This window comes from Streptomyces sp. CA-146814 (assembly GCF_050942385.1).
Taxonomy (GTDB): domain Bacteria; phylum Actinomycetota; class Actinomycetes; order Streptomycetales; family Streptomycetaceae; genus Streptomyces.
In genome coordinates this window covers 946603-1060844 of sequence record NZ_CP192068.1, presented here as the reverse complement: position 1 = coordinate 1060844, position 114242 = coordinate 946603, and the positions used below count along the sequence as shown (strand labels likewise).

At 71.8% G+C, this 114242-nt stretch carries 106 protein-coding genes and 1 pseudogene (2 of these 107 only partly in view); 78 read left to right on the top strand and 29 right to left on the bottom strand.

From position 1 onward, the window contains the following. A protein-coding gene (locus ACQP09_RS04665) for an IclR family transcriptional regulator (protein ID WP_043186377.1) crosses the window boundary here: on the bottom strand, positions 1-233 show its 5' portion. The gene continues 532 nt to the left of window position 1, outside the view; 233 of the gene's 765 nt are visible here — the first part of the coding sequence; its start codon is at positions 231-233; its stop codon lies beyond the left edge, outside the window. 240 nt (positions 234-473) lie between these two features. Between ACQP09_RS04665 and metH the strand changes: the two genes are divergently transcribed. The 3 genes from metH (at position 474) to ACQP09_RS04650 (ending at position 6692) form a co-directional block, all read left to right on the top strand. Beyond that, a complete protein-coding gene (gene metH, locus ACQP09_RS04660; RefSeq protein WP_433396193.1) occupies positions 474-3989 on the top strand; it encodes a methionine synthase in 3516 nt (1171 codons plus the stop codon). A 144-nt stretch (positions 3990-4133) separates the two neighbouring features. After that, complete coding sequence (locus ACQP09_RS04655; RefSeq protein ID WP_433396191.1) at positions 4134-4835, top strand: HAD family hydrolase; 702 nt, start codon at positions 4134-4136, stop codon at positions 4833-4835. 261 nt (positions 4836-5096) lie between these two features. Further along, positions 5097-6692, top strand: a complete 1596-nt coding sequence (locus ACQP09_RS04650) for an ABC transporter substrate-binding protein (protein ID WP_433396190.1) — start codon at positions 5097-5099, stop codon at positions 6690-6692. 96 nt (positions 6693-6788) lie between these two features. Here the strand turns inward: ACQP09_RS04650 and ACQP09_RS04645 are convergent, their stop codons facing one another. Both ACQP09_RS04645 and ACQP09_RS04640 read right to left on the bottom strand, forming a co-directional pair. Continuing rightward, complete coding sequence (locus tag ACQP09_RS04645; protein WP_030570198.1) at positions 6789-7460, bottom strand: response regulator; 672 nt, start codon at positions 7458-7460, stop codon at positions 6789-6791. A gap of 9 nt (positions 7461-7469) precedes the next feature. Beyond that, a complete protein-coding gene (locus tag ACQP09_RS04640; RefSeq protein WP_433406490.1) occupies positions 7470-8315 on the bottom strand; it encodes a RecB family exonuclease in 846 nt (281 codons plus the stop codon). 177 nt (positions 8316-8492) lie between these two features. Here ACQP09_RS04640 and ACQP09_RS04635 point away from each other — a divergent pair, with 177 nt between their 5' ends. The 3 genes from ACQP09_RS04635 to ACQP09_RS04625 all read left to right on the top strand — a co-directional run bounded on the left by ACQP09_RS04635 (position 8493) and on the right by ACQP09_RS04625 (position 11491). Further along, the gene (locus ACQP09_RS04635; RefSeq protein WP_432147738.1) at positions 8493-9743 is read left to right on the top strand and encodes a site-2 protease family protein; all 1251 of its coding nucleotides are present in this window, start codon (positions 8493-8495) and stop codon (positions 9741-9743) included. 44 nt (positions 9744-9787) lie between these two features. Continuing rightward, positions 9788-10705, top strand: coding sequence for a tRNA (adenine-N1)-methyltransferase (locus tag ACQP09_RS04630; RefSeq protein WP_003970161.1), 918 nt, complete (start codon positions 9788-9790; stop codon positions 10703-10705). Between the two features lie 216 nt (positions 10706-10921). After that, positions 10922-11491: a hypothetical protein gene (locus ACQP09_RS04625; protein ID WP_433406489.1), complete on the top strand. Its 570-nt coding sequence runs from the start codon at positions 10922-10924 to the stop codon at positions 11489-11491. A gap of 44 nt (positions 11492-11535) precedes the next feature. Here the strand turns inward: ACQP09_RS04625 and ACQP09_RS04620 are convergent, their stop codons facing one another. After that, a complete protein-coding gene (locus ACQP09_RS04620) occupies positions 11536-11847 on the bottom strand; it encodes a ferredoxin (protein ID WP_404068179.1) in 312 nt (103 codons plus the stop codon). 240 nt (positions 11848-12087) lie between these two features. Here ACQP09_RS04620 and arc point away from each other — a divergent pair, with 240 nt between their 5' ends. The 6 genes and pseudogenes from arc to prcA all read left to right on the top strand — a co-directional run bounded on the left by arc (position 12088) and on the right by prcA (position 17967). Further along, on the top strand, positions 12088-13854 hold the full coding sequence (gene arc / locus ACQP09_RS04615; RefSeq protein ID WP_161268708.1) for a proteasome ATPase: 1767 nt from the start codon (positions 12088-12090) through the stop codon (positions 13852-13854). 234 nt (positions 13855-14088) lie between these two features. After that, positions 14089-15600 (top strand): depupylase/deamidase Dop, encoded by a 1512-nt coding sequence (gene dop, locus ACQP09_RS04610; protein WP_432147740.1) that lies wholly within the window; start codon positions 14089-14091, stop codon positions 15598-15600. Between the two features lie 139 nt (positions 15601-15739). Beyond that, complete coding sequence (locus ACQP09_RS04605) at positions 15740-15958, top strand: ubiquitin-like protein Pup (RefSeq protein WP_018515354.1); 219 nt, start codon at positions 15740-15742, stop codon at positions 15956-15958. 153 nt (positions 15959-16111) lie between these two features. After that, a pseudogene (locus ACQP09_RS04600) lies at positions 16112-16298 on the top strand (endonuclease domain-containing protein); the annotation flags it as partial. Next, on the top strand, positions 16250-17095 hold the full coding sequence (prcB, locus tag ACQP09_RS04595; RefSeq protein WP_026242117.1) for a proteasome subunit beta: 846 nt from the start codon (positions 16250-16252) through the stop codon (positions 17093-17095). The pseudogene ACQP09_RS04600 and the gene prcB, both read left to right, overlap by 49 nt. A gap of 59 nt (positions 17096-17154) precedes the next feature. Continuing rightward, positions 17155-17967: a proteasome subunit alpha gene (prcA, locus tag ACQP09_RS04590; protein ID WP_433396185.1), complete on the top strand. Its 813-nt coding sequence runs from the start codon at positions 17155-17157 to the stop codon at positions 17965-17967. A gap of 50 nt (positions 17968-18017) precedes the next feature. Here the strand turns inward: prcA and ACQP09_RS04585 are convergent, their stop codons facing one another. After that, positions 18018-19052, bottom strand: a complete 1035-nt coding sequence (locus ACQP09_RS04585; RefSeq protein WP_433396183.1) for a LacI family DNA-binding transcriptional regulator — start codon at positions 19050-19052, stop codon at positions 18018-18020. 132 nt (positions 19053-19184) lie between these two features. Between ACQP09_RS04585 and ACQP09_RS04580 the strand changes: the two genes are divergently transcribed. From ACQP09_RS04580 to ACQP09_RS04525, 12 genes are all read left to right on the top strand, one after another. Beyond that, complete coding sequence (locus tag ACQP09_RS04580; protein WP_433396181.1) at positions 19185-20444, top strand: MFS transporter; 1260 nt, start codon at positions 19185-19187, stop codon at positions 20442-20444. A gap of 9 nt (positions 20445-20453) precedes the next feature. Continuing rightward, positions 20454-21815: a Pup--protein ligase gene (gene pafA, locus ACQP09_RS04575; protein WP_432147745.1), complete on the top strand. Its 1362-nt coding sequence runs from the start codon at positions 20454-20456 to the stop codon at positions 21813-21815. Positions 21816-21944: 129 nt separating this feature from the next. Next, on the top strand, positions 21945-22883 hold the full coding sequence (locus tag ACQP09_RS04570) for an FKBP-type peptidyl-prolyl cis-trans isomerase (RefSeq protein WP_432147746.1): 939 nt from the start codon (positions 21945-21947) through the stop codon (positions 22881-22883). 43 nt (positions 22884-22926) lie between these two features. Further along, on the top strand, positions 22927-23298 hold the full coding sequence (locus ACQP09_RS04565; RefSeq protein ID WP_128850884.1) for an FKBP-type peptidyl-prolyl cis-trans isomerase: 372 nt from the start codon (positions 22927-22929) through the stop codon (positions 23296-23298). Positions 23299-23439: 141 nt separating this feature from the next. Continuing rightward, a complete protein-coding gene (locus ACQP09_RS04560; protein ID WP_015607505.1) occupies positions 23440-24393 on the top strand; it encodes a helix-turn-helix transcriptional regulator in 954 nt (317 codons plus the stop codon). A gap of 12 nt (positions 24394-24405) precedes the next feature. Further along, complete coding sequence (locus ACQP09_RS04555) at positions 24406-25359, top strand: helix-turn-helix transcriptional regulator (RefSeq protein WP_356756272.1); 954 nt, start codon at positions 24406-24408, stop codon at positions 25357-25359. A gap of 191 nt (positions 25360-25550) precedes the next feature. Then, positions 25551-25778 carry a hypothetical protein gene (locus tag ACQP09_RS04550; RefSeq protein ID WP_433406488.1) on the top strand — a complete coding sequence of 76 codons (228 nt, stop codon included), beginning with the start codon at positions 25551-25553 and terminating at the stop codon, positions 25776-25778. Between the two features lie 32 nt (positions 25779-25810). Continuing rightward, entirely contained in the window at positions 25811-26008 is a 198-nt protein-coding gene (locus ACQP09_RS04545) for a hypothetical protein (RefSeq protein ID WP_432147748.1), read from the top strand. A gap of 217 nt (positions 26009-26225) precedes the next feature. Continuing rightward, positions 26226-26522, top strand: coding sequence for a Sec-independent protein translocase subunit TatA (gene tatA / locus ACQP09_RS04540; RefSeq protein ID WP_015607501.1), 297 nt, complete (start codon positions 26226-26228; stop codon positions 26520-26522). Between the two features lie 49 nt (positions 26523-26571). Continuing rightward, on the top strand, positions 26572-27537 hold the full coding sequence (tatC, locus tag ACQP09_RS04535) for a twin-arginine translocase subunit TatC (RefSeq protein WP_433396178.1): 966 nt from the start codon (positions 26572-26574) through the stop codon (positions 27535-27537). Positions 27538-27555: 18 nt separating this feature from the next. Further along, a complete protein-coding gene (locus ACQP09_RS04530; protein ID WP_433396177.1) occupies positions 27556-28446 on the top strand; it encodes a diacylglycerol kinase in 891 nt (296 codons plus the stop codon). Positions 28447-28509: 63 nt separating this feature from the next. Then, a complete protein-coding gene (locus ACQP09_RS04525; RefSeq protein ID WP_433396175.1) occupies positions 28510-31350 on the top strand; it encodes a DEAD/DEAH box helicase in 2841 nt (946 codons plus the stop codon). Positions 31351-31551: 201 nt separating this feature from the next. Here ACQP09_RS04525 and ACQP09_RS04520 read toward each other — a convergent pair whose 3' ends face one another. The 3 genes from ACQP09_RS04520 to ACQP09_RS04510 all read right to left on the bottom strand — a co-directional run bounded on the left by ACQP09_RS04520 (position 31552) and on the right by ACQP09_RS04510 (position 33776). Further along, the gene (locus ACQP09_RS04520; RefSeq protein ID WP_432147752.1) at positions 31552-32001 is read right to left on the bottom strand and encodes an SPW repeat protein; all 450 of its coding nucleotides are present in this window, start codon (positions 31999-32001) and stop codon (positions 31552-31554) included. Between the two features lie 68 nt (positions 32002-32069). Further along, on the bottom strand, positions 32070-33053 hold the full coding sequence (locus ACQP09_RS04515; protein ID WP_433396173.1) for an ADP-ribosylglycohydrolase family protein: 984 nt from the start codon (positions 33051-33053) through the stop codon (positions 32070-32072). Positions 33054-33128: 75 nt separating this feature from the next. Continuing rightward, positions 33129-33776, bottom strand: a complete 648-nt coding sequence (locus ACQP09_RS04510; RefSeq protein ID WP_433396171.1) for a fasciclin domain-containing protein — start codon at positions 33774-33776, stop codon at positions 33129-33131. 676 nt (positions 33777-34452) lie between these two features. Here ACQP09_RS04510 and ACQP09_RS04505 point away from each other — a divergent pair. Genes ACQP09_RS04505 through ACQP09_RS04485 form a run of 5 tightly spaced genes read left to right on the top strand, consistent with a single transcriptional unit; the run spans position 34453 to position 39950 of the window. Further along, on the top strand, positions 34453-35727 hold the full coding sequence (locus ACQP09_RS04505) for an NAD(P)/FAD-dependent oxidoreductase (RefSeq protein WP_433396169.1): 1275 nt from the start codon (positions 34453-34455) through the stop codon (positions 35725-35727). Next, the gene (locus tag ACQP09_RS04500) at positions 35724-36452 is read left to right on the top strand and encodes a DUF1365 domain-containing protein (protein WP_404068129.1); all 729 of its coding nucleotides are present in this window, start codon (positions 35724-35726) and stop codon (positions 36450-36452) included. Before ACQP09_RS04505 ends, ACQP09_RS04500 begins: the two co-directional genes overlap by 4 nt. Then, a complete protein-coding gene (locus ACQP09_RS04495; RefSeq protein WP_433396167.1) occupies positions 36449-37792 on the top strand; it encodes a class I SAM-dependent methyltransferase in 1344 nt (447 codons plus the stop codon). Before ACQP09_RS04500 ends, ACQP09_RS04495 begins: the two co-directional genes overlap by 4 nt. Continuing rightward, positions 37789-39150, top strand: coding sequence for a class I SAM-dependent methyltransferase (locus tag ACQP09_RS04490; RefSeq protein ID WP_433396165.1), 1362 nt, complete (start codon positions 37789-37791; stop codon positions 39148-39150). The genes ACQP09_RS04495 and ACQP09_RS04490 overlap by 4 nt, the downstream gene beginning before the upstream one ends. Beyond that, positions 39147-39950: a DUF1295 domain-containing protein gene (locus ACQP09_RS04485; RefSeq protein WP_433396163.1), complete on the top strand. Its 804-nt coding sequence runs from the start codon at positions 39147-39149 to the stop codon at positions 39948-39950. Before ACQP09_RS04490 ends, ACQP09_RS04485 begins: the two co-directional genes overlap by 4 nt. Positions 39951-39999: 49 nt before the next feature. On the opposite strand, the gene ACQP09_RS04480 is transcribed toward ACQP09_RS04485, so the two are convergent. The 5 genes from ACQP09_RS04480 to ACQP09_RS04460 all read right to left on the bottom strand — a co-directional run bounded on the left by ACQP09_RS04480 (position 40000) and on the right by ACQP09_RS04460 (position 44830). Then, entirely contained in the window at positions 40000-41352 is a 1353-nt protein-coding gene (locus tag ACQP09_RS04480; RefSeq protein ID WP_433406487.1) for a cryptochrome/photolyase family protein, read from the bottom strand. 38 nt (positions 41353-41390) lie between these two features. Then, complete coding sequence (locus tag ACQP09_RS04475) at positions 41391-42143, bottom strand: anti-sigma factor (RefSeq protein ID WP_433396162.1); 753 nt, start codon at positions 42141-42143, stop codon at positions 41391-41393. Next, positions 42140-42748: a sigma-70 family RNA polymerase sigma factor gene (locus ACQP09_RS04470; protein ID WP_432147763.1), complete on the bottom strand. Its 609-nt coding sequence runs from the start codon at positions 42746-42748 to the stop codon at positions 42140-42142. The genes ACQP09_RS04475 and ACQP09_RS04470 overlap by 4 nt, the downstream gene beginning before the upstream one ends. Positions 42749-42943: 195 nt before the next feature. Next, complete coding sequence (locus ACQP09_RS04465; protein WP_433396159.1) at positions 42944-43795, bottom strand: siderophore-interacting protein; 852 nt, start codon at positions 43793-43795, stop codon at positions 42944-42946. Between the two features lie 126 nt (positions 43796-43921). Next, positions 43922-44830, bottom strand: coding sequence for a 5'-3' exonuclease (locus ACQP09_RS04460; RefSeq protein ID WP_433406486.1), 909 nt, complete (start codon positions 44828-44830; stop codon positions 43922-43924). Positions 44831-45124: 294 nt separating this feature from the next. Between ACQP09_RS04460 and ACQP09_RS04455 the strand changes: the two genes are divergently transcribed. The 4 genes from ACQP09_RS04455 to ACQP09_RS04440 all read left to right on the top strand — a co-directional run bounded on the left by ACQP09_RS04455 (position 45125) and on the right by ACQP09_RS04440 (position 50330). Continuing rightward, positions 45125-46279 carry a quaternary amine ABC transporter ATP-binding protein gene (locus tag ACQP09_RS04455; protein ID WP_433396157.1) on the top strand — a complete coding sequence of 385 codons (1155 nt, stop codon included), beginning with the start codon at positions 45125-45127 and terminating at the stop codon, positions 46277-46279. Then, positions 46272-48896, top strand: coding sequence for an ABC transporter permease/substrate binding protein (locus ACQP09_RS04450; protein WP_433396156.1), 2625 nt, complete (start codon positions 46272-46274; stop codon positions 48894-48896). The genes ACQP09_RS04455 and ACQP09_RS04450 overlap by 8 nt, the downstream gene beginning before the upstream one ends. A 162-nt stretch (positions 48897-49058) precedes the next feature. Continuing rightward, the gene (locus tag ACQP09_RS04445) at positions 49059-49604 is read left to right on the top strand and encodes a helix-turn-helix domain-containing protein (protein ID WP_433396154.1); all 546 of its coding nucleotides are present in this window, start codon (positions 49059-49061) and stop codon (positions 49602-49604) included. A 15-nt stretch (positions 49605-49619) separates the two neighbouring features. Next, complete coding sequence (locus ACQP09_RS04440; protein ID WP_433396152.1) at positions 49620-50330, top strand: helical backbone metal receptor; 711 nt, start codon at positions 49620-49622, stop codon at positions 50328-50330. Here the strand turns inward: ACQP09_RS04440 and ACQP09_RS04435 are convergent. Next, positions 50269-51447: a TDT family transporter gene (locus ACQP09_RS04435; RefSeq protein WP_433396151.1), complete on the bottom strand. Its 1179-nt coding sequence runs from the start codon at positions 51445-51447 to the stop codon at positions 50269-50271. The two genes, ACQP09_RS04440 and ACQP09_RS04435, sit on opposite strands and share 62 nt — an antisense overlap. Positions 51448-51517: 70 nt before the next feature. Here ACQP09_RS04435 and ACQP09_RS04430 point away from each other — a divergent pair, with 70 nt between their 5' ends. Both ACQP09_RS04430 and ACQP09_RS04425 read left to right on the top strand, forming a co-directional pair. Beyond that, positions 51518-52465 carry a LysR family transcriptional regulator gene (locus tag ACQP09_RS04430; protein ID WP_433396149.1) on the top strand — a complete coding sequence of 316 codons (948 nt, stop codon included), beginning with the start codon at positions 51518-51520 and terminating at the stop codon, positions 52463-52465. A gap of 40 nt (positions 52466-52505) precedes the next feature. Then, positions 52506-53450 carry a DUF2510 domain-containing protein gene (locus ACQP09_RS04425; RefSeq protein WP_433396147.1) on the top strand — a complete coding sequence of 315 codons (945 nt, stop codon included), beginning with the start codon at positions 52506-52508 and terminating at the stop codon, positions 53448-53450. 18 nt (positions 53451-53468) lie between these two features. Here the strand turns inward: ACQP09_RS04425 and ACQP09_RS04420 are convergent, their stop codons facing one another. Continuing rightward, positions 53469-54671 carry an amino acid deaminase/aldolase gene (locus ACQP09_RS04420; RefSeq protein ID WP_433396145.1) on the bottom strand — a complete coding sequence of 401 codons (1203 nt, stop codon included), beginning with the start codon at positions 54669-54671 and terminating at the stop codon, positions 53469-53471. 745 nt (positions 54672-55416) lie between these two features. Here ACQP09_RS04420 and ACQP09_RS04415 point away from each other — a divergent pair. The 3 genes from ACQP09_RS04415 to ACQP09_RS04405 are packed head-to-tail and all read left to right on the top strand — an operon-like array spanning position 55417 to position 58162. Further along, positions 55417-56208 (top strand): hypothetical protein, encoded by a 792-nt coding sequence (locus ACQP09_RS04415; protein ID WP_433396143.1) that lies wholly within the window; start codon positions 55417-55419, stop codon positions 56206-56208. Then, complete coding sequence (mycP, locus tag ACQP09_RS04410) at positions 56205-57389, top strand: type VII secretion-associated serine protease mycosin (protein WP_433396141.1); 1185 nt, start codon at positions 56205-56207, stop codon at positions 57387-57389. The genes ACQP09_RS04415 and mycP overlap by 4 nt, the downstream gene beginning before the upstream one ends. Before the next feature lie 44 nt (positions 57390-57433). After that, positions 57434-58162, top strand: coding sequence for an SseB family protein (locus tag ACQP09_RS04405; protein ID WP_433396139.1), 729 nt, complete (start codon positions 57434-57436; stop codon positions 58160-58162). A 70-nt stretch (positions 58163-58232) separates the two neighbouring features. Here the strand turns inward: ACQP09_RS04405 and ACQP09_RS04400 are convergent, their stop codons facing one another. Next, complete coding sequence (locus ACQP09_RS04400; protein WP_073881883.1) at positions 58233-58598, bottom strand: DUF1844 domain-containing protein; 366 nt, start codon at positions 58596-58598, stop codon at positions 58233-58235. Positions 58599-58985: 387 nt separating this feature from the next. On the opposite strand from ACQP09_RS04400, the gene infC reads away from it, so the two are divergent. The 9 genes from infC to ACQP09_RS04355 all read left to right on the top strand — a co-directional run bounded on the left by infC (position 58986) and on the right by ACQP09_RS04355 (position 68894). Further along, positions 58986-59627, top strand: a complete 642-nt coding sequence (gene infC, locus ACQP09_RS04395) for a translation initiation factor IF-3 (RefSeq protein WP_404068570.1) — start codon at positions 58986-58988, stop codon at positions 59625-59627. A gap of 120 nt (positions 59628-59747) precedes the next feature. Beyond that, a complete protein-coding gene (gene rpmI, locus ACQP09_RS04390) occupies positions 59748-59942 on the top strand; it encodes a 50S ribosomal protein L35 (protein ID WP_003970213.1) in 195 nt (64 codons plus the stop codon). 107 nt (positions 59943-60049) lie between these two features. Next, the gene (rplT, locus tag ACQP09_RS04385) at positions 60050-60433 is read left to right on the top strand and encodes a 50S ribosomal protein L20 (RefSeq protein ID WP_003970214.1); all 384 of its coding nucleotides are present in this window, start codon (positions 60050-60052) and stop codon (positions 60431-60433) included. Between the two features lie 115 nt (positions 60434-60548). After that, on the top strand, positions 60549-61394 hold the full coding sequence (locus ACQP09_RS04380) for a TrmH family RNA methyltransferase (RefSeq protein ID WP_433396137.1): 846 nt from the start codon (positions 60549-60551) through the stop codon (positions 61392-61394). A 172-nt stretch (positions 61395-61566) separates the two neighbouring features. Further along, a complete protein-coding gene (locus tag ACQP09_RS04375) occupies positions 61567-62733 on the top strand; it encodes an ATP-binding protein (protein ID WP_433396135.1) in 1167 nt (388 codons plus the stop codon). Positions 62734-62848: 115 nt separating this feature from the next. Next, positions 62849-63988, top strand: coding sequence for a phenylalanine--tRNA ligase subunit alpha (gene pheS, locus ACQP09_RS04370; protein WP_433396133.1), 1140 nt, complete (start codon positions 62849-62851; stop codon positions 63986-63988). Continuing rightward, a complete protein-coding gene (gene pheT, locus ACQP09_RS04365; RefSeq protein WP_433396131.1) occupies positions 63988-66510 on the top strand; it encodes a phenylalanine--tRNA ligase subunit beta in 2523 nt (840 codons plus the stop codon). The genes pheS and pheT overlap by 1 nt, the downstream gene beginning before the upstream one ends. Positions 66511-66921: 411 nt before the next feature. After that, positions 66922-68277 carry a transcriptional regulator gene (locus ACQP09_RS04360; RefSeq protein ID WP_433396129.1) on the top strand — a complete coding sequence of 452 codons (1356 nt, stop codon included), beginning with the start codon at positions 66922-66924 and terminating at the stop codon, positions 68275-68277. Positions 68278-68363: 86 nt separating this feature from the next. Then, positions 68364-68894, top strand: a complete 531-nt coding sequence (locus ACQP09_RS04355; protein ID WP_433396127.1) for an NUDIX domain-containing protein — start codon at positions 68364-68366, stop codon at positions 68892-68894. A gap of 60 nt (positions 68895-68954) precedes the next feature. Here ACQP09_RS04355 and ACQP09_RS04350 read toward each other — a convergent pair whose 3' ends face one another. Further along, complete coding sequence (locus tag ACQP09_RS04350; RefSeq protein WP_433396125.1) at positions 68955-69815, bottom strand: 3-hydroxybutyryl-CoA dehydrogenase; 861 nt, start codon at positions 69813-69815, stop codon at positions 68955-68957. A 229-nt stretch (positions 69816-70044) separates the two neighbouring features. On the opposite strand from ACQP09_RS04350, the gene ACQP09_RS04345 reads away from it, so the two are divergent. Then, positions 70045-71283, top strand: a complete 1239-nt coding sequence (locus ACQP09_RS04345) for a glycoside hydrolase family 10 protein (RefSeq protein WP_433406485.1) — start codon at positions 70045-70047, stop codon at positions 71281-71283. A 69-nt stretch (positions 71284-71352) separates the two neighbouring features. Here the strand turns inward: ACQP09_RS04345 and ACQP09_RS04340 are convergent, their stop codons facing one another. Both ACQP09_RS04340 and ACQP09_RS04335 read right to left on the bottom strand, forming a co-directional pair. Continuing rightward, complete coding sequence (locus ACQP09_RS04340) at positions 71353-71562, bottom strand: DUF1918 domain-containing protein (protein WP_381065767.1); 210 nt, start codon at positions 71560-71562, stop codon at positions 71353-71355. Positions 71563-71604: 42 nt separating this feature from the next. Then, positions 71605-72732 (bottom strand): EamA family transporter, encoded by a 1128-nt coding sequence (locus ACQP09_RS04335; RefSeq protein WP_433396123.1) that lies wholly within the window; start codon positions 72730-72732, stop codon positions 71605-71607. Here ACQP09_RS04335 and ACQP09_RS04330 point away from each other — a divergent pair. The 4 genes from ACQP09_RS04330 to ACQP09_RS04315 all read left to right on the top strand — a co-directional run bounded on the left by ACQP09_RS04330 (position 72731) and on the right by ACQP09_RS04315 (position 76725). Continuing rightward, entirely contained in the window at positions 72731-74200 is a 1470-nt protein-coding gene (locus ACQP09_RS04330; RefSeq protein WP_433396121.1) for a PLP-dependent aminotransferase family protein, read from the top strand. The two genes, ACQP09_RS04335 and ACQP09_RS04330, sit on opposite strands and share 2 nt — an antisense overlap. 81 nt (positions 74201-74281) lie before the next feature. Beyond that, complete coding sequence (locus ACQP09_RS04325) at positions 74282-74857, top strand: histidine phosphatase family protein (RefSeq protein WP_432148072.1); 576 nt, start codon at positions 74282-74284, stop codon at positions 74855-74857. A gap of 125 nt (positions 74858-74982) precedes the next feature. Beyond that, positions 74983-76152 (top strand): serine hydrolase domain-containing protein, encoded by a 1170-nt coding sequence (locus tag ACQP09_RS04320; RefSeq protein WP_432147784.1) that lies wholly within the window; start codon positions 74983-74985, stop codon positions 76150-76152. 75 nt (positions 76153-76227) lie between these two features. Further along, a complete protein-coding gene (locus tag ACQP09_RS04315; protein WP_404068042.1) occupies positions 76228-76725 on the top strand; it encodes a peptidylprolyl isomerase in 498 nt (165 codons plus the stop codon). Positions 76726-76842: 117 nt separating this feature from the next. On the opposite strand, the gene ACQP09_RS04310 is transcribed toward ACQP09_RS04315, so the two are convergent. Next, positions 76843-77235, bottom strand: coding sequence for a DUF5997 family protein (locus ACQP09_RS04310; protein WP_404068039.1), 393 nt, complete (start codon positions 77233-77235; stop codon positions 76843-76845). Between the two features lie 58 nt (positions 77236-77293). Between ACQP09_RS04310 and ACQP09_RS04305 the strand changes: the two genes are divergently transcribed. The 5 genes from ACQP09_RS04305 to ACQP09_RS04285 all read left to right on the top strand — a co-directional run bounded on the left by ACQP09_RS04305 (position 77294) and on the right by ACQP09_RS04285 (position 79686). After that, complete coding sequence (locus ACQP09_RS04305) at positions 77294-78100, top strand: LysR family transcriptional regulator substrate-binding protein (RefSeq protein WP_433396118.1); 807 nt, start codon at positions 77294-77296, stop codon at positions 78098-78100. 221 nt (positions 78101-78321) lie between these two features. Beyond that, positions 78322-78768: a peptidoglycan-binding domain-containing protein gene (locus tag ACQP09_RS04300; RefSeq protein WP_433396117.1), complete on the top strand. Its 447-nt coding sequence runs from the start codon at positions 78322-78324 to the stop codon at positions 78766-78768. Between the two features lie 194 nt (positions 78769-78962). After that, positions 78963-79097, top strand: a complete 135-nt coding sequence (locus ACQP09_RS04295; protein WP_433396115.1) for a hypothetical protein — start codon at positions 78963-78965, stop codon at positions 79095-79097. Between the two features lie 26 nt (positions 79098-79123). Further along, the gene (locus tag ACQP09_RS04290) at positions 79124-79300 is read left to right on the top strand and encodes a hypothetical protein (protein ID WP_433396113.1); all 177 of its coding nucleotides are present in this window, start codon (positions 79124-79126) and stop codon (positions 79298-79300) included. A 56-nt stretch (positions 79301-79356) separates the two neighbouring features. Next, positions 79357-79686, top strand: coding sequence for a deoxyxylulose-5-phosphate synthase (locus tag ACQP09_RS04285; RefSeq protein WP_433396111.1), 330 nt, complete (start codon positions 79357-79359; stop codon positions 79684-79686). A 71-nt stretch (positions 79687-79757) separates the two neighbouring features. Here ACQP09_RS04285 and gap read toward each other — a convergent pair whose 3' ends face one another. Together gap and ACQP09_RS04275 are read right to left on the bottom strand one after the other, a co-directional pair. Next, positions 79758-80756, bottom strand: coding sequence for a type I glyceraldehyde-3-phosphate dehydrogenase (gene gap, locus ACQP09_RS04280; protein ID WP_433396109.1), 999 nt, complete (start codon positions 80754-80756; stop codon positions 79758-79760). 107 nt (positions 80757-80863) lie between these two features. Continuing rightward, positions 80864-81820 carry a GlxA family transcriptional regulator gene (locus ACQP09_RS04275; RefSeq protein ID WP_433396107.1) on the bottom strand — a complete coding sequence of 319 codons (957 nt, stop codon included), beginning with the start codon at positions 81818-81820 and terminating at the stop codon, positions 80864-80866. A gap of 141 nt (positions 81821-81961) precedes the next feature. Between ACQP09_RS04275 and argC the strand changes: the two genes are divergently transcribed. Genes argC through ACQP09_RS04250 form a run of 5 tightly spaced genes read left to right on the top strand, consistent with a single transcriptional unit; the run spans position 81962 to position 86831 of the window. Then, complete coding sequence (gene argC, locus ACQP09_RS04270; RefSeq protein WP_433396105.1) at positions 81962-82990, top strand: N-acetyl-gamma-glutamyl-phosphate reductase; 1029 nt, start codon at positions 81962-81964, stop codon at positions 82988-82990. Continuing rightward, positions 82987-84141: a bifunctional glutamate N-acetyltransferase/amino-acid acetyltransferase ArgJ gene (argJ, locus tag ACQP09_RS04265; protein WP_433396104.1), complete on the top strand. Its 1155-nt coding sequence runs from the start codon at positions 82987-82989 to the stop codon at positions 84139-84141. Before argC ends, argJ begins: the two co-directional genes overlap by 4 nt. Then, positions 84138-85067, top strand: a complete 930-nt coding sequence (gene argB, locus ACQP09_RS04260) for an acetylglutamate kinase (protein ID WP_433396102.1) — start codon at positions 84138-84140, stop codon at positions 85065-85067. Before argJ ends, argB begins: the two co-directional genes overlap by 4 nt. Next, entirely contained in the window at positions 85064-86269 is a 1206-nt protein-coding gene (locus ACQP09_RS04255; protein WP_433396100.1) for an acetylornithine transaminase, read from the top strand. The genes argB and ACQP09_RS04255 overlap by 4 nt, the downstream gene beginning before the upstream one ends. A 25-nt stretch (positions 86270-86294) precedes the next feature. Further along, positions 86295-86831: an arginine repressor gene (locus tag ACQP09_RS04250; protein ID WP_084744976.1), complete on the top strand. Its 537-nt coding sequence runs from the start codon at positions 86295-86297 to the stop codon at positions 86829-86831. Between the two features lie 6 nt (positions 86832-86837). Here the strand turns inward: ACQP09_RS04250 and ACQP09_RS04245 are convergent, their stop codons facing one another. Next, entirely contained in the window at positions 86838-87548 is a 711-nt protein-coding gene (locus tag ACQP09_RS04245; RefSeq protein WP_433396098.1) for a L,D-transpeptidase family protein, read from the bottom strand. 178 nt (positions 87549-87726) lie between these two features. Further along, on the bottom strand, positions 87727-88296 hold the full coding sequence (locus tag ACQP09_RS04240; protein WP_433396096.1) for a TetR/AcrR family transcriptional regulator: 570 nt from the start codon (positions 88294-88296) through the stop codon (positions 87727-87729). A gap of 101 nt (positions 88297-88397) precedes the next feature. On the opposite strand from ACQP09_RS04240, the gene ACQP09_RS04235 reads away from it, so the two are divergent. The 4 genes from ACQP09_RS04235 to ACQP09_RS04220 all read left to right on the top strand — a co-directional run bounded on the left by ACQP09_RS04235 (position 88398) and on the right by ACQP09_RS04220 (position 93332). Next, positions 88398-89306: an alpha/beta hydrolase family protein gene (locus tag ACQP09_RS04235; protein WP_433396095.1), complete on the top strand. Its 909-nt coding sequence runs from the start codon at positions 88398-88400 to the stop codon at positions 89304-89306. Positions 89307-89432: 126 nt separating this feature from the next. Then, on the top strand, positions 89433-90626 hold the full coding sequence (locus ACQP09_RS04230; protein ID WP_403212098.1) for an argininosuccinate synthase: 1194 nt from the start codon (positions 89433-89435) through the stop codon (positions 90624-90626). A 119-nt stretch (positions 90627-90745) separates the two neighbouring features. Beyond that, the gene (argH, locus tag ACQP09_RS04225; protein ID WP_433396092.1) at positions 90746-92173 is read left to right on the top strand and encodes an argininosuccinate lyase; all 1428 of its coding nucleotides are present in this window, start codon (positions 90746-90748) and stop codon (positions 92171-92173) included. Positions 92174-92360: 187 nt separating this feature from the next. Further along, positions 92361-93332, top strand: a complete 972-nt coding sequence (locus ACQP09_RS04220; protein WP_432147796.1) for an aldo/keto reductase — start codon at positions 92361-92363, stop codon at positions 93330-93332. Positions 93333-93377: 45 nt separating this feature from the next. On the opposite strand, the gene helR is transcribed toward ACQP09_RS04220, so the two are convergent. Both helR and rox read right to left on the bottom strand, forming a co-directional pair. After that, positions 93378-95534 (bottom strand): RNA polymerase recycling motor ATPase HelR, encoded by a 2157-nt coding sequence (gene helR, locus ACQP09_RS04215; protein WP_433396090.1) that lies wholly within the window; start codon positions 95532-95534, stop codon positions 93378-93380. A gap of 89 nt (positions 95535-95623) precedes the next feature. Beyond that, positions 95624-97066, bottom strand: a complete 1443-nt coding sequence (gene rox, locus ACQP09_RS04210; protein ID WP_433396088.1) for a rifampin monooxygenase — start codon at positions 97064-97066, stop codon at positions 95624-95626. 289 nt (positions 97067-97355) lie between these two features. On the opposite strand from rox, the gene ACQP09_RS04205 reads away from it, so the two are divergent. Then, complete coding sequence (locus ACQP09_RS04205; protein WP_432147799.1) at positions 97356-97907, top strand: TetR/AcrR family transcriptional regulator; 552 nt, start codon at positions 97356-97358, stop codon at positions 97905-97907. Continuing rightward, on the top strand, positions 97904-99448 hold the full coding sequence (locus ACQP09_RS04200) for an MFS transporter (protein ID WP_433396086.1): 1545 nt from the start codon (positions 97904-97906) through the stop codon (positions 99446-99448). Before ACQP09_RS04205 ends, ACQP09_RS04200 begins: the two co-directional genes overlap by 4 nt. A 77-nt stretch (positions 99449-99525) precedes the next feature. On the opposite strand, the gene ACQP09_RS04195 is transcribed toward ACQP09_RS04200, so the two are convergent. Continuing rightward, entirely contained in the window at positions 99526-100197 is a 672-nt protein-coding gene (locus ACQP09_RS04195; RefSeq protein ID WP_026242069.1) for a lysophospholipid acyltransferase family protein, read from the bottom strand. 298 nt (positions 100198-100495) lie between these two features. On the opposite strand from ACQP09_RS04195, the gene ACQP09_RS04190 reads away from it, so the two are divergent. The 3 genes from ACQP09_RS04190 to ACQP09_RS04180 all read left to right on the top strand — a co-directional run bounded on the left by ACQP09_RS04190 (position 100496) and on the right by ACQP09_RS04180 (position 102892). Continuing rightward, positions 100496-101668, top strand: a complete 1173-nt coding sequence (locus ACQP09_RS04190; RefSeq protein ID WP_433396083.1) for a glycerophosphodiester phosphodiesterase — start codon at positions 100496-100498, stop codon at positions 101666-101668. Positions 101669-101799: 131 nt separating this feature from the next. Then, positions 101800-102351 carry a sigma-70 family RNA polymerase sigma factor gene (locus ACQP09_RS04185; RefSeq protein WP_433396081.1) on the top strand — a complete coding sequence of 184 codons (552 nt, stop codon included), beginning with the start codon at positions 101800-101802 and terminating at the stop codon, positions 102349-102351. A gap of 37 nt (positions 102352-102388) precedes the next feature. Next, positions 102389-102892, top strand: coding sequence for a GNAT family N-acetyltransferase (locus ACQP09_RS04180; protein WP_433396079.1), 504 nt, complete (start codon positions 102389-102391; stop codon positions 102890-102892). Positions 102893-102914: 22 nt separating this feature from the next. On the opposite strand, the gene ACQP09_RS04175 is transcribed toward ACQP09_RS04180, so the two are convergent. Together ACQP09_RS04175 and ACQP09_RS04170 are read right to left on the bottom strand one after the other, a co-directional pair. After that, positions 102915-103433: a hypothetical protein gene (locus ACQP09_RS04175; protein ID WP_433396077.1), complete on the bottom strand. Its 519-nt coding sequence runs from the start codon at positions 103431-103433 to the stop codon at positions 102915-102917. Further along, entirely contained in the window at positions 103426-103785 is a 360-nt protein-coding gene (locus tag ACQP09_RS04170; RefSeq protein ID WP_404067983.1) for a hypothetical protein, read from the bottom strand. The genes ACQP09_RS04175 and ACQP09_RS04170 overlap by 8 nt, the downstream gene beginning before the upstream one ends. Positions 103786-104394: 609 nt before the next feature. On the opposite strand from ACQP09_RS04170, the gene ACQP09_RS04165 reads away from it, so the two are divergent. The 7 genes from ACQP09_RS04165 to cobA form a co-directional block, all read left to right on the top strand. Beyond that, entirely contained in the window at positions 104395-105477 is a 1083-nt protein-coding gene (locus ACQP09_RS04165; protein ID WP_433396075.1) for a methionine ABC transporter ATP-binding protein, read from the top strand. Further along, positions 105474-106145 (top strand): methionine ABC transporter permease, encoded by a 672-nt coding sequence (locus ACQP09_RS04160; RefSeq protein WP_432147805.1) that lies wholly within the window; start codon positions 105474-105476, stop codon positions 106143-106145. Before ACQP09_RS04165 ends, ACQP09_RS04160 begins: the two co-directional genes overlap by 4 nt. Before the next feature lie 78 nt (positions 106146-106223). Continuing rightward, on the top strand, positions 106224-107090 hold the full coding sequence (locus ACQP09_RS04155; protein WP_433396072.1) for a MetQ/NlpA family ABC transporter substrate-binding protein: 867 nt from the start codon (positions 106224-106226) through the stop codon (positions 107088-107090). Between the two features lie 175 nt (positions 107091-107265). After that, positions 107266-107913: a GNAT family N-acetyltransferase gene (locus tag ACQP09_RS04150; RefSeq protein WP_432147807.1), complete on the top strand. Its 648-nt coding sequence runs from the start codon at positions 107266-107268 to the stop codon at positions 107911-107913. A 133-nt stretch (positions 107914-108046) separates the two neighbouring features. Further along, entirely contained in the window at positions 108047-109285 is a 1239-nt protein-coding gene (cbiE, locus tag ACQP09_RS04145) for a precorrin-6y C5,15-methyltransferase (decarboxylating) subunit CbiE (RefSeq protein ID WP_433396070.1), read from the top strand. A gap of 335 nt (positions 109286-109620) precedes the next feature. Then, on the top strand, positions 109621-113115 hold the full coding sequence (gene cobT, locus ACQP09_RS04140) for a nicotinate-nucleotide--dimethylbenzimidazole phosphoribosyltransferase (protein WP_433396068.1): 3495 nt from the start codon (positions 109621-109623) through the stop codon (positions 113113-113115). Between the two features lie 361 nt (positions 113116-113476). Beyond that, positions 113477-114242: the 5' portion of a uroporphyrinogen-III C-methyltransferase gene (gene cobA, locus ACQP09_RS04135; RefSeq protein WP_433396066.1), read on the top strand. 530 nt of this gene lie beyond the right edge of the window; only the first 766 of its 1296 coding nucleotides appear in the window; the start codon lies at positions 113477-113479; its stop codon lies off the right edge, out of view.

Here is a 114242-nt window from a genome sequence, read left to right as displayed (position 1 = left end):
TCGAGATAGCTGTTGCCGAGCCGCAGCAGCTCGGCGCCGAGCTGGTAGCGCCCGGAGGCGGCGTCCTGCTCGACGAACCCCTCCAGCTGGAGCGTGCGGAGGATTCCATGGGCGGTGCCCTTGGCCAGCCCCAGGGAGGAGGCGATGTCGGACAGCCCGAGCCGCCGCTCGCCGCCCGCCAGCAGGCGCAGCATCGCGGCCGCCCGCTCCAGCGACTGGATGTTCTTGGCCATCGCGCCGTACTCCTCCACCTCGGTTCGACAATGCTGAACACTATCGGTCGATGCCGACCTGCGCCGGACTCCGGGGGAAAGTCTCCTCCTGACGGCCCGCAGCGCCCGCACCCGCACAGCATGCAGTCCGTCTCCTGGACGGACCGACCACGCGCCGGGGTGTCCGGCTACGCTGACGGGGTGCGCCTTCCCCAAGAAGGACGCAAAGCCGACAGCCGTCGCATCCCTGGGAGATCATCCATGGCCTCGTTGCCGACACCCGCCCCCGACAGCCGGACCCGCGCAGCAGCCCTGCGCGAGGCGCTCGCCACCCGGGTGGTGGTGGCCGACGGAGCGATGGGCACCATGCTCCAGGCGCAGGACCCGACCCTTGAGGACTTCGAGAACCTCGAAGGCTGCAACGAGATCCTCAACCTCACGCGCCCCGACATCGTGCGCTCCGTCCACGAGGAGTACTTCGCGGTCGGCGTCGACTGCGTCGAGACCAACACCTTCGGCGCCAACCACTCCGCCGCCAACGAGTACGAGATCGCCGACCGGATCTTCGAGCTCTCCGAGTCCGGTGCCCGGATCGCCCGCGAGGTCGCCGACGAGTTCGGCGCCAAGGACGGCCGTCAGCGCTGGGTCCTCGGCTCGATCGGCCCCGGCACCAAGCTGCCCTCGCTCGGCCACATCACGTACGACGTCCTGCGCGACGGCTACCAGAAGAACGCCGAGGGCCTCCTCGCGGGCGGCTCCGACGCCCTGATCGTCGAGACCACCCAGGACCTGCTGCAGACCAAGTCCAGCATCATCGGCGCGCGCCGGGCCATGGAGGCCCTGGGCATCGACGTGCCGCTGGTCTGCTCCCTCGCCTTCGAGACGACCGGCGTCATGCTGCTCGGCTCCGAGATCGGCGCCGCCCTCACCGCCCTGGAGCCGCTGGGCATCGACTTCATCGGTCTGAACTGCTCCACCGGCCCGGACGAGATGAGCGAGCACCTGCGCTACCTCGCCCGCCACTCCCGTACGCCCCTGATGTGCATGCCCAACGCCGGCCTGCCCGTCCTCACCAAGGACGGCGCGCACTTCCCGCTCGGCCCCGACGGCCTCGCCGACTCCCAGGAGACGTTCGTCCGGGACTACGGCCTCTCCCTCATCGGCGGCTGCTGCGGTACCACCCCGGCCCACATGAAGGCCGTCGTAGACCGGGTCCGCGGGCTCACGCCGGGCGAGCGCGACCCGCGCCCCGAGCCCGGCGCCGCCTCGCTCTACCAGACCATCCCCTTCCGCCAGGACACCGCCTACCTGGCCATCGGGGAGCGCACCAACGCCAACGGCTCCAAGAAGTTCCGCGAGGCCATGCTGGAGGCCCGCTGGGACGACTGTGTCGAGATGGCCCGCGACCAGATCCGTGAGGGCGCGCACATGCTCGACCTCTGCGTCGACTACGTGGGCCGCGACGGCGTCGCCGACATGACCGAGCTGGCCGGCCGCTTCGCCACCGCCTCAACCCTCCCGATCGTGCTGGACTCCACCGAGCTGCCCGTCCTGCGCGCCGGCCTGGAACAGCTGGGCGGCCGGGCCGTGCTGAACTCGGTCAACTACGAGGACGGCGACGGCCCCGACTCCCGCTTCGCGCAGGTCAGCGCGCTGGCCTCCGAGCACGGCGCCGCACTGATCGCGCTGACCATCGACGAGGAGGGCCAGGCGCGGACGATCGAGCACAAGGTCGCCATCGCCGAGCGGCTCATCGAGGACCTCACCACCAACTGGGGTATCCGCGAGTCCGACATCCTCATCGACACCCTGACCTTCACCATCTGCACCGGCCAGGAGGAGTCCCGCGGAGACGGCATCGCCACCATCGGCGCCATCCGCGAGCTGAAGAAGCGCCACCCGGACGTCCAGACCACGCTGGGCCTCTCCAACATCTCCTTCGGCCTCAACCCGGCCGCCCGGGTCGTGCTGAACTCGGTCTTCCTGGACGAGTGCGTCAAGGCGGGCCTGGACTCCGCGATCGTGCACGCCTCCAAGATCCTGCCGATCGCCCGGCTGGAGGAGGAGCAGGTCAAGGTCGCGCTCGATCTGATCTACGACCGCCGCGCCGAGGGCTACGACCCCCTCCAGAAGCTCATGGAGCTCTTCGAGGGCGTCAACATGAAGTCGATGAAGGCGGGCAAGGCCGAGGAGCTGATGGCCCTCCCGCTGGACGAGCGGCTCCAGCGCCGCATCATCGACGGCGAGAAGAACGGCCTGGAGGCCGACCTCGACGAGGCCCTCCAGGACACCCCGGCCCTGGACATCGTCAACAACACGCTGCTCGAAGGCATGAAGGTGGTCGGCGAGCTGTTCGGCTCCGGCCAGATGCAGCTGCCGTTCGTCCTCCAGTCCGCCGAGGTCATGAAGAGCGCGGTGGCCCATCTGGAGCCGCACATGGAGAAGAGCGACGCCGACGGCAAGGGCACGATCGTGCTCGCCACCGTCCGCGGCGACGTCCACGACATCGGCAAGAACCTCGTCGACATCATCCTCTCCAACAACGGCTACAACGTCGTCAACCTCGGCATCAAGCAGCCCGTCTCCGCGATCCTGGAAGCCGCCGAGGAACACCGGGCCGACGTCATCGGCATGTCCGGCCTCCTGGTGAAGTCGACCGTGATCATGAAGGAGAACCTCCAGGAGCTGAACCAGCGCAAGATGGCCGCCGACTTCCCGGTCATCCTCGGCGGCGCCGCGCTGACCAGGGCCTACGTCGAGCAGGACCTGCACGAGATCTACGAGGGCGAGGTCCGCTACGCCCGCGACGCCTTCGAGGGCCTGCGCCTGATGGACGCGCTCATCGGCGTCAAGCGCGGTGTGCCGGGCGCGGTCCTGCCCGAGCTCAAGCAGCGGCGCGTCCCCAAGAAGGAGGCCGCGGCGGTGCTGGAGGTCGAGGAGCCCGAGGGTTCGGTGCGCTCGGACGTCTCCACCACCAACCCCGTCCCCGAGCCGCCGTTCTGGGGTACCCGGGTCATCAAGGGCATCCCGCTCAAGGAGTACGCCTCCTGGCTGGACGAGGGCGCGCTGTTCAAGGGTCAGTGGGGCCTCAAGCAGGCCAGGACCGGCGACGGACCGACGTACGAGGAGCTGGTGGAGACCGAGGGGCGCCCGCACCTGCGCGGCTGGCTCGACCACCTCCAGTCCAACAACCTTCTGGAAGCCGCCGTGGTCTACGGCTACTTCCCCTGCGTCTCCAAGGGCGAGGACCTGATCCTCCTCCACGAGGACGGCTCCGAGCGCACCCGCTTCACCTTCCCGCGCCAGCGCCGCGGCCGCCGCCTCTGCCTCGCGGACTTCTTCCGTCCCGAGGAGTCCGGCGAGACGGATGTGATCGGCCTCCAGGTCGTCACCGTCGGCTCCCGGATCGGCGAGGCCACCGCCGAGCTGTTCGCCGCCAACTCCTACCGCGACTACCTGGAGCTGCACGGCCTCTCCGTCCAGCTCGCCGAGGCCCTCGCCGAGTACTGGCACGCCCGGGTCCGCAGCGAGCTCGGCTTCGCCGGGGAGGACCCCGCCGACGTCGAGGACATGTTCGCGCTGAAGTACCGCGGCGCGCGCTTCTCGCTCGGTTACGGGGCCTGCCCGGACCTGGAGGACCGCGCGAAGATCGCCGACCTCCTCCAGCCGGGCCGGATCGGCGTCGAGCTCTCCGAGGAGTTCCAGCTCCACCCGGAGCAGTCCACCGACGCCCTCGTCATCCACCACCCCGAGGCGAAGTACTTCAACGCACGGTAACCACCCCGTCGCACCACGGCCCCGCGCCGTTCGCGCACCGTGGCCGGACAGGTCGTACACTGGTCGGTCCAGTGCAGGCCGGTCGCCCTCCCGCTCCTCGGGAATGGCGGCCGGCCTTCTCGTCCCTTACGGAAGGTGTGCCGGATGACCAGTACGGTCCCCGCGTCCTTGACCCGCACGGCCGAAGGCGCCGCCCTGCAGGCGGTCCTTCTCGACATGGACGGAACCCTGGTCGATACCGAGGGCTTCTGGTGGGACGTCGAGAAGGAGGTCTTCGCCGACCTCGGACACCGGCTGGAGGAGTCCTGGCGCGATGTGGTCGTCGGCGGACCCATGACCCGCAGCGCCGGCTACCTCATCGACGTCACCGGTGCGGACATCGCCCTGGACGAGCTGACCGTGCTGCTCAACGACCGCTTCGAGAACCGCATCCGGCACGGCGTGCCGCTGATGCCGGGCGCCGAACGGCTGCTCGCCGAGCTGCACGCGGCACAGATCCCCACCGCGCTCGTCTCCGCCTCGCACCGCCGGATCATCGACCGGGTGCTGGACTCCGTCGGCCACCACCACTTCGCGCTCACGGTCGCCGGTGACGAGGTCACCCGCACCAAGCCGCACCCCGAGCCCTATCTCACCGCCGCCGCCGGCTTCCGCGCCGACCCGTGGCGCTGCGCGGTCATCGAGGACACCGCGACCGGCGTGGCGGCGGCCGAGGCGGCCGGCTGCCGGGTCGTCGCCATCCCGTCCGTGGCCCCCATCGCACCCGCCTCCGGCCGGGTCGTCGTCGGCTCCCTCGAAGAGGTCGACCTCGCCTTCCTGCGGAAGCTCGTCACCGCCACGAACTGAAGGAACCGTGTGCGTTCCGGCAACTTTCCGTGGACGTGAATCAGCCAGATCCCCTCTCTGTGAAGAGGTCGGACGGGTGAGCTTCCTCACCTGAACCCCTCCAACCGCCTGCCATGATCGGATGATCTGTCCGGAATGGTGATCAAATATCGTCCCTCCCGGACGGCGGAGGAGGCCAAGCCGCTCCGAGCGCGGTCGGAGCGGCCACCGGCGGCTACTAACTTTGATTCCTCACCCACCGTGATGAGGGAGACCGTCCGTATGAACCGCAAGACCCTGGTGCTGCCGGCCGTCGTCGGCCTGCTCGCCCCCGTGCTCGCCGCCTGCGGCAGCACGGACAGCGGCGCCGGTGGCGAAGGCGCCATCGTCGTCGGCACCACGGACCAGCTCGTGGCCTCCGAGGAGAACCCCGCTCCTCTCGACCCGGCCATCGGGTACGAGGCAGGCGTCTGGAACGTCCTGCGGCAGACCGTGCAGACCCTGACCACCGTCCCCCACGGCGGCGGCGAGCCGGTGCCCGAGGCCGCCCGGAGCTGCACCTTCACGGACAACGCGAACGAGAGCTACCGCTGCACCCTGCGCGCGGGCCTGAAGTTCGCCGACGGCACCCCCGTCACCGCCGAGGACGTGAAGTACTCCATCCAGCGGGTCATCGACATCAACTCCGACAGCGGACCGGTCGGGCTCCTCGCCAACATCGACACCATCGAGACCAAGGGCGAGGACCAGGTGGTCTTCCACCTGAACACGCCCGACGCGACCTTCCCGTACAAGCTCGCCACCCCCGCCGCCGGCATCGTCCCCAAGGGGAAGTACCCGGCGAAGGAGGCGCGCGACGGCTTCCAGGTCGACGGCTCGGGGCCGTACACCATGAAGCCGCAGGTCGAGGACGGCCGGGTGACGCGGATCGCCTTCACCAAGAACCCCTCGTACCAGGGTGAGCTGAAGGTCCTCAACGACAAGGTCGAGATGGACCTCTTCCCCGACGCCGACGCCATGGGCAAGGCGCTGGAGGAGGAGAAGATCCACATGATGACCCGGGCCATGTCGCCCGAGCAGGCCCGCGACATGCTGGTGAAGCCGAAGGAGGGCATCGAGCTCACCGAGATGCCCGGCCTCGCCATCAGCTACCTCGGCTTCAACACCAAGGACCCGGTCGTCAACAAGTCCGTACGGCAGGCCATCGCGCAGATCATCGACCGGGGCGAGATCGCGGGCAAGGTCTACGGCACCACTGCCGAGCCGCTCTACTCGCTGATCCCCTCCAGCATCACCGGCCACACCAACGCCTTCTTCAACAAGTACGGCGAGCCGAGCACCGCCAAGGCCGCGCAGACCCTGGAGAAGGCCGGCGTCAAGACGCCGGTGAAGTTCACCCTGCACTACACCAACGACCACTACGGCTCCGCCACCGCCAAGGAGTTCAAGGCGCTCCAGGCGCAGCTGAACGGCTCCGGCCTCTTCGACGTCGACGTCCAGGGCAAGGAGTGGTCGAAGTACCGGCCGGAGCAGAAGCGCGGCGACTACGCGGCGTACGGCATGGGCTGGTTCCCCGACTTCCCGGACCCGGACAACTACACCGCCCCGTTCCTGGACAAGAACAACTTCCTCAACTCGCCCTACCGGTCGCGGGAAGCGCAGAACGTCCTCATCCCGAAGTCGCGCCGCGAGGCCGACCGCAGCGCCGCCGCCACGACGTACGAGAAGCTCCAGGACATCGTCGCCACCGACGTCCCGGTCCTGCCGATCTGGCAGGGCAAGCAGTACGTGGCCTCGCGCAGCGGGGTCGCCGGGGTCGAGAGGTCCGTCAGCGCCACCTCCGAGCTCCAGCTCTGGGAGCTCAACAAGACCGCCTGAGCACCGCTGAAGCCGTCCGGCCCGCACCTCCTGGCAACAGGACCGGTGCGGGCCGGACGGCTTTCGTACGCCGGTCAGCTTTCGTACGTCGGCTGCTTACTGCGCGCCGGGGCGCACCAGCCCGCTCTCGTACGCGTACACCGCGGCCTGCACCCGGTCGCGCAGGCCCAGCTTCGTCAGCACATGGCCCACATGCGTCTTGACCGTCGTCTCGCTGACGAACAGGTCCGCCGCGATCTCCGCGTTGGACAGGCCGCGCGCCACCAGCTTCAGGACCTCCACCTCACGGTCCGTCAGCGTGTGCAGCGCGTCCGGCACCGGGTCCTCGCCGGAGGGCAGGTGGTCCGCGTACTTGTCGAGGAGCCGACGCGTGATGCTCGGCGCGAGCATCGCCTCGCCCGCCGCCACGACCCGGATGGCCTGGACCAGCTCATTGGCCGGAGCGTCCTTCAGCAGGAAGCCGCTCGCGCCGGCGCGCAGCGCCTCCACCACGTACTCGTCGAGATCGAACGTGGTCAGCACCAGCACCTTCGCCGGACCGTCCTTGCCGGGGCCGGTGATCTGGCGGGTCGCCTCCACGCCGTCCATCCGCGGCATCCGGATGTCCATCAGCACCACATCGGGCTGGAGGGCCCGCACCTGGTCGATGGCCTGCAGACCGTCACCGGCCTCACCCACCACCGCCAGATCGCCCTCGGCCTCCAGGATCATCCGGAAACCGGTGCGCAGCAGAGGCTGGTCGTCGACCAGAAGGACGCGGATCGCCACAGGAACTCCTTAAGGGCCCTCAAGGGCCACGGCACGGCCGGCCTCGGCCCGGACCGGTCCCATTCTGCCCTGATCATCCTCGCCCGACTCCGCCGGGCGGACCGACAGCGGATACACCGGGGGAGTCCCGCCGAATTCCGGACAGACCGCCTGGTGGTCGCACCAGCCGCACAGCTTCGTCGGACGCGGCCGCCACTCACCGGTCCGCGTCGCCAGGCCGATCGCCTCCCAGAGCGCGAGCAGCTTCCGCTCCACCCGCTCCAGATCCGCCACCACCGGGTCGTACGTCAACACATCGCCGCTGCCGAGATAGACCAGCTGGAGCCGGCGCGGCACGATCCCCTTCAGCCGCCAGATCACCAGCGCGTAGAACTTCATCTGGAACAGCGGGCCGTCGGCATACTCCGGCCGCGGCGCCTTCCCCGTCTTGTAGTCGACGATCCGCACATCACCGGTCGGCGCCACATCGATCCGGTCGATCACCCCGCGCAGCCGCAGCCCCGACTCCAGCTCCGTCTCGACGAACAGCTCGCGCTCGGCCGGCTCCAGCCGCGTCGGGTCCTCCAGCGAGAACCACCGCTCCACCAGCCGCTCCGCCTCACCGAGCCACCGCGCCAGCCGCTCACCCCCGGCATCCTGCGCGAACAGCTCGCCCAGCTCCGGCCGCGCCTCCAGCAGCCGGTCCCACTGGCCGGGAACCAGCGCCCGCGCCCGCAGTGCCGTCCGGTCCGCCGCCGGGGCGTCGAAGAGCCGCTCCAGCACCGCATGGACCAGGGTGCCCCGGGTAGCCGCCTCGCTGGGCTTCTCCGGCAGTTTGTCGATGACCCGGAAGCGGTAGAGCAGAGGGCACTGCATGAAATCGCTCGCCCGCGACGGCGACAGGGACGAAGGCGGCTGCGGCGGCCGGGGCACGGTGCTCATGTCTCACGACCCTACGGCCCGCCACTGACAACCGGCGGCATACCATCGACGGCAGACCCTCGCAGACAGCATCATCGTGGCGCAGGCCACGTACCGAACCGAAGGGACCCCGTGGACGAGAGCGGCGACAGCGGGCGGCCGCAGCCCGGCGCAGGGGGAACGGACCCCTCCGCCGCCCCCGGCAACGGCAAGCCGAAGCGGCCCGCGGATCCGGGCGGCGGCCTGCTCATGGGCCGTCCCTTCGGTGTGCCCGTGTACGTCGCGCCCAGCTGGTTCGTCGTCGCCGCACTGATCACCTGGGTCTTCGGCGGCCAGCTCGACCGGGTCCTGCCCGAACTCGGCGGCGCCCGCTACCTCGTCGCCCTCTTCTTCGCGATCGCCTTCTACGCCTCCGTACTCGTCCACGAACTGGCCCACACGGTCGCCGCGCTGCGCTACAAGCTCCCGGTCCGCCGCATCCAGCTCCAGTTCTTCGGCGGCGTCTCCGAGATCGAGAAGGAGACCGAGACCCCCGGCCGCGAGTTCATCCTCGCCTTCGTCGGGCCCCTCCTCTCCCTCGTCCTCGGCGGCGTCTTCTACGGCGCGATGCGGTTCGTCGAGCCCGGCACCGTCCCCGGCGTCCTGATCGCCGGACTGATGATCTCCAACCTCATCGTGGCCGCCTTCAACCTGCTGCCCGGCCTGCCGCTCGACGGCGGCCGGATGCTCCGCGCCATCGTCTGGAAGATCACCGGCAAGCCCATGAGCGGCACCATCGCCGCCGCCTGGGTCGGCCGGGGCCTCGCCGTCACCGTCCTCATCGGACTGCCGCTGCTCACCCACACCGGGACGCTCGGCTCCGCCAACGAGGAGATCGGCGGTGTGGAGACCGTCATGGACGCCCTGCTCGCCGCGATCCTCGCCGGCATCATCTGGACCGGCGCCGGCAACAGCCTGCGCATGGCCCGGCTCCGCGAGCACCTGCCCGACCTGCGGGCCCGCACCCTCACCCGCCGCGCCGTCCCCGTCGAGTCCGCCACCCCGCTCTCCGAGGCGCTGCGCCGCGCCAACGAGGCGGGCGCCCGCGCCCTGGTCGTCGTCGACGGACAGGGCCACCCCAAGGGCGTCGTCCGCGAGGCCGCCATCGTCGGCGTCCCCGAACACCGCCGCCCCTGGGTCGCCGTCAGCGGCCTCGCCCAGGACCTCACCGACGGCATGAAGGTCCCCGCCGAGCTGGCCGGAGAAGCCCTCCTGGACCGGCTCAAGGCCAACCCGGCCACCGAGTACCTGGTGATCGAGGAGACCGGCGAGATCTACGGAGTCCTCTCCACCGCCGACGTCGAGCGCGCCTTCGTCAAGGCCATGGCCCGCCCCGAGTCCTGAAGGGCCCCGGAAAAGGGCCCCTGAAACACCGGTACGCTGGTCACATGTCTGAACCGACCGGTGCCGCCCGCCGACGTGGGCCCTTCAAGGTCGGGGACCAGGTCCAGCTCACCGACCCCAAGGGACGCCACTACACCTTCACGCTCGAAGCCGGAAAGAACTTCCACACCCACAAGGGTTCTTTCCCGCACGACGAGCTGATCGGTGCTCCCGAGGGCAGTGTTGTCCGAACCACGGGAAACGTCGCCTACCTCGCGCTGCGCCCCCTGCTCCCCGACTACGTCCTCTCCATGCCCCGCGGCGCCGCCGTGGTCTACCCCAAGGACGCGGGGCAGATCCTGGCCTTCGCCGACATCTTCCCCGGCGCCCGCGTCGTGGAGGCCGGGGTCGGCTCCGGATCGCTCTCCACCTTCCTGCTGCGCGCCATCGGTGAGCAGGGCATGCTGCACTCCTACGAGCGCCGCGAGGACTTCGCCGAGATCGCCCAGCAGAACGTCGAGCGCTACTTCGGCTCGCCGCACCCCGCCTGGCAGCTGACCGTCGGAGACCTCCAGGACAACCTCTCCGACACCGACGTCGACCGCGTCGTGCTTGACATGCTCGCCCCCTGGGAGTGCCTGGAGGCCGTCTCCAAGGCCCTGGTGCCCGGCGGCATCCTCTGCGCCTACGTCGCCACCACCACCCAGCTCTCGCGCACCGTCGAGTCCATCCGCGAGATCGGCTGCTTCGCCGAACCGCAGCCCTGGGAGTCGATGATCCGCAACTGGCACGTCGAGGGCCTGGCCGTCCGCCCCGACCACCGGATGATCGGCCACACCGGCTTCCTGGTCACCGCCCGCCGCCTCGCGGACGGCGTCGAGCCGCCGCTGCGCCGCCGCCGCCCCTCCAAGGGCGCCTACGGCGAGGACTACGAGGGACCGGGCAGCCAGAGCCGCGGAGGCTCCGCCGCCGACCGCGGCTGATCCGCCCAACGAACCGGCGCCGCCGCGCGGTTCCCCGACCGACCGGGGAACCGCGTGGCGGCGCCTTCCTGTTGCCGCCGGCGCGCGCCCCGCACGGAAACCGGCGCACACCCCGCCGTTCCCCCGGCGTGTGAGGTGTGGCACGATGCTGGCCACCCCTCAGGGCCGGGCCCGTCCCCGCCCCGGGCTCCCAGGAACCACATGGAGACATCCCGCGTGCAGACCTCCGCGCTCCCGGACCTCGCGCACACCGCCACGAAGCCGGTGCACTGGCTCGCCACGGCCGCGGCCATGGCCGCCGTCGTCGCCCTGGCCGGGCTGCTCCAGCCCCGTACGGCCACCGCCACCGCCACCGCCCACGAGCAGCGGACCACCACGCCCGTCGCCGCCCCGGACCCCGCGAAGGTGGACTTCCCGCTGGAATGCGGCGGAGCCGGCACCACCGTGGCCAGGCAGGCGCCCGGAGACCTCGACGGCGACGGGCGGCCGGAGACCGTCGCCGTGGTCCACTGCGACGCGGGCTCCGGGACCCCGCCGAGCGGCGTCTACGTCCTGACACAGGGAAGCGGGGCCGCACCGAGGATCGTGGCGACCCTGGTGGACCCCGCGGACAGGAAGACCGTCGGAGACTTCGCCGTACGCGAGGGGCGCATATCGGCGACCCTGCTCGGCTACTCCTCGCTGGAGGTGCCCCGCTGCTGCCCCGACCAGGAGGAGCAGGCCTCCTGGCGGTGGAAGGGCAGCGCCTTCGTCCGCACCTCGGGAGACCTCGCGCGCAGCGCCTGAGCGGCTGCCCGTACGAGTCAGGCCGCGTCGGCTGCCCGTACGGCTCAGGCCGCGTCCGGCCCGTACACCTCGACGCTGTCCTTCACGCGCCGCACATGGATGCAGTCCCCGGGGCACTCCTTCGCCGAGTCGACCACGTCCTGGAGGAGCGGCAGCGGCACCGGAGTGGTGGCCCCCGGATCCTGGAGGAGCTCGTCGTCGCCGCTCTTCACGTACGCCAGGCCGTCGATGTCCAGCTCGAAGACATCGGGGGCGTACTGCACGCAGATGCCGTCGCCCGTACAGAGGTCCTGATCGATCCAGACCTCCAGGTCCTGCGTGTCACCGTCGCCCGGCGCGTCCTGCTGCACGGTCATGTGTCCTGCCGTTCCTGCGTATCCGAACCCATGGGAGCCAGCCCTGACGGGTGTTGAACGCTTCGACGATACAACCGGCGGCTTTCCGATGCCGAAGGGTGGGTATTCCCTTGACGTGAGGGAGAGCGCAAGGGTGAAGATCGGACACACCCCGCAGTCTTTGTGATCTAGGGGTTTCAATCACCACCAGCCCAGGTAGGGTCAGGAAGCGTCCAGCTCCCCATGGAGGAGGTGAGGACCGTGGCAGCCCACGACGACGACATCAACCGCGGCACCCGGCCCGCGCGCGGGTCCGAGGACCCAGCCGGCCAGGTTGCCTATCTCGAGCAGGAAATCGCCGTCCTGCGACGTAAGCTCGCCGACTCTCCGCGTCATACGAGGATTCTCGAAGAGCGGATCGTCGAGTTGCAGACGAATCTGGCAGGCGTGTCCGCTCAGAACGAGCGGCTCGCCAACACGCTCCGCGAGGCGCGCGACCAGATCGTGGCCCTCAAGGAGGAGGTCGACCGGCTCGCTCAGCCACCGGCCGGCTTCGGAGTCTTCCTTCAGGCCAACGAGGACGGCACCTGCGACATCTTCACCGGGGGCCGCAAGCTCCGGGTGAACGTGTCTCCCAGCGTCGAGCTGGAGGACCTCCGGCGCGGCCAGGAGGTCATGCTCAACGAAGCGCTCAACGTGGTCGAGGCCATGGAGTTCGAGCGGGCCGGGGACATCGTCACCCTCAAGGAGATCCTGGAGGACGGCGAGCGGGCCCTGGTGGTCGGGCACACCGACGAGGAGAGGGTGGTGCGGCTCGCGGAGCCGCTGCTGGACATCACCATCCGCTCCGGTGACGCCCTGCTGCTGGACTCCCGGTCCGGATACGTCTACGAGGTGGTCCCCAAGAGCGAGGTCGAGGAGCTCGTCCTCGAAGAGGTCCCGGACATCGACTACGACAAGATCGGCGGCCTGGGCGACCAGATCGAGCTGATCCGCGACGCGGTCGAGCTTCCGTACCTCCACCCCGACCTCTTCAAGGAGCACGAACTGCGACCGCCGAAGGGCATCCTGCTCTACGGTCCGCCCGGCTGCGGCAAGACGCTCATCGCCAAGGCCGTCGCCAATTCGCTCGCCAAGAAGGTCGCCGAGGTGACCGGGCAGCCCGCAGGGAAGAGCTACTTCCTCAATATCAAGGGCCCCGAGCTCCTCAACAAGTACGTCGGTGAGACCGAGCGGCACATCCGCCTGGTCTTCCAGCGTGCGCGCGAGAAGGCCAGCGAGGGCACCCCCGTCATCGTCTTCTTCGACGAGATGGAGTCCCTCTTCCGCACCCGCGGCAGCGGCGTCAGCTCGGACGTGGAGAACACCATCGTCCCGCAGCTGCTCGCCGAGATCGACGGTGTGGAGGGCCTGGAGAACGTCATCGTCATCGGCGCCTCCAACCGCGAGGACATGATCGACCCCGCCATCCTGCGACCCGGCCGACTCGATGTGAAGATCAAGATCGAGCGTCCGGACGCCGAGGCCGCGAAGGACATCTTCGCGAAGTACCTGACCCCGTCGCTCCCGCTGCACGCGGACGACCTCTCCGAGCACACCGGCTCGCGCGAGGCCGCCGCCCACGCCATGATCCAGTCGGTCGTGGAGCGGATGTACACGGAATCCGAGGAGAACCGCTTCCTCGAGGTCACGTACGCCAACGGCGACAAGGAAGTCCTGTACTTCAAGGACTTCAACTCCGGCGCGATGATTCAGAACATCGTCGACCGGGCAAAGAAAATGGCCATCAAGGCATTCCTCGAACACCAGCAGAAGGGCCTTCGCGTCTCCCATCTCCTCCAGGCCTGCGTGGACGAGTTCAAGGAGAACGAGGACCTGCCCAACACCACCAACCCGGACGACTGGGCCAGGATTTCCGGTAAGAAGGGTGAGCGGATCGTCTTCATCCGCACACTCGTCACCGGAAAGCAGGGCGCGGACACCGGGCGCTCCATCGACACCGTGGCCAATACCGGCCAGTACCTGTAATACGCCGACCGGCTGCGGATGCCTGGAGGGGCATCCGCAGCCGCTCGTTTTCCCCTGTTCCGGCCACGTCGGAGCAATGTCGTATTTGATCTCCCCACCGGCGCAGAGGCGCTCTAGGCTCTGCGGTACCGCCGAGTCGCGCAGTGCGGTGACGGGCACCGCATACGCACCGGACAAGCAGCGGTACTTGAGCGTCGCTCCCGGAGGGGACCGACGCCGGGCAAGGAGGGCCGCATGACCGTACGGCGAGTGATGGGCATCGAGACGGAGTACGGGATCTCCGTCCCCGGCCACCCCAACGCCAATGCCATGCTCACCTCGTCCCAGATCGTCAACGCCTACGCGGCGGCGATGCACCGGGCGCGCCGCGCCCGCTGGGACTTCGAGGAGGAGAATCCGCTGCGCGACGCGCGAGGCTTCGACCTCGCCCGTGAGACCGCCGACTCCAGCCAGCTCACCGACGAGGACATCGGCCTGGCCAATGTGATCCTCACCAACGGTGCCCGGCTCTACGTCGACCACGCGCACCCCGAATACAGCTCACCGGAGATCACCAACCCGCTCGACGCGGTGCTCTGGGACAAGGCCGGCGAACGGATCATGGCCGAGGCCGCCGAGCGCGCGGCCGCCATCCCCGGCGCCCAGCCGATCCACCTCTACAAGAACAACACCGACAACAAGGGCGCCTCCTACGGGACGCACGAGAACTATCTGATGCAGCGGGAGACCCCGTTCTCGGACATCGTGCGCCATTTGACGCCGTTCTTCGTCTCCCGCCAGGTCGTCACCGGCGCGGGGCGGGTCGGCATCGGCCAGGACGGCCACGAGCACGGCTTCCAGATCAGCCAGCGCGCCGACTACTTCGAGGTCGAGGTCGGCCTGGAGACCACGCTCAAGCGCCCCATCATCAACACCCGCGACGAGCCCCACTCCGACGCGGAGAAGTACCGCCGGCTCCATGTGATCATCGGCGACGCCAACCTCTCGGAGATCTCGACCTATCTGAAGCTCGGCACCACCGCTCTGGTGCTGTCCATGATCGAGGACGGGTTCATCACCGTCGACCTCGCCGTCGACCAGCCCGTCCGCACCCTGCACCAGGTCTCGCACGACCCGGACCTGCGGCAGCTGATCACGCTCCGCAGCGGCCGGACACTCACCGCGGTCCAGCTCCAGATGGAGTACTTCGAGCTGGCCCGCAAGTACGTCGACGAGCGGTACGGCACCGACGCCGACGAGCAGACCAAGGACGTCCTGACCCGCTGGGAGGACACGCTCAACCGGCTGGAGACCGATCCGATGAGTCTGGCCGGTGAGCTGGACTGGATCGCCAAGCGGGAGCTCATGGAGGGCTACCGCCGCCGCGACTCGCTGGACTGGGACGCCCCCCGGCTCCACCTGGTCGACCTCCAGTACGCGGACGTACGGCCCGACAAGGGGCTCTACAACCGTCTGGCGGCCCGTGGGCGGATGAAGCGGCTGCTGGACGAGGACGACGTCACCAGGGCCCGTACCAAGCCTCCGGAGGACACCCGGGCCTATTTCCGGGGCCGCTGCCTGGAGCAGTACGCCGACGACGTGGCGGCCGCCTCCTGGGACTCGGTCATCTTCGACCTGCCGGACCGCGACTCGCTCCAGCGGGTGCCCACGCTGGAGCCGCTGCGGGGCACCAAGGAACACGTCAAGGACCTGCTCGACCGCTGCCGTACGGCGGATGAGCTGGTCCGCACGCTCTCGGGCGGCTGAAAGCGGCTGAAAGGGGTCCGGGCTGGGAATCAATCACCCGAGGCCCGGACGTTGCACAACTACCAGGCCAAATGTCGGACCCCGTGGGTAGGGTCTGATCAAGAGCTTCGATTGCTTCGAACCGAGCGGGGTGAGCTACATGGCGACCAAGGACACCGGCGGCGGACAGCAGAAGGCGACGCGTTCCACCGAGGAGACCGAGGAGCAGGCGCAGGACGCGCAGGCGTCCGAGGACCTCGCGGAGCGCCAGGAGAAGCTGAGCGACGATGTCGACTCGGTGCTGGACGAGATCGACGACGTCCTCGAAGAGAACGCCGAAGACTTCGTGAGGTCATTCGTGCAAAAGGGCGGACAGTAGTTCACGAGTGTGAACGCCCGGTAGGTCCCGGGCGACCGTGACGAACCGGGGGAGACGGGGTGACGGCGACCGCCGCGGTGGTCGCCGTCACCCCGCTCGCCAACCGGAGGAGCGCCACCGGTCCGCGAGCGCGGGATCTGCGCAGATCCCTCCGCCGAACATGTGGATCACCGCCCCGAGGCGGGTAGGGTCCGTGGCGTACGTTGCTTCAACTGCAATCCGGCCATCGGCAAGTTGGGGGATGATCCTGACTCTCTTGCGCAGGGCCATCGCATACCTGGAGGGAAACGCGTGGAAGCCAACACTCGTAGCACCGGGCGTCTACCAGCTGCCTTCCTGACGCCGGGATCGTCCTCGTTCATGGACTTTTTGTCCGACCAGTCGCCCGAGATGCTCCCGGGAAACCGGAGCCTGCCGCCGCTCCAGGGGGCCATCGAGGCACCGCACGGGACGACCATCGTCGCGGCGTCCTTCCCCGGTGGCGTGGTCCTGGCCGGTGACCGGCGCGCCACCATGGGCAACATGATCGCGCAGCGCGACATCGAGAAGGTCTTCCCGGCCGACGAGTACTCCGCGGTGGGCATCGCCGGCACCGCCGGACTGGCCGTGGAGATGGTCAAGCTCTTCCAGCTGGAGCTGGAGCACTTCGAGAAGGTCGAGGGCGCCCAGCTCTCCCTGGAGGGCAAGGCCAACCGGCTCTCCACCATGATCCGCTCCAACCTCGCCATGGCCATGCAGGGCCTTGCCGTGGTGCCGCTCTTCGCGGGGTACGACGTCGACCGTGACAAGGGCCGCATCTTCTCCTACGACGTCACCGGCGGCCGCTCCGAGGAGAACGGCTACGCCGCCACCGGCTCCGGGTCGATCTTCGCCCGGGGCTCCATGAAGAAGCTCTACCGCGAGGATCTGACGGAGGAGCAGGCCCTCACCCTGGTCGTGCAGGCGCTGTACGACGCCGCGGACGACGACTCGGCGACCGGTGGCCCCGACGTGGCCCGCCGCATCTACCCGATCGTCACCGTCATCACCGACGAAGGCTTCCGGAGGCTGACCGACCAGGAGTCCTCCGAGATCGCGCGTTCCATCCTGGAGCGCCGACTGGAGCAGCCCGACGGCCCGCGCGCCGCGCTGCTCTGACCCGGACTCCGAGCCTTTTTCCGATGCACTCGTCACTGACAGGAAGGGACGGATAGCCGGTGTCGACGCCGTTCTATGTCTCACCCCAGCAGGCCATGGCCGACCGGGCGGAATACGCCCGCAAGGGCATCGCCCGTGGTCGCAGCCTCGTTGTGCTGCAGTATGCCGACGGCATTGTCTTCGTCGGCGAGAACCCGTCCCGCGCGCTGCACAAGTTCAGCGAGATCTACGACCGGATCGGCTTCGCGGCCGCCGGCAAGTACAACGAGTACGAGAACCTCCGCATCGGCGGCGTGCGCTACGCCGATCTGCGCGGATACACCTACGACCGCGACGATGTGACGGCCCGTGGGCTGGCCAACGTCTACGCCCAGACGCTCGGCACCATCTTCTCCAGCGCCGCCGAGAAGCCGTACGAGGTGGAGCTGGTCGTCGCCGAGGTCGGCACCGCGCCCGAGGGCGACCAGATCTACCGGCTGCCGCACGACGGTTCGATCGTGGACGAGCACGGCTCGGTCGCGGTCGGCGGCAACGCCGAGCAGATCAGCAGCTTCCTGGACCAGCGCCACCGCGACGGCATGACGCTCGCCGAGGCGCTCAAGCTGGCCGTCCAGGCGCTCTCCCGGGAGCCCGGAGGCGGCGAGCGGGAGATTCCCGCCGAGCGCCTCGAAGTCGCGGTGCTGGACCGCACGCGGCCCCAGCAGCGCAAGTTCAAGCGGATCGTCGGCCGCCAGCTGACCCGGCTGCTCGACGCGGAAGCGGCGGCCGCCACCCCGACGGACGCCCCGTCCGACGTGGAGGAGGCCGACTCCCCGGAGAACCGCACCCCCGGCACCGGCACCGGTAACGCGCCCGACTCCACCGAGGAGTAGCCGGCACGCTCACAGACAGATGCCCCCGGGTTCCGGCCCGGGGGCATCCGTCATGCCCGGGAAGCGGCGGGCGGCGGCGCCGTGGAGCCGCGTACGACCAGGCTCACCGGCAGGCTGCCGGTATCGGCCTCACGGCCCTCCAGCGCCGCCAGCAGCGCCGCCATGCCACGCTCGCCGACCTGCTCGGCGGGCAGCCGTACGGTGGTCAGCTCCGGTTCCACAGCGGTGGCGAGCGCCAGGTCGTCGAAACCGGTGACCGAGAGGTCGTCCGGTACGCGCAGCCCGAGCCGGCGGGCCGCCTTGCAGGCACCGGCCGCCAGGATGTCGTCGTCGCAGACCACCGCGGTCGGCCGCTCCCCGGCGACGGCCAGCGCCTGCTCGACCGCCTCGCGGCCGGCCCGTACGTCGAGCGGGGACCGTACCGTACGGACCGTGGCGTCCGGCACCGCGCCGACCGCGTCCCGCAGCGCCTGCGCCCGGACCGCGAACGTCCAGGTGTCCACGGCGGACGCCAGATGCACGAACCGGCGGTGGCCTAGGTCCAGCAGATGCTCCGTCACCTGGCGCATGCCGTCGGCGATGTCCAGGTTCACGTGCGCCGCCGCGTCCGTGCCGGCCGGGTCGCTGTCCAGCATCACCAGGGGCAGGTCGGCCCCGTGCAGCGCGCTGAGCGCGTCGGAGGCCATGGAGGAGGCGATCACGCCGTCCAGCGCGGCGCGGGCCGAGGCGAACGGGGCCCGGGCCGGTCCCGTGCCGTCCGGCGAGGGGTAGAGGACCACGCCGAAGTCGTGCTCGGCGGCCACCGCGGCGGCCCCGGTGTAGACCCGGGCGAAGAACTCGTTGGTGAGGGCGGGGACCACCAGCAGCGCGGTCCTGGTGCGGCCGAGCCGGAGATTGCGGGCCGCCAGGTTGGGCCGGTAGCCCAGCTCCGCCGCATGGTCCCGGACCCGCTGGGCCGTGGCCTCGGACACCCGGCCCGGCCACTTCTCGCCCAGCACCAGCGAGACCGTCGCCTGCGAGACGCCCGCCGCACGGGCCACGTCGCGGCTGGTCGGCCGGGGCGGGGCGGGCTGGGAGTCGGTCACTCGGGCCTCCGTGCGCGATGGTTCCGTGGCGCCGCGAGGTGGACCCGCGGACTGCGGACATGGTACGTATGAACCTCGAAGTTATACGTAAAACCTCGGGTGGCGGCAGCCGTCCGGCGGAGAGGGGCGGGAATGGCCGCGGGATATCTGGACATTCTCCGGGCGCGGCATGCCGCCCGGCTGCTGACGGGCACGCTGGTGGGACGGCTGCCCAACGGCACCGCGCACATCGCGATCGTGCTCTTCACCCGGGCCGAGGGCGGCAGCTACACGCTGGCCGGCGCGCTGGCCGCCGCGTACGGGCTCGCCACCGCCGTCGGACAGCCGCTGCTCGGCCGGGCCGTCGACCTGTACGGGCAGCCGCGCGTCCAGCTCCCCGCCGCCGTGCTGTCCGCGCTCGGCATGGCCCTCCTGGCGGTCTCCGGCCTCGGCTCGCTCCCGCTGGCGTACGCGGCCGTCATCGTCGCCGGAGTCGCCACACCGCCTCTGGAAGGCGGGCTGCGAGCCCTGTGGCCCAGCGTGCTGAAGCGCGAGGACCAGGTGCACCGGGCGTACGCGATGGACGCCGTGGCGCAGGAGATCATGTTCACCGTCGGACCGCTCCTGGTGACGCTCCTCGTCTCCCTCTGGTCGCCGGCCGCGGCGCTGCTCGTCATCAACGCCATCGGCGTCCTCGGCGCGCTGTCGGTCGCCCTCTCCGAGCCCTCGCGCGCTTGGCGCTCCGCACCCCGCGAGGCGCACTGGCTCGGCGCGCTGCGCTCGCCCGGACTCCTCGCGCTGCTCGGTGCGTTCTTCTTCGTGGGGCTCGCGCTCGGCTCCATCACGGTGGCCGGTGTGGCCTACGCCGACGACCACGGCCGCGAGTCGGTGTACGGCTGGCTGATGGCCGCGCTCGGCCTCGGCGCGCTGATCGGCGGCCTCGGTTACGGCGCGCGGCAGTGGGCCGGTGCCCCCGAGCGTCGGCTGCGCGTCATCGTCGGCCTCCTGGCCCTCGGCTACCTGCCGTTGACGCTCACCCCCTCGGTCCCGGTCATGACGGCCCTCGCCGCCCTGGCCGGAGTCTTCCTCGCCCCGGCCATCGCGTGCTCGTTCATCGTGGTGGACCGGCACGCGCCGCGCGGCACGGTGACCGAGGCGTTCTCCTGGCTCGTCACCACCTTCGGCGTCGGCGCGGCCGCCGGAACGGCCGTCGCCGGACCGGCCGTCGAGCTGGGCTCCACCGCCTGGAGCTTCGGCGTGGCGGGGGTCGGCGGAGTGCTCGCCCTGGTGGTCCTGCTGGCCACCGGAAGGGTCCTCGCAGCTCCCGTCCGTACGCCTGACGTCGTGACCGGATCGGAAAATGATCGAAACGGTGCTGTCGAACCCGGTTTCAGCACCGGCCGTAAGGCGTAATGTTCAGTCATGGACCGCCGCATTTTCGGGCTGGAGAACGAGTACGGCGTCACGTGCACGTTCAGGGGACAGCGCCGACTGTCACCTGACGAAGTGGCGCGCTACCTCTTCCGCCGTGTTGTGTCATGGGGCCGCAGCAGCAATGTCTTCCTGCGGAACGGCGCCCGCCTCTACCTCGACGTGGGATCGCATCCGGAATATGCAACCCCCGAATGCGACAACGTGACCGAACTGGTCACGCACGACAAAGCGGGCGAGCGCATTCTCGAAGGCCTGCTCGTCGACGCCGAACGCCGCCTGCACGAGGAGGGAATCGCGGGCGACGTCTATCTCTTCAAGAACAACACCGACTCGGCGGGAAACTCCTACGGGTGCCACGAGAACTACCTCGTCGCCCGGCACGGAGAATTCTCCCGGCTCGCGGACATCCTCATCCCCTTCCTCGTCACCCGCCAGCTCATCTGCGGCGCGGGCAAGGTGCTCCAGACGCCGCGCGGCGCCGTCTACTGCGTCAGCCAGCGCGCCGAGCACATCTGGGAGGGCGTCAGCTCCGCGACCACCCGCTCCCGGCCGATCATCAACACCCGCGACGAACCGCACGCCGACGCCGAGCGGTACCGCCGCCTCCACGTCATCGTCGGTGACTCGAACATGTCCGAGACGACCATGCTGCTCAAGGTCGGCGCCACCGACCTGGTGCTCCGCATGATCGAGGCGGGCACGGTGATGCGCGACCTGACCCTGGAGAACCCGATCCGGGCCATCCGCGAGGTCAGCCACGACCTCACCGGCCGGCGCAAGGTGCGCCTGGCCAGCGGCCGCGAGGCCTCCGCCATCGAGGTCCAGCGGGAGTACTACGAGAAGGCCGTGGACTTCGTCGAGCGCCGGGGCATCCGCACCGGCACCGTCGACCAGGTCCTGGAGCTGTGGGGCCGCACGCTCGACGCCGTCGAGGCCGAGGACCTCGACCGGATCGACACCGAGATCGACTGGGTCATGAAGTACAAGCTCATCGAGCGGTACCGGGCCAAGCACAACATGACCATGTCGAATCCGCGGGTCGCCCAGATAGACCTCGCCTACCACGACATCCACCGCCGCCGCGGTCTCTTCTACCTCCTGGAGAAGAAGGGCCAGACCGCCCGCATCTGCAACGACCTGAAGATCTTCGAGGGCAAGACGGTGCCCCCGCAGACCACCCGGGCGAGGCTGCGCGGCGACTTCATCCGCCGGGCCCAGGAGCAGCGGCGGGACTTCACCGTCGACTGGGTCCACCTCAAGCTCAACGACCAGGCGCAGCGCACGGTGCTCTGCAAGGATCCGTTCCGTTCCGTGGACGAGCGCGTGGAGAAGCTGATCGCGGGCATGTGAGCGGGCGGCCGGGGCGCCCCTCGGCAGGCCGTGGCGTGACAGGGCCCCGTACGTTCCTCGTACGGGGCCCTTTTCACGGCCTAGAGTGGTTCGGACTAACCACAGTGCCCCCTGAGATCTGAGGAACCAGTGCGCCGAATTGCCGGCCTTCTCGTCGCCCCCCTCCTGCTGCTGTCGGCAGTGGCCTGCGGCAGCGACGACAAGGCCTCCGACTCCGCCTCGTCCAAGAACGGCGTGCCCGCGATCACCGCAGGCGCGAAGTTCGGCGAGAAGCCCACCCTCTCCAAGGGCAAGGGAGACCCGCCCAAGGAGCTGAAGACCGAGGTCGTCAGCGAGGGTGACGGCGCGAAGCTCAAGAACGGCGACGCGATCCAGGTCAACTACCTCGGTCAGTCGTGGGACTCCGACAAGCCGTTCGACAACAGCTTCGACCGCAAGCAGCCCTTCGACCTGACGCTGGGTGCGGGCATGGTCATCCAGGGCTGGGACAAGGGCCTCGTCGGCCAGAAGGTCGGCAGCCGCGTCCAGCTGGTCATCCCGCCGGAGCTCGGCTACGGCGAGCAGGGCCAGGGTGACATCAAGCCGAACGCCACCCTCGTCTTCGTCGTCGACATCCTGAAGGCCACCCAGATCCCGGCCTCGGCCAAGGGCACCGAGGTCGCCCAGGACAACACCGACCTGCCCAAGGTCGGTGTGAAGACCGACGGCAAGGCCCCGACGGTCACCATCCCCAAGGGCGACCCGCCGACGAAGCTCGTCTCCAACTACGTCCTGGAGTCCGACGGCGAGGCCGTCAAGGAGTCCGACAGCGTCGTGGTGAACTACGTCGGCATGATCTGGAAGGGCGCCAAGGAGTTCGACAACACCTACTCCACCGGCAAGACCCAGACCTTCCCGCTGTCGCAGGTCACCCTCAAGGGGCTGAAGGCCGGTCTGATCGACAAGAAGGTCGGCAGCCGCGTGCTTCTCGTCATCCCGCCGGACCAGGCCTTCGGCGACCAGCAGCAGCAGGCGATCCCGAAGAACTCCACGCTGGTCTTCGCCGTGGACATCCTCGCCAAGGTGTAAGACTGTCCCGGTTGCCCAGTTCATCATTTTGAGGAGCAGTTCAGTGAGCATCGAGAAGCCCGAGATCGACTTCCCGGGTGGCGAGCCGCCGGCCGACCTGGAGATCAAGGACATCTGGGAGGGCGACGGCCCCGTCGCCAAGGCCGGCGACCGGGTCCAGGTCCACTACGTGGGTGTGGCCTTCTCCACCGGCGAGGAGTTCGACGCCTCCTGGAACCGCGGTACGCCGCTGGCCTTCCAGCTCGGCGTCGGCCAGGTCATCTCCGGCTGGGACCAGGGCGTGCAGGGCATGAAGGTCGGCGGCCGCCGCCAGCTGACCATCCCCGCGCACCTCGCGTACGGCGACCGTGGCGCGGGCAGCGCGATCGCCCCCGGCGAGACGCTGATCTTCGTCTGCGACCTGGTCGCGGTCTGATCCGGTCCGGACCCGCGTGAGTGAGGGCCCCCACCGCACCGGTGGGGGCCCTCACCGCTGTCCGGTCCACGGTCCCGCTTTGGTCCCGACACCCCGGGGCGGTACGGTCGACGGTCGTAGAGCACAAGAGAAAGGGCGTCGATGGCGATTGCCAAGGCCGAGCGGTTGATGAACCTCGCGCTGTGCCTGCTGGGGACCCGGCGCCCGCTCAGCAAGCGCGAGCTGCGCGGCTCCATCGAGGCCTACCTCGAAGCGGGCTCCGACGACTCCTTCAACCGGATGTTCGAGCGCGACAAGGACGATCTGCGCGAGCTCGGCCTCGTCATCGAGACCGTCGAGAACCTCGACGGCGACACCGGCTACTTGGCCCGCCGCGACAGCAACCGGCTGCCCCCCATCACCCTGGATGCCGAGGAGGCCGCCGCCCTCGGGCTCGCCGCCAAGGTCTGGCAGCAGGCCCGCCTCGCCGGAGCCGCCAGCGGCGCCCTGCAGAAGCTGCGCGCGGCTGGCATGCCCGAGGCGGAGGACGCGTACGAGGTGCACAGCGCCCTCGAACCCCGTATCCCCGTCCACGAGGCGGCCTTCGAGCCCCTGATGCTCGCCTGCCGCGACCGCCGCCCGGTCACCTTCGACTACCGCAAGGCCAACTCCGCCGCCCCGGTGCAGCGCCAGGTCGAACCCTGGACCCTGGAGTGCTGGCGCGGCCACTGGTACCTCGCGGGCTGGGACCGGGGCCGCGGCGCCGAACGCGTCTTCCGGCTCTCCCGCATCACCGGCAAGGTCCGCTCCCGTGCCGGAGCCTTCACCGCCGAGGTGCCCGACGTCGTCACGGTCCGCGAGACCGTCGAGAGCTGGGCCGGCGAGACCGCCACCCGTACGGCCAGGATCAGGCTCCGCGCCGGATCGGGCTACCCGCTGCGTTCGCGGGCGATATCCGTCCATGAGCGCGGCGACGGCTGGGACGAGCTGGAGATTCCGTACGGACACGGGCTCGATGCCTGGCTCGTCGAGTTCGGGCCGGACGTCGTCGTGGAGGAACCCGCCGATCTGCGGGCCGATGTGGTGGACCGGCTCCGAGCCGTGGCCAAGGACTAGGGGAACGTACCGATGGCCACGAACGCGATCGACCAGACCCGCCGGATGCTCTCCCTGGTGACGTACCTCCGCGAGCGCCCCGGCGCCCACGTTCAGGACGTGGCCCGGGCCTTCGGCATCACCGAGGACGAGCTGATCTCGGACCTCGACGTGCTGCCCATGTGCGGCACCAGTTTCCGCGGCGGCGACCTCCTCGACATCGACACCGACGGCGACCGGATCTGGTGGCACAACCCGGACGACGTCGCCGAGCCGCTCCGGCTCGCCGCCGACGAGGCCACCGCGCTCCTTGTCGCCGCGCGTGCCGTCGCCACCCTGCCCGGACTGCGCGAGAGCGACCGGGAGGCCCTGCTCCGGGCCACCGCCAAGCTGGAGACGGCCGCCGGCGAGTCCGGGGCCGCCAGCTCCCGGCTCTCGGTCACCTTCGAGTCCGAGGGCGGCGTCTTCGCCGATGTCGACCGGGCCATCTCCGAGCGCCGCCGCCTCTGGCTGCGCTACTACTCGCCCGCCCGCGACGAGCTCACCGAGCGCGAGGTCGACCCGATCCGGCTCTTCGCCGTCGGCCACACCTATATGGAGGGCTGGTGCCGGCTCTCCGAGGCCCGCCGGACCTTCCGCCTGGACCGGGTCGCCGAGATCCGCCTCCTCGACGCCCCCGCCGCACCGCCCGAGCTGGAGCTGCGGGACCTCTCCGAAGGGCTGGTCCAGCCCGCGGCCGAGGACCCCGAGGTCGTCATCGAGGTCGGCACCGGCGGCCGCTGGGTCGCCGAGTACTACCCGCACGACTCCGCCGAGGAGCTGCCTGACGGCGGACTCCGCATCACCCTGCGCACCCCGGACCCGGCCTCGCTGCGCCGCCTCGCGCTGCGCCTCGGCGGCGAGGGCCGCATCGTCGCCCCGCCGGAGCTCGCCGAGAGCGCCCGGACGGCGGCCCGCGAGGCGCTCGCCGCGTACGACGCGGTCTGAGCGGGGCCCGGAACGGATACGAGATGAACCCGACGTACCTCATACCGGTCGCCGCCACCGGCCCGACGGCCGTCCGCACCGAACCGTCCGACGGCACCGAACCGTCCGACGGCACCGAACCGTCCGGCGGCTCCGGTCCGGCCCACGGCACCAACCCGGCTGCCGTCCGCACCGGGCCCGTCCCGGTTCCCGTGCCCGCCGCCGTACGGTTCCGGGCCGCCTGTCCCGGCTGCCGCGGGCGCTTCGAGCTCGCGGCGGGCGCGCTGCGGCTGGCGATCGGCGCCACCAGCCGCACCACCTTCTACACCTTCACCTGCCCGGAGTGCGCCGCCGCCGTCCGCAAGCCCGCCGGAGAGCGCATCATCGAACTGCTCACCGGCGGCGGCGTGCGGACCCTGCGCCTGCACGCCGCTCCGTAACACCCCCGCTCCGTAGGAAGAGGCACCGCCGCATGTTCTGGCCCATGCTCGCCATCGCCCTGGGATTCCTCGGGGTCGCCGTCCTCGGCGTACTCGGCATCAAGGTCTTCGTCGAGACGCAGCGCCTCGGCCGTCAGGTCGCCGACACCACCGAGCGGATCAACCAGGCCTCCGAGGACCTCGAACGCGCGGCGACCCGCCTCGCGGCCACCGGCGACAGCCTGCGCTGACGAGCCTGCGGCCTGCTGTTCCACAGCACCGAGGGGTACGCTGCAAGGGTCGGCCCAGGCAGGGAGGTGCGGGCCGCAAGCCGCAGTACGCACGGGCATTGCCTCGCGTTTACCCCTGCGGGTTACGATCGCTGCCAAGCGCAACGATCGGACGTATGCCCGGTCGAACGGGTAGCGAGCCCACCCTCCAGCCGCCTCAGTGAGAAGGAAGTCGCACATGATCGGCAATCTGAAGCCCCTCGAGATCGTTCTGATCATCGCTGTCATCCTGCTGCTCTTCGGTGCCAAGAAGCTTCCCGACATGGCGCGTTCGCTCGGCAAGTCGGCCCGCATCCTCAAGAGCGAGGCCAAGGCGATGAAGAAGGACGACGCGGCGACCGCCACGCCCACGACGGAGACCGTCGCGGACCCGGCCCCGCCGCAGTCCACCACCGCCCGTACCATCCAGGCCGCCCCGGGTGACGTCACCAGTTCCCGTCCGGTCAACGAGCCCAAGCCCACCACCCAGAGCTGACCGCTGACGCGCTCCGCCGACAGCCGCCGCACGAGACGAGGGAAGTGGGTTGCTCAAGTCTGCCCGCAAGCAGGAGAAGGACGACGAGGGGCGGATGCCCCTCCTCGATCACCTGCGTGAGCTGCGTAACCGGCTGCTGAAGGCCGTGCTGGCGATCCTGATCGCCGTCATCGGGGCCGCCTTCTTCCACAAGGAGATCTTCGAGTTCCTGATGAAGCCGATCCTCGACTCGGTCGGCTGCAAGAACGGCGTACAGACGATGGTCAACGGCCGCCCGTGCGCGGAGATGACCACCAACGGTCTGTTGTCACCGTTCACCATCGCGCTGAAAGTCTCCCTCATGGCGGGCGTTCTCCTCGCCACGCCCGTCTGGCTGTACCAGCTCTGGGCCTTCGTCGCTCCCGGCCTCCACCAGAAAGAGAAGCGGTACTCCCTGGGTTTTGTGGCCGCAGGGGTTCCGCTCTTCACCGCAGGCGCCTACCTCGCGTACACGATCCTGCCGCAGACGGCCGAGATCATGCTCGGCTTCACGCCGGACAACGTCACGAACCTCCTGCCGCTCGACGACTTCCTCGACCTGATCACTCGCATGGTGATCGTCTTCGGTCTCGCCTTCGAGCTGCCGCTGCTGCTCATTGCCCTCAACATGACCGGGATTCTCACGGGCGTCCGGATGCTGCGCTGGTGGCGCGGCATGATCGTCGGCCTCACCGCCTTCGCGGCCATCGCCACCCCCGGTGGCGAGCCCATCTCGATGCTCCTGCTGGCCGGTCCGCTCGCGGTGCTCTACTTCATCGCCGTCGGCTTCTCCCTGCTGAACGACAAGCGGCGCCGGCGCAAGAACCCCGACGCCGAGCTGAGCGACGACGAGGCGTCCAAGCTGAACCTGACCCCGGAGCCGGTCGGCGGGATCGAGCCCGTGGCGGCCCCGCGCAGAGCGCTGCCGGAGCAGGCGTCCGGCGAGGCGGACGGCTCACGTTCGCAGCGGCTCAACGGTTACGACGACATCACCTGACCTTGTAGGGTCCGGCGGGTGACCAGCGAGATCACCCTCTTCGTCAATCCCACCGCAGGACGCGGCCGGGGCGCGCACGCCGCGCAGCCGGCCGCTTCCGCGTTGCGGGACGCCGGATTCTCCGTCCGTACGGTCCTCGGTGAGGACGCCGACGACGCCCTGCGCCGGGCGCGCGAGGCCGTGGCGGCGGGGACCGGGGCGCTGATAGCCGTGGGCGGGGACGGGCTGACGTCCCTCGCCCTCCAGGCCGTCGCGGGAACGGGCACGCCGCTCGGTGTCGTCGCCGTCGGGACCGGGAACGACTTCGCCCGCGCGCTCGGCCTGCCGATACGCGATCCGGCCGCCGCCGGTGCGCTGGCCGCGCGGATGCTCAAGGAGGGCGGTCACCGGGACATCGACCTCGGGCGGGTCGGTGAGCGGTGGTTCGGGACGGTGCTCGCCTCCGGGTTCGACTCGCGGGTCAACGACCGGGGCAACCGGATGCGCTTCGTCGGCGGCCGGTTCAAGTACGACCTCGCGATCCTTGCCGAACTGGCCGCCTTCCAGCCGATCCCGTACCGCGTCCGGCTCGACGACGGCGAGGTCCGCGAGATCGAGGCGACGCTGATCGCGGTGGGCAACGGGACGACGTACGGCGGCGGCATGCGGATCTGCGCCGAGGCCGCGATGGACGACGGGCTCTTCGATGTGACCGTGGTGGGGGAGTGCTCCCGCGCCACGCTCCTCAAGGTGTTCCCGAAGGTCTACAAGGGCACGCACCTGGACCACCCGGCCGTCACCGTGCACCGGGTCGCCGCGATCGAGCTGGCGGCGGCCGGTGTCACGGCGTACGCGGACGGTGAACCGATGGGCGCGCTGCCGCTCACGGCGACCTGTGTGCCGGGGGCGGTGCGGGTGCTGGCGGGGTGACGGATCAAGGGGATTTAAAGATCGGGCTGACTGTCGGAGGTGACGGGTAGGCTCGTACGCAAGATGACAGAGGACCTCTCACCAGCTGAGCGATACCAGGCATCCCGCGCCCGTGCGGCCGAGATGGCGACGGCCCTCGGGCCCTTCCGGGAGATGTACGAGTTCGGGCTGGACCCGTTCCAGATCGAGGCCTGCCAGGCCCTTGAGGCGGGCAAGGGGGTGCTGGTCGCGGCCCCGACGGGGTCGGGCAAGACGATCGTCGGCGAGTTCGCCGTGCACCTGGCCCTGGAGCAGGGCCGCAAATGCTTCTACACCACGCCGATCAAGGCGCTCTCCAACCAGAAGTACGCCGATCTGGCCAAGCGGTACGGCGCGGACAAGGTCGGCCTCCTGACCGGCGACAACAGCGTCAACTCCGAGGCGCCGGTGGTCGTGATGACCACCGAGGTCCTGCGGAACATGCTGTACGCGGGCTCGCAGTCGCTCTCCGGCCTCGGTTACGTCGTCATGGACGAGGTGCACTACCTCTCCGACCGCTTCCGGGGCGCGGTGTGGGAGGAAGTGATCATCCACCTCCCGGAGTCGGTGACGCTGGTCTCGCTGTCGGCGACCGTCTCCAACGCGGAGGAGTTCGGCGACTGGCTGGACACCGTGCGCGGCTCCACCGAGGTGATCGTCTCCGAGCACCGGCCGGTGCCGCTCTGGCAGCACGTCATGGCCGGACGCAAGATGTACGACCTCTTCGAGGAGGCCACCGACCACGGCGGCCGCGGCGCCGGACGCCGTGAGGTCAACCCGGACCTGGTCCGCCTCGCCCGCCAGGAGAACCAGAACACCTACAACCCGCGCGACCGCCGCCGCGGCAAGATGGTCCGCGAGGCCGACCGCGAGCGCGAGCGGCGCCAGCGCAGCCGGATCTGGACGCCCGGCCGGCCCGAGGTCATCGAGCGGCTGGACAACGAGGGCCTGCTGCCCGCGATCACCTTCATCTTCAGCCGGGCCGGCTGCGAGGCCGCCGTACAGCAGTGCATGTATGCCGGGCTCCGGCTCAACGACGAGGACAAGCGGCGCCTCGTGCGCGAGATCGTCGAGGAGCGGACCGCCTCCATCCCCGGCGAGGACCTGCACGTCCTCGGGTACTACGAGTGGCTCGAAGGGCTTGAGCGGGGCATCGCCGCGCACCACGCGGGCATGCTGCCGACGTTCAAGGAGGTCGTCGAGGAGCTGTTCGTACGAGGGCTGGTGAAGGCGGTCTTCGCCACCGAGACCCTGGCGCTCGGCATCAACATGCCCGCGCGCTCGGTGGTGCTGGAGAAGCTCGTCAAGTGGAACGGCGAGCAGCACGCCGACATCACCCCCGGCGAGTACACCCAGCTCACCGGCCGCGCCGGACGCCGTGGCATCGACGTCGAGGGCCACGCGGTGGTCCTCTGGCAGCGCGGCATGGACCCGACGGCGCTGGCCGGCCTCGCGGGCACGCGTACGTATCCGCTGCGCTCCAGCTTCCGGCCGTCGTACAACATGGCGGTCAACCTGGTGCAGCAGTTCGGGCGGCACAAGTCGCGGGAGCTGCTGGAGACCTCGTTCGCCCAGTTCCAGGCCGACAAGTCGGTGGTCGGGATCTCGCGGCAGGTGCAGCGCAACGAGGAGGGGCTGGAGGGCTACAAGGAGGGCATGACCTGCCACCTCGGTGACTTCGAGGAGTACGCGCGGCTGCGCCGCGACCTCAAGGACCGGGAGACGGAGCTCGCCAAGCAGGGTGCGGCACAGCGGCGTGCGTCGGCGGCCTCCTCGCTGGAGAAGCTGAAGCCGGGCGATGTCATCCATGTGCCGACGGGCAAGTTCGCCGGTCTCGCGCTGGTGCTGGATCCGGGGCTGCCCGCCGGACGGGCCAACGGGCACCGCGGGTTCGACCACCACGACGGGCCTCGGCCGCTGGTGCTGACCGTCGAACGGCAGGTCAAGCGGCTGGCCGCGATGGACTTCCCGGTGCCGGTGGAGGCGCTGGACCGGATGCGCGTGCCGAAGTCGTTCAACCCGCGCTCGCCGCAGTCCCGGCGCGATCTGGCCTCCGCGCTGCGGACGAAGGCCGGGCACATCGTGCCGGACCGGCACCGTAAGGGCCGGGCGCCGGCCGCCGACGACCGCGAGATCGCCCGGCTGCGGACCGAGCTGCGCGCCCACCCGTGCCACGGGTGCGACGAGCGGGAGGACCACGCGCGGTGGGCCGAGCGCTACCACCGGCTGCAGCGGGACACGCGGCAGCTGGAGCAGCGGATCGAGGGGCGGACGAACACGATCGCCCGGACCTTCGACCGGATCGTCGCGCTCCTGACCGAGATGGACTACCTCCGGGGCAACGAGGTCACGGAGAACGGCCGGCGGCTGGCCCGGCTGTACGGAGAGCTGGACCTGCTGGCCAGTGAGTGTCTGCGGGACGGGGTCTGGGAAGGGCTCAACCCCGCTGAGCTGGCCGCGTGTGTCTCGGCGCTCGTGTACGAGGCACGGCAGGCGGACGACGCGGTCGCGCCGAAGCTGCCGGCCGGGCCCGCGAAGATCGCCATGGGCGAGATGGTGCGGATCTGGGGGCGGCTGGACGCGCTGGAGGAGGACTTCAAGATCAACCAGACGGAGGGGGTCGGACAGCGCGAGCCCGATCTCGGCTTCGCCTGGGCGGTCTACATGTGGGCCTCCGGCCGCACGCTGGACGAGGTGCTGCGCGAGGCGGAGATGCCGGCGGGGGACTTCGTCCGGTGGTGCAAGCAGGTGATCGATGTGCTGGGGCAGGTGGCTGCGGCGGCTCCTCGGGAGGGGAGTGCGGGGGCGAGCTCGGTGGCCCGTAATGCTCGGAAGGCGGTTGATGCGGTGTTGCGGGGGGTTGTGGCCTACAGCTCTCTCGGCTGACACCGGTGGGGGTGGGTGAGCGTGCGGGGCGGGTGGGGGTGGGGGTGTGGGCGCCTGCGGCCAGCCTGTTCCCCTCCCCGCCCCGTCCCCGAAACCGGGGCTCCGCCCCGGACCCCGCTCCTCAAACGCCGGAGGGGCTGGGGAGGCGGGGCGGAGGGGCTGAGGTGGCGAGGTGGGAGGGGCTGAGAATGCCGCGAGCCGTCAGGTGCTGCGGCTCCTCATCGCCGCTCCGGCGCAGACCATGCCCAGCAGCACCGTCAGGCCGCCGACGATGATGTTGTTGATGACCACTCCGGCGTCCGGGCTGCTCCCGACCACCCAGGTCGACACGATGATCCACGCACCGATCGCGCACATCGCCCAGCTCAGGCCGTACATCCGCTCGGGCATCGCGGTGAAGCCGAGGGCCAGGACGGCGATGGCGATACCCATCACGAGGTTGTGCGTCACCAGGGCGGGCTGGCCGGCCGTGAAGTGGAGCACCCACGGGGAGACGGCGCAGTAGAGGCCGACGAGGAACACCGGCGCGTCCACCAGGGCCACATCGCGGCCGCCCATCATCTTGTCGTACCGTGCGCGCATTTCGGGGGCGTCGGGGTGGCCTGATATGTCACCCCTGAGGTCACTCCTGGCATCCGAGACGTTGCTCATGAGATTTCGTCTCCTTCGCTCCTGCGGGCCCCGACGCCGTGTGGAGTGTGCGCCAGGCACCCATCTGTCTAGTTTGCTCTTATCTGCGCCTTATGTGTAGTCCTGAATGGCTGGCTGTCCAGGCTTTCGGCGAGGGCGAGAAGGTCCGGTGCGCGCAGCACCCGCCCCTCGAACCCCGGCAGCGGCACGTGCAGGAGCTCGGTCCAGCGGGCCGGGACGGCGTCGATGCCGTACACCGCGCCGGCCAGGCCGCCCGTCACCGCGGCGACGGTGTCGGTGTCCCCGCCCACGTCCACGGCGGCGGCCAGTGCGGCCTCGAACGTGTCCGTCGTGCGCAGGGCCCAGAGCGCGGTGCCCAGGCAGGGCCAGACCGCGCCGTTGAACTCGGTTGCCAGGGCGGGGTGCCAGTCGGGGGCGAGGACTGCTGCCCATCGTGGCCGGTGGTCCGCGGGTACCTCGGCCAGGGTGTCCGGGACGGCGGCGAGCGGGTCGTCCCCGGCCAGGGCCACCCGGACCAGTTCGTGGAAGACGGCGGTGCCCTCCCAGGCCGCGCGGTCGCCGTGGGTCAGGGCCGCGATCCGGCGGGCCGCCTCCATGGTCGCCGTACGTCCGGCGGCGGCGAAGTGGACCGCCGACGTCGTGGCCCGCATCAGTGAACCGTTGCCCGCGGCCCGCCCGTTGACCTGGAAGTGCAGCGCCGCGGCCAGGTCCCACGGTTCGCCGTTGGTCAGTACGTCCTCGGTCTGGAGCCCGATGTCCTTCGGCTCGCCCGCCGCCCATCGCCGGAACCGGTCGAACATGTCCGGCAGGTCCAGGCCGCCCCGCTCCAGCAGCGATTCGCCGACCAGCACCGCCATCTGCGTGTCGTCCGTCGCCTCGCCCGGATCCCAGCCGCCGCCTCCGCACAGCGTGCCGACGCCATCGGTGAAGCGGGCGGAGAACACCCCGGCCGGGCCGAACTCGAAGGGAGCGCCGAGCGCGTCACCGGCGGCGGAGCCGACGACGGCCCCGGCCACCCGGTCGGCCCGGGACGGTATGTGCGGAGGGATCATCCGGCCAGGCTAGGGGACGGCGAAGGGCGGTGTGCCGCGATTTCCTGCGGCACACCGCCCCTCACACCGAGGTGACTACTTCGGCGGCATCAGGACCGAGTCGACGATGTACACCGTCGCGTTGGCGGTCGGGACGTTGCCGCAGACGACCTTCGAGGCGTCGTTCACGGTGTACTCCGTGCCCGAGCCGGCCGTCGTCAGCTTGCTCTTCTCCAGCGTGTCGAAGGAGCCGTTCTCCAGCTGCTGCGGCGTCAGCTTCTGGCCCACCACGTGGTAGGTGAGGACCTTGGTGAGCTCGGCCTTGTTGGCCAGCAGCGCGTCCAGGTCGGCCTTCGGGATCTTGGCGAACGCGTCGTTCGTCGGGGCGAAGACCGTGATGTTCTCGGCGTTGTTCAGCGTGTCGACCAGGCCGGCCTGCTTCACGGCGGCCACCAGCGTCGACAGCTCCGGGTTGTTCGAGGCGGCCGTCGCGACCGGGTCCTTGGCCATGCCGTCGAACGAGCCCGCGCCGTCCTGCGGCACCGACGCACAGCCCGGACCGAACGGCTTGTCGGTGTTCATGGAGTCGTCGGCGGAGGCGCTCGTCGACGCGGCCGCGCTGGGGGTGGAGCCGGAAGCCGAGTCCTTGGAGGAGTCGTCGGAGGAGCAGGCGGTGAGGGCCAGCGGCAGTACGGCGGCGGTGGCCACGGCGACGGCGGTGCGGCGGAAGCGGAGGGCGTTCATGGTGTGTCTCCTGGAGATCGAAGGTGCTGAGCGGGGGAGAGATGAGCGGTGCTCAGGGGTGGGGGAAGGGGAGAGGTGGAGGTGCTTGGCGGTGCGGGGCGGCCTCCGGCGTACCGTGGTCCGTCTCCCAGCCGCGGGAGACGGACCTGGTGCCGGAGCCGGCCGTCCGACCAGGAGCCGCCTCGCTCCTGCGGCCGGCCCGGCCTCCCCGACCGGTGGCGGCGCACCGCACGAACGGCTCCCCGGCCGTCCGGGCGGTGCTGCCGCCGCCGACCGCACCGCAGATTGGAACCGCCGACGCGACGGGCCGCCGGCCCACCCCGCCCGCCGCGGTGACCGGCGCCGGCCGGTGCACGTGGGGCGCGGCGGACGAGGGGGCGGCGCACCGGGCTCCGGGCCCGGTGGCCCGGCCGCCGGGCGTGGCGGACAAGGCGCACGCCGGGCGGGACCGCCGGGACCCGAGGGCCCCGTCCGTCCGCGAAGTGTTCCGATCTGCTCTCACGTAAGGGATTCGGCGCCCGGCTCGCCGCGGATTGGTCCGACGTGGGTATTCACTCGATCGAGGTACTTCCGATCATCGACCAATCCTTCCGGCCACCTGCGACGAATGGAGTGCTGAGGAGCGTCTCCGTACTGCTCCGAACAGCGCAGCAGGCAGGGCCGGAGGGAGACCGGGATGGCACGGGAGCGGCGGCGGACAGCCGTGGTGGGGAGCGGGGTCGCGGGGCTGACCGCCGCCCATGTTCTGCGCGAGGCGCACGACGTCACGCTGTACGAGGCGGACGACCGCGTCGGCGGCCACGCCCACACGCACGAGCTGGGCGCGTCCGACGGCCGGGTGCACCGCGTCGACTCCGGCTTCATCGTGCACAACCGGCGGACCTACCCGCACCTCCTGCGGCTCTTCGACGAACTGGGCGTCGCCACCCAGGAGTCCGAGATGTCGATGTCCGTACGGTGTGAAGGGTGCGGCCTGGAGTACGCCGGTGCCCGCGGGCCCGTCGGACTCTTCGCCCAGCCGCGCTCGGCGGTGCGGGGCCCGTACCTGCGGATGCTCGTCGAGGTGACCCGCTTCCACCGCGCCGCCCGCGCGCTGCTGGAGCTGCCGGAGAGCCCGGCCACCGACATGACGCTCGGGGAGTTCGCCCGGCGCGGCCGCTTCTCGCCGTACTTCCGCGCGCACTTCCTCACGCCCATGGTCTCCGCCGTCTGGTCCTGCGACCCGGTCACCGCCCTGCGCTATCCGGCCCGCTACCTCTTCGCGTTCCTGGCCCACCACGGCATGCTCACCATCGGCGACTCGCCGGTCTGGCGGACCGTCACCGGCGGCTCCGGCGCCTACGTCGAACGCGTCGTCAAACAGCTCACCGCCGTCCACACCGCCACCCCGGTCCGGGCCATCACCCGCCACGCGGACGGCGTCGAGCTCACCACCGAGGACGGCACCACCACCCCGTACGACGCCGTCGTCATCGCCACCCACCCCGACCAGGCGCTCCGGCTGCTGGCCGATCCGACCGACGCCGAACGCGAGACGCTCGGCGCCTTCACCTACTCCCGCAACGCCACGCTCCTGCACACCGACACCACGCTGCTGCCCCGCAGCCGAGGCGCCAGGGCCTCCTGGAACTACCTGATGCCCTCCTGTGCCGCCGACGCCGACCGGGTCACCGTCAGCTACGACATGAACCGGCTCCAGCGGCTCGACGCGCCCGAGACCTTCGTCGTCACACTGAACGGCTCCGACCGGGTCGCCCCCGATGCCGTACGCGCCCGCATGGTCTACGAACACCCCGTCTACACCCCGGAATCCGTCTCGGCCCAGGCCCGGCTGCCCGCTCTCTCCGGGGCCGTCACCGCCTTCGCCGGGGCGTACCACGGGTGGGGCTTCCACGAGGACGGCTGCCGGTCCGGCGTCGAGGCCGCCGCGGCGCTGGGGGTGACGTGGTGAGCGCGGCTGCCCTGTACCCGTGCGCCATCACGCACGTACGGACCAGGCCCAGCAGGTACGCGCTCCGGCACCGGACCTACCTGTGGCTCATCGACCCGGACGCCCCGCCCCGGCTGCCGCGCGTCCTGCGGCCGCTGGCCCGGTTCGATCCCCGCGACCACTTCGGCGGCACCGCCCCCACCATCCGGGCCGGCCTGAGCCGGTTTCTCGAAGCCCGTGGTGTGGACCTCGCCGACTCCACCGTCACCATGCTCACCCAGGCCCGCGTCCTCGGCCATGTCTTCAACCCGCTCACCGTCTACTGGTGCCGCCGCGCCGACGGCTCCCCGCTCTGTGTCGTGGCCGAGGTGCACAACACGTACGGCGAACGCCACGGCTATCTGCTGCACCCGGACGGCGAGCACCGGGCCACGGTCGGCAAGGAGTTCTACGTCTCGCCGTTCTTCGCCGTCGACGGCGGCTACCGGATGCGGCTGCCCGAACCCGGCGAGCGGCTCGACCTGACCGTCCATCTGGAGCGCGAGGGCGGCCGTCCGTTCACCGCGACCGTACGGGGCACCCGCCGCCGGGCCACCCCGAAGGCGCTGGCCCGCCTCGCCCTGCGCCACCCGCTCTCCACCGTCGCCGTCTCCCTCGCCATCCGGCTGCACGGCATCCGGCTCTATCTGCGCGGCCTCCCCGTGCAGCCCCGCCCCCACCACCGCCCACAGGAAGGCATGCAGTGACCGCGCCCACCCATCAGCTGCCGGCAGACCGGACCCCCGACCCGGCAGCGCCCGTCCCCGCGCAGAGGGGCCACGACCACCGGCCGGCGGACCGGCAGCAGCCCGCCGCCGACCCCGAGCGCTGGCCCGACGTCGTCGCCCGCCCCCGCGCCTCCCGCGCCCGGACCGCCCTTGCGGAACGCATCGTCCGCCGCGCGCTCGCCGGCCTCCCGCTGCGCGTCCGGCTCGCGGGCCGGGACGACATCGGCCTCGGCGGGCCGCTGATGGACATCCGCGACCCCGACGCCTTCTTCCGGCGGATCGGCGCGAGCGGGCTCATCGGCTTCGGCGAGTCCTACATGGCCGGCGAGTGGGACGCGCCGGACCTCGTCGCCGTCCTCACCGTCCTCGCCGACAACGCGGCGGAGCTGATCCCGGCACCGCTGCAACGGCTGCGCTCCCTCTGGGCGTTGCGCAAGCCCTCCGCCCAGCTGAACACGCCCGAGGGCTCACGGGACAACATCAGCCACCACTACGACCTCTCCAACGACCTCTTCGCCCTCTTCCTGGACGAGACGCTCTCCTACTCCTCCGCCGTCTTCCGCACCTTCCCGGCCGAGCACGCGCTGCTGCCCGCCGCCCAGCACCGCAAGATCGACCTCCTGCTGGACGCCGCCGGCGTCGGCGAGGAGACCCGGCTCCTGGAGATCGGCACCGGCTGGGGCGAGTTGGCCCTGCGGGCGGCCGCCCGAGGCGCGCGGGTCGTCTCCGTCACGCTCTCCGAGGAGCAGCGCGAACTGGCCCGTACGCGCATCCGCGAGGCCGGGTTCGAGGACCGGGTCGAGGTCCGGCTCTGCGACTACCGCCAGGTCACCGGTGAGTACGACGCCATCGTCAGCGTCGAGATGATCGAGGCGGTCGGCGAGGAGTTCTGGCCGGTCTACTTCGAGACCCTGGACCGGCTGCTCGCGCCCGGCGGCCGGGTCGCGCTCCAGGCCATCACCATGCCGGACGACCGGCTGCGCGCCAGCCGCTCCACGTACACCTGGATCCACAAGTACATCTTCCCGGGCGGACTGCTGCCCTCCACCGAGGCGATCGAGCGGATCACCACCGAGCACACCCGGCTGCGGACCGTGCGGCGCACCGGTTTCGGCGCGCACTACGCGGAGACATTGCGCCTGTGGCGCGAACGGTTCACCGAGCGCTCCGCCGAGGTCGACGCCCTCGGCTTCGACGCCGTCTTCCGGCGTATGTGGACCTTCTACCTGGCCTACTCGGAGGCGGGCTTCCGCTCCGGCTATCTCGATGTGCAGCAACTGCTCCTGACCCGTGAACCGACCCAGCAGGAGACCCCGTGACCACCACCGCCAACCGGCCGCCTGCGAAGCCGACTGTCCGCCGCGCCACCCCCACCGGCGCCGCCCAGCGCCTGGAACCCCTGGCCGAGCGGCTGCTCGGCGGCGGGCTGCCGGTCCGGGTCCGGATGTGGGACGGCAGCGAGGCCGGACCCGAGGACGCACCCACGGTCCACGTACGTTCCCGGCGCGCGCTGCGCCGCCTGCTCTGGGAGCCGGGCGAACTCGGCCTGGCGGAGGCGTACATCACCGGCGAGATCGACCTCGACGAAGACCTCGCCGACGGGCTGCGCACCATGCGCCGGGCGGTCGCCGAACGCGGCCTCACCCCGCCCGCGCCCGGTCTCGCCGACCGCCTCAGAGCGGCGGGCACCGCGCTGCGCCTCGGCGCCGTCGGACCGCGTCCGCCGGTCCCGGCGGCCCGGGCCGGGCTGCGCGGGGCGCTGCACAGCAAGGCCCGGGACCGGGCGGCGATCAGCCACCACTACGACCTGTCCAACGCCTTCTACGCGCTGCTCCTCGACGAGACCATGGCGTACTCCTGCGGCTACTGGACCAGCGACGCCTCCGGCTACGGACCGGCCGACGCGCAGCGCGACAAGCTGGAGCTGATCTGCCGCAAGCTCGGACTGCCGCCCGGCGCGCGCCTGCTGGACATCGGCTGCGGCTGGGGCTCGCTGACCCTGCACGCGGCCCAGCACCACGGTGTCCGGGTCACCGCCGTCACGCTCGCCGCCGAACAGGCCGCGTACGTACGCGGACAGGTGGCCGAGCGCGGGCTGGAGGAGCTGGTCGAGGTCCTCAACATCGACTACCGGGACATCGCGGAGCGGCCGGAGACCCGGGGCGCGTACGACGCCGTCTCCACGATCGAGATGGGTGAGCACGTCGGGGACGCCGAGTACCCGGCCTTCACCCGCATCCTGCACGACTCCCTGCGGCCGCAGGGCCGGGTGCTGGTCCAGCAGATGTCGCGCGGCGCCGACGCGCCCGGCGGTGGCGCGTTCATCGAGTCGTACATCGCTCCGGACATGCACATGCGGCCGGTCGGCGAGACCGTCGGCCTGCTGGAGGGCGCCGGGCTCGAAGTGCGGGACGTGGAAGCCCTGCGCGAGCACTACGTCCTGACGGTGGACGCCTGGCGGCGGACCCTGGAGGAGCGGTGGACGGAGTTCACGGCGCTCGTGGGGGAGGAGACCGCGCGCGTCTGGCGGCTCTACCTCGTCGGCGGCGCGCTCGCGTTCGAGGAGCGGCGCATGGGCGTCGACCAGATCCTGTGCGTACGGCCCGACCGGGCGGGGAAGGCCGCGATGCCGGCGACCCGGCGTGAGTGGCACGGGGCCTCCGAGGCGGACCGGTGAGCGGCTTCGACTGGTCCGGGTTCGCGGGCGGGCTCGCGGGCGCGGCCGGCGCCGCCCTCGTCGTCATGCTGGTCACCTTCGCCGTCGCGCTGAAGATGGGCGTCCACCGCATCGTCGACGTGGCGTGGGGCATCGGCTTCGCCGCCGTCGCCCTCGTCTCGTACGGCCTCTCGGCCGGTGACGGCGATGACACGCGGCGGCTGGTGGTGACCGTGCTGACCGTGGTCTGGGGGCTGCGGCTCGCCGTCCATATCGGGCGGCGCGGACGCGGCCACGGCGAGGACCCGCGCTACGAGAAGATGCTCGCCAAGGCACCCGGCAACCCGCAGCTCTACGCGCTGCGCAAGGTCTACCTCCTCCAGGGCGCGCTGGTCTGGCTGGTCTCGCTGCCGGTCCAGGCCGCGCACTACCTGACCGGGCCGCTGGTGTGGTGGGCTTGGGCGGGAGCGGTGCTGTGGGCGGTCGGGCTGGTCTTCGAGGCGGTCGGCGACCACCAGCTCGCCCGGTTCAAGGCCGACCCCGCCAACAAGGGGAAGATCATGGACCGGGGGCTGTGGTCGTGGACCCGGCACCCGAACTACTTCGGTGATTTCTGCGTCTGGTGGGGCCTGTTCCTCTTCGTCTGCCAGGCGCCGGGCGCCGCCGCCGCGACCGTCGTCGCCCCGCTGGTGATGAGCTTCCTGCTGACCAAGGGGAGCGGTGCGGCCCTGCTGGAACGCCATATGGCCGACCGCCCTGGATACGCCGCGTACCAGGCCCGCACCAGCGCCTTCTTCCCGCGACCGCCCAAGCGCGGCTGAAACGTGCCGGGGCCCGTACACACCTCGTGTACGGGCCCCGACCGGTTTCTCAGTCCAGTCCGCGCGCCTTCTCGAACCGCGCCCGCGCCTCGCCGAGGTCGACCACCGGCGCCGGATAGTCCAGCCCGTCCACCTTCCACGGCTCGTGGACGGCGGACCCCTTCACCTCCGCCAGCTCCGGAACCCACCGGCGTACGTAATCGCCGCGCGGGTCGTAGCGCTTCGCCTGGGTCACCGGGTTGAGGACCCGGTTGGGCCGGGTGTCGGTGCCGGTGCCCGCGACCCACTGCCAATTGAGCTGGTTGTTGGCGATGTCGCCGTCCACCAGCAGCTCCAGGAAGTGCCGTGCGCCGACGCGCCAGTCCACGTACAGCGTCTTGGTGAGGAAGCTCGCGGCCAGCAGCCGGCCCCGGTTGTGCATCCATCCCTCGTGCACCAGCTGCCGCATCGCCGCGTCCACCACCGGATAGCCGGTGTGCCCGGTCTTCCAGGCGGTGATCTCGTCCTCGTCCGAGCGCCAGCGGTCCCGGCGCGGCCGGTAGTCGGACCAGGAGGCGTCGTGGCGGCCCGCCAGGACCTGGTGGTGGAAGTCGCGCCAGGCCAGCTGCCGGACGAACGCCTCGCCGCCGGGACCGCCCTTCTCCTGCGCGCGGGTGGCCAGTTCGGCGGCGGAGACCGTACCGAAGTGGAGGTGCGGCGAGAGCCGGGAGGTGGCGTCGCCGGCGAGGTCGTCGTGGCCGTCCGCGTAGTCGGCCAGGTCGCCGTTGAGCCAGGACGTCACCAGTTTCCGGCCCGCCTGCTCGCCGCCGTCCGCGAGACCGGGCGAGACGCCCTCGACCTGGTCCCGGTCCGGCAGGTCGTCCGAGGAGAGACCGCCGTCCGGCAGCCGGACCGTGCGGGGCGCGCTCAGTGTGCCCCGTACCCCCGCCGCCTCCCAACGGCGGAAGTACGGGGTGAACACCGCGAAGTGGTCCTTGCCCGCCGGGACCACCCGGCCCGGAGCGAGCGCGGTGACCACCGCGTCATGGATGCGCAGCTCACAGCCGCTGTCCGCCAGGGCGGTACGCAGCTGCTCCTCACGCCGTGCCGCGTACCCGCTCACCCCGGCGGCCATGTGCACCGCCCCGGCCCCGGTCTCCTCGACCAGCCGGCGCACCTCCTTGGCCACCGAGCCCGTACGGACGACGAGCCGGCCGCCCCGTTTCCGTAGCCCGGCATCCAGGTCCGCCAGGCAGTCGGCGAGGAACGCGAGCCGGTTGGGGGCGTCGAACCCGGCCCGGTGGACGGCGTCGTCCCGGACGAAGAGCGGGACGACCCGGTCCGCGTCCCGCAGGGCGGAACGCAGTACCGGGTTGTCGTGCAGACGCAGATCGGAGGTGAACAGCACCACCGCGACGTTCATGGAACGCATGCTCCTTGCAGACGGGGGCAGATGAGAGGTCAGGCGGCCGGGAAGTCCATCAGCGCCACCGGGTCGGAGGTCGGCTCGGCCGATCCGCCCGTCGGCTCGACCGTGATGCCCATCCCCGTCGCCCGGTCCACGGGCCCGTCCAGCAGCACCGCGTCATCGCTCGCCGAAGGGTCCATCAGACCGGCCGAGCGCATGGTGCCCTCGTCGTTGAACCAGATCTGGTACACCTTGCCGCTCGGCGGCCGCTCCATCCCGGAAGCCAGGAAGACCGCCCGGTTCTCCTGCTGCGAGACGACGACCGTGCCGCGCGCGCCGCCGGTCAGCTCGCCGGAGCTGGTCTTCGCGTCCGGCGCGGAGAGCACCTGGGCCAGCTGCTCGTTCTGCTGGTGGGCCCGGTTCGCCTCCTGGCGGGCGTCCTGCGCCACCTGGTTCTGCCACACCGCCACTCCGCCGAAGGCGGCCGCCGCCGCGATGCAGGCGGCGAGCGCGAAGGCCGACCAGCGGCCGGTGCGGCCACCGCCGCCCGTCCGTCCCGGCCTGCCGTGCGACGGCGTCTCCTGGCGTACGGTCGTGATCTCCGCCAGCACCCTCGCGCGCAGCTCGCGCGGCGGGGACTCGGCGACGGCGAGCCCGAGCCGGGCGGCCGTGGCCGACAGCTCCCGCACCTCCTGGGTGCAGGCCTCGCAGTCGCCGAGATGCCGTTCGAACTCGCGGCGCTCGTCCTCCGGCAGCGCATGCAGGGCATAGGCCCCGGTCAACGTGTGCAGATCGGCCGTGGTCATGCGCTCACCCCCAGGCAGTCGCGCAGCCGGATGAGGCCGTCGCGGAGTCGTGTCTTGATGGTGCCCAGCGGCACAGTGAGGAGCTCTGCCACCTCACGGTAAGTCAGGCCCTGGTAGTAGGCCAGGGTGACGGACTGGCGCTGGAGTTCGGACAGCGTCCGCAGACAGCGGCGTACCTGCTCTCTCTCCAGCCGTGTCTCCACCTGTTCGGAGACCTCGTCGAAGGCGGGCGTCCGGTCCAGGAGCGCCGCCTTGTGCTCGCGCGCCGCCGACGCCTCGGCCGAGCGGACCCGGTCGACGGCCCGGTGGTGCGCCAGGGTCAGCACCCAGTTCATCGCGCTGCCCCGGGAGGCCTGGAAGCGGGGGGCGGTACGCCACACCTCCACCAGCACCTCCTGGGCGACCTCCTCCGACTGGGCCGGATCGCGGAGCACACTGCGTACGAGGCCGAGCACGGGCCCGGAGACCGCGTCGTACACCTTGGCGAACGCGTCCTGGTCCCCGCGCGCGACCCGCACCAGGAGCTCCTGCAAGTCAGGCTCCGGCGAGGGCACCCCGCTCATCTGTACGGCTTGGTTCACGCGGGTTTCCTCCCGGGACGTCATCGCTTCCGGGAATGGTTCGGAGCCGACGGCCGTGCGGATTGGTCCAGTGCCCGCGATCTTTCCAGAATCTGTCCCGTCCGGCCGTGCGACGCAGCGGCGCGATTCAGCCGCGCTCGCTCATCCGGTGACGTACGGACTTCGCCCACCGCCGGGACCGACGGTGGGCGAAGTCCGGGACGCCTGCGGACGCGGGGCCTACGCGGCCGCTGCCGGGCCCTCCTGCTCGCGCTCCACCTGCTCGTTCCACTCGCGCTTGACCGCGCGCCAGGCGTCGTCGTTCTGGCCGAGGCGCCAGTAGCCGGAGATCGACAGCTGGGTGAGCGGGATCTGCCGCTCCACGCGCAGGTAGCGGCGGATCTCCTTCACGAAGCCCGCCTCGCCGTGCACGAACGCCTGGATCTCGCCCTCCGGGAAGTCCAGCCCCTTCACGGCCGCGGTCACCAGCTCGCCGACGGGCCGGTCGCCGCGGTGCAGCCAGGTCACCTCCACGCCGTCGGGCGTCACGATCTTCTGCTCCTCGGAGGCGTCCGGCACCTCGACGAAGGCGTGCACCAGGGCGCCCGCCGACATCTGCTCCAGCGACGCGGCGATCGCCGGCAGCGCGCTCTCGTCGCCGGCCAGGAGGTGCCAGCCGGCCGAGGCCTGCGGTCCGTAACCGCCGCCGGGGCCGAGGAAGGTGACCTGCTCGCCGACCTGGGCGCGCTGCGCCCACGGGCCCGCGAGGCCCTCGTCGCCGTGGACGACGAAGTCGACCGCCATCTCCCGGGCGACCGGGTCCCACGAGCGGATCGTGTACGTACGGGTCGTGGGCCACAGCTCGCGCGGGTGGCTCTCGCGGATGGCGGCGATGTCGAACGGGTGCGCGTAGTCGGCGCCCTCGGGCGCGAAGCACAGCTTGATGTAGTGGTCGGTGAAGCCCTCGAGGGAGAAGTCGGCGAGCCCCTCGCCGCCGAGGACCACACGCACCATGTGCGGGGTGATCTGCTCGGTGCGCACGACCTGCGCCCCCTGGGCCTTGGGTCCTTGCCGGGCCGGCCGCTCTGCCACGAGGTACTCCCTGGATTGTGACGTACGGGCCCGCTCGTCGGTGGACGGGCGCGCACGGCATACGTATCGGCGCACGGGGCCGGACACTTCCGGCCCCGATGACTTAGGTATGCCTAAGTTAACACCTCAGGCCCGGAGTGTGGTGAGGAGCCGCTGAAGCGCCCCGCCCAGCCCCCACTGCTCGGCAAGCGCTTCCAGTGCGGCCGGGTCGCGCGGCTCGCGGGGCAGTGCCGGGTCGAAGTCGGGCAGCGGCACGTCCTGGGCCACCCGCACGACCTTCGGCGCGACCGCCACGTAGTCCCGCGCCTCGTTCAGCCGCTTGCGCTGCGAGGGGGTGAGCTTCGCCTGGGGGTCGTCCACCGCCGCCATGATCCCGGCCAGGTCCCCGTACGCGTCCAGCAGCTTGGCCGCCGTCTTCTCGCCGATGCCGGGCACGCCCGGGAGCCCGTCGCTCGGGTCGCCGCGGAGGAGGGCCAGGTCCACATAGCCCGGCCCGTCCACCCCGTACTTCTCGCGGAGCCACGCCTCGTCGGTCAGCTGGAGTATGCCGACGCCCCTGAGGGGATAGAGCACCCGCACCTGCCGGGCGTCGTCGACCAGCTGATAGAGGTCGCGGTCGCCCGTCACGATGTCCACCGGCCCGGTCGCCCGGGCGGTGAGCGTGCCGATCACGTCGTCCGCCTCGTAGGGCGTGACGCCGACCCGGGCGATCCCCAGCGCGGCCAGCACGTCCTCGATGATCGGGACCTGCGGCGAGAGGGTGTCGGGGACCTCCTCCTCGTCGGTCTGCCCGGCCGGCGTCTCCTCGGCCACCCGGTGCGCCTTGTACGTCGGGATCAGGTCCACCCGCCACTGCGGGCGCCAGTCGTTGTCCCAGCAGGCGACCAGCTCGTCCGGCCGGTGGTCCTGCACCAGGCGGGCGATGAAGTCGAGGAGGCCGCGCGCGGCGTTGACCGGCGTCCCGTCCGGCGCGCGCACCGAGTCGGGGACGCCGAAGTAGGCGCGGAAGTAGAGAGAAGCGGTGTCGAGGAGCATCAGGCGTCGCGTCACTCAACCGATGATGCCCCACGCCACTGACAGTCGCCGTCGATGGCTCCCGGTGACCGGGGCGTACGCCTGTAGTGACCTGGAACACACTTCCGTTTGGTCTGTGTAAGTACGGGCAGGCGCGCCATCGGAGCGGACCACGTCGCATTTTCAACTAGTGCATGTGCCATGCGGGCCGAAACCGCACCGCTCCACGGTCTGCCGGCGGGGGTGGCAGACCGTTTTTTCAGTTCGACCCGTGAGGTGTATGTGTCCAGGCTGCAAGCCGAGAACTTGTACAAAGTGTTCGGCCGACGACCCGAAGAAGCCGTCCGGAAGCTGGAGGGCGGCGCGGACCGCGACGAACTCCGCGCCGACGGAACGACCGCAGCGGTCATCGACGCCTCCTTCACGGTGGAGCCGGGCCAGATCTTCGTGGTCATGGGCCTCTCCGGCTCCGGCAAGTCCACGCTGCTGCGGATGCTCAACGGACTGCTCGAACCGACCGCCGGACGCGTGCTCTTCGACGACCAGGACCTGACCGCCCTGGCCCCCCGCGACCTGCGGAACGTGCGCTCCACCAAGATCAGCATGGTCTTCCAGCACTTCGCGCTCTTCCCCCATCGCAGCGTCCTGGACAACGCCGCGTACGGCCTGGAGGTCCAGGGCGTCCCCCGCGCCGAGCGGATCAGGCGGGCCACCGAGGCCCTGGAGCTGACCGGCCTCGCCGGCTGGGAGAACTCCTGGCCCGACGAGCTCTCCGGCGGTATGCAGCAGCGCGTCGGCCTCGCCCGCGCCCTGGCCACCGACGCCGACCTGCTCCTCATGGACGAGTCCTTCAGCGCGCTCGACCCGCTGATCCGGCGCGACATGCAGGACCAGCTCCTGGAGCTCCAGAAGCGGCTGAAGAAGACCATCGTCTTCATCACCCACGACCTCAACGAGGCCATGCGCCTCGGCGACCGGATCGCCGTGATGCGCGACGGCAGGATCGTCCAGCTCGGCACCGCCGAGGACATCCTCGTCACCCCGGCCAACGACTACGTCGCCTCCTTCACCCAGGACGTCGACCGCTCCCGGGTCCTCACCGCGGGCGCCATCATGGCCGAACCGCACACCGTCATGGGCTCCACCACGACCGACGGCAAGGAGCTGCGCACCCCGCAGGACGTCCTCGCCGCGGCCCCCGCCACGGTCACGGAGTCCACGCCGATCATCGAGCTGTTCACCCCCTGCTCGCAGAGCGCGGACCCGGTGGCCGTCACCGACGCCAAGGGCAAGCTCGTCGGCGTCGTTCCCAGCTCCCGGCTGCTCGCCGTGCTCGGCGACCCGATGACGCCCACCGAGGCCCTCAAGGACACCGAGGCCCTCAAGGACTCCGGGACGTCCAAGGACTCCGTGGCACCGTCCAAGACGCTCTCCGACAACGATGCCGTGAAGAAGGTGGCCAGTGTTTAGGCTCCCTCTCGGCGAATGGGTCGACTCCGCCGTCGACTGGCTCCAGACCCACCTCGCCTGGCTCTTCGAGGCCATCAGCTCCGTCGTCAGCTCCATGTTCGACGGCATAGCCGCCGTCCTCTCCGCGCCGCACCCGCTCCTCTTCGCGGGCATCGTCGCGATCATCGCCTGGTGGCTGCGCGGCCTGCCCGCCGGGCTGCTGGCCTTCGTCGGATTCGCCCTCATCGACTCCGTCGAGCTGTGGGCCGAGGCGATGGACACCCTCACCCTGGTGCTCGTCGCCACTCTGGTCACGCTGCTCATCGCCGTACCGCTCGGCATCTGGGCCTCCCGGTCCAAGACCGTCAGCGCGGTGGTCCGGCCGGTCCTGGACTTCATGCAGACCATGCCCGCCATGGTCTACCTGATCCCCGGCGTCATCTTCTTCGGCGTCGGCGTGGTCCCCGGCATCATCGCCACCATCATCTTCGCGCTGCCCCCGGGCGTCCGGATGACCGAACTCGGCATCCGCCAGGTCGACGGCGAACTCGTCGAGGCGGCCGAGGCCTTCGGCACCACCTCGCGCAACACCCTGCTCCGCATCCAGCTGCCGCTCGCCCTCCCCACGATCATGGCGGGCATCAACCAGGTCATCATGCTGGGCCTGTCCATGGTCGTCATCGCGGGCATGGTCGGCGGCGGTGGCCTCGGTGGCTCCGTCTACCGCGCCATCGGCAACATCGACGTCGGCCTCGGCTTCGAAGCGGGCATCTCCATCGTCATCCTCGCCATGTACCTGGACCGGATGACCGGCGCGCTCGGCCGCGAGGTCTCCCCGCTGGGCCGCCGCGCCGCCGCCAAGGCGCAGGCCTCCGTCGAAGGCTGGAAGATCTGGGCCTACCGCCCGCAGCCCGTCGTCGCGGTCGCCGGCATCGTGGCCCTCGCGCTCGTCGCGGGCGGCATGGGCATCTTCGGCGGCTCCGCCAAGAACACCGCATCCGGCGCGGACGCGCAGGTCGGCGACGGCAAGAAGATCTCCATCGGCTACATCCCGTGGGACGAGGGCATCGCCTCCACCTTCCTCTGGAAGGAGATGCTGGAGCAGCGCGGTTACGAGGTCGACGTCAAGCAGTACGAGGCCGGCGCGCTCTACACCGGCATGGCCAACGGCCAGATCGACTTCCAGACCGACTCCTGGCTCCCCACCACCCACGCCAGCTACTGGAAGAAGTACCAGGACCGCCTGGAGGACATGGGCGCCTGGTACGCCCCCACCTCGCTGGAGCTCGCGGTCCCCGCGTACATGAAGGACGTCCGGTCCATGGAGGACCTGAAGGGCCGGGCCTCCGAGTTCAAGGGCCGGATCGTCGGCATCGAGCCGAGCGCCGGTGAGATGGGCCTGCTCAAGGACAAGCTCCTGCCGGGCTACGGCCTGGACAAGGAGTACAAGCTCATCGACGGCTCCACGCCGTCCATGCTGGCCGAGCTGAAGCGCGCGTACGCCAAGAAGGAACCGATCGTCGTTCCGCTCTGGTCGCCGCACTGGGCGTACAACGACTTCGACCTCACCAAGCTCAAGGACCCCAAGGGCCTCTGGGGCAAGGGCGACGGCATCCACACCCTGGCGCGCAAGGGCTTCACCGAGGAGAACCCCACGGTCGCCAAGTGGCTCAAGGACTTCAAGATGAGCGAGGAGCAGCTCACCAGCCTTGAGGCCGAGATCCAGAAGGCCGGCTCCGGCAAGGAGCAGGACGCCGTCCGCACCTGGCTCAAGGACAACCCGGGCGTCGCCGACAAGTGGTCCCCGGCCCCGAAGGACGCCCAGGCGGCCGGCGGTGACGACGAGCGCAAGCGCCCGGTCGAGGTCGCCTGGTTCCCCTGGGAGGAGGACATCGCCGCCACGTACCTGTGGAAGGCGGTCCTGGAGGAGCGCGGCTACAAGATCAACCTCAAGCAGTTCGAGGTCGGCCCGATGTACGCCGCCATGTCGCGCGGCCAGATCGACGTGCAGTTCGACGGCTGGCTGCCGTACACCCAGAAGAACTACTGGGACAAGTACGGCGACAAGCTCTCCAACCTCGGTTCCTGGTACGGGCCGACCTCCATCGAGGTCGCCGTCCCCGACTACGTCAAGGACGTCAAGACGCTCGACGACCTCAAGGGCAAGGGCGGCGACTTCAAGAACCGGATCGTCGGCATCGAGCCCGGCACCGCCACCATGGAGAACCTCAAGACGAACGTCCTGCCGAGTTACGGCCTGGACAAGGAGTACAAGGTTCTCGACTCCTCCACGCCCGGCATGCTCGCCGAGCTGAAGCGGGCGTACGCCAAGAAGGAGCCCATCGCCGTCCTGCTCTGGACCCCGCACTGGGCGTACAACGAGTACGGCATGACCAAGCTGAAGGACCCCAAGAAGACGTTCGGTGACGGCGACCGGCTGCACACCATCGCCTCCAAGGAGTTCCCGAAGCAGTACCCGCAGCTCACCAAGTGGTTCAAGAACTTCAAGCTCGACGAGAAGCAGCTCGGCGGCCTGGAGAACGAGATCCAGAAGCACGGCGCGGGCCACGAGGAGGAAGCCGTGAAGGCCTGGATGGACGAAAATCCAGGCATCGCGGACACCATGGCACCTCAGTAGGGGTTCCGGAACGCGAAAAGCGCAGGTGAGGGGTGGGTGCCGCCGTCGGGCGGGGCCCACCCCTTCCGGCTGTCCCGGGGGCCGATAACCGGACGTCTCGCGCAACCATGTGCGTAAGGTGCTGGCAGCCGGGAGGATGGCTGAGGCGGGAGGGAGCCGTTCATGGACGACAAGGACACACCGCGGGTGGGTGCCGCGGTCCGCCGTCGGCGCCGCACCCTGGGCCTCACGCTGGCCGCGGTCGCCGAGCGCAGCGGGCTCTCCGTGCCCTTCCTCAGCCAGATCGAGAACGAGCGCGCCCGCCCCAGCGCCCGCTCCCTCGACCGGGTCGCCGAGGCGCTGGAGACCACCACCTCACGGCTGCGGGCCGCCGCCGACTCGGCGCGCGCGGTCGATGTCGTACGAGGAGCGGAAGGCGACGGCGTACGCCGGGTGGTGCGCGGACGCCACCAGCTCAGCGCCCTGGAGTTCACCGGCGAACAGGACCTCGGGCGCGAGTTCCAGCACCGCAACGACGAGCTGATGTACGTCGTCGAGGGCGCCGCCGAGGTCGAGGCGGAGGGCCAGGCGTACCGGCTGGAGCGCGGCGACACCCTGTTCCTCTCCGGCGGCGTACGGCACCGCTGGCGCGCCACCCTGCCCGGCACCCGGCTCCTGCTGGTCGCGGTGGCGGAGCACATCGACGCCACGTACGACTCGCGCCGCTGAGGGCCGGGGTCACCGGTGCGTGTCGTCTCCCTGGTCCCCTCCCTCACCGAGGCGGTCGCCGTCACCGCCCCCGGGCTGCTCGTCGGCGTCACCGACTGGTGCACCCACCCCGAAGGCCTCACCGCCGCCCGGATCGGCGGCACGAAGAACCCGGACGTGGCCGCCGTCGCCGCCCTCGCGCCGGACCTCGTCATCGCCAACGAGGAGGAGAACCGCGCCCCGGACCTCGCCGCACTCCGAGCCGCCGGACTCGACGTCCTGGTCACCGAGATCCGCACCCTGGACCAGGCCTTCACCGAGCTGGACCGGGTCCTCACCACCGGCTGCGGCCTGACCCGCCCCCGCTGGCTCGACGAGGCCGAGGAGGCCTGGGTGGACATCCCCGCCCCCTCCGCGAGCCCGCGCCCCGCTGTTGTACCGATCTGGCGCAGGCCCTGGATGGTGCTCGGCCGCGACACCTTCGCCGGTGACCTGCTGGCCCGCCTCGGGGTGCGCAACGTGTACGCGGACCACGCCGACCGCTACCCGCGCATCCCGCTCGACGAGCTGAACGCGTCCGGTGCCGAGCTGGTGGTCCTGCCGGACGAGCCCTACCGCTTCACCGCCGACGACGGGCCCGAGGCCTTCCCCGCCCTGCCCGCCGCCCTCGTCGACGGCCGCCTGCTCACCTGGTACGGGCCGTCCCTGCTGCGGGCGGCACAGGAGCTGCCGTCAGCGCTCCGCTGACCACCCCGCGTACGGTCCGCGCCCCGGCGACCAGCCACGCCGCCACCAGGAACACGTACAGCGCCACCGCCAGCCAGATCAGCGCGTCCAGGCCGGTGTGCCGGGCCAGACCCGCCGCGCCCGTCACGCACGTCCCTACAGGGAACGTGAACGCCCACCACGTCATCGCGAACCCCATACCGTCACGCGTCGCCCTTATGACCATCGCCCCGGCCAGCGCCAGCCACAGCAACGCGAACCCCATCACCGGCACCCCATAGAGCACCGCGAACGCCCCGAACGCCGAGGCATAGGGCCCCGCCACCGCCCCAGGAGCCGCGTCGGCCAGCTGGTTGACAGCGGTCGTCGACTGCCCCAGCGGTCCCAGCACCAGAAAGAGCGTCGGCGTCAGCGCGAGCGGCAGCGGACCGTGGTGGACGAGCCGGGCGAAGACCAGCGGCAGCACCACCAGCGTGGCCAGCAGGGACAGCCCGAACATCGCGTAACAGGCCAGCAGCAGCGCCTCCCGCCCCTGCCCGGCCGCCACGTACGGCACCAGCAGGGCGCCTTGCGAGGCCGAGACCATCGGGGCGACCAGCGGCAGCAGCCAGACGGGTGACGCGGTGCCGGGCGCCGGACGGTGGCGTACGACCATCAGGTACGGCACCACGACGGCGGCCACCACACCGATCACCGTCCCCGCGACGAACAGCACCACGTCCACCGCCAGCGCCGCCCGTACGCCGACGACGTCCGCGCCCACCGTCAGCGTGGCCCCGCCGACCGCCAGCAGCGCCATGGAGAGGCACCCGTAGAACGGCGCGACCGCTGGGTCCAGGAGATGCGCGCGGGCCTGGTCGCGGTGGTGGAGCCAGTGGCCGGCCCGCGCGGCGAGGACGGTGGCGAGCAGCACGGCCGACAGCGCCCACACCACCGTGCACGCGCCGCGCAGACCGGGCACGTCCACCGGGAGCGCCGCTCCGGCGCTCGCCACGATCGCGGTGCCCATGACGCTCGCGTACCAGTTCGGGCCGATGTGCCGCAGGGACGGCAGCCGCCGCACGACCGGCCGCGGGCCCGGCCACGCGTCCTGGCGGGGGAGCGGTTCGACGGTCCTGGTCTGCGGAAAGATGGCCATGCCACGATTCTTCGCGCGCCCGGCTCCGCCCACCAGGGACCCCGTTCCTATGAGGTCATAAGCTGGCTTTATGCCCAGTGACGACCAAGCCCTCCGCGCCCCCCTCTCCCACCGGGTCCCCGACCTGGGAGCGCTGGAGCTGCTGCTCGCCGTCGCCCGGCACGGCAGCCTCGGGCGGGCTGCCAAGGACGTCGGCATCACCCAGCCCGCCGCCTCCAGCCGCATCCGCTCCATGGAACGGCAGCTCGGCGTCGCCCTGCTCGACCGCTCCCCGCGCGGCTCCCGGCTCACCGACGCGGGCGCGCTGGTCACCGACTGGGCGCGCCGGGTGGTCGAGGCGGCCGAGGCGTTCGACGCGGGGGCGCAGGCGCTGCGCGACCGGCGGGACTCCCGGCTGCGGGTCGCGGCCAGCATGACGATCGCCGAGTACCTGCTGCCGGGCTGGCTGATCGCGCTGCGCGCGGAGCGCCCGGACACCGCCGTCTCGCTCCTCGTCGGCAACTCGGCGGATGTGGCCCGCCGCCTGGTCACCGGCGAGGCCGACCTGGGCTTCGTGGAGGGCCTGTCGATACCGGAGGGCCTGGACGGCACCGTCATCGCCCACGACCGCCTGGTCGTCGTGGTCGCCCCCAGCCATGCCTGGGCCCGCCGCCGCACCCCGCTGCTCCCGGACGAACTGGCCGCCACCCCGCTGATCCTCCGCGAGCGCGGCTCCGGCACCCGGCAGGTTCTGGACGCGGCCCTCGCCGTCCACGGCGGCCTCGCGCAGCCGCTGCTGGAACTCTCCTCCACGACCGCCGTGAAGGGCGCGGCGGAGAGCGGCGCCGGACCCTGTGTCCTGAGCGAACTGGCCCTCGGCGAGGAGCTGTCCGCCCGCCGCCTGGTCAAGATCCCGGTCGCCGGCGTACGGCTGCGCCGCCAGCTGCGGGCCGTCTGGCCGGCGGGCCACCGACCCACCGGCCCCGCCCGCGACCTGCTCTCCCGCACCGGGCGGTCCACCGGCGCCCCGACTCCGTAACCGCTTCGAACACGTTGTGAACGCCGCCTAGAGTGGCCCCATGAGCTTCGCGACGCCGCCCGGCTGGTACCCGGACGCCGGGACACCCGGCACCGACCGCTGGTGGGACGGCACGGCCTGGACCGCGCACACCCGCCCGTCCGCCGCCGCCGCACCGCACGAGCCGGTGCACCAGCCGTACGCACCCCAGGCGTTCGGCCCGCCGGTCCCGCCTCCGGCCCCCCGAAGCGGCAGCCGTACGCGCGTCCTGGCGATCACCCTCTCCGGCCTGCTGGTCCTGGGCGCGGCCGTCACCGCCGCCGTGCTGCTGGGCCCCGACGACAGCGGTACGCGAGCGGCCCCGGGACCCACCGCCTCCGACCCGGCCCCCACCGCGCCGGCCACCTCCCCGACGCCCTCGCCGGAGGACAGCCCGGACGGCGACCCCGGTGTCCTCGTCGACCAGCTCAACGGGATCACGCTGGAGGTGCCCGACGGCTGGGAGAAGGCGGACAACACCTCCGACGACGCCCCCACCATCCGTACCGCCGTCTCCTACGACTGCCCCGGCGCCTCCTCCTTCTGCTACCGGGGCACCGTCTCGACCCGCTCCGCCCGGGCCGGCCAGAGTGACCCGAAGGCCAGCGCGGAGGCCGACATCACCACCGCCGCCGACAAGGCCTACGGGGAGGACGTCCTAGGTCAGAGCACCCATGGCGGGATCACGTCCCACCAGGTGCTCAAGGCGCAGCCGGTGGCGGTCGCCGGGCGTACCGGATACCTGGTGCGCTGGCGGGTCGTCACCGGGAAGGGCCCCGGCGGTGTGGTGCAGTCCGTGGCCTTCCCGTCGACGGTGGGCACCGAGACACCGGTGATCGTCCGGCTCGCCTTCGACGCGGACCGGCCGGAGCTGCCGGTCTCGCTGATGGACACGATCACGCGGTCGATCCGGCCGATCGGGGACAGCGCGACGAGCGGCGGCGTGGGTGCGTCGATCGGCCCCTGAACACGCGCGAGCAGGGGCTCAGAGGAAGGTCTTCCCCTCGCCCCGGTACGTCGGAACGGTCGCCGTGATCCGGTCGCCCTCGATCAGCTGCAGCGCGTCGAACCGCTCGCACAACTCACCGGCCTTCGCATGCCGGAACCACACCTTGTCGCCGATCAGCAGATCGTCGGCGGGCGAACCGAGCAGCGGCGTCTGGACCTCGCCTGCGCCCTCCTGCGGGTCGTAGCGCAGCCCTTCCGGGAGGTACGGAACCGGCGACCGGTCCGCGCCGGCCGCGCCCGAGGCCGGGTAGCCGCCGCCGAGCACCGTCACCACGCCCACGCCCGGCCGGCGCACCACGGGCTGCGCGAACAGGGCCGCCGGGCGGGCGGAGAACGACGTGTAGTTGTCGAAGAGGCGCGGCACGTACAGCCCCGAACCCGCCGCGATCTCCGTCACCGCGGCCTCGGCCGCCGTGTGCTGCACACTGCCGGTGCCGCCGCCGTTGACGAACTCCAGCTCCGGCGCGACCGCGCGGACGGCCCGCACCACCTCGGCGCGCCGGGCCGCCAGCTCCTTACGGGCCGTGGCCTGCATCAGCCGGATCGCCCGGGACCGCAGCGGCCGTCCCACCAGCGCGTCACCGACCCCGGCGACATGACCTTCGTACGCCATCAGCCCCACCAGCCGGAACCCCGGCCTGCGCGCCACCGAACGGGCCAGCTCGGCGAGTTGGGCGGGGGAGCGGAGCGGCGAACGGAGCGCCCCGATCCGGATCCGGCCGCCCAGCAGCCGGAGCGAGGTGTCCAGCTCCAGGCAGACCCGGATCTCCTCCTGCCCACCGGCCCGGGAGGCGTCGATCAGCTCCAGCTGGGAGGGGTCGTCCACCATCACCGTCACCGCGGCGGCCAGCTTCGGATCGGCGGCCAGCTCCGCGAAGGCGGCCCGGTCGGCGGACGGATAGGCCAGCAGTACGTCGTCGAATCCGGCCCGCGCCAGCCAGAGCGACTCCGCCAGCGTGAACGACATGATCCCGGCGAACCCGGGCCGCGCGAGCACCCGCTCCAGCAGCGCCCGGCACCGCACGGACTTGCTCGCCACGCGGATCGGCTTCCCGCCGGCTCTGGCCACCAGATCGGCGGCGTTGTCGTCGAAGGCGTCCAGATCGACGATCGCGAGCGGGGCATCGAGATGGGCGGTGGCCCGGTTGTACCGGGTCCGGTCAGCGGCGCGGGCAGTCATGGCCGCAGCTTGCCAGAGAGCCGCTACGGCTGGGTAGGGGACGTTCGGTGCAGATCCGCCGAGGCCGGACGTCCCGTTCCCCGCCGTACGCCCGTAGCCCGTAGAGTGACGGACACGCGAGCACCAACGCGCCTGGCGGTGGCGGTGATCCGTGGTCGGTACGGGACGTGAACCAGGGGGCCGGATGAGTACCGAAGCGCGACGCGCTCCCGTGCCACCCCGCCCGACGACCCCACCGGCCCCGTCTGTCCCGCCGCCCCCTTCCCGGGCTCCTCGCGCTCCGGGCACGCAGCAGCAGGCTCCAGGCACGCAGCAGGTATCGGGCGCGCAGCAGAATCCGGGCACCCCGCAGGCGTCGGGTACCCCGCAGGCTCCGGGCACCTCTTCCGCCCCGGTGGCCCCGTGTGCCCCGCAGGCACCGGACACCCCCGCAGCACCGGTGCCCACACAGAACCCGCGCTCCTCCCAGGCGCCCTCAGCCCCACCCGTACCACCGAACACGGCGGCCCCGGCGGCCCCCGCAGCCCCACGCCCCTCCCCAGCACCCTCCGCCCCACCGGCCCCCGAGGCACCCCCCGCCCCCGCAGCCACCCCTTACCCCACCCACCCCGGCCCGCCCCCCGCCTTCACCACCCGGCGCAGGCCGGTAGGGGCCGTCGACCTCACCCCGGCGCCGGGTTCGGGCGGCCCCCCGCCCCCCGGGGCGTACCCCGTCCCCGCCCGCTACGGCTACCCCGAGACGCCCGTGGAGACCACCACCCGGCTCCGGCCTGTCCCGACGGTCCGGCAGCGGTGGCGTGCGGCGACCGCCGCCGCCTGCGTCGTCCTCGGGCTCGGGCTCATCGGCGGGGCCGTCACCGGGGCCTGGCTGACCGGGGACTCCTCCGCCGAACCCACCCGGACCGCGTACACCGAAGGCCGTACCGTCTGGCACAGCGTCCCCGTCGACACGCTCTTCCCGAGCACGCTCAAGGGCACCGGCGCCGGGCCCGGCGGGACCAACCGCACCTGGACCCGGCTCTCCGTCGCCGCCGACAGCGACTGCTCCCAGGGGCTCGACCCGCTGCTCCGCACCACCCTCCGGTCTGTCGGTTGCGAGCGGATGGTGCGGGCCACCTACACCGACTCGACCCGCTCCGCCGTCACCACCGTCGGCATGGTCGTCACCGAGGCCGACGCGGCCGGGATGCAGGCCCTGAGCACGCGGTTCACCGAGCAGCAGCTCGCCGCGCGCAAGGACCTGATGCCCCGTACGTACGCTCCCGAAGGCACCCTCGCCGCCGGCTTCGGCGACCGGCAGCGGGCCAGCTGGACCGTCCGGCCGCTCACCGAGATCCCGGTCGTCGTCTTCGCCGTCTCCGGCTTCGCCGACGCGCGTACGGTCGCCGAGCCGCAGCCCGCCGACGCGGCGACGCGGACGCCCGCCACCACGGACATCGCCCAGGCCGGCCTCGGCCACGAGGTCAAGGGCATCGCGGACCGGGTGGAGCGAGGGCTGCGCAAGACCGTCACCGAGCTCGTGGAGCCGCCCGCATGACCCGACGACGACCCCACCGCGTCCTCGCCGCGGTCTGCGCCGCCGCCGTCCTCGCGCTCACCCCCGCGGCCCCCGCGCACGCCGACGCCATCCGCGACCAGCAGTGGGCCCTCGCCGCCCTGCACACCGACCGCGCCTGGCAGACGACGAAGGGCGCGGGCGTCACCGTCGCGGTCCTGGACACCGGCGTGGACGGCTCCCACCCCGACCTCGTGGACCAGGTGCTTCCCGGCAAGGACCTCGTCGGCTTCGGCGCCTCGCAGGGCGACTCCTCCTGGGCCCTGCACGGCACCGCCATGGCCGGGATCATCGCCGGACACGGCAACGGCCCCGGCCGCACCGACGGCGTCCTCGGCATCGCGCCCGAGGTCAAGATCCTCCCGGTCCGCGTCATCCTGGAGTCCAAGGACCCCGCCCGCGCCAAGGCCCGCAAGACCCGTGGCACCGCACTCGCCCAGGGCATCCGCTGGGCCGCCGACAACGGCGCCGACGTCATCAACCTCTCCCTCGGCGACGACAGCGAGTCCGCCCACCCGGACCCGGGCGAGGACTCCGCCATCCAGTACGCCCTCTCCAAAGGCATCTCCGTGGTCGCCTCGGCCGGCAACGGCGGCGAGAAGGGGGACCGGATCTCCTACCCGGCCGCCTACCCGGGCGTGATCGCGGTCGCCGCCGTCGACGAGTACGGCACCCACGCCGCCTTCTCCACCCGCCGCTGGTACGCCACCGTCAGCGCGCCTGGTGTCGACATCGTCGTCGCCAACCCGGACGGCCACTACTACATCGAGTGGGGTACGTCGGCGGCCGCCGCGTTCGTCTCCGGCGCTGTCGCCCTGGTCCGCGCCGCCCACCCCGGCCTCGACCCCGCCCAGATCAAGAAGCTCCTCGCCGACACCGCCCGCGACGCCCCCGCCGAGGGCCGCGACGACGCCCGCGGCTACGGCATCGTCGACCCGGCGGAGGCCATCGAGGCGGGCTCCCGGCTCCGCCCCGGCGACATCGGCGCCCAGACCGCCACGGCGGGCCACCGCAAGAAGTACTTCGGCCCCGGCCCGACCCCGCCGCCCGCCGCCGACGCCCCGGTCAACTGGGCGGCCCCGCTCGCGGGCGGCCTCGGCGCGGCCCTCCTGGCGGCGGCGGTCATCCTCTGGCGCGGCCGGAACACCGCCGGCCGCCGCTGAACCCCAGGCTCAGCGCCCACGCCTCCAGGCACTACCCTCGACCCGTGGCGCTCAAGAACATCCCGGACTCCGGTTTCTCCGACGACGACGGCTCGGCCTCTCCCGTCCTGACCAGCGCACTCGACGCCTGGTCGCGCGACCGGACCGCCGTCGGCCCGGTCCTGGCGGCACTCCGCGAGGCCCGCCTCCTCGTTCCCGTCGTCGCCATCCTCGGTGAGGTGGAGGAGGACGAGAACGGCTTGCGGCGTGAGAAGACCAGCGACATGGCCGTCCCCACCCTCAAGGCCGGTGACCGGCGCGCGCTGCCCGCCTTCACCTCGACCGACTCGCTGGCCCGCTGGGACCCCGAGGCCCGGCCCGTCGCCGTACCGCTGCACCAGGCCCTCCAGGCCGCCGCGCACGAGAAGGCCGACACCGTGGTGCTGGACCTCGCCGGGCCCGTCGCCTTCGAGCTGAGCGGCCAGGCGCTCCTGGCGCTGGCGGAGAACCGCACCAGCACCGACCCGCTCCAGGACCCCGCGGTGATCGAAGCCGTACGGGAGGCCGTCGCCGCCGAACCCGCCGTGCTCCGCGCCCACCTCGGCCCGGGCCGGGCCGACGGCACCCTCGCCCTGGTCCTCGCCCCGGACGCGGTCCCCGCCGAGGCGGCCCGCCGGGTGGCCGAGGTGCTCTCCGGCAGCGAGGTGCTCCGGGCCCGGCTGGTCGGCGGGCTGGACCTGGCGCTGCTGCCGGCCGGAGCCGACGCACCGGGCGAGCCGCTGTTCCGCCGCTGAGGCCGGACACGCGAGAGCCCGCCGCCCCACGAGGGGGAGGCGGGCTCACGTACGTACGAGAAGAAGGTGTCTAGCCGTAGACCGGGCCCGTGTACTTCTCGCCCGGACCCTGGCCCGGCTCGTCCGGCACCAGTGAGGCCTCGCGGAAGGCGAGCTGGAGCGACTTCAGGCCGTCCCGCAGCGGCGAGGCGTGGAAGGTGCTGATCTCCGTGGTGGAGGCGTCCAGCAGTCCGGCCAGGGCGTGGACCAGCTTGCGGGCCTCGTCCAGGTCCTTGTGGTCCTCGCCCTCCTCGGTGAGGCCGAGCTTCACCGCCGCCGCGCTCATCAGGTTGACGGCGACCGTCACGATGACCTCGACGGCCGGGACCTCCGCGATGTCGCGGGCCATGGCGTCGAAGCCGGGGTTCTCACTGCTGGTGGGGGTCGCGTCGCTCATGCCCACACGATAAGGCCCGGCATCGGCGGCCCCGCCCCCGGGAGCCTTACGGACGCACGATTAGCGCCCCCGCGACCGGGCTGCTAACCTTGTGTAACGACCGGCCGGACACCTATGTGCCCGGCCCACAAGTGGAGGCTCCGATCTCCCACCTGACCGTCCTCACGGACGGCGGGTCACCGGTCAGGCGGTCCCCATCGTTCCGTACGGACGATGGAGCCGCCCGATGCGCCCCGCGGTTGACCGCGGCGGTGCTCCGGTACTTCCAGGAGCCCCGCCTGTGTCCCGTCCGGGGCATTTTTGCGCTTCCGGCTCGGTTGGTCTTGACGTCACACACGTTACGCGGCTGTCCGCCAGGCGGTCGCGTGGTGCTACCGAGGAGGATCCATCAGCGCCGAGCCCCGCATCAACGACCGGATTCGCGTTCCCGAGGTCCGACTTGTCGGTCCCAGCGGCGAGCAGGTCGGGATTGTTCCGCTTGCCAAGGCCCTGGAACTCGCACAGGAGTACGACCTCGACCTGGTCGAGGTGGCGGCGACAGCCCGTCCGCCCGTGTGCAAGCTCATGGACTACGGGAAGTTCAAGTACGAGTCGGCCATGAAGGCCCGTGAGGCGCGCAAGAACCAGGCGCACACGGTCATCAAGGAGATGAAGCTCCGGCCGAAGATCGACCCGCACGACTATGACACCAAGAAGGGTCACGTCGTCCGGTTCCTCAAGCAGGGCGACAAGGTCAAGATCACGATCATGTTCCGTGGTCGTGAGCAGTCCCGCCCGGAGCTGGGCTTCCGACTGCTCCAGCGTCTCGCTTCGGACGTGGAGGACCTGGGCTTCATCGAGTCCAACCCGAAGCAGGACGGCCGGAACATGATCATGGTTCTGGGCCCGCACAAGAAGAAGACCGAAGCCATGGCCGAGGCCCGCGAGGCTCAGGCCGCCCGCAAGGCGGAGCGTCAGGGCGGTACGCCCGACGCCGCGCCCGAAGGCGACAACGCCGAGGCTCCGGCCGACACACCTTCCGAGGCGTGACCTTCGGGGGTCGCCATCCAGGCGCCCCCGGGTCACTCCGGAACCCCATAGAGATCTGACGCCCCTGCAGTCCGGTGCCCGCACCGTGAGGGGCGCCACTGACGAGGAGAGAACGGCGCGATGCCGAAGAACAAGACGCACAGCGGTGCCAGCAAGCGCTTCAAGATCACCGGCTCCGGCAAGGTGCTCCGCGAGAGGGCCGGCAAGCGCCACCTGCTCGAGCACAAGTCGTCCAAGAAGACCCGCTCGCTGACCGGCACGGTCGTCGTGGCTCCGGCCGACGCCAAGAAGATCAAGAAGCTTCTCGGCAAGTGAGGCCCGGCCTCCGGCTCACGCCGGAGGCGCGACCTCGATCACACCGGGACCAATTCGTTTCCGGGCCGTGTGAAGACACCCACGGCCCCGCTACAAGGAGTTAACAAGTGGCACGCGTCAAGCGGGCAGTCAACGCCCACAAGAAGCGCCGGGCGATCCTCGAGGCCGCCAGCGGCTACCGCGGTCAGCGCTCGCGTCTGTACCGCAAGGCCAAGGAGCAGGTCACCCACTCCCTGGTCTACAACTACAACGACCGCAAGAAGCGCAAGGGCGACTTCCGTCAGCTGTGGATCCAGCGCATCAACGCCGCTGCCCGCCAGAACGGCATGACGTACAACCGCCTCATCCAGGGTCTGAAGGCCGCCAACATCGAGGTGGACCGCAAGATCCTGGCCGAGCTCGCGGTCAACGACGCCAACGCGTTCGCCGCTCTCGTCGAGGTCGCTCAGAAGGCCCTCCCGAGCGACGTCAACGCCCCGAAGGCCGCCTGATCCAGGCACCGCTTTCTCGGTACGTGAACCGGACCCGCAGGCGCACGCCGTCTGCGGGTCCGGTGCGTTGCCGCCGAACCCCCACCGCCGTACGCAGAGAGGCTCGCCGCCGACCATGGGCACCCCCGAACTGATCTCCCCGCGCTCCCCGCGCGTCGCCGCCGCCCGCCGGCTGGCCCGCCGCAACTTCCGCGGCAAGGAGCGCAGGTTCATCGCCGAGGGGCCCCAGGCCGTACGTGAGGCCGCCGCCCACCGGGGCGGGGACGGCGAGCCGACGCTCATCGAGCTGTTCGCGACCCCCGAGGCCGCCGACCGGTACGCCGACATCGTCGCCGCCGCCCACGCCGCCGGGGCCCGGATCCACCTGGCCGGGGACGACGTCCTGGCCGACGTCTCGCAGACCGTCACCCCGCAGGGCCTGATCGGGGTCTGCCGCTTCCTGGACTCGCCGTTCCAGGAGATCCTGGACGCGAAGCCGACCCTGGTGGCCGTTCTGGCCAACGTCCGCGATCCCGGGAACGCCGGTACGGTACTGCGCTGCGCCGACGCGGCCGGCGCCGACGCCGTGGTGCTGACCGACGCCTCCGTCGACCTGTACAACCCCAAGTCCGTACGGGCGTCCGTCGGTTCGCTCTTCCACCTGCCCGTCGCCGTCGGCGTCCCCGTCGAGCAGGCCGTGCAGGGGCTCCGGGACGCCGGAGTGCGGATCCTCGCCGCCGACGGGGCCGGTGACGACGACCTGGACGACGAGCTGGACGCGGGCACCATGGGCGGGCCCACCGCCTGGGTCTTCGGCAACGAGGCGTGGGGGCTGCCCGAGGAGACCCGGGCGCTCGCCGACGCCGTCGTCCGCGTCCCGATCCACGGCAAGGCGGAGAGCCTCAACCTGGCGACCGCCGCCGCCGTCTGCCTCTACGCCTCCGCCCGCGCCCAGCGCCCGCGCCGCGCCCCCGACGCGTAACCGCACGCCGTCCGACGGTCCGTCACCGATCGGTCCCAGCCATTCCGCTTCCCCGCCCACCGGCGCACGCCCACCGCGCGCCCCCACAGGGTGTCGCGGGTTCACCGACGACTAGTAGGGTGACGAACTCGGGGGCCCACTGCACCGGTTCGAGAGGTGGGGATACGGGATAATGGCTGTCGGCATGAGCTCGCCGCGACCGGCGCACACCGCTGTCGGAAGCGCGCCCGGCACCGAAGCCGCCCGGGACACCACCGGCACCGCGCCCGCCGACGCCCTCCCCGCCGCCGTCGACCCCGACGACCTGCCCGACGGGCTCGTCGTCGCCGACGGGAGCGGCCGCGTCGTCTGCTTCAACGCCGCCGCCGCCCGCATCACCGCCACCCCCGCCGCCGAGGCGATCGGCCGGCCCCTGGACGTGGCCCTCCCGCTGGAGGACCTCAAGGGGAAGCGCTGGTGGCCGCTGACCGACCCGTACGGCGGTCTCGCCACCCGTAACGGCCAGCCCGAGCGCAACCTGCTGCTGCCCGGCGGCCGCGAGGTGCTCGTCTCCGCCCGTTACGTACGCGAGCACCCGCTCGGCCCGGTGCGCCGGGTCGTCGTCTCGCTGCGCGGCACCGAGGCCCGCCGGCGTACCGAACGCAGCCATGCCGAGCTGATCGCCACCGTCGCCCATGAGCTGCGCTCCCCGCTCACCTCGGTGAAAGGGTTCACCGCCACCCTGCTGGCCAAATGGGAGCGGTTCACCGACGACCAGAAGCGGCTGATGCTGGAGACCGTCGACGCGGACGCGGGCCGGGTCACCCGGCTCATCGCCGAGCTGCTCGACATCTCCCGGATCGACTCCGGCCGCCTGGAGCTGCGCCGCCAGCCGGTCGACATCTCCGCCGCCGTCGCCCGCCACATCCAGGCCCTCATCGCCGGCGGCCAGGCGCCCGACCGCTTCCGGGTCCGGGCCAGGGGCCCGCTGCCCGACCTCTGGGCCGATCCCGACAAGATCGACCAGATCCTCGGGAACCTCCTGGAAAACGCGGTGCGCCACGGCGAGGGAACCGTCACCATGGAGATCGCCCCCGCACCCGCGCCGGGGACGAACGACGAGATGGGAACGGCGGTCACCGTGAGCGACGAAGGCCCCGGCATCCCCGAGGAGTCGATGGGCCGTGTCTTCACCCGCTTCTGGCGGGGGAGCAAGCGCGGTGGCACGGGCCTCGGCCTCTACATCGTCAAGGGCATCGTCGAGGCGCACGGCGGGACCATCACCGTCGGCCGGGGGCCCGGCGGCGGGGCCGAGTTCCGATTTATCCTGCCCGTGAGCATGCCCGCCTACCTGGCGTGAGCGGCCCACGGGCGCCCCGACCGTCCTGCGGCCTTTAGACTCGACCTTTGGCACCTTTGCGTCCAGCGGTCTCCAGCCGGGTCGCGCCACCAGCCAATCGGAAGCACGGGAAGAGATGTCGGCACCGAACAAGTCGTACGACCCAGTCGAGGTCGAGGCACTGAAACCGGAAGAGATCGAGCGCATGCGGGACGAGGCGTTCGCCGCCTTCGCCGCCGCCGGCGACCTCGACGCGCTCGCCCAGGCGAAGACCGCGCACACCGGAGGTACCTCGCCCCTGTCGCTCGCCAACCGCGAGATCGGCGCCCTGCCCCCGCAGGCCAAGGCCGAGGCGGGCAAGCGCGTGGGCCAGGCCCGCGGCGCCGTCTCCAAGGCGCTGGCCGCCCGCCAGGCCGAGCTGGAGGCCGAGCGCGACGCTCGCGTGCTCGTCGAGGAGGCCGTGGACGTCACCCTGCCCTACGACCGCACCCCGGCCGGCGCCCGCCACCCGCTGACGACCATCATGGAGCGGGTCGCGGACGTCTTCGTGGCCATGGGCTACGAGATCGCCGAGGGCCCCGAGGTCGAGGCGGAGTGGTTCAACTTCGACGCCCTGAACTTCGTGCCCGACCACCCGGCGCGCCAGATGCAGGACACCTTCTTCGTCCAGGGCACCACGGCCGACGGCAAGGCGACCGAGGGCGACGAGTCCGGTGTCGTCCTGCGTACGCACACCTCGCCCGTCCAGGCCCGTTCGCTCCTGGAGCGCAAGCCTCCGGTCTACGTGGTCTGTCCGGGCCGGGTCTACCGCACCGACGAGCTGGACGCCACGCACACCCCGGTCTTCCACCAGATCGAGCTGCTCGCCGTCGACGAGGGCCTCACCATGGCCGACCTCAAGGGCACCCTGGACCACATGGTCCAGGCGCTCTTCGGGCCGGACATGAAGACCCGGCTGCGGCCGAACTTCTTCCCGTTCACCGAGCCGTCCGCCGAGATGGACATGGTCTGCTACGTCTGCCGCGGCGAGTCCGTCGGCAACCCGGACCGCCCCTGCCGCACCTGCGGCAGCGAGGGCTGGATCGAGCTGGGCGGCTGCGGCATGGTCAACCCCAAGGTGCTGACCGCCTGCGGTGTCGACCCCCGGAAGTACAGCGGATTCGCCTTCGGGTTCGGCATCGAACGGATGCTGATGTTCCGCCACAACGTCGAAGACATGCGAGACATGGTCGAGGGTGACGTCCGGTTCACCCGGCCGTTCGGGATGGAGATCTGATGCGCGTCCCGCTTTCCTGGCTGCGGGAGTACGTCGACCTGCCGGCGACGGAGACCGGCCGTGACGTACAGGCCAAGCTCGTCTCCGTCGGCCTGGAGGTCGAGACCGTCGAGCAGATCGGCGCGGGCCTCAAGGGCCCCCTGGTCGTCGGCAAGGTCCTGACCATCGAGGAGCTGGAGGGGTTCAAGAAGCCCATCCGCTTCTGCACGGTCGACGTCGGCTCCGCCAACGGCACCGGCGAACCGCAGGAGATCGTCTGCGGCGCCCGTAACTTCTCGGTCGGCGACAAGGTCGTCGTGGTCCTCCCGGGCGCGGTCCTGCCCGGCGACTTCGCGATCGCCGCCCGCAAGACGTACGGCAAGACCTCCCACGGCATGATCTGCTCCACCGACGAGCTCGGCATGGGCGACCCCTCTGGTCGCGCAAGCGACGGCATCCTCGTGCTGCCGCCGGAGCACGAGGTCGGCACCGACGCGATCGAGCTGCTCCAGCTCGTCGACGAGGTCCTCGACATCGCCGTCACCCCGGACCGCGGCTACTGCCTCTCCATGCGCGGGGTCGCCCGCGAGACCGCCACCGCGTACGGGCTGCCGCTGCGCGACCCGGCGCTCCTGGACGTGCCCGCGCCGAACGCGTACGGCTACCCGGTCCAGATCTCCGACCCGATCGGCTGCGACCGCTTCACCGCCCGCACCGTCACCGGTCTCCAGCCCGAGGCCCGCTCGCCGATCTGGATGCAGCGCCGCCTCCAGAAGGCCGGGATGCGGCCGATCTCGCTGGCCGTCGACATCACCAACTACGTGATGCTGGAGCTGGGCCAGCCGCTGCACGCCTACGACCGCAACCGGGTCGACGGGCCGATCGGCGTGCGCCGCGCCACCCAGGGCGAGAAGCTCACCACCCTGGACGGCACCGTCCGCGTGCTGGACGCCGAGGACCTGGTCATCACCGACAACCGCGGGCCGATCGGCCTCGCGGGCGTCATGGGCGGCGCCAACACCGAGATCGCGGACGCGGACGGCGAGCACGCGCTCACCACCGAGGTCGTCATCGAGGCCGCGCACTTCGGCGCGATCTCGATCGCCCGCACCGCGCGCCGCCACAAGCTGTCCTCCGAGGCGTCCAAGCGCTTCGAGCGCGGCGTCGACCCGCAGGCCGCCGCCGCTGCCGCGCAGCGCACGGTGGACCTGCTGGTCCTCCTCGCGGGCGGCACCGCCGAGGCCGGGGTCACCGAGATCACCGCGCCGCACGCGCCGCGCACGATCGCCATGCCGGCCAACCACCCCGACCGGGTGGCCGGTGTGGAGTACGGGCGCGAGACCGTCGTCCGCCGCCTCCAGGAGGTCGGCTGCGACGTGTACGGGCAGGACGAGCTGATCGTGACCGTCCCGTCCTGGCGGCCCGACCTGAACGAGCCGAACGACCTGGCCGAAGAGGTCATCCGGCTTGAGGGCTACGAGAACCTGCCCTCCACCCTGCCGACGCCGCCCTCCGGCCGCGGCCTCACCGACCGCCAGCGGCTGCACCGCCGTATCGGCCGGGTGCTGGCCGGAGCCGGTTACGTCGAGGCGCTGAGCTACCCATTCACCGGCGACGCCGTCCTGGACCAGCTCGGCCTGGCGAAGGACGACGAGCGCCGCCGTACGGTCAAGCTCGTCAACCCGATCTCCGACGAGGAGCCGGCGCTGCGCACCACGCTGCTGCCGGGCCTCCTCGGCGCGCTGCGGCGCAACGACGGCCGGGGCAGCCACGACCTGGCGCTCTTCGAGACGGGCCTGGTCTTCCGGCCCACGGGCGAGGAGACGGCCGCCGTCCGGCTGCCCGTCGACCGCCGGCCCACCGACGAGGAGATCGCCGGTCTCGACGCGGCCCTCCCGCGTCAGCCGCGCCGCGCCGCCGTCGTCCTCGCGGGCGCCCGCGAGCAGGCCGGCTGGTGGGGCAAGGGCACCCCGGCGACCTGGGCGGACGCCATCGAGGCCGCCCGGTCCATCGCCGCGGAGGCCGGTGTCGAGGTCACCGTCCGCGCCGACCAGCACGCCCCGTGGCACCCGGGCCGCTGCGCCGCGCTGTACGTCACCGTGAACGCCGAGGAGACCCTCTTCGGACACGCGGGCGAACTCCACCCGCGCGTCATCAAGGCGCTCCACCTGCCCGAGCGGACCTGCGCCGCCGAGGTCGAGCTGGACGTCCTGGAGCGGGCCGTCGACGGAGCGCTCCAGGCGCCGAGGATCTCCACCTTCCCGGTGGCGACCCAGGACGTCGCGCTCGTCGTCGCCGGGGACGTCCCGGCCGCCGACGTGGAGCGGGCGCTGCACGAGGGAGCGGGTGAACTGCTCGAATCGCTGCGGCTGTTCGACGTCTTCACCGGCGAACAGATCGGCGAGGGCAACAAGTCCCTGGCGTACGCGCTCCGCTTCCGCGCCGCCGACCGCACGCTGACCGTCGAGGAGGCCTCGGCCGCCCGCGACAGCGCGGTGGCCCTGGCCGCCGAGCGCACGGGCGCGGTGCTGCGCGGCGCGTAGCACCGCAGGCGCGGAGAAGGGGCGTATCCGGCCACCGGATACGCCCCTTCTCCTTCTCTCGCGGCGGCGGGGACCGCGCGCGGACCGGACACGGAACCGGGAGGAAGCGCGGTTCCGGGCCCCGACCCGCAGCCACCCTCCTTCGTCGTTGGGCAGTGGGTCGTGCGATCCGGCGTCCGTCCGCACGGCCACGGAGTGTCGGGCAGGCCGGCGGTGCGGACGGACGCGGGTGCGGGTCGTCAACCGTTACGAGGGGGAGCCGACGACCCGGCCGCCTCTTGCGAGGAGCTCATTCAACCGAGCCCCGCCCCGGCGCGGCAGAGCGCACAGCGCGACGGTTCGGGCATTCCGTTCACACCCCGTGTGAAACGTGCTGGACTAGGCTCATTGCGACACGCACCTGGGGGGACCATGGAGCCGAACGTCCTGCTCGAATCCCTGATCGACGAGGCCGGGATGTCCCGTGCGGGGCTCGCCGGCCATGTCAACCGGGCGGGCCGGGCCCGTGGCCTGAGCCTGCGGTACGAACACACCGCGGTCTCCCGCTGGCTGAAGGGCCAGCGCCCGCGCGGCCAGGTGCCGGACCTGATCTGCGAGGTGCTGCGCGGCCGGCTGGGCCGCCCGGTCGTACTGGACGACATCGGCATGGGCCTGCTGCCCGGCGGCGGCTACGGCACCGACAGCTCACCGCCCAGCGCCTCCCTCTCCGGCTTCGTCGACCGGGCCACCGCGCTCTGGCGCTCGGACGACCAGCAGCGCCCGCACCTCGCCACCGTCCCCACCGTCACCGGGACCACGGCGGTGATGCCGGTCTGGGAGTGGGAGAACCCGCCGGAGGACACCGACGTCTCCCGCCCGGGCCCCGGCCGGGTCAGCGCGGCCGACATAGAGACGCTCCGGTCCGCGCGCGACCACTACGAGCAGATGTACCGCAAGGCGGGCGGCATCGCGACCAGACCCCGGATCGTCCGCTTCCTCAACGCCGAGGCCGCGCCGCTGCTGCGCGGCGGCCACAGCGACGCGCTCGGCCGACGGTTGCACCGGGCGACGGCGGCCCTGGTGGCGATGGCCGGCATCTGCGCGTACGACTCCGACGCCCACGGCCTCGCCCAGCGCTACTTCCACCAGGCGCTGCGGCTCGCCAAGTCCAGCGGCGACCGGGCGCTCGGCGGCTATGTGATCGCGCTGCTGACCACCCAGTCCCTCTTCCTCGGCGACCACCGCCGCTCCATCGCCTTCGCCGAGGCCGCGCTCCGGGCGGCCGGCGACCACATCACCCCGGCGCTCGCCGCCGATCTGCACGCCATGCAGGCCAAGGCGTACGCCCAGCTCGGTGACGCGGCGAGCGCCCGCGCCTGCATCGCCCGGGCCGAGGCCCAGGCGGGCCGGATCCACAGCGGGCGGGAGCCGGACGAGACCGGGTACGTCCAGCCCGGCCTGGTCGACGTCCAGGTGGCGGAGGCGCTGCTCAGCCTCGGTGACCTGCCGGCGGCGCGGGAGCACGCGGCCTCCGCCGTGCGCGCCCCGGCGCACGACCGGGGGCGCGTGCACCGGCTCGCGATGCTCAGCCATATCGAGCTGCTCCAGGGCGAGCCGGACCGCGCGGCCGGTACGGCGGCCGAAATGGCCGAGCGGGCCCGGGGCATGGAGTCCCAGCGGCTGCGCGACCGGCTGCGCCAGGTGCGGCGGGAGCTGGCGGAGAGCGGCTGCGCCGACGCCGTACAGACGGCCGACCAGATCGGCGGGGCGCTGCGCGTGCCTCTGTGAGCTCCGCCGCGCACCCGCCGTTCATTCCGCTTCGCGGCCGACCCTGCTGGCATGTTGCCCCCAACATGTCGAAAGGCGGCAGAACCGTGCAGTGGACGAACTTAAGCGAACAGAATGTGTATCAGAACCGTTGGTTCCAGGTGAACCTGGCCGATGTGGAGCTGCCCGACGGCAGCCATCTCGACCACTACGTCATCCGGCTGCGGCCGGTCGCGGCGGCCACCGTCGTCAACGCGGCGGACGAGGTGCTGCTGCTCTGGCGCCACCGGTTCATCACCGACAGCTGGGGGTGGGAGCTGGCGGCAGGGGTCGTCGAGGACGGCGAGGACATCGCGGCGGCGGCGGCCCGCGAGATGGAGGAGGAGACCGGCTGGCGCCCCGGCCCGCTGCGCCCGCTGCTCACCGTGGAGCCGGCCAACGGCCTCACCGACGCCCGCCACCACCTCTACTGGGCGGAGGAGGCGCGGTACACGGGCCCGCCGCAGGACGCCTTCGAGTCCTCACGCCGTGAGTGGATACCGCTGAAGCTCGTCCCGGACATGATCGCCCGCGGCGAGGTGCCGGCGGCGAACATGGCGGCGGCCCTGCTGATGCTGCACCACCTGCGGCTGGGCTGAACGCGCGGGGAGCCGGCCCCGGGATGTCCGGGACCGGCTCCACGCAGCGCGGGGGCGGTGTCAGCCGTACGGGTAGAAGCCCGACCCGGTCTTGCGGCCGAGGCGGCCCGCGTCGACCATGCGCTGGAGCAGCGGGGGAGCGGCGTACAGCGGCTCCTTGTACTCGGCGTACATCGAGTCGGCGACCGAGGCCACCGTGTCCAGGCCGATCAGGTCCGCGAGCTTCAGCGGGCCCATCGGGTGGGCGCAGCCCATCTCCATGCCGTTGTCGATGTCCTCGCGGCTCGCGATGCCCGACTCGAACATCCGGATCGCCGAGAGCAGATACGGGATCAGCAGCGCGTTGACGACGAAGCCGGACCGGTCCTGCGCGCGGATCGGGTGCTTGCCGAGCACGTCCTGCACGACGGCCTCGGCGCGCTTGATCGTCTCGTCCGACGTGGTCAGCGCCGGGATCAGCTCGACCAGCTTCTGGACGGGAGCCGGGTTGAAGAAGTGGATGCCGATGACCCGGTCCGGGCGCGAGGTCGCGACGGCCAGCTTCACCAGCGGGATGGAGGAGGTGTTGGAGGCGAGGATCGCGTCCTGCCGGACCACCACCTGGTCCAGGACCTGGAAGATCTCCGTCTTGACCTGCTCGTTCTCCACGACGGCCTCGATGACGAGGTCGCGGTCGGCGAACTCCCCGAGGTCGGTGGTGAAGCTCAGGCGGCCGAGGGTCTCGTCCCGCTCCTGCTCGGTGATCTTGCCGCGTTCGGCGGCCTTCGAGAGGGAGTTGTGCAGCCGGGTGCGGCCGATCTCCAGCGCCTCGCCGGTGGTCTCGGCGACCTTCACTTCGAGGCCGCTGCGCGCGCACACCTCCGCGATCCCTGCGCCCATCTGGCCACAGCCCACCACCCCGACGCGTGCAATGTCGGCCATAGAGTCCGTCACCTCGTGCCTTTCGCTGTTCTCCGCAGTGCAGGGTCCCGTCTGATTCCGGTGCCCGCCTCGACCCCACGACGTTACTCCGCGAGCCGACCCCGGTGACCTGCGGGTCATTCAGCTACGTACGGGCATGATCCTGTTACGTACAGCAATGAAGGTGGTGGTCGACGTGAAGGGACGAGTGTGGCGCATGCGACGGACAGGAATGACCCGGAGAGCGCTCGTGGCGGGTGCGGCGGGACTGGTGGCGGCGATGACGACGGGTGGGGACGCGGTGGCCGCGCGGACGGACCGGGCGGTACGGGGAGGAGGCGGCGGCGAGGACCGGTTCGCTCGGGGTGAGCTGCGCGGCGTCTGGATCGCCACGGTCGCCAACCTGGACTGGCCCTCCAAGAAGGGCCTGACGGCGGCCGCGCAGGAGGCCGAGCTGATCGCCCACCTGGACCGGGCGGTCGAGCACCGGCTCAACGCGGTGGTGCTCCAGGTCCGTCCCACCGCGGACGCCCTCTGGCCCTCCCCGTACGAACCGTGGGCCGACTGCCTCACCGGCGTCCAGGGCAAGGACCCGGGCTGGGACCCGCTGGCCACCGCCGTCCGCGAGGCGCACGACCGGGGCCTGGAGCTGCACGCCTGGTTCAACCCGTACCGGGTGGCGAACCACACGGACCCCGCCCGCCTCGCCGCCTCCCACCCGGCCCGGCGCAACCCCGACTGGGTCCTGCCGTACGGCGGGAAGCTCTACTACGACCCGGGGCTGCCGGAGGTCCGCCGCTTCGTCCAGGACGCGATGCTGGACGCCGTGCGCCGCTACGAGATCGACGCGGTGCACTGGGACGACTACTTCTACCCGTATCCGGTGGCCGGGGAGGCGTTCAAGGACGACGCCGCGTACGAGCGGTACGGGGGTGGTTTTCCGGACAAGGCGGCCTGGCGTCGCGACAACGTGGACCGGCTGGTGCGCGAGATGGGCGAGCGGATCCGGGAAGTCCGGCAGGGTGTCCGCTTCGGCATCAGCCCCTTCGCCGTCTGGAGGAACAAGGCGACCGACCCGGCCGGCTCCGACACCCGGGCGGGCGTGGAGACGTACGACGACCTGCATGCCGACACGCGTAAGTGGGTCAAGGAGGGCTGGATCGATTACATCTGCCCGCAGATCTACTGGCACATCGGGCTCGCGACCGCCGACTACGCCAAGGTCCTCGCCTGGTGGGCCGCCACCGTGCGGGGCACGGGCGTGGGGCTGTACGTGGGGGAGGCGCTGTACAAGGCCGGCGACCCGGCCCAGCCCGCTGCCTGGCAGGACCCGGCGGAGCTTTCCCGCCACCTCACCCTCGCCCGGGACCACGAGGAGGTGGGCGGGCACATCTTCTTCTCCGCCAAGCACGTGGCGGCGGACCGGATCGGCGCGATGGCACGGGTGGTGGCCGACCACTACCAGGACCGCGTACGCGCGCCGCGCTGAGCTGAGCTGGGCGTCGGGAGGAGAGCGGAGAAGGGGGCCGGGGCCGCTCGGACCCCGGTCCCGGTTCCGCTACTGCTGAGGCCGGTCCCGGGGCGCCTCGATGTGCTGGACGACGCTGTCGGGGCCGGGTGACATCAGGTGCTCGTGGCCGTCGGGGAAGCGGAGCCGGTACGGAGGGGCGCCCCCGTCCCCGAGGACTTCGATGATCTCGGCGACCCGGTCGTGCTGTCCCACGGTCCTGCCGTGCATCAGCAGCCGGTCGCCCGCGTGTGCCTCCATGGGGGTGGCCTCCTCACGGGGTGGCGGTCCGTACCACCAAGTCTATGACCGTACGGGCCTGGGTTCGCCTGCTGGAAGGCGCCGGGGAACCTTGCCCCGGCCCGTCCGCTGGGTGGCCGCGATGCAGACGAGCACCGCCACCGCCGCGAGGGGAGCCGCCGCGGAGACCTTCTCGCCGAGCAGCAGGACGGACCACGCCAGCGTGAGGAGCGGCTGGGCGAGCTGGAGCTGGCTGGCCCGGGGGACGCCGATCTCGGCCATGCCCTTGTACCAGACGTACAGCCCGAAGAAGGTCGATCCGGCGGCCACCCAGACCAGGCCGAGGACACCGTGCGCGGTGAGGTGGACCGGCTCCAGCGGCAGCGCCACCGCGCTGCCCGCCACCGCGAACGGCAGACAGAGGATCAGCGCCCAGCCGATCACCTGCCACCCGGGCATCACCCGCGCGAGCCTGCCGCCTTCGGTGTACCCGGCCGCGCACACCAGCAGCGCGCCGAACAGATACAGATCGCCCGAGGTCAGGGCGCCACCGCTCTGCTGCACGGTGAAGCCGATGACGACGGCGGCCCCGGCGAGGGCGGCGACCCAGAACGTACGGGAAGGGCGTTCGCCGGTACGCAGCGACCCGAGCACCGCGGTCGTCAGCGGCAGCAGGCCCACGACCACGGCCGCGTGCGCAGTGGTGGAGGTCTGCAGCGCCAGGGTCGTCAGCAGCGGGAACCCGACCACCACACCGCCCGCCACCACCGCGAGCCCGGCCCAGTGGCGGCGCGCGGGCAGTGGCGCCCGGACCGCCAGCAGGAAGCAGCCGGCGATGAGCGCGGCGAGCGTGGAGCGCAGGGCGACGAGGGACCAGGGGCCGAAGCTCTCCAGGCCCCAGGCGGTGGAGGGGAAGGTGAGCGAGAACGCCACGACGCCGAGCGCGGCGAGGAGCGTGCCACGGCGGGCGGGGGCGGCCTGCGCCATGTCGGGCGTCGGTGAGGTCTCCGCACCGGTGCCGGCGGACGCCCCGGCGGTGTGCGGCGGTGCTTCCGTGCCGGGTGCCGGTGAGGTCTCCGAACCCGCGCGAGGCGTCGGCCTGCCGACGCCCGGACCGTGCGTGGCGGAGGTACCCGTACCGGTGGCGACCGCTATCGCTCCGGAATCGGTAGCGCTATCCTGTGCTCTCATGCAAGAGCGTAGCAGCGTGGCCGAGCTGGTCACTTTCCTCCGTGGAGAACTCAACCGCTACTCACCCGGGGGAAAGCTGCCGTCCAGTCGCGCTCTGGTCGAACGCTTCCGGGTCAGCCCGGTCACCGTCTCCCGCGCCATCGCGCAGCTCGCCGCCGAAGGGCTCGTCACCACCCGGCCCGGCTCCGGCGCCTTCCGGGCCGAGCCGCGTGCCGAGGTGCCGGCCCTCGGCGACACGTCCTGGCAGGAGGTGTCGCTGAGCGGTGACGGCGGACCCGAGGTCGTGCCGCGTACGGTCGATGCCTCCGGAGTCCTGGCCACCCTCGCCGCACCACCGCCCGGCACCATCGAGTTCAACGGCGGCTACCTCCACGCCGACCTCCAGCCCGAGCGGGCCCTGGCCGCCGCCCTCGCCCGGGCCGGCCGCCGCCCGGGCGCCTGGGGCCGGCCGCCCACGGACGGGCTGCCCGAACTGCGGTCCTGGTTCGCCCGTGAGATCGGCCCGGCCGTCTCCGGCGCCGACGTCCTGATCACCGCGGGCGGCCAGAGCGCCCTGGCCACCGCCCTGCGCGCCCTCGCCCCGCCCGGCGCCCCGGTCCTCGTCGAGTCGCCCACCTACCCCGGCATGCTCGCGGTCGCCCGCGCCACGGGACTGCGCCCGGTCCCGGTCCCGATGGACGCGGACGGGGTCCGGCCGGAACTGCTCGCCGACGCCTTCCGCGCCACCGGAGCCCGGGTCTTCGTCACCCAGCCGCTCTTCCAGAACCCGACCGGAGCCACCCTCGCGCCCGCCCGCCGCCCCGAGATCCTTGCCATCGCCCGTGCGGCCGGGGCGTTCGTCGTCGAGGACGACTTCGCCCGCCGGCTCGTCCACGACGACGCCGGACCGCTGCCGGTACCCCTGGCCGCCGACGACCCCGACGGCGTGGTCGTCCACGTCTGCTCGCTCACCAAGGTCACCTCGCCGAGCCTCCGCGTCGGCGCGCTGGCCGCCCGGGGCCCCGTCTTGGAGCGCCTGCGCGCCATCCAGGTCGTCGACAGCTTCTTCGTACCGAGGCCGCTCCAGGAGGCCGCGCTCGAACTCGTCGGCTCCCCGTCGTGGGGCCGCCACCTCGCCGCGGTGGCGGCCGAGCTGCGGAACCGCCGTACGGTGATGGCCGCCGCCCTCCGCTCCGAACTGCCCGCCTTCGCCCTGCCGCACGTACCGGCGGGCGGCGGCAGCCTCTGGCTCCGGATCCCGGCGACCGGTGCGGGCACGGGCCCCGACGAGACGGCCATCGCCTCCGCCGCGCTGCGCACCTCGGTCGCCATCGCCCCGGGCACCCCGTACTTCTGCGCCGAACCTCCGGCGGGCCACGTACGGCTGAGCTTCGCGGCGGTCTCCGGGGCGGCCGAGATCGCGGAGGGCGTACGCCGGTTGCGTACCGCGTACGAGAGTCCGGGCCTGTCGGCCTTGGCCGGAAACTGACCGGCGGGGGCCGTACCACCCGGGGGCCCTCTTGACCGTTCAACCGTTCGGCACCACGATCCGGCCATGACGCATCCGGCCATGGCACAGCGGGTCACCCTGGTCGCGGCGGCACGCACCTCGCCCCGCCTGGCCGAGCGGTTCGACGACGACCGGCCGCTCGACCAGGCCGGCTGGCACGAGGTGCAGCTCGTCGCCCACACCCTCGTCCCGCTCGGCGCGGCCGAACTGCGCTACTGCTCGCCCACCCCGCGCAGCCGTGCCACCGGCGACGCGCTCGGTTACGCGCCGATGGCCCAGCCCGCCCTGCGCGACTGCGACATGGGCCGCTGGCGCGGGATGACCCTGGCCGAGGTCGCGGCCCGGGAACCGGTCGCCGTCGACGTCTGGCTCGCCGACCCGGGCAGCTCCCCGCACGGCGGCGAGTCGCTCCTCGCCTTCATCGGACGGATCGGCGGCTGGCTGGACACCCGCCCGGCGTGCGACGGGTTCATCGTCGCGGTGGCCGAACCCGCCGTGATCCGCGCGGCCCTCGTCTACGCGCTGAACGTGCCGCCCACCGCGTACTGGAACGTGGACGTCCGCCCGCTCTCCACGATCACGCTCGCCGGCTCGCCCGGCCGCTGGAGCCTCAGCCTGGAGTCCGGCGTCCGCTGACCCCGGACTCCAGGCTGAGGTCCGGCGTCCGCTGACGCCGATTCCGGGCAGCACGCTCCCTTCCCGCCGGTCCGACCGGTCGGTACGTTGCAGGGGCATCTGACCCGTGACGTACCGGAGGAGACGTGCCGCAGATCCACGGCCACTGCGAGGACCGGTTCGCCGGGGTCCGGGCCGCCTTCGAGGAGAACTTCACCGCCCGCGGCGAACTGGGCGCGGCGCTCACCGTCCTCGCCGACGGCGTCCCCGTGGTCGACCTCTGGGGCGGCTGGGCCGACGAGGCCCGCACCCGCCCATGGGAGCGGGACACCCTGGTCAACGTCTGGTCCACGGGCAAGGGCCCGACCGCGCTCTGCGCCCACATCCTGGCCGACCGGGGCCTGCTCGACCTGGACGCCCCGGTGGCCGCGTACTGGCCGGAGTTCGCGGCGAACGGCAAGGAGACCGTCCTCGTACGCCACCTCCTCTCGCACCGCTCCGGAGTCGCCGGAGTCGGCACACCGCACACCCTGGACGAGCTGTACGACTGGGAACTGACCTGCGCGAGGCTCGCCGCCACCGCGCCCATGTGGGAGCCGGGAAGCCGGTCCGGCTACCACGCGATCTCGTACGGATTCCTCGTCGGTGAAGTGGTCCGCCGGGTCAGCGGCGTGCTGCCGGGGGAGTTCCTGCGGCGGGAGGTCACCGGACCGCTCGGCATCGACTTCACCTTCGGCCTCCCGGAGAAGGAGACCCACCGGCTCGCCGAACTCGTCCAGGAGCGTGCCGACCGCGCCGCCCAGGCCGCGCTCCTGGCCCGGATGGAACCGGTGGCCGTCGCCTCGCTGCTCAACCCGCCCACCGGTCGCGCCGCCGCCAACACGCCCGGGTGGCGCGCCGCCGAGATTCCCGCCGCCAACGGCCACGGCACCGCCCGCGCGGTCGCCGCGCTCTACGGGATCCTCGCCGGACGCGGCAGCATCGGCGGCCACCGGATCCTCTCCGGGCGGGCCGTCGAACGGGTCCGCGAGAGCCAGGGCGCCTGCCGCGACCTGGTCCTCGGCGACGCCTTCGCCCACGAGACGGAGATCGCGCTCGGCCTCTGGCTGAGCGGCCGCAACCGCTCGTACGGCCCCAATCCGCGAGCCATGGGCCACGACGGCGCGGGCGGTTCCTGCGGCCTGGCCGACCCGGAAGCCGGAATCGCCCTCGGGTACGTCATGAACCGGATGGGCTCCGGCGTGGCCGACGACCCGCGGAAGACGGTGCTGGTGGACGCGGTGTACGCGGCCCTCGGGGACGCCGCCCGGGCATGATCGGAACCCGACATTCCACACCGCCGACCCAACCCGGGTTTCACCTGCGGTTGCCAGGAATGTGAGGATGTCACCATGACAACCAAGGTCTACTTCGACATCACCATCGACGACGCGCCCGCAGGGCGGATCACGTTCAACCTGTTCGACGACGTCGTCCCCAAGACGGCGGAGAACTTCCGCGCGCTCGCCACCGGCGAGAAGGGCTTCGGCTACGCCGGCTCGTCCTTCCACCGCGTCATCACGGACTTCATGCTCCAGGGCGGGGACTTCACCCGCGGCGACGGCACCGGCGGCAAGAGCATCTACGGCGAGAAGTTCGCCGACGAGAACTTCAACCTCAAGCACGACCGCGTCGGCCTGCTCTCGATGGCCAACGCCGGCCCGAACACCAACGGCTCGCAGTTCTTCATCACCACGGTGCTCACCCCGTGGCTGGACGGCAAGCACGTGGTCTTCGGCGAGGTCGCCGACGACGACAGCATGAAGCTCGTCCGCAAGATCGAGGCGCTCGGCTCCTCCAGCGGCCGCACCCGCGCCAAGGTCACCATCGCCGAGTCCGGCGTTCTCTGACCGACGCGGCGCCTTCGGGCCCGGCGGAACACAGGAAGCCCGGCCGACGCACCGCGTCGGCCGGGCTTCCCGCTCTCTCCGTGGGCCTCGGTCAGTTCGACCGGCCGTGGACCTCGGTCAGTTCGACCGGGCGGCGCGCTCCGCGTTGCGCTCCTTGATACGGGCGGTCTCCTTGCGGACCTCCGCCTGGGTGGCCCGCTCCTTCTGGAGCCACTCCGGCATCTCGTCCTTGAGGGCGTCGACCTGCTCGGTGGTGAGGGGATCGGTGATCCCGCCACGGGCGAGGCCGGCGATGGAGATGCCGAGCTTCGCGGCGACCACGGGACGGGGGTGCGGTCCGGTGCGGCGCAGCTCGACCAGCCACGCGGGCGGGTCGGTCTGGAGGGCGTTGAGCTCGGTGCGCGAGACGGCACCCTCCTGGAACTCGGCGGGGGTGGCCTGGAGGTACACACCCAGCTTCTTCGCCGCGGTGGCGGGCTTCATGGTCTGGGCGGTCTTGTGCGACGTCATGGGTCCAGGGTATCGACGATGGGACATACCTCCGACCACCTGCCGGTAGCCTGGATCCGTGACAGGCTCGGATACCCCCTCTGCTACGCCCCCTTCCTTCAGGCTCGCGTACGTCCCCGGTGTGACGCCGACCAAGTGGGTGAGGGTCTGGCACGAGCGGCTGCCCGACACCCCTCTGGAGCTCGTCCAGGTCCCTCCGGCCGAGGCGGGCCGGCTGCTGGCGGACGGCGGTGCGGAGGCGGGGCTCGTACGGCTTCCGGTCGACCGGGACGTCCTCAGCGCGATCCCCCTGTACACCGAGACGACGGTCGTGGTGATCCCCAAGGACCACGCCGTCACGGCCGCGGAGGAGGTCACGCTCCCCGACCTGGCGGACGAGATCGTCCTGCACCCGCTCGACGACGTCCTGGACTGGGAGACCCTTCCGGGCCGTCCCGCGCTCGAACGCCCTGCCTCCACGGCGGACGCCGTCGAGCTGGTGGCGGCGGGCGTGGGCGTTCTCCTCGTCCCGCAGTCCCTGGCCCGTCTGCACCACCGCAAGGACCTCACCTACCGCCCGGTCCTGGAGGCTCCCGAGTCCCGCGTGGCCCTGTCCTGGCCGCAGGAGGAGCCCACGCCCGACCTGGTCGAGGAGTTCATCGGCATCGTCCGGGGCCGCACGGTCAACAGCACCCGGGGCCGCGCGGCCACGCCGCCGCCGCAGCCGTCGGCGAAGGAGAAGGCCAAGGCGAAGGCCAAGCGGTCGGGCACGGCGACCGGCTCCGCACGCAAGCAGGCGGCCACGGGCCGCCGCGCGGGCACTCCCAAGGGCGGCAAGGCGACCGGCAAGGCGCCCGGCAAACGAGGAAAGCCGCGCGGCCGCTAGGGCCTGCCCTCCCCGCCCCCGTACGCCTTCCCGGTCGCTCCACGCCTTCGCCGCGCGTCCCGCCCCACCGATCCCACGGCCGGCGTCCCAGCAGGTCGGAGCGCGGGAATTCCCGGGATTGCGTCACTTCCCCGGCAGCCATGGTGGCCGCCGCCCCCGGTCCAGCAGGGTGGTCGTCAGCCGGCCGGTGCGGTCGGTTCCGTACATGGGAGGGGAAGTACATGCGAGCCATGACGAGGACGTTCGTGAGTGTCGCCACCGCCGCGGTGATCGCGGCCGGAACGCTGACGGCGGCGGGCACGAGCTTCGCCGCGACGCCGGCCCAGCAGGCACCGGCGGTCAGCGCCCAGCAGGTCGCGCCGCTCGCGGTCGTCAACCTCGGCCTGAGCAACGCACAGGCGAAGGAGGTCCAGCGCTGGCTGGCGCGCTCCTGGAACTACACCGGCGCCATCGACGGCCAGCTCGGCACCAACAGCTGGAAGGCCTTCCAGCGCTTCCTGAAGTCGGCCGCCAACTACAATGACGCCATCGACGGAGTCGTCGGCCCGAACACGGTCAAGGCGCTGCAGCGCTGGCTGAAGGCGCACTACGGCTACACCGGCGCGATCGACGGCGTCGCCGGTCCGGGCACCCAGGCGGCGTTCAAGCGGTTCGCCAACGCCCGCTGATCCTCGGGTGAGCGGATTCGCCCAATGGTGAGGAGCACGGCACGGTTCGCGACCCTCGGGGGAGTGAACCGTGCCGTGCTCTGTCGTACGGAGCCGAGCAGGCGCCCGTCGGGCTCCGTCAACCGTCGTCGTGCCGCAAGCGTTCCTGGAGACGGGCCCCTCGAGGGCATCGTTGCTCGGGGCGGGGGAGTTCCATGGGGTTCCGCAGGCTAGCGCGCGGTACCAAGGAGTTCCTGGAGGAGACGGTCGGAGAGGCCGTCGTAGAAGCGATGCTCTCCCTGCTCGCCTGCGCTCTGCCGGCCGGGCTGGTGCTGATCGCGCCTACCTGAGCTGGTCGTTCAGCCCGGGGCTGACCTTGGCCGGGGCGGCTCTGCTCAGCCTCATCCTCGCCCACGGCGCGTGGGCGACCTTCCGCGATCCTGCGAAGGGCCGACACCGGACTCTCACGGTCATGGCCATGACCGGATTCACGTTCGCCGCCGCGACGGCGGTCTTCCTGCTGCTCTACGCCACCGACTGCGGCTGTTTGTGACGGTGTGCGCGCGGAACTCGATGGCCGCCCGGCGACGCGATCCCTACCCTGGCCCCATGCCTCCCGCCAAGACCTCCTACGTCTGCCTCCCCTGCCGGGCCTCGTACAAGCAGCCCCACGGCCCCACCAGGCCGCGGAGCTGCCCGCGTTGTGCTGAGTCGATGATCCACGTGGGGTCGGCGTTCGCCGCGCCGCGCCGGCGGGACGTGGCGGCCTGGCGGACCCTCACCGTGCTGCTGAACGCCGGCGTCGGGTTCCACAAGAGCTGCTGCGGCGGGCCCGGTTACCGGCCCCGCACACTCCGGGAGGTGCGCGAACGCCTGGCGTACGCCGGGCGCAGCGGTGAGCCGGTGTCCACGGCGCTCGTACGGTACGACGTGCCCTGACCCGCGCCGATCCCGCGCTGGAAGGTGCCCGTCCGGGGCGGCCCGGCCAGGAATCAGTCGGCGGCTATGACTCAGCCGGCGGCGAGGAGTTCGAGCGTGTCGATCACGCGGTTCGAGAAGCCCCACTCGTTGTCGTACCAGGCGACCACCTTGACGTGGCGGCCGTCGACGCGGGTGAGGGCCGAGTCGAAGATCGCCGAGGCGGGATTGCCCGTGATGTCGGACGACACGAGCGCGTCTTCCGAGTACTCGAGTACGTCGGCGAGCGGCCCCTCTGCCGCGGTGCGGTACGCCGCCAGCACGTCCTCGCGCGTCACGTCGCGGGCGACGGTCGTGTTGAGTTCGACGATCGATCCCACCGGAACCGGTACGCGGATCGAGTCGCCGGACAGCTTGCCGTCGAGGTTCGGCAGCACGAGGCCGATCGCCTTGGCGGCGCCGGTCGTGGTCGGCACGATGTTGACGGCGGCGGCGCGGGCGCGGCGGGCGTCGCGGTGCGGGCCGTCCTGCAGGTTCTGCTCCTGCGTGTAGGCGTGCACCGTCGTCATGAAGCCGTGCTCGATTCCGGCCAGATCGTCGAGCACCTTCGCCAGCGGCGCGAGCGCGTTGGTCGTGCACGAGGCGTTCGAGACGATCGTGTGCACCGCAGGGTCGTACGCGTCGGTGTTGACGCCGAACGCGAGCGTGACATCGGCGCCGTCCGCCGGCGCGCTGACGAGTACCTTCTTCGCGCCCGCGTCGAGGTGCGCGCGGGCGGCCTTGGCCGAGGTGAAGCGGCCGGTCGCCTCCAGCACGATGTCGGCGCCGAGCTCGGCCCACGGCAGCCGCGCCGGTTCGCGCTCGGCGAGCACGGTGATGCGGCGGCCGTCGACGACGAGGACGTCCCCGTCGACCGTCACCGGGCGGCCGAGGCGACCCGCCGTCGAGTCGTAGGAGAGCAGCCGCGCGAGGGCGGCGGGCTCCGTGAGGTCGTTGACGGCGACGACTTCCAGGCCGCTGTCGCGTTCGAGCAGCGCGCGCAGGACGTTGCGTCCGATGCGGCCGAATCCGTTGATGGCGATGCGCGTCATGAGTGGTGGTGTCCCTTCCGGTCCCTGCGGGTTCGCCTCCAGGTTCGCCCGCTACGGCCGCCGGTGACAGCGGCGTGATCGCCACGGTCCGAAAGGATCGCGCCAGGCTATTCGTCCCGGGAGAAGGTGCGCCGGTACTCGCTCGGCGTGGTGCCGAGGATGCGCTGGAAGTGGAGCCGCAGATTCGTCCCCGTACCGAGGCCGGCATCGGCGGCGATCTGCTCGATGCTGCGCTGCGAGCGCTCCAGCAGTTCGCGGGCCATGTCGATACGAGCGCGCATGACCCACTGCATCGGCGTGTACCCCGTGTCCTCGGCGAAGCGCCGCGAGAAGGTGCGCGGCGACACCGCCGCGTGCCGGGCGAGTACGTCGAGGGTGAGGGGCTCGGCGAGCCGGTGCAGCGCCCACTCCCGGGTGGCGGCGAACCGCTCGCCGAGCGGCTCGGGCACGCTGCGCGGCACGTACTGCGCCTGCCCGCCGCTCCGGTAGGGGGCCGCGACGAGCCGCCGGGCCGCGTGGTTGGACGCGGCCACCCCGAGGTCGCCGCGCAGGATGTGCAGGCACAGGTCGATGCCGGAGGCGGCACCGGCCGAGGTGAGCACGCTGCCCTCGTCGACGAACAGGACGTTCTCGTCGACCCGGACGCGCGGATGCCTCGCGGCGAGCGCCCGTGTGTAATGCCAGTGCGTCGTGGCCCGCCGGCCGTCGAGCAGACCGGTCGCGGCGAGCGCGAAGGCCCCGGTCGAGATGGCGGCGAGCCGCGCGCCCCGGTCGTGCGCGCCGACCAGCGCATCGACGACGGCCCGCGGCGGATCGTCCCGGTCCGGAAACCGGTAGCCGGGAACGAAGACGATGTCGGCCCACTCCAGCGCGTCGAGCCCATGGGCGACGGAGTACGACAGCCCGTCGCCGCCGGTCACGAGCCCGGGAGCCGCACCGCAGACCCGTATCTCGTACGGCATGCTCGCGCGGGTCGTGAACACCTGCGCGGGAATCCCGACGTCGAGCGGCTTCGCCCCCTCCAGCACGAGGACGGCGACGCGATGCGGGGACGGGGCGGGCACGGGGAAGAGGGTACGCGGGGCACGGGCGTCGGCTCGGTCGCGGGCGCCGGGTGCTCGTGCCCGTCGGCCGGGCACCGATGCATCTGATTGCATAAAAGTGCAGCGCTGCGTATAGTCATGCCATCGACGAGGAGGGTTCCGATGGTGGTACGCGCAGCGGTGGCAGGGGCGAGCGGATACGCCGGCGGTGAGCTGCTCCGCCTTCTGCTGGCGCACCCGGGCGTCGAGATCGGTGCGCTCACCGGACACTCCAACGCCGGGCAGGCCCTCGGCTCGCTCCAGCCGCATCTGCGGCCGCTGGCCGACCGGGTGCTGGAGCCCACCACCGCCGAGGTGCTCGCCGGGCACGACGTCGTCTTCCTGGCGTTGCCGCACGGGCAGTCCGCAGCCGTGGCCGAGCAGCTGGGCGACGAGGTGCTCGTGGTCGACATGGGGGCCGACTTCCGGCTGAAGGACGCGGGGGACTGGGAGAAGTTCTACGGGTCGCCGCACGCCGGGACCTGGCCCTACGGGCTGCCCGAGCTGCCGGGTGGGCGGGCCGCGCTCGCCGGGTCCAAGCGGATCGCGGTGCCGGGGTGCTACCCGACCGCCGTGTCGCTCGCGCTCTTCCCGGCGTACGAGGCCGGTATCGCCGAGCCGGAGGCCGTCATCGTCGCCGCTTCCGGGACCTCCGGTGCGGGCAAGGCGGCCAAGCCGCATCTGCTCGGCTCCGAGGTGATGGGCAACATGACCCCGTACGGCGTCGGCGGCGGCCACCGCCACACGCCCGAGATGATCCAGAACCTCAGCGCCGCCGCCGGGCAGCCGGTCACCGTCTCCTTCACGCCCACCCTCGCGCCCATGCCGCGCGGCATCCTCGCCACGTGCAGCGCGAAGGCGACGCCGGGCGTGAGCGCGGAGAGCCTGCGCGCCGTGTACGGGAAGGCGTTCGCGGACGAGCCGTTCGTCGACCTCCTGCCCGAGGGCCAGTGGCCCGCCACCGCCGCGGTGTACGGCTCCAGCGCCGTACAGATCCAGGTCGCGTACGACGAGGCCGCCGGGCGGATCGTCGTCGTCACCGCCATCGACAACCTCGCCAAGGGCACCGCGGGCGGCGCCCTGCAGAGCATGAACATCGCCCTCGGGCTCCCCGAGGACACAGGTCTCACGACGATCGGAGTGGCACCGTGAGCGTCACGGCAGCACAGGGATTCTCGGCGGCGGGCATCGCCGCCGGAATCAAGGAGAGCGGTAACCCGGACCTGGCCCTCGTGGTCAACCACGGGCCCCGTCGCGCCGCCGCGGGCGTCTTCACCTCCAACCGCGTCAAGGCCGCCCCGGTCCTCTGGTCCGAGCAGGTCCTCAAGGGCGGCGAGGTCACCGCCGTCGTCCTCAACTCCGGTGGCGCCAACGCCTGTACGGGACCCAAGGGGTTCCAGGACACCCACGCCACCGCCGAGAAGGTCGCCGAGGTGCTGGAGGGCCACAGCGCGGGAGAAGTAGCCGTCGCCTCCACCGGCCTCATCGGGCTCCTGCTCCCCATGGACAAGCTCCTCCCCGGCATCGAGCAGGCCGCCGCCGCGCTCAGCGAGCACGGCGGCGAGAAGGCCGCCATCGCCATCAAGACCACCGACACCGTGCACAAGACGGCCGTCGCGGGCGGCGAGGGCTGGACCGTCGGCGGCATGGCCAAGGGCGCCGGCATGCTGGCCCCGGGCCTCGCCACCATGCTCGTCGTCCTCACCACCGACGCCGACGTGCCCGCCCCGCAGTTGGACGCCGCCCTGCGCGACGCCACCCGGACCACCTTCGACCGGGTCGACTCCGACGGCTGCATGTCCACCAACGACACCGTGCTCCTCCTCGCCTCCGGCGCCAGCGGCATCACCCCGGACCAGGCCGCGTTCGCCGAGGCCGTACGGGCCGTCTGCGACGACCTCGCGCGGCAGCTCATCGGGGACGCCGAGGGCGCCTCCAAGGACATCCGGATCGAGGTGATCAACGCGGCCACCGAGGACGACGCCGTCGAGGTCGGCCGGTCCATCGCCCGGAACAACCTCCTCAAGTGCGCGATCCACGGCGAGGACCCCAACTGGGGCCGGGTCCTCTCCGCCATCGGCACGACGAAGGCGGCCTTCGAGCCGGACCAGCTCAACGTCGCCATCAACGACGTCTGGGTCTGCAAGAACGGGGGAGTGGGGGAGGACCGCGACCTGGTCGACATGCGCTACCGGGAGGTCAAGATCACCGCCGACCTCGCCGCCGGCACCGAGTCCGCCGTCATCTGGGCCAACGACCTCACCGCGGACTACGTCCACGAGAACAGCGCGTACAGCTCATGACGACGGCGCGGAAGCACACCGCACTCCCGAAGGCGCAGATCCTCATCGAGGCGCTGCCCTGGCTGACCCGGCACCACGGCAAGACCGTCGTCATCAAGTTCGGCGGCAACGCCATGATCGACGAGGAGCTGAAGGCCGCCTTCGCGCAGGACGTCGTCTTCCTGCGGCACGCCGGGCTCAAGCCCGTCGTCGTGCACGGCGGCGGCCCGCAAATCAGCGCCCAGCTCGACAAGCAGGGCCTGGTCAGCGAGTTCAAGGCCGGGCTGCGGGTCACCACCCCCGAGGCGATGGACGTCGTACGGATGGTCCTCGCCGGACAGGTCCAGCGCGAACTGGTCGGCCTCCTCAACCAGCACGGCCCCCTCGCCGTCGGCATGACCGGCGAGGACGCCCACACCATCACCGCCACCCAGCACCGGCCCACCATCGACGGCGAGTCCGTCGACATCGGCCGGGTCGGCGAGATCACCGCCATCGACACCGGGGCCATCCAGGCGCTGCTCGACGACGGCCGCATCCCGGTCGTCTCCTCCATCGCCCGCTCCGCCGACGACCACCACGTCTACAACGTCAACGCCGACACCGCGGCCGCCGCGCTCGCCGCCGCACTGAACGCCGAGACGCTGATGGTCCTCACCGACGTGGAGGGGCTGTACGAGGACTGGCCCAACAGCGACGACGTCATCAGCCGCCTGACCGCGAGCGAGCTGGAGAAGCTGCTGCCCGAGCTGTCCAGCGGCATGGTCCCCAAGATGCAGGGCTGTCTGCACGCCGTCCGCAACGGCGTCGAGACCGCCCGTGTCATCGACGGCCGGGTCCAGCACTCGATCCTGCTGGAGATCTTCACCGACGAGGGCATCGGCACGATGGTCGTGCCGGACGCCCCCATCGACGTACACACAGGGCCTGAACTGGGGGCATCATGACCGGCACCGACAGCAGCGGACTCACCTCGCGGTGGCAGGGCGCGCTGATGGACAACTACGGCACGCCCCGCCTGTCGCTCGTCCGCGGGGAGGGCGCCCACGTCTGGGGCGAGGACGGCACCCGCTACCTCGACTTCGTCGGCGGCATCGCGGTCAACGCCCTCGGCCACGCGCACCCGGCCGTCGTGGAGGCCGTCTCCACGCAGGTCGCCTCGCTCGGCCACGTATCGAACCTGTTCATCGCGGAGCCGCCGGTCGCCCTCGCCGAGCGGCTGCTCCAGCTCTTCGGCCGCCCGGGCCGGGTCTTCTTCGCCAACTCCGGCGCCGAGGCCAACGAAGCCGCGTTCAAGATCGGCCGGCTCACCGGGCGCACGCACATGGTCGCCACCGACGGCGGCTTCCACGGCCGGACGATGGGCGCGCTCGCGCTGACCGGCCAGCCTGGAAAGCAGGAGCCGTTCGTCCCGCTGCCCGGCGATGTCACGCATGTGCCGTACGGAGACGTGGACGCCCTGCGCGCAGCGGTGACCACCGACACCGCCCTGGTCATCATCGAGCCGATCCAGGGCGAGAACGGTGTCGTCGTCCCGCCCAAGGGCTACCTGGAGGCGGCCCGGGAGATCACCCGCGCCACCGGCACGCTGCTCGTCCTGGACGAGGTCCAGACCGGCATCGGCCGCTGCGGCCAGTGGTTCGAGCACCAGGCCCACCAAGGCGTCGAGCCGGACCTCGTCACGCTCGCCAAGGGGCTCGGTGGCGGACTGCCGATCGGTGCGACGGTCGCGTTCGGCCCGGCGGCCGACCTGCTGAAGCCGGGTCACCACGGCACCACGTTCGGCGGCAACCCGGTCGCCTGCGCCGCCGGACTCGCCGTCATCGACACCCTCGCGGCCGACGGCGCGCTCGACGAGGTCAAGCGGCTCGGTGAGAAGATCCGCGACGGCGTGGACGCGCTCGGACATCCGCTGGTTTCCCATGTCCGCGGCAGCGGCCTGCTGCTGGGTATCGTGCTCACCGGACCCCTCGCACCGCAGGTGCAGCAGGCGGCCCAGGGAGCCGGCCTCCTGGTGAACGCGCCCGCCCCCGATGTCGTACGGCTCATGCCGCCGCTGATCATCGGTGACGCGGAGGTGGACGCGTTCCTGGAGATCCTGCCGAGCGCTCTCGACGCGGCACACGGGGACGGACGATCCGGAGCATGACCCTCCGGAGAATGAGGCGACGACGATGACCGAGGCGCAGGAGACCGAGCACGGCGGACCGTCCGTGCCGCAGACCCGCACCGCCCGCCACCGCCGGATCGTGGACATCCTGAACCGGCAGCCGGTCCGCTCGCAGAGCCAGCTGGCCAAGCTCCTCGCCGACGACGGGCTGAGCGTCACCCAGGCGACGCTCTCCCGCGACCTCGACGAGCTGGGCGCGGTCAAGATCCGCAACACCGGCGGCGAGCTGATCTACGCGGTGCCGAGCGAGGGCGGTTTCCGCACCCCGCAGGCGCCGCTCGGCGGCTCGGCCAAGGAGGAGCGGATGCGCAGGCTCTCGGCCGAACTGCTCATCTCGGCGGAGGCCTCGGCCAACCTGGTGGTGCTGCGTACGCCGCCGGGCGCCGCGCAGTTCCTCGCCTCGGCCATCGACCAGGCCGAACTGCACGACATCCTCGGCACGATCGCGGGCGACGACACGCTGATGCTCATCAGCCGCGACGCGAACGGCGGTCAGGCGCTCGCCGACCACCTGCTGAGGCTCGCTCAGAACGACCGCTGACCTCTTCTAGTAGCGCGTGATCGCGGTCGGGCCCGAGGAGGTCCCGACCGCGATGTGCGGCCGCCGCTCCGGCTTCGCCCAGGCCAGGATCTCCGCCATGGCGTCGGCGGGCACGGACACACAACCCGCCGTCGCCCCACGCCCGTTCACATGCAGGAAGATCCCCGCGCCCCGGCCCCGTACCGGACGGTCGTAGTTGAAGCCGATCACCAGCGCGTGGGCGTACTGCGTCCCGTACGTGACCAGGTGCTCGGCCTCGTCCGCCCGGCAGTCGGCGGGACGCGGTTCCACCCAGCGGTTGTACGCGCGCGAGGCGTTGTCCTGGCACCACCAGGAGTCCTCGGTCACCTTGCGGTAGGGATACCGCGTCCCCGCCGGGGCGTCCTGGATGCCGAAGGCGTACGGCAGGTCGTACAGCCCGGTCGGTGTGGTGCTGGTGCCCTGCTCGCGGCTGCCGCCCTCGACCAGCCCGTTCGCCCCGAACCGCGCGTCCGCCGAGCCCGCCGCCACCCACCGGCCCCCGCGCCGCTCCCACCAGGTCACCGTGCCGGTGGTCGAGCCGGTGTCCGGGGCCTCGGCCGTGATCAGCTGCGAACCACCGCCCGTGTCCGCCAGCCGGTACGGGAGGGGAGGCGGGCTGTCATCGGGTGTGGCTCCGAGGGAGCCCAGGGCCAGCGTGAGGAGTACGGCGAAGGTCGGGAGAGGTCGTCGGCGCATGCTCCGGACCGTACGGTGGCCGGGGCCGTCGACCCACCGGACCTGCTCCGTACGGCCCAGCGGCCCACCCCGGGAGAGCCCCCGAGAGCCCCAGAAAGCCACCGGAGATGCCGGGTCGCCCCCGGGGGCTCGGCCCGATGGCCCGAGGTCGGCGCGGGGCCGGACCCGGTCTCCGCCGCTAAGCCGGGCGACGGCACCCGGCGAGGAGGGCCTCGACCATCCGCCCGGCGTCGGCCCGGTCGTAGTCGGGGCCGGTGATGCAGAGGTTCCCGATGGCGCGCATGAGCGTGTAGGCGGTGATGCCGGGGTCGACCTCGTCGTCGGCGGCGCAGGCGTCGAGCAACGTCGCGCAGGCCGGGACCAGGGTGTCGAGCATGAGGGCGTGGAGGTTCTCCAGCCCCGGATCACCGGACCCAAGGGCGGCACCGAGACCGTGCTTGGTCACCAGGAACTCCACGAACGCGTCCACCCAGCGGGTCAGCGCGGTGAACGGGGAGGCCGATTCCTCCAGGAGGCGGGGAGCGAGTGCGGTGCAGGCGTCGATCTGGTGGCGGTAGACGGCGGTGACGAGGTCCGCCCGGGTCGGGAAGTTCCGGTAGATCGTGCCCACGCCCACGCCGGCGCGCTCGGCGATGTCGCGGATGGGGGCTTGGACGCCCTGGTCCACGAAGACCGCCGACGCGGCGGCCAGCACACCGCTGCGGGTGCGCTGCGCCTGTGCCCGGCGTACTCCGACCGGCTCCGTCACGGGACCTCCATTGCTCGCGGAACAATGTTCCGCTAAATTGGCGGAACGATGCTCCGCCAAAGTATGGCAGGGCGGCCCCATGGAGAAAGCGCAGGTCCCCCATGTCTTTCCGCCCTCTCGACCGGCCGGTCGTCGCGGTCAAGCCCATCACCGTCCCCGCACCCGGCCGCGGCATCGACCTCCAGGTCAAGGTCACCGCTCCGCTGTCGGGCCACGACCTGCCCGTCATCGTCTTCTCCCACGGCAACGCCTGGTCCCTGGACGGATACGAGCCCCTCGTCGACCGGTGGGCGGCCGCCGGATTCATCGTGGTGCAGCCCACCCACCTGGACTCCCGCCGCAACGGCATCGGGTGGGACGACCCGCGCTTCGCCACCATCTGGCGCGTCCGGATCGCCGACCTCCACGCGGTCCTCGACGGCCTCGGCGACATCCTTCTCCAGGCCGGCGACCTGGCGACGCGGGTCGACCGTGAGCGCATCGCGGTCGTCGGCCACTCCTGGGGCGCCCAGAGTGCCGGTGCGATCCTCGGTGCGCGGGTGCTCGACGCCGACGGCGTTCCCGGCGAGGACTTCTCCCACCCGGCGGTCTCGGCCGGCGCGCTGATCGCGGCGACCGGAACCGGCGACACGCTCACCCCGTTCGCCGCCGAGCACCTTCCGTTCATGAGGCCGGACTACTCCATCATGACCACCCCGGCCCTGGTCGTCGCGGGCGGCAAGGATCAGTCGCAGCTCTCCACCCGGGGCCCGGAGTGGTTCACCGACGCCTACCACCTCAGCCCGTCCCCGAAGGCCTTGCTCACCATCGCCGAGGGTGAGCACACCCTGGGCGGCCTGGCCGGTGAGATGGCCGCCGAGACAACCGACGAGGACCCTGCCCGCGTCGCGCTCGTCGCCGACGCGGTCTCGGCCTACCTCCTCGACGCCTTCAAGCTCGACGGCACCGGGTGGACCGCCCTTGGTGCCGCCGCGCCCGGCGACGGCGCGTGGAGCATCGCCGTCAAGTGAGCTCGACCGGCCAGCAGAATCCGGCCCGTATGGCCGTCCTCACCACACCTGACCTGCGCTTTTGACAAAGCATACGGAGTACCGCATAGTTATACCCATCAGTGATTGCACCGTAAGGAGAAACCCGTGACCGAGCGCGTCGTACTCGCCTACTCGGGCGGCCTGGACACCTCCGTCGCCATCGGCTGGATCGCCGAGGAGACGGGCGCCGAGGTCATCGCCGTTGCCGTGGACGTCGGCCAGGGCGGCGAGGACCTGGACGTCATCCGCAAGCGCGCGCTCGCCTGCGGTGCCGTCGAAGCCGAGGTCGCGGACGCCAAGGACGAGTTCGCCGAGGAGTACTGCCTCCCGGCGATCAAGGCCAACGCCCTCTACATGGACCGCTACCCGCTGGTCTCGGCCCTCTCCCGGCCGACCATCGTCAAGCACCTCGTCGCCGCCGCCAAGAAGCACAACGCCGGGATCGTCGCCCACGGCTGCACCGGCAAGGGCAACGACCAGGTCCGCTTCGAGGCCGGTATCTCCGCGCTTGGCCCCGACCTGAAGTGCATCGCCCCGGTCCGGGACTACGCGATGACCCGGGACAAGGCGATCGCCTTCTGCGAGGAGAAGAACCTCCCGATCGCGACCACCAAGAAGTCCCCGTACTCCATCGACCAGAACGTCTTCGGACGGGCCGTCGAGACGGGCTTCCTGGAGGACATCTGGAACGCGCCGATCGAGGACATCTACGAGTACACCTCCAACCCCGCCACCCCGCGCGAGGCCGACGAGGTCGTCATCTCCTTCAAGGAGGGCGTGCCCGTCGCCATCGACGGCCGGCCCGTCACCGTCCTCCAGGCGATCCAGCAGCTCAACGAGCGGGCCGGCGCCCAGGGCATCGGCCGGATCGACATGGTCGAGGACCGGCTCGTGGGCATCAAGTCCCGTGAGGTGTACGAGGCGCCCGGCGCGATCGCGCTGATCACCGCCCACCAGGAGCTGGAGAACGTCACCGTCGAACGCGAGCTGGCCCGCTACAAGCGGCAGGTCGAGCAGCGCTGGGGCGAGATGGTCTACGACGGCCTGTGGTTCTCCCCGCTGAAGCGGGCCCTGGACGGCTTCATCAACGAGGCCAACCAGCACGTCACCGGCGACATCCGGATGACCCTGCACGCGGGCCGCGCCGTCGTCACCGGCCGGAAGTCCGACGAGTCGCTGTACGACTTCAACCTCGCCACCTACGACTCGGGCGACACCTTCGACCAGTCCAAGGCGCAGGGCTTCATCGAGCTCTTCGGCCTCTCCGCGAAGATCGCCGCCAAGCGCGACCTCGCCTGACCCTCGCTCGTTGTACAGCCGCCTCCCCGTCCGCACGCGGCAGGGAGGCGGCCGCATATCCGCACCCATGCCTTGTGCCTTTGCCTTCCGCCTTTGTCTTTGCCTTTGAGGAGCACGCAGTGAGCAGCAACAACGGTGACGTCCGGCTCTGGGGCGCGCGTTTCGCCGACGGGCCGGCCGAGGCGCTGGCCAAGCTGTCGGCCTCCGTCCACTTCGACTGGCGGCTCGCGCCGTACGACATCGCCGGCTCGCGCGCCCACGCCCGCGTCCTCAACAAGGCGGGCCTCCTCACCGAGGACGAGCTGACCCGGATGCAGGAGGGCCTGGACCGGCTCGAAGCCGATGTCGCGGACGGCTCCTTCACCGGCACCATCGCCGACGAGGACGTCCACACCGCCCTGGAGCGCGGACTGCTGGAGCGGCTCGGCCCCGACCTCGGCGGCAAGCTGCGGGCCGGCCGGTCGCGGAACGACCAGATCGCCACGCTCTTCCGGATGTACCTGCGCGACCACGCCCGGATCATCGGCGGCCTGATCGCCGACCTCCAGGGTGCGCTGGTCGGCCTCGCGGAGTCCCACCCGGACGTGGCGATGCCCGGCCGCACCCACCTCCAGCACGCCCAGCCGGTGCTCTTCGCCCACCACGTGCTCGCCCACGTCCAGTCGCTGTCCCGGGACGCCGAGCGGCTGCGCCAGTGGGACGAGCGCACGGCCGTCTCCCCGTACGGCTCCGGCGCGCTCGCCGGCTCCTCGCTCGGCCTCGACCCGGAGGCGGTCGCCGCCGACCTCGGCTTCGAGCACGGTTCGGTGGGCAACTCCATCGACGGCACCGCCTCGCGGGACTTCGTCGCCGAGTTCGCCTTCATCACCGCGATGATCGGCGTCAACCTCTCCCGGATCGCCGAGGAGGTCATCATCTGGAACACGAAGGAGTTCTCCTTCGTCACCCTCCACGACGCCTTCTCCACCGGCTCCTCGATCATGCCGCAGAAGAAGAACCCGGACATCGCGGAGCTGGCCCGGGGCAAGTCCGGCCGCCTCATCGGCAACCTGACCGGCCTCCTCGCCACGCTGAAGGCGCTGCCGCTCGCGTACAACCGCGACCTCCAGGAGGACAAGGAGCCCGTCTTCGACTCCTGCGACCAGCTCGAAGTCCTGCTCCCCGCCTTCACCGGCATGATGGCCACGCTCACCGTCAACCGCGAGCGCATGGAGGAGCTGGCCCCGGCCGGCTTCTCGCTCGCCACCGACATCGCGGAGTGGCTGGTGCGGCAGGGCGTGCCGTTCCGGGTCGCGCACGAGGTCGCCGGTGCCTGCGTCAAGGAGTGCGAGCAGCACGGCATCGAGCTGGACGAGCTGACCGACGAGCAGTTCGCGAAGATCTCCGAGCACCTCACCCCGGAGGTCCGCACGGTCCTCAACGTGCGCGGCGCCCTCGCCTCCCGCAACGGCCGGGGCGGAACGGCACCCTCCGCCGTCGCCGTCCAGCTCGCCGAGGTGAAGAAGGACCTGGAGGCGCAGAACGCCTGGGCGACCGCCCGCCGGTAGCCGTACCACGTCGCGCAGGCCGTACGACCTCGCGCAGGCCGTACGACCTCGCGCAGGCCGTACGACCTCGCGTACGTACGGTCGCGCCCGGGCGGCGTACGTACGGTGTCGTCGCAGGTGTACGAAAGGTGGAGCGGGCTACGTTGACCGGGGTAGGAGTACCGCAACCGACCCCGAGGAGCCCGCGATGCCCTTCACCGCCCTGGCCACCGCGACGACCCCGACCGCTCACATCGGACTGGGACTCGCAGCCGTCGGGAGGCCCGGATACATCAACCTCCACCGGGACCAGGACTTCCCCGACGGCAGGGACGTGGAGGACCTGCGCGCCCGTACGCACGAGCTGCTGGACGCGGCGTACGCGCAGGGCGTCCGGTACGTCGACGCGGCCCGCTCCTACGGCCGCGCCGAGGAGTTCCTCGGCGAGTGGCTGGACGCCCGGCCCTCCTTCACCGACCTGGTCGTCGGCTCCAAGTGGGGCTACACCTACACCGCCGACTGGAACACCGAGGCCGAGGCCCACGAGGTCAAGGACCACAGCCTCGCCACCTTCGAGCGCCAGCGCGCCGAGACCCGCGAACTCCTCGGCGACCGGCTCGACCTCTACCAGATCCACTCGCTCACCCCGGACAGCCCGGCCCTCGCCGACAAGGAGCTCCACGAGCGCCTGGCCGCCCTCGCCGCCGACGGGGTCGCCGTCGGCTTCTCCACCAGCGGCCCCCACCAGGCCGACGCCATCCGCGCCGCGCTCGCGCTCACGGTCGACGGCAACCCGCTCTTCCGTACCGTCCAGGCCACCTACAACGCCCTGGAGACCTCGGCCGCCCCCGCTCTCGCCGAGGCCCATGACGCCGGCCTCACCGTGATCGTCAAGGAGGGCATGGCCAACGGGCGGCTGGCCGGGGACGAGGCGCCCGCCGTCTTCCGTGAGATCGCCGCCGACGCGGGGGTGGGCGGCGACGCGGTGGCCCTGGCGCTCGTCCTGCACCAGCCGTGGGCCGGGGTCGTCCTCTCCGGCGCCGCCACCGCCACCCAGCTCGCCGGCAACCTGCACGCTCCCGTGGTCGGCCTGGACGAGGAGCAGAGGGCCCGGCTGGACGCGCTGGTGGAGGAGCCGGAGTCGTACTGGCGCCACCGCGCGGCCCTGCCCTGGCACTGAGCCGAAAGCCGCTGAGCCGAAAGCCGCTGAGCCTGAAGGAGCTCGTCAGCCGGTCAGGACGACGAGCTCCTGAGTGGCCCGCGTCATCGCCACATAGCGGTCGACCGCCCCCGCCACGCCCTCCCCGAACGCCTCCGGATCCACGAGCACCACCAGATCGAATTCGAGGCCCTTCGACAGCTCCGGCGTCAGCGACCGTACGCGCGGCCTCGCCCGGAACGCCGGATCACCGATGACACACGCGATCCCGTCCGCGTGCGCGGCGAGCCAGCTGTCCAGGACCGCGTCGAGATCCGCCACCGGGCCGTATACGACCGGCAGGCCACCGGAGCGGATCGAGACCGGCACATTGGCGTCCGGCAGCACGGCCCGGATCACCGGCTCGGCCTCCGCCATGACCTCCTGAGGCGTCCGGTAGTTGACGGTCAGCGAGGCCGAGGACACCCGGTCCAGCCCGACCCGCCCCAGCCGCTCCCGCCATGACTCCGTGAACCCGTGCCGGGCCTGCGCGCGGTCGCCGACGACGGTGAAGCTGCGGGACGGGCACCGCACCAGCAGCATCTGCCACTCGGCGTCGGTCAGCTCCTGCGCCTCGTCCACGACGATGTGCGCGAACGGGCCCGCCAGCCGGTCCGGTTCGGCGCCGGACGATCCGTCCGGGTCGACCAGGGTGTCCTTCAGGTCCTGGCCGTGCAGCATGACCAGCGCCCCTTCGCTGTCCACATCGGCGTCGGCCAGGGTCTCGTCCGCGAGGAGCGCGTCGATGACCTGGGCCATGCCCGCGCGTTCGGCGGCCACGGCCGCCCGCGCCCGCTGCCTGCGCCGCCACGCCTCCGGATCACCGACCCGCTGCCGCGCCGCGTCCAGGACCGGCAGATCGGAGACCGTCCAGGCCTGCGCGTCCGCACGCTGCAACAGCCGCACCTCGTCCCGGGTGAGCCACGGGGCGGCCAGGCGCAGATAGGCGGCGACCGACCAGAGATCACCGACCAGCTCGGCCGGATCCAGCAGCGGCCACGCCCGGTCGAACGCGGCGGCCAGCTCCCGGTCCTGGCCCAGCGCCTTCCGGACCAGCTCCGGAGCGACCTCCTCACCGTCGTACTTCTCCACCAGGAGCGTGAGCAGCTCCTCCCGGACCTGGTCGCGCGCCTCGTTGTGTACGGCACCGGGCCCGGCGGTCTCGAACGCCACGGCCCAGTCGGCGGCGGTCAGCCGGAGGTCGGCCCAGGGGGTCGTGACCGTCAGGGGCTCGGTGGGCGGCTCTTCGTAGAACCGTACGGCGGTCTCGACGGCCCGCACCAGCTCCGCCGACGCCTTCAGCCGCGCCACCTCCGGGTCGGCCTCGGCGGCGGCCGTGGCCCCTTCCTCCACCAGGTCCCGCAGTGTGCAGGTCTGTACGCCCTCCTCACCGAGGCTCGGGAGCACATCGGCGACGTACCCGAGGTAGGGCCGCGACGGGCCCACGAACAGGACCCCGCCCCGGCGGTGCGCGAGGCGCGGGTCGGAGTACAGCAGGTACGCGGAGCGGTGCAGCGCGACGACCGTCTTTCCGGTACCCGGCCCGCCGTCCACCACCAGCGCGCCCCGCGAACTCGCCCGGATGACGGCGTCCTGGTCGGCCTGGATGGTGCCGAGCACGTCCCGCATCCGCTCCGACCGGTTGGTGCCGAGGCTCGCGATGAACGCGGACTGGTCGTCGAGCGCCGCATGACCGGCGAAGGCGTCCGGCGCGAACACCTCGTCCCAGTAGTCGCTGATCCGGCCGCCGGTCCAGCGGTACCGGCGGCGGCTCGCCAGGCCCATCGGATTGGCGTGGGTGGCGCCGAAGAAGGGTTCGGCGGCGGGGGAGCGCCAGTCCACCAGCAGCCGGTGGCCCTCGCTGTCGGTGAGGCCGAGCCGGCCGACGTACACGGGCCCGGAACCGTCCTCGGCGACCATGCGCCCGAGGCAGAGGTCGAGCCCGAAGCGGCGCAGGGTGCGCAGGCGGGCGGTGAGCCGGTGGATCTCGGCGTCCCGGTCCATCGCCTGCCGTCCGGTGCCGCCGGGTGCCCGGCGCTCGGCGTCGAGCCGGCCGGTCAGCTCGGCGATCGACGCGTCGAGGGTCCGGGCGACGGCGGCGAAGTGCCGCTCGTCGGCGGCGATGAGGGCCGGGTCGGCCTTGGGGGAGAGGCGGTCGGGGAGGTGGAAGGCGGTGGTGGTCATGGTGGTGCGTTCCGTTCTGCGGGGTGCCGGGTGCCGGGTGCCGGGTTCCGGGTGCGGGGTGCTGGGGTCTGCTGGGCGTACGGGACCGGTCAGCCGGTCGGTGCCGGTGCGCCGAACCACCGCGTCAGCCCGGCCACCAGCCCCTCCTGGTCCTCGCCCTCTCCCACCCAGGCCACATGCCCGTCCGGCCGCAGCAGGACGGCCGGCACGTCCAGTTCTCCGGCCGCGTCGGCCACGTGATCCACCCGGTCCTCCCAGCCCGCCACCGACAGTCCGCCCGTCCGGTCGAGCAGCAGGCCGCGGCCCTCGTGCATCAGCTCGTAGACGCGGCGGCCGTGCTCCAGCCGTACGTCAGGCAGCCGCCTGCCGAGCAGGTCGTGGCCCTCGCCGAGGTCGTAGCGGATGTCGACGGCGGTGACCATCCCGGTCACGTACGCGTTCACCTCCTCGAAGTCCAGCAGCCGGGCGAACAGTTCGCGCAGCGCGGTCGCTCCCGGGTCCGACCCCAGCAGCGTGATCTGCGCACGGGTGTTGTCCAGCACGCGGGCGCCGACCGGGTGGCGTTCGGTGTGGTAGGTGTCCAACAGGCCTTGCGGCGCCCAGCCGTTGACCTCGGCGGCCAGTTTCCAGCCGAGGTTGAACGCGTCCTGCACCCCGAGGTTGAGCCCCTGTCCGCCGGTCGGCGGGTGGATGTGCGCCGCGTCGCCGGCCAGCAGCACCCGGCCCACCCGGTACCGCTCGGCCTGCCGGGTGGCGTCGCCGAACCGGGAGAGCCAGCGCGGCGAGTGCACGCCGAAGTCGGTGCCCGCGACCGCCCGCAGCCGCTCCGTGAACTCCTCCAGGGTCGGCGCGCCCGCCCGCTCCTCGGACACGGCCTCGGCCGGCACGATGACGCGGTGCGTCCCGTCGCCGTTGGGGATGGTGCCGAACCGCAACTGGGTCCTGCGGACCTCCGCCACCACGGCGGCGACCACCTCCGGCTCCTCGGTCATCTCCATGTCGCCGAGCAGCGTCTCGACCGTGGCGGGCTCACCGGGAAAGGCGATGCCCACCTCCTTGCGCACCACGCTGCGGCCGCCGTCGCACCCGACGAGGTAGCGCGAGCGCAGCCGCGTCCCGTCCGCCGACCCGACGGTCACCCCGTCACCGTCCTGGCTGACTGCGACCACCTCGCAGCCGCGCCGGATCTCCGCGCCCAGCTCGATCGCCCGCTCGCGGAGCAGCCGTTCGGTGACCGGCTGGAGCGTGGAGAGTCCGTACGGGTGGGCCGTGTCCAGCCGGTCCGGCCACGGCTTCTGGATGCCGCCGAAGAACCCGCCGACCTGGAACTTCTCGCTCTCCGCGAGGAACCGGTCCAGCAGCCCGCGCTGGTCCATCACCTCGACGCTCCGCACATGCAGGCCGCGCCCCCGGCTCTCCCGGGTCGGCTCGGCCAGCTTCTCCAGCACCACGGTCCGCACCCCGGCCAGCCGCAGTTCGCAGGCGAGCATGAGGCCGGTCGGTCCACCGCCGACCACGATCACGTCGATCATCTCTGTTCCGCCCTTGTCGACGTCGAATTCCCGAAGCCGGCGCTTCTGATCCCGGCTTCGGCCGTCGATTCTGCGGCATTTGGGGGGGCTTGCGGCAAGACCCCCCATCCGCTATAAGTTGAGAGTGGCAAGGAGTGGGTTCACCTCCTGTCGCCTCCCGCCTTCTTCTTCCGCCTCACCCCGCCGCTCGTAGGACATCCGGCTCCTCGCGGCGCACCGCACCCCCACCCTGAGTGGCCGCATCCCTATCGGTGAGACAATCATGTCTCACATGGGTTATGGTCGTCTCATGACTCTCGACCGTGAGCAGGTGCTGCGCAGCGCCGCCGCTCTGCTGACCCACAAATCGACCGCCACCATGGACGAGGTCGCCAAAGCAGCTGGAATCGGCCGCGCCACCCTCCACCGCCACTTCGCCGGACGCGACGCGCTCGTGAAGGCGCTGGAGGATCTCGGCATCCAGGCGTTCGAGGCGGCCCTGGACGCCGCCCGGCTCGACGAAGGCACCTCCGAGGAGGCGCTGCGCCGTCTCATCGCGGCCGTCGAGCCCAGTGCGGGCCTGCTCTCGTTCCTCGTCACGGAGAACCAGCTCTTCGAGGGCGACCAGGTCCACGAGGGCTGGAACCGGGCCGACGCCCGGGTCTCCGCCTTCTTCCGCCGCGGCCAGGAACGCGGCGAATTCCGTATCGACCTCACCCCCGCCTGGCTGACCGAGGCCCTCTACGGGCTCATCGGCACCGGCGCCTGGGCCGTCCAGGTGGGACGGGTCGCCACACAGGACTTCCAGTACATGATCGTCGAGCTGCTGCTCGGCGGAGCCCGCCGGAGCGTGGAGCAGTGACCAGCATCGACCAGCACCCGAAGACCACGGAGTACGAGCGCCGCCCCGGGCGGTGGATCGCGCTCGCCGTGCTCGTCCTCGCCGTGCTGCTGGTGGCCGTCGACGCCACCGTCCTCGGCCTCGCCACCCCGTTCCTCAGCGAGGACCTCGCCCCCACCGGCAACCAGCTGCTCTGGATCGGTGACGTCTACTCCTTCGTCATCGCCGGTCTGCTCGTCTCCATGGGCTCGCTCGGCGACCGCATCGGCCGGAAGAAGCTGCTGCTGATCGGCGCCGTGGCGTTCGGCGCGGTCTCCGTCCTCAACGCGTACGCGACCACGCCCGAGATGATGATCGTGGCCCGGGCGCTGCTCGGTGTCGCGGGCGCCACCCTCATGCCGTCCACCCTCGCGCTGATCCGCAACCTCTTCCACGACCCGCGCGAGCGCAGCCTCGCCATCGGGATCTGGGGCGCGGCCGCCTCGGCGGGCGCGGCGGTCGGGCCGGTCGTCGGCGGGTTCCTGCTCGAACACTTCTGGTGGGGCTCGGTCTTCCTGATCAACCTGCCCGTGATGGCCGTGCTCGTCGTCGTCGGCGTCAAGCTGATCCCGGAGTCCAAGAACCCGGCACCCGGCCCGTGGGACATGCTCAGCGTCGGGCTCTCGCTGGTCGGCATGATCGGCATCGTGTACGCCATCAAGGAGACGGCCTCGCACGGGCTGAGCTGGGGTCCGGCCGCGGCGGCCGTGGTCGGTGCCGGCGCGCTCACCTGGTTCGTCCGCAGGCAACTCCGGCTGCCCGCGCCGCTGCTGGACATGCGGCTCTTCCAGCACCGGGGCTTCTCCGGCGCGGTCCTCGCCGACCTGCTGACCATCCTCGGCCTGTCGGGCCTGGTCTTCTTCCTCTCCCAGTTCCTCCAACTGGTCCAGGGCCGGGGCCCGCTGGAGGCGGGGCTGGCCGAACTGCCCGCCGCCATCGGCGCGGTGACCGCCGGTCTGCTGGCCGGATTCGCCGCCCGCCGGTTCTCGGTGCGCTCGGTCGTGGCGGGCGGGCTCGGCGCCGTCGGTCTCGCACTGGGTACGGTGACGCTGCTCGACCAGCACACCGGCTATCCGCTCCTCGGCTCCATGCTGCTGGTCGTCGGCGTCGGCGCCGGGTTCTCCTTCACCGTCACCGCCGACGTCATCCTCTCCAGCGTCCCGCAGGAGCAGGCCGGTTCCGCCTCCGCCGTCTCCGAGACGGCGTACGAGCTCGGCGCCGCCCTCGGCATCGCCCTGCTCGGCTCCATCGTCACCGGCGTCTACCGGGGCTTCCCGACCCCGGCGGGCATCCCCGCCGATGTCGAGTCGGCGGCCCACGAGTCGCTCGGCGGCGCCGTCGAAGCGGCCACCGCCCTGCCCGCCGCCCAGGCGGGCCCGCTGATCTCGGCGGCCCAGGAGGCGTTCGTCGAGGGCATGCGGTCCGCCGCGGGCGTCGGGTCGGTGGTGCTCCTGGCGGCGGCCGTCGCCGCCTGGTTCCTGCTGCGGGGCCAGAAGCTGGAGGACGGCATCGAGCACCCGTAGGGCGTGTCCGGCATACGGAAGGGCCCGCACCCCGGGAGGCGGGGTGCGGGCCCTTCCGCGTAAGACGCTCTACGGGATCAGGCGGCCTTGGCCTTCGTCGCGTACATGTCCACGTACTCCTGGCCGGAGAGCCGCATCACCTCGGACATCACCGAGTCGGTCACCGCCCGCAGCACATAGCGGTCGCGGTCCATGCCCTCGTACCGGGAGAACTCCATCGGCTCGCCGAAGCGCACCGTGACCTTGCCCGGCCGGGGCAGCCCGGCGCCGCCCGGCTGGAGCTTGTCGGTGCCGATCATGGCGAACGGGACGACGGGGGCGCCCGTCATCAGCGTCAGCCGCGCGATCCCCGTACGGCCCCGGTAGAGCCGGCCGTCGGGGGAGCGGGTGCCCTCCGGGTAGATCGCGAAGGCCTGGCCCTCCTCCAGCACCCGGCGCCCGGTCATCAGCGCCGCGACCCCGCCCCGGCCGCCGTCCCGGTCCACCGGGATCATGCCGCAGCCGGTGAAGAACCAGGCCATCAGGCGGCCCTTCAGCCCCTTGCCGGTCACGTACTCGTCCTTGCCGATGTAGAACACCGGCCGGTCGCAGCAGATCGGCATGATCATCGAGTCGATGAAGGTGAGGTGGTTGCCCGCGAGGATCACCGGCCCGGTCCCGGGAATGTTCTCCGCGCCCTCCACCTGGGGGCGGAACATCAGGCGCAGAATCGGTCCGAGCACTGCCTTGATGACCGTTTGACGGGACAACGGTTCCTCCGGTGTCGTGGCCGGGCCGGCCGGGGCGAGTGAGGTGGTGCGGGGGTGGTGCGAGGCGGTACGGCGTGTGGTGCGGGGTGGTGTCCGGTGGTGCGAGGTGTTGGACTGTGCAGGTGAGGACGATACTCGCGGGTATGCGCTGATCGCACATCGGGTTCACGGAGTGGATACGCCGTGTTGACGTGTGTTTCCGCCATGTTCGCCTCGGATCCGCCCCGCTGACCTGCCCGTCTGCCTACGATCGGGCCGCGCCCGACCGGGCCAGGACAGCACCGAGCGAGGAGCATTCATGACGGAGCGTGTGACCGGCACTCCCGGCCGACGGGCCCTGCTGGGCGCCGCCGTACTCGGAACGGCGGCCCTCGGTCTCGCCGGCACGGCACAGGCACAGGCCCAGGCCGCCGAGCGGGGACGCGGGGGCCACGGAGGCGGTCACGGCTCGCTGCGGGACCTGCCCGTACCGACGGTGATCGGCCACCGCGGGGCCAGCGGCTACCGCCCCGAGCACACCCTCGGCTCCTACCAGCTGGCGCTCGACCTCGGCGCGCACATCGTGGAGCAGGACCTCGTGCCCACCAAGGACGGCCACCTGGTCTGCCGCCACGAGAACGACATCACCGCCACCACGGACGTCGCCGACCACCCCGAGTTCGCCGGCCGCAAGGCCACGAAGTCCATCGACGGCGTCAGCTACACCGGCTGGTTCACCGAGGACTTCACCCTCGCCGAGCTCAAGACCCTGCGGGCGAAGGAGCGCATCCCCGGCAGCCGCCCCGACAACACCCTCTACGACGGCCGCTGGACCATTCCGACCTTCGAGGAGGTCCTGCGCTGGGCCGACCGGGAGGGCCGCAAGCGCGGAAAGCCCGTCTGGCTGTACGTGGAGACCAAGCACCCCACGTACTTCCGGAGCCTGGGCCTCGGCCTGGAGGAGCCGCTCGCCCGGCTGCTGCGCCGCTACGGCCGCGACCGCAGGAACGCCCCGCTCATCCTCCAGTCCTTCGAGCCGAGCTCCGTCCAGCGCCTCGCCCGGCTGGTCGACACCCCGCGCATCGTTCTCCTCTCCGGACCGACGACCCGGCCCTGGGACTTCGTCGAGTCCGGCGACCCGCGCACGGTGGCCGACCTCGTGACCCCCGCCGGGCTGAAGTGGATCGCCTCCTACGCCCAGGGCATCGGCCCCACCCTCGACCTGGTCATCCCCAAGGACGCCACCGGCCGGCTCACCACGCCGACCACGCTGGTGAAGGACGCGCACGCGCGCGGCCTGCTCCTGCACCCGTACACACTGCGCAACGAGAACAGCTTCCTGCCCGCCGACTTCCGGCGCGGAACCGACCCCAACGCCTACGGTGACGTGTTCGGCGCCGCCGCCGCGTACTTCGCCACCGGCATCGACGGCATCTTCTCCGACCACCCGGACACCGCGCTGCTGGCGGCGGCGGACTTCAAGGGGCGCTGAGCCTTTCCCGGGACGCTGAGCCCTTCCCGGCGAGGTTCGCGCGCGCGTCAGCCGCCGGGCCTCCGTGCCCCGGTCGGGTGGTGCGGTCCGCACCGGGCAACCGGGCGGGCCGCCACCACGTTTGCCGGGGCATGACGCTTCTCGATCATGAACCAGGCCGGGCCACCGCCACCGCTCTCGTCGTCCGCTTAGAACCGCTGGTGCGGGCCGAGGCCGGAGCGGAGGCGCCCGCCGCCGGCCTCGACCCCGCCGACCTCGAACAGGCCGTATGGCTGCGGCTCCTGGAGCGTCCGGTGGCCGCCGGACCGCCCGGCGACCCGGCCCGCTGGGTGCGTGACACCGTCCGCGCGGAGGCCCGGAAAGGCCGCCGCGCGGCCCGGCGGGAACGCCCGTACGCCGGAACGGAACCCGCCGCTCCGCACACCGGCTCCCCGGAACGGGCCGCGCTCGGAGCCGCCGAACGCCTGGCGCTCCGCGCGGCGGTGGCCCGGCTGCCCGAGCGCTGCGCCCGGCTGCTGGACGCGATGCTGGCGCCCACCGACCCGACGTACCGGGAAATCGCAGGGGAGTTGGGTATGTCACAGGGGAGTTTGGGCCCGATCCGTTCCCGTTGCCTTGGATGTCTGCGCAGAATGCTGGCGGCGGAGGTTGCCGTCCCTGAACTGCGGGGAAGGGTGCGGTAGGCAACCGGGCGGACAGGTGAGCGGGAGGCGTGCACACATGGGCATGAGCGTGATCATCTCGGCGGCGACGGCACAGGACGCGGAGCAGATCTTCCGGCTCCAGTACCTCTGCTTCCAGCGCGAGGCGGAGCTGTACGACAACTACCGGATCGACCCGCTGGTCCAGACCCTGGACGCGGTACGCGGCGAAGTCGCCGACGACCTGGTCTTCGTGGCCCGCCTCGGCGACGAAGTCGTGGGCTCCGTCCACGGATTCACCGACCCGGACGGTACGGGACAGATCGGCCGACTCTGCGTGCACCCCAGGCTCCAGGGCCACGGGCTCGGCACCCGGCTGCTGAACGCGGTGGAGGCGGCCCTCACCGCCGACCGCGCCGCCACCCGCTTCCGGCTCCACACCGGCCACCGCAGCGAGAGCAACCTGCGGCTCTACCGGCGGGCCGGCTACGCCCAGGTCGGCGACGTCACCGGGACGGACGGCGTCCGGCTCATCCTGCTGGAGAAGGAAGCGGCGGCCCAGGAGTTCGTGGCCAGCGCCTGAAAGACCTCAGGGGCCCGGCGCGTCAGGCCTTCCGGGCGCGCCGCAGCCAGATCATCCCGGTGACCGGCAGGATCACCGGGATGAACAGGTAGCCCATCCCGAAGTCCGACCAGACGGTCGAATCCGGGAAGGCGGACGGCTCGGCCAGCGTCCAGGCGCCGACGACCAGGACGCCCAGCAGCTCGGCGGCGCAGCACGCCAGCGCCGCCCGGCGGGCCTTCTCGCCGCCGCGCACCAGCGAGTACGTGATGAACCCGTAGACGACGGCGGCGACGGCCGAGAGCGAATAGGGGAGCGGTGCCCGGTCGAAGCCCCGGATCACCTCGACGATCGAGCGCGAGGCCGCCGCCACGGTGAACACCCCGTAGAACCAGACGAGCACCCGGCCCGGACCGGTGCCCAGGTGGAAGGACGGCTTCGCCGCCGCGTCGGCCTCGGAGCGAGCCGCGATGCCGGCCTCGGGGCGGGCCGCCGCGTCCACCTCGGGGCGATCGGTGCCACGCACGCCGGATACCTCGTCGGTGTCCTTCATGTCAGCCACCCCAGATGTCGTAGAGCCGTACTTCGAGGACCGCCAGCACCACCGCGCCCGCCGCCACCGTCACCGATCCCCAGCGGGTCCGCTCCGAGAGCGAGAGGACACCGGCCGCCGGCACGGCCGCGAACGAGCCGATCAGATAGGCGAGGAACACCGCCATCCCCTGCTCCGGCCGCTCCCCGCGCGCCAGCTGCACGATGCCCACCACCAGCTGGGCGAAGGCCAGGACGGTCACGACGGCCATCCCGATGAAGTGCCAGTCCTTCGTCGGCTGGTCCTTGTAGGCGGCGTGTCCGCACCAGGCGGCGAGGAGGAGCGCGGTCACGGCGACCGCGACCGTCAGGGCGTCAAGCATGTAGCGAGGGTATTACGGCCGCACCGCCCGCCCGCGTGCGGCCCCGCCCAGCCCCGGCCCGCGTCCGGCCCGGCGCCGCGGATCGTGGCCTTGACCACAACGCCCACCCGGACCGGCCACGCGGGCGGCCACCACCGGAGCCGTACGACCTCCCGAGGAACCCTCGTAAGTGCAGGTCAGAGCCTTGCGGTCGTACGTCGCCGAGTCAGCCCGACACGCCTCCGCCGACCATCCACAGCTGTCCGGAATGCGGACAGCCGGGTTCGTGCCGAGGCGTACGTCTGTTTTACTTGGGCCCATGACCACGACGAGCAGCCGCACCCTTGCGACCGAGGCGATCAGTACGCCCGGTGCTCGTTGTATGTGTCGAATGCGCGCCTTCTGAGGGCCCCCGCCTGAGCCTCGCGCCCCGAAGCGAGACCCGAGCCTTTTCGCCGTTCGCCCCCTGTGGAACGAGCCGCCCGAGCATGCGCTGTCACCCCGGCCGACCGCCGTACACAGCCGTGCTGAGACGTAAACCGGACGACCAGCCCGCATCAGTCTCTTCAGACGTTTGCCCCGTGCCCGGCGGACACCCGCGCCGCGCACTCGACAGTGACGGAAACCCCTGTGATCACCACGACGGGCCTCACGAAGGTCTACCAGTCGCGCGACCGTGAGGTCACCGCACTCGACGGAGTCGACCTCCACGTCCGCGAAGGCGAGATATACGGCGTCATCGGACAGAGCGGCGCCGGCAAGTCCTCCCTCATCCGCTGCGTCAACCTGCTGGAGCGCCCCACCTCCGGCACGGTCACCGTGGCCGGCCAGGACCTCACGGCCCTCGCCGGACGCGGCCGCCGGGCGAGCGCCGAACTGCGCGCCGCCCGCACCCGGATCGGCATGGTCTTCCAGCACTTCAACCTGCTGGACTCACGGACCGTCCTGGACAACGTGGAGCTCCCGCTGGAGATCCTCGGAGTCTCCGGCCAGGAGCGCACCCGCAAGGCCAAGGAGCTCCTCGGCCTGGTCGGCCTCGCCGACAAGGGGAAGTCCTACCCCAAGCAGCTCTCCGGCGGTCAGAAGCAGCGCGTCGGCATCGCCCGCGCCCTGGCCGGCGACCCGAAGGTGCTGCTCTCGGACGAGGCGACCTCCGCACTCGACCCGGAGACCACCCGCTCCATCCTCCAGCTGCTGCGCGACCTCAACCAGCAGCTCGGCCTCACCATCCTGCTGATCACCCACGAGATGGACGTCGTCAAGACGATCTGCGACTCCGCCGCCCTCATGCAGCGGGGCCGGATCGTGGAGTCCGGCACGGTCGGCGGACTGCTCGCCACCCCCGGCTCCGAGCTGGCGAGCGAGCTGTTCCCGGTCGGCGGGAGTGCCTCCGGACCGGACCGTACGGTCGTGGACGTCACCTTCCACGGGGAGGCCGCGAGCCGCCCGGTGATCTCGCAGCTCTCGCGTACGTACAACATCGACATCTCGATCCTCGGCGCCGCGATGGACACCGTCGGCGGCAGGCAGATCGGCCGGATGCGCATCGAGCTGCCCGGCCGGTTCGAGGAGAACGTCGTCCCGATCGGCTTCCTGCGCGAGCAGGGCCTCCAGGCCGAGGTCGTCGAGGACGAGAACGGCCCCCGGGCCCGCGCCGCCGCGACCGTCCCCGAGCAGGCGCCCGCCGCGATCACCAAGGAGGCCGTCAAGTGACCTGGTCCGAAATGCAGCCCCTGCTGACCCAGGGCACCTTCGACACCCTCTACATGGTGCTCTGGTCCGCGCTGGTCACCGTCGCCGGCGGACTGCCGCTCGGCGTCCTGCTGGTCCTCACCGACAAGGGCGGACTGCTCCAGAACACCGCGGTGAACAAGGTCACCGGCGTGATCGTGAACATCGGCCGCTCGCTGCCGTTCATCATCCTGCTGATCGCCCTGATCCCGTTCACCACCTGGGTCGTCGGCACCTTCATCGGCCCCACCGCGATGATCGTCCCGCTCGCCGTCGGCGCCATCCCGTTCTTCGCCCGGCTCGTCGAGACGGCGATCCGGGAGGTCGACCACGGGCTCGTCGAGGCCGTGCAGTCGATGGGCGGATCCATCCCCACCATCGTCCGCAAGGTGCTCCTGCCGCAGGCCCTGCCCTCGCTCGTCTCGGGTGTCACCACCACCCTCATCGTGCTCATCGGCTACTCCGCGATGGCCGGTGCGGTCGGCGGCGAAGGGCTCGGCTCCAAGGCCGTCACCTACGGATTCCAGCGCTTCGACAACCAGTTCATGCTGATCACCGTCGCGCTCCTCATCGTGATCGTCAGCGTGATCCAGCTGATCGGCGACCTCATCGTGCGCCTGCTGGTCCGCCGAGGCCGCACCGCCTCCTAGGGCCCCCTGAACTTTCCCTCCCCATCGAGCCCGAACTCCTTGTCCGGGCGCACCACCACCGAGAAAGAGGCACTTTTCGTGCGCAAGAACATCAAGATCACCGCAGCCGTCGCTTCCGCCGCCGCCCTCGCCCTGGGCCTCAGCGCCTGCGGTACGGACTCCGACCCGGCCTCCAAGAGCGAGACCGGCGCCAAGGCCGACACCTCCAAGGCCCTGGTCGTCGCCGCGTCCCCGACGCCGCACGCCGACATCCTGAACTTCGTCAAGAAGAACCTGGCGGAGAAGGAGGGCCTCAAGCTGGAGGTCAAGGAGTTCACGGACTACGTCCTGCCGAACACCGCCACCCAGAACGGCCAGGTCGACGCCAACTTCTTCCAGCACAAGCCGTACCTGGACGATTTCAACGCGAAGAACAAGACCACCATCGTCCCGGTCGTCAACGTCCACCTTGAGCCCCTCGGTCTCTACTCCAAGAAGATCAAGGACCTCAAGGACATCAAGGCCGGCCAGACCATCGCCGTCCCCAACGACACCACCAACGGCGGCCGCGCCCTCCAGCTGCTCGCCGAGAACGGCCTGATCACGCTCAAGGACGGCGTCGGCACCTCCGCCAAGCTGAGCGACATCACCGACAAGAAGGGCCTGGAGTTCAAGGAGCTGGAGGCCGCCACCGTGCCCCGCGCCCTGAACGACGTGGACGCCGCCGTCATCAACGGCAACTACGCCATCGAGGCCAAGCTCTCCCCGGCCAAGGACTCCCTGGCCCTGGAGAAGGCCGAGGGCAACCCGTACGCCAACTTCCTGGCGGTCAAGGAGGGCAACGAGAAGGACCCGCGGGTCGAGAAGCTCGCCAAGCTCCTCAACTCCGACGAGGTGAAGAAGTTCATCGAGGACACCTACCAGGGCTCGATCATCGCCTCCTTCGGCGCCCCCGCCGCGTCCTGACCCCCGCCAAGTCCTGACCTCCGTCAGGCACTTGCCCGCCGGAGCCCCGCCCCTTCCCCGCGAAGGCGCGGGGCTCCGTCGTGCGGACCCGCCCATGCACACCGCGGACGCGATGCTGCATGCTGTGCTTTTACCCGGTCTTCGCTTTTACCCGGTCTTCTGCATGGAGCTGCGCATGACTACCACCTTTCCGTCCGTCTCCATCAGCACGGACAGGTTGGTGATGCGCCCCTTCGAGATGGCCGACATCCCCGCGTACATCGAGATGATGAACGACGAGACGGTCACCGCCTGGACCGACGGACCGCACCCCTACACACAGGTCGACGCCGAACGCTGGGTCCGCAGAATCGCCCCCGGGGAACGCACCTCGGGCCACGGCATCGCCCTCGCCGTCACCGAGTTCCTCACCCAGCGGCTCGTCGGCAGCGTCCAGCTCCTCAACACCGACTGGCGCACCCTGGCCACCGAGGTCCGCTACATCACCGCACCCTGGGCGCGCGGCGAGGGGTACGCCACCGAATCCGTGCTGGCGGTCGCCGAATGGCTCTTCCGCGACCAGGGCTTCGAACGCATCGAACTCCGCACCCCCGCCGACAACACCGCCGCCCAGCAGGTCGCGCAGAAACTCGGCTGCATCAGCGAAGGCGTCCTGCGCAACGCCCGCATCGCCCGCACCCGGACCGAGAACGGCACCGACGGCGGCTGGACCGACATCCGTACCGACCTGATCGTCTGGGGCCTCCTCCCCGAGGACCTCGAAGGCGTCGCCGAGCAGCTGGCCGACGCCGGCGGCTACGGCACGTACAACGACTGGAAGTGAGCGCGACGGGCCGTCGGTACGGGCTCCCCGAGGCCACCGGCCGGGCCCCGCTCCGGACCAGGTACTGTCACCCCTGCCCGCCTGCGTACGGGCGTTCCCTCGCTCCCTCCGACACCCCAGGAGACAGACGAAGATGGCCGACCGGGTCACGGTGATCGGCTGGGACGGCTCGCCACTGCCCGGAGCGGCCACGGCCGCGCTCTCGGCCGCCACGCTCGTCGCGGGCGCCGCCCACCACCTCGCCCTGCCCGAGGTGCCCCAGGGCGCCGAACGCATCCGCCTCGGCAGCGTCGACCTCGCCGCCCGCCGCATCGCCGGCCACCGCGGCAGCGCCGTCGTCCTCGCCGACGGCGACCCCGGCTTCTTCGGCGTCGTCCGCACCCTCCGCGCCCCTGAACACGGCCTCGAAGTCGAAGTCGTGCCGGCCGTCTCCGCCGTCGCCACCGCCTTCGCCCGCGCCGGAATGCCCTGGGACGACGCCCAGACCGTCGTCGCCCACCCGCGCACCCTGCGCCGCGCCGTCAACGTCTGCCGGGCCCACCACAAGGTCGCCGTCCTCACCTCACCGGGCGCGGGCCCCGCCGAACTGGCCCTCCTCCTCGAAGGCGTCCACCGCACCTTCGTCATCTGCGAGGAGCTCGGCACCGACCGCGAACGCGTCACCGTCCTCACCTCCGACAAGGCCGCCGACCACACCTGGCGCGACCCCAACGTGGTCATCGTCATCGGCGGCAGCTCCGAGATGACCGCCGCCGGCGCCTGGTTCGCCGGCCGCGAGCCCGCCTACCCGCAGGGCATCCGGGGCTGGGCCCTGCCCGCCGACGCCTACCGGGAGGCCGGAGCGGACCGCATGGGGGAGTCCGGCGAAGGCGAGTCGCCGAACCTGCGCGCCGCCCAGCTCGCCCGCCTCGGCCCCCGCACCGGCGACCTGGTCTGGGACATCGGCTGCGGCAGCGGCGCCCTGGCCGTGGAGGCGGCCCGCTTCGGCGCCGCCGTGCTGGCGGTCGACGCCGACCCGGGCGCCTGCTCCCGTACGGACGCGGCCGCCCGCGCCTTCGGCGTACCGCTCCAGATCGTCTGCGGCCGGGCCCCGCACGTCCTGGAACGGCTGCCCGAACCCGATGTCGTACGGGTCGGCGGCGGCGGCGCCCCGGTGGTCCGGGCCGTCATGGACCGGCGCCCGGAACGCATCGTCACGCACGCCTCCACCCGCGACGAGGCCGAGGCCCTCGGCGCGGCGCTCACCGGCAACTGCTACACCGTCGAGTGCTCGCTGCTCCAGTCCGTCGACCTGGACACCGAGGTGTGGACCGAGCGCGAACGGTCCGTCGTGTTCCTTCTCTCCGCACGGCGTTCGGACGTCGCCCCCTGACCTTTCCGCCCGGTACGGGAGGTAGGCTGGCCGATTGTTGTACCGCGCCCGGACGTTCGTCGCTTCGTTCGTCAATGTCCGGAAAAGTGGACTGTTTTGGTCCGCTCTGTGGTACGGCACCAACCGGGGGACGCGCGACGTGGCGCAGTCCACAGCGAGCCGTGGCGGAACTGCCTGCCGCGGCGACGAACGGCCGCGAGAATAAGAAGAGGTCCGCGGGCGTTTCGTGCCGCGCGGCGAGCCCGCTCGTTCTTGATGACGAGCACCGGCGTGCCGTGGTCTCGGCGTCCCGGGCGAAGGGCCGAAGGAGCACTGACGATGGGCGAGGGGTACGCATGACTGACACCGGCCAGATCCCGGGCGAGGGACTGCCGGAGAACGCAGGCATGGTGGAGCAGCCGGGCAACCCCGCCCCGGACGCGTACACCTTCCTCGACCCCTCCGAGCACGCACCCGAGGACGACGACCTCCTGCTGATGCCGACCTCCCAGGGCGCGTGGAGCGACCCGCAGACGGCCCCGGCCCAGGCGGTCCCGCAGGCCGCCGCCGCACCGGCTTCTGTCGCTGCTTCTGTCGCTGCTCCTGTCACGGCCCCGGAGCAGGCGGCACAGCAGTACCAGGCCCAGCACCAACCGCAGGTTCCCGCGCCGGGCCAGGAGGCCCAGGTTCCCGCCGAGGCGATGTACGGCACCCACGAGTCGGGCGGCCGCGACACCGGATCGGTCGACCTCAACGGCGTACGGATCCCGTCTCCGGCCCCCGCGCCTGTCGAGACCCCCGTGCCCGTGCCCGTGCACACCACGGCGGCGGTCCAGGCTCCCGCTCCGGCCCGCCGTCCCTTGCACCGGGGACCGGTCTCGGCCGAGGCTCCGTCGTACGGCGGCGGTACGCAAGGGGGCGGCGTGGTCCGCTCGCTGGCCGACCGAGGCCCCGCCGGAGCGGTGCGGACCGCACCCCCGGCCCGCCACGCGAGCCCGCCGGCGACCGGCCCCGAGTACGTCGAGGCCCCGGCCGAGGAGGCTCCGGTACTGCCGGGCCCGCAGCTGGGCGAGATCCCGCCGCAGGGCGCGTCCCCGTGGGGGCCGCCGCCGCAGGCTGCTGTCGAGCCTGAGGTGCAGCCTGAGGCTGAGGTTGAGGTTGAGGCGGTGGTTGAGCCTGAGCCTGAGCCAGAGGCCGTGGCGGTGGTCGAGCCTGAGCCGACCGTGGCGCCTGAGGTGGCGGCCGAGGCCGAGCCGGTTGTGGAGACGGTGACCGAGGCCGAGGCTGAGCCGGTCGTGGAGACGGTGACCGTAGTCGAGGCCGAGGTCGAGCAGCCTGTTGTGGAGCCGGTCGCGGTGGCAGTGCCGGTCGCGCCGGTCGAGGCCGAGCAGCCGGTCGCGCCGGAGGCGGTGGCCCCGGCCGAGGAGGTCGTGCCGGAGCACGTGGAGCCTGAGGCTCCTGTTGAGCCGGTCCAGCCCGAGGCAGTCGTTCCCGCCGAGCCGGTCCAGCCGGAGGTGGCGGTGGAGCCCGAGGCGGCCGCTCCGGCTCCGGTGGACCAGCCGGTCCAGCCCGAGGCCGTGGTCGAGCCCGAGCCGGTCGTCGTACAGCCCGAGCCGGTGGAGCAGGTGGCCCCGGCAGAAACGGTCGTTCCCGAGCCGGTAGCCGCCGAGCAGCCGGAGGCCCCGGCGGAAGCGGAGGCGGAGGCAGAGGCTCCGACGGAGCTGCCCGCCGCGGCCCCGGCGGAGGTTCCGGTCGAGGTCCAGGTGGAGGCATCCGCCGCTCCCGCCGACGTACCGGTCGAGTCCGCGCCACAGCCCGTCCTGGCCGACGCACCCGCCCCCGAGCCCCCGGCGGCCGACGGAAACGTGGAGGCCGTGCCGGTTGCGGAGGCCCCCGAGCCCACCGCCGTGACCGTCGAGCCCATCGAGGCCGAGCCCGCAGCGCCGCAGCAGACACCCGAACCCGTCACGGCGGCGGAGCCCGTACAGCAGGCCCCGGTCGCCGAGCCCGTATCCGACGCCGAGGACGGCACCGGCCCCGAGGTCATCGAGACGCCGGAGCTGGACGAGCAGCCGGTCGAGCAGCCTGCGGCGGAGGCGGCCCCCGAGGAGCCCGTCACCCCGCCCGCGCCCGGCTACGACGACGCCGAGCGTGAGGCGGTGCTCCGGGTCATGCGCGAGCGCCGGGACATCCGCAACGGCTTCCGCAGCGACCCGATCCCGCACGAGGTCCTGCTCCGGGTGCTGGAAGCCGCGCACACCGCGCCGAGCGTCGGCCACTCGCAGCCATGGGACTTCGTGGTGATCCGGTCCGCCGAGACGCGCCGTTCCATGCACGAACTGGCCCAGCGCCAGCGTGAGGCGTATGCCCGGTCGCTCCCCAAGGGCCGGGCGAAGCAGTTCAAGGAACTGAAGATCGAGGCGATCCTCGACACCCCGGTGAACATCGTCGTCACCGCCGATCCCACCCGGGGCGGCCGCCACACCCTCGGCCGTCACACGCAGCCGCAGATGGCCCCGTACTCCTCGGCGCTGGCCGTGGAGAACCTGTGGCTGGCGGCCCGAGCCGAGGGCCTCGGCGTCGGCTGGGTCAGCTTCTTCGACGAGCGCGAGATGGTCCGCGCGCTCGGCCTGCCGGAGCACCTCGAAGTGGTGGCGTACCTCTGTGTCGGTTACGTCGACGAGTTCCCGGAGGAGCCCGAGCTGCTCCAGGCGGGCTGGTCCAAGCGCCGCCCGCTCTCCTGGGTCGTCCACGAGGAGACGTACGGCCGGCGCGCGCTGCCCGGCGAGGAGCCGCACGACCTGCTCCAGGAGACCATCGCCGCCATCCGCCCGCTGGACGCGAAGGCGCTCGGCGAGGCATGGGAGCGGCAGAAGCGGATGACGAAGCCGGCCGGTGCGCTCGGCATGCTGGAGATCATCTCGGCGCAGCTGTCCGGCCTCTCCCGGATGTGCCCGCCGCCGATCCCGGAGCCTGCGGCCGTCGCGATCTTCGCCGGTGACCACGGGGTGCACGCGCAGGGCGTCACGGCGTGGCCGCAGGAGGTCACCGCCCAGATGGTGGCGAACTTCCTCGGCGGCGGAGCCGTCTGCAACGCGTTCGCCGCGCAGGTCGGCGCGGAGGTCTGCGTCGTCGACGTCGGTGTCGCCACGGACCTGCCCGCGACCCCGGGCCTGCTGCCGCGCAAGGTACGGAAGGGTACGTCGGACTTCACCACGGGCCCGGCCCTCACCCGGGACGAGGTTCTCGCCGCGATCGAGGTGGGCATCGAGACGGCCCGCGACCTGGTGGCGGCGGGCAACAGGGCGCTGCTCACCGGTGAGATGGGCATCGCCAACACCACGGCGTCGGCCGCGTTGATCTGCGTGTACACCGGGATCGACGCCTCCGAGGTGACCGGCCGGGGGACCGGCATCAACGACGAGATGCACGCCCGCAAGGTCGACGTCGTACGCCGGGCCCTCGACCTCCACCAGCCGGACGCGTCGGACCCGATCGGCGTGCTCGCGGCGGTCGGCGGCCTGGAGCACGCCGCGATGGCGGGCTTCCTCCTCGGCGGAGCCTCTCTGCGTACGCCGGTGATCCTGGACGGCGTGAGCGCGGGCGCGGCGGCCCTGGTCGCCCGGGCCATCGCCCCCGAGGCCCTCGCGGCCTGCATCGCCGGCCACCGCAGCGCGGAACCGGGCCACGTGGCAGCCCTGAACAAACTGGGCCTGCGCCCGCTGGTCGACCTGGACCTCCGCCTCGGCGAAGGCACGGGCGCGCTGCTGGCGCTCCCGATCGTGCAGAGCGCGGCACGGGCGATGCACGAGGTGGCGACGTTCGACGCGGCAGGAGTGACGGAGAAGTAGCCCCCTGATCACCCCTTCTGGGCCCCGCCCTCCCAGCCCCTCCGGGCGCCTGCATTTCAGCCCCTCCGGCGTTTGAGGAGCGGGGCCCGGCGCGGAGCCCCGAAACCCAGCCCGTCCGGCGCTTGAGGACAAGGGGGCCCGGGGCAGCGCCCCGGTTTCGGGAAGGGGCGGGGAGGGGACAGGCCCGCCGCAGGCGCCCACCCCGCCCCAGGCCCCCCGCCCCAGGCCCCCCGCGCCCGGGCCCAGGCGAGCACCACCCCGTATCCTGACCCCCACCCAGGCCCCCACTTCCGCACGTCACAGCCGCTCCACCGCCGCAGCGGCCCCTACGCAGCACCCCGCACGAGGAGCCCGCACCGCCATGGCCGAGCACGCAGACCACGCCGACCGCGCAGGTCAGAACGATCACCCCGCGTACCCCGTCGGCCTGCGCCTCCACGGCCGCCGCACCGTCGTCATCGGCGGCGGCCAGGTCGCCCAGCGCAGGCTGCCGCAGCTCATCGCCACCGGTGCCGTCATCACCCTGATCTCCCCGTCCGCGACCGCCTCCGTCGAGGCCATGGCGGACGCCGGCGAGATCCGCTGGGAACGCCGCCGCTACCAGGACGGCGACCTCGCCGACACCTGGTACGCCCTGGTCGCCTCCTCCGACACCGCCGCCAACGACGCCGCCTCCGCCGAGGCCGAGCGCAGCCGCACCTGGTGCGTCCGGGCCGACGACGCCGAGGCCGCGACCGCCTGGACCCCGGCCACCGGCCGTATCGACAACATCACCGTCGCCGTCCTCAACACCACGCCCCGCGGCCGCGACCCCCGCCACTCCGCCGCCCTGCGCGACGCCATCGTCGAGGGCCTGCGCGACGGCACCCTCGCCGCCCCGCACCACCGCACCCGCGCCCCCGGCGTCGCCCTGGTCGGCGGCGGCCCCGGCGACCCGGACCTGATCACGGTGCGCGGCCGCCGCCTCCTCGCCGAGGCGGACGTGGTCATCGCCGACCGCCTCGGCCCCCGCGACCTGCTCGACGAGCTGCCGCCGCACGTCGAGGTGATCGACGCCGCGAAGATCCCGTACGGCCGGTTCATGGCTCAGGAGGCGATCAACCAGGCGCTGATCGAGCACGCCAAGG

What these genes read in the sequence shown, in the direction of transcription:
- ACQP09_RS04220 (WP_432147796.1), top strand. Translation starts at nt 92,361, where the DNA reads ATGCCCTTCACCGCCCTGGCCACCGCGACGACCCCGACCGCTCACATC.
- ACQP09_RS04510 (WP_433396171.1), bottom strand. Translation starts at nt 33,776, where the DNA reads ATGAACGCCCTCCGCTTCCGCCGCACCGCCGTCGCCGTGGCCACCGCC.
- ACQP09_RS04445 (WP_433396154.1), top strand. Translation starts at nt 49,059, where the DNA reads ATGGACGACAAGGACACACCGCGGGTGGGTGCCGCGGTCCGCCGTCGG.
- rox (WP_433396088.1), bottom strand. Translation starts at nt 97,066, where the DNA reads ATGATCGACGTGATCGTGGTCGGCGGTGGACCGACCGGCCTCATGCTC.
- ACQP09_RS04315 (WP_404068042.1), top strand. Translation starts at nt 76,228, where the DNA reads ATGACAACCAAGGTCTACTTCGACATCACCATCGACGACGCGCCCGCA.
- ACQP09_RS04605 (WP_018515354.1), top strand. Translation starts at nt 15,740, where the DNA reads ATGGCGACCAAGGACACCGGCGGCGGACAGCAGAAGGCGACGCGTTCC.
- ACQP09_RS04375 (WP_433396135.1), top strand. Translation starts at nt 61,567, where the DNA reads ATGGCTGTCGGCATGAGCTCGCCGCGACCGGCGCACACCGCTGTCGGA.
- mycP (WP_433396141.1), top strand. Translation starts at nt 56,205, where the DNA reads ATGACCCGACGACGACCCCACCGCGTCCTCGCCGCGGTCTGCGCCGCC.
- ACQP09_RS04650 (WP_433396190.1), top strand. Translation starts at nt 5,097, where the DNA reads ATGAACCGCAAGACCCTGGTGCTGCCGGCCGTCGTCGGCCTGCTCGCC.
- cbiE (WP_433396070.1), top strand. Translation starts at nt 108,047, where the DNA reads ATGGCCGACCGGGTCACGGTGATCGGCTGGGACGGCTCGCCACTGCCC.
- ACQP09_RS04350 (WP_433396125.1), bottom strand. Translation starts at nt 69,815, where the DNA reads ATGGCCGACATTGCACGCGTCGGGGTGGTGGGCTGTGGCCAGATGGGC.
- ACQP09_RS04545 (WP_432147748.1), top strand. Translation starts at nt 25,811, where the DNA reads ATGTTCTGGCCCATGCTCGCCATCGCCCTGGGATTCCTCGGGGTCGCC.
- ACQP09_RS04525 (WP_433396175.1), top strand. Translation starts at nt 28,510, where the DNA reads ATGACAGAGGACCTCTCACCAGCTGAGCGATACCAGGCATCCCGCGCC.
- ACQP09_RS04640 (WP_433406490.1), bottom strand. Translation starts at nt 8,315, where the DNA reads ATGCAGTGCCCTCTGCTCTACCGCTTCCGGGTCATCGACAAACTGCCG.
- argB (WP_433396102.1), top strand. Translation starts at nt 84,138, where the DNA reads ATGACGACGGCGCGGAAGCACACCGCACTCCCGAAGGCGCAGATCCTC.
- ACQP09_RS04340 (WP_381065767.1), bottom strand. Translation starts at nt 71,562, where the DNA reads ATGGAGGCACACGCGGGCGACCGGCTGCTGATGCACGGCAGGACCGTG.
- ACQP09_RS04460 (WP_433406486.1), bottom strand. Translation starts at nt 44,830, where the DNA reads ATGCTCCTCGACACCGCTTCTCTCTACTTCCGCGCCTACTTCGGCGTC.
- rpmI (WP_003970213.1), top strand. Translation starts at nt 59,748, where the DNA reads ATGCCGAAGAACAAGACGCACAGCGGTGCCAGCAAGCGCTTCAAGATC.
- ACQP09_RS04170 (WP_404067983.1), bottom strand. Translation starts at nt 103,785, where the DNA reads ATGCTTGACGCCCTGACGGTCGCGGTCGCCGTGACCGCGCTCCTCCTC.
- ACQP09_RS04620 (WP_404068179.1), bottom strand. Translation starts at nt 11,847, where the DNA reads ATGACCGTGCAGCAGGACGCGCCGGGCGACGGTGACACGCAGGACCTG.
- pafA (WP_432147745.1), top strand. Translation starts at nt 20,454, where the DNA reads ATGGACCGCCGCATTTTCGGGCTGGAGAACGAGTACGGCGTCACGTGC.
- ACQP09_RS04310 (WP_404068039.1), bottom strand. Translation starts at nt 77,235, where the DNA reads ATGACGTCGCACAAGACCGCCCAGACCATGAAGCCCGCCACCGCGGCG.
- ACQP09_RS04250 (WP_084744976.1), top strand. Translation starts at nt 86,295, where the DNA reads ATGACCGAGGCGCAGGAGACCGAGCACGGCGGACCGTCCGTGCCGCAG.
- ACQP09_RS04420 (WP_433396145.1), bottom strand. Translation starts at nt 54,671, where the DNA reads ATGACTGCCCGCGCCGCTGACCGGACCCGGTACAACCGGGCCACCGCC.
- ACQP09_RS04425 (WP_433396147.1), top strand. Translation starts at nt 52,506, where the DNA reads ATGAGCTTCGCGACGCCGCCCGGCTGGTACCCGGACGCCGGGACACCC.
- ACQP09_RS04515 (WP_433396173.1), bottom strand. Translation starts at nt 33,053, where the DNA reads ATGATCCCTCCGCACATACCGTCCCGGGCCGACCGGGTGGCCGGGGCC.
- gap (WP_433396109.1), bottom strand. Translation starts at nt 80,756, where the DNA reads ATGACGCGCATCGCCATCAACGGATTCGGCCGCATCGGACGCAACGTC.
- ACQP09_RS04285 (WP_433396111.1), top strand. Translation starts at nt 79,357, where the DNA reads ATGCCTCCCGCCAAGACCTCCTACGTCTGCCTCCCCTGCCGGGCCTCG.
- dop (WP_432147740.1), top strand. Translation starts at nt 14,089, where the DNA reads ATGACCGTACGGCGAGTGATGGGCATCGAGACGGAGTACGGGATCTCC.
- ACQP09_RS04630 (WP_003970161.1), top strand. Translation starts at nt 9,788, where the DNA reads ATGTCTGAACCGACCGGTGCCGCCCGCCGACGTGGGCCCTTCAAGGTC.
- ACQP09_RS04505 (WP_433396169.1), top strand. Translation starts at nt 34,453, where the DNA reads ATGGCACGGGAGCGGCGGCGGACAGCCGTGGTGGGGAGCGGGGTCGCG.
- ACQP09_RS04330 (WP_433396121.1), top strand. Translation starts at nt 72,731, where the DNA reads ATGCAAGAGCGTAGCAGCGTGGCCGAGCTGGTCACTTTCCTCCGTGGA.
- ACQP09_RS04360 (WP_433396129.1), top strand. Translation starts at nt 66,922, where the DNA reads ATGGAGCCGAACGTCCTGCTCGAATCCCTGATCGACGAGGCCGGGATG.
- ACQP09_RS04295 (WP_433396115.1), top strand. Translation starts at nt 78,963, where the DNA reads ATGGGGTTCCGCAGGCTAGCGCGCGGTACCAAGGAGTTCCTGGAGGAG.
- ACQP09_RS04245 (WP_433396098.1), bottom strand. Translation starts at nt 87,548, where the DNA reads ATGCGCCGACGACCTCTCCCGACCTTCGCCGTACTCCTCACGCTGGCC.
- argC (WP_433396105.1), top strand. Translation starts at nt 81,962, where the DNA reads ATGGTGGTACGCGCAGCGGTGGCAGGGGCGAGCGGATACGCCGGCGGT.
- ACQP09_RS04555 (WP_356756272.1), top strand. Translation starts at nt 24,406, where the DNA reads ATGGCCACGAACGCGATCGACCAGACCCGCCGGATGCTCTCCCTGGTG.
- ACQP09_RS04185 (WP_433396081.1), top strand. Translation starts at nt 101,800, where the DNA reads ATGACGCTTCTCGATCATGAACCAGGCCGGGCCACCGCCACCGCTCTC.
- ACQP09_RS04475 (WP_433396162.1), bottom strand. Translation starts at nt 42,143, where the DNA reads ATGACCACGGCCGATCTGCACACGTTGACCGGGGCCTATGCCCTGCAT.
- ACQP09_RS04480 (WP_433406487.1), bottom strand. Translation starts at nt 41,352, where the DNA reads ATGAACGTCGCGGTGGTGCTGTTCACCTCCGATCTGCGTCTGCACGAC.
- ACQP09_RS04180 (WP_433396079.1), top strand. Translation starts at nt 102,389, where the DNA reads ATGGGCATGAGCGTGATCATCTCGGCGGCGACGGCACAGGACGCGGAG.
- ACQP09_RS04470 (WP_432147763.1), bottom strand. Translation starts at nt 42,748, where the DNA reads ATGACGTCCCGGGAGGAAACCCGCGTGAACCAAGCCGTACAGATGAGC.
- ACQP09_RS04655 (WP_433396191.1), top strand. Translation starts at nt 4,134, where the DNA reads ATGACCAGTACGGTCCCCGCGTCCTTGACCCGCACGGCCGAAGGCGCC.
- ACQP09_RS04300 (WP_433396117.1), top strand. Translation starts at nt 78,322, where the DNA reads ATGCGAGCCATGACGAGGACGTTCGTGAGTGTCGCCACCGCCGCGGTG.
- ACQP09_RS04205 (WP_432147799.1), top strand. Translation starts at nt 97,356, where the DNA reads ATGACTCTCGACCGTGAGCAGGTGCTGCGCAGCGCCGCCGCTCTGCTG.
- ACQP09_RS04380 (WP_433396137.1), top strand. Translation starts at nt 60,549, where the DNA reads ATGGGCACCCCCGAACTGATCTCCCCGCGCTCCCCGCGCGTCGCCGCC.
- helR (WP_433396090.1), bottom strand. Translation starts at nt 95,534, where the DNA reads ATGACCACCACCGCCTTCCACCTCCCCGACCGCCTCTCCCCCAAGGCC.
- pheT (WP_433396131.1), top strand. Translation starts at nt 63,988, where the DNA reads ATGCGCGTCCCGCTTTCCTGGCTGCGGGAGTACGTCGACCTGCCGGCG.
- ACQP09_RS04520 (WP_432147752.1), bottom strand. Translation starts at nt 32,001, where the DNA reads ATGAGCAACGTCTCGGATGCCAGGAGTGACCTCAGGGGTGACATATCA.
- cobT (WP_433396068.1), top strand. Translation starts at nt 109,621, where the DNA reads ATGACTGACACCGGCCAGATCCCGGGCGAGGGACTGCCGGAGAACGCA.
- ACQP09_RS04435 (WP_433396151.1), bottom strand. Translation starts at nt 51,447, where the DNA reads ATGGCCATCTTTCCGCAGACCAGGACCGTCGAACCGCTCCCCCGCCAG.
- ACQP09_RS04400 (WP_073881883.1), bottom strand. Translation starts at nt 58,598, where the DNA reads ATGAGCGACGCGACCCCCACCAGCAGTGAGAACCCCGGCTTCGACGCC.
- ACQP09_RS04430 (WP_433396149.1), top strand. Translation starts at nt 51,518, where the DNA reads ATGCCCAGTGACGACCAAGCCCTCCGCGCCCCCCTCTCCCACCGGGTC.
- ACQP09_RS04325 (WP_432148072.1), top strand. Translation starts at nt 74,282, where the DNA reads ATGGCACAGCGGGTCACCCTGGTCGCGGCGGCACGCACCTCGCCCCGC.
- ACQP09_RS04580 (WP_433396181.1), top strand. Translation starts at nt 19,185, where the DNA reads ATGGCCGCGGGATATCTGGACATTCTCCGGGCGCGGCATGCCGCCCGG.
- tatA (WP_015607501.1), top strand. Translation starts at nt 26,226, where the DNA reads ATGATCGGCAATCTGAAGCCCCTCGAGATCGTTCTGATCATCGCTGTC.
- ACQP09_RS04255 (WP_433396100.1), top strand. Translation starts at nt 85,064, where the DNA reads ATGACCGGCACCGACAGCAGCGGACTCACCTCGCGGTGGCAGGGCGCG.
- metH (WP_433396193.1), top strand. Translation starts at nt 474, where the DNA reads ATGGCCTCGTTGCCGACACCCGCCCCCGACAGCCGGACCCGCGCAGCA.
- ACQP09_RS04150 (WP_432147807.1), top strand. Translation starts at nt 107,266, where the DNA reads ATGACTACCACCTTTCCGTCCGTCTCCATCAGCACGGACAGGTTGGTG.
- ACQP09_RS04190 (WP_433396083.1), top strand. Translation starts at nt 100,496, where the DNA reads ATGACGGAGCGTGTGACCGGCACTCCCGGCCGACGGGCCCTGCTGGGC.
- pheS (WP_433396133.1), top strand. Translation starts at nt 62,849, where the DNA reads ATGTCGGCACCGAACAAGTCGTACGACCCAGTCGAGGTCGAGGCACTG.
- ACQP09_RS04235 (WP_433396095.1), top strand. Translation starts at nt 88,398, where the DNA reads ATGTCTTTCCGCCCTCTCGACCGGCCGGTCGTCGCGGTCAAGCCCATC.
- ACQP09_RS04335 (WP_433396123.1), bottom strand. Translation starts at nt 72,732, where the DNA reads ATGAGAGCACAGGATAGCGCTACCGATTCCGGAGCGATAGCGGTCGCC.
- ACQP09_RS04560 (WP_015607505.1), top strand. Translation starts at nt 23,440, where the DNA reads ATGGCGATTGCCAAGGCCGAGCGGTTGATGAACCTCGCGCTGTGCCTG.